Origin of the sequence: Vibrio sp. 10N.261.51.A3 (assembly GCF_041471965.1) — a bacterium.
Classification (GTDB): domain Bacteria; phylum Pseudomonadota; class Gammaproteobacteria; order Enterobacterales; family Vibrionaceae; genus Vibrio; species Vibrio crassostreae_C.
Genome location: NZ_JBFRPK010000004.1, coordinates 18,187 through 132,202, shown reverse-complemented (window position 1 = coordinate 132,202; position 114,016 = coordinate 18,187). Strand labels below are relative to the sequence as shown.

Sequence of the window (114,016 nt, the reverse complement as noted above, 5' to 3'; positions counted from 1 at the left end):
GTAGGTACTGTACAACGCAAGGATGGTGAGATCATTTTCCGTGGCAACGGCGACTTTGAAAAAACTCTAGTAAAAGTTGAAGGTGACCTAGAAGCTAACGGCAGTGCAGCCATCGTTAAAGGTAATGGCGAATGGTTAGCAACTGTTGAGCGTGTGGACAGTGGTTTTGAGATAACTAGTGGCAAGGGAACTATTGTAATTGATAGCCCACGACCTACTCTCCCAGCCTCTCCAGAGCACCCAGATATGGACTTTGATGATACACCTCGTTGGTCTCCAGATTTCGGTGAAGACCGTCCTGAAATGGAAGAGCGTGACCTGACAGTTAAGATCATTAACGGCGAAATCCACATTATCGACGAAAACACCAGTGAGTGGGTAGGTACTGTACAACGCAAAGATGGCGAGCTCGTATTTATTGGCAACGGTGACTTTGAAAAAACACTACTTCGTGTGGAAGGCGATGTTACTTCTGACCAATTCTCTTTAGTCAAAGGCAACGGTCAATGGGTTGCGACTGTTTCAAAAATAGATGACGGTGTACGTATTCAAACAAAGAATCACGATCATGTGTTTGATGGTTCAAACATCGACCGTAGCAAGCTTCAATCTATCGACCCAACTAAACTACAGAAAGCTAAATCCGCTATTCAACAACGTTTACGCGGCTAAAATTCAACCTGAGTTGAATCCGCTCACCCGATAATAGTTACTCCTATTATCGGGTGTTCTACTCACTAGCTAAGGAAAGCGATTCGGAATTTGAATATGAAACGCCTTCTATTAATACTTGCTTCAATCTTCCCTTTTTACTCATCTGCAAATGACACCCTTATTGAATCTATTGAGCGTTTTACTGATATTTTTTCCGTCAGCTTATCTCAAAATCCAGACAACGAGAAAACGGTTGCCACTCTTGATATAAATTATCAAATCAATGATAAGTTGCGTGTTTTTGGAGAAGTTGATACTCAAGAATACTGGCAAGCCGGTGTTGGCTACTCTTTCTGGCAAGGCGATACGTACTACACTGAAAATACGGTAAAAGTCAGTGAGCATGAAATCACAACGGGAATCTTTGCCGCGAAGCTAATCCATGAGCAATGGACATTAATCGGAGATCTTAATTACAACTACATGGATAGAGATTTCGATGCTTGTCTTCCAAACTTATGCGTGGAATATAGAGCCTCTGATACATTCGATTATAGCGCTGGCGCTCTGTGGAGCCCGATTCAATATGCTGATTTTCTTTACAAATTCAACCAAGAAATCGGATTCAAAAAAGATACCCAAGACTTTTATATTAAAGATGATACTACTACGAGATCTAGACATATCAGAAATGAAACTAGGACCAACATTCATTATCACGAAGTAGCTGTATTCTTTAACTTGAAGTACGTAAAACCGTCCGTTACCTACACCATATACCCTGAAAACAAAAACTATGTGGAATTCGGTTTAGCCTTCGATTTCTAGCTATTTAATAACTGTTTAAGCTCATCTCGTAGCTCTTGGTGTTGCCCATTAGTTTGATACTTCTTGTGATAGAAAAACTCAAACTCCACAGGACGCATTGAAAATGGAGGCTCATGAATCCGTAAGCCAATGGTTTTTGCTAATTGGATCATGCTAACCGGAACCGCAGCAATGTAGTCAGTCCCTTTTACTGCTAAGATCAAGTTAGTTAGATTTCGAACTTCAATTGCCACATCACGTGTGAAGCTCTTTTCGGAAAGAAAGTCGACTATTTGAGTATCTTGTCGAAGTAACTTCAAGGTTACATGCCGTGCTTCAAGAAACTCATCCATCGAAATCTTCTCACCAAATTGACTGTTTTCAGGATCACTCATAAGAAGCAGTCTATCAGTAGTTGCAAATTCAGACGCTAAACTTGACTGTTTAGGTAAACCAGTATCGACCACTAAATCTACTCGATTGAGTCGGATATCCTCGACAACATTCTCTACAGAAATTGGGGATTCAACTAACTGAACACCATTGAGCATGGGCATTTTGTGGAGCAGATTCGCAGGCATATAAACCGTAAAATCACGCTTTCTTGATACTGCACCTTCCATCAGCTCTAAAGCATCAGATAATTGACCTGCCAATTTGTGAGCCATTGACGTTGGTTCTATTGAACGCCCTACTCTTACGAACAACGCATAGCCTACCACCGCTTCAAACCTCTTGATTGCAGCACTGACCGCAGGTTGAGTTAGCTCTAACGATTCAGCCGCTTTGGTTATCGATCTTTGTTGATATACAGAGAGGAATGGCTTTACTAAATTGAGATCAAACACGCTTTACTCCATCAAAACGGTGTACTCTTAGTGTAACAAAAAAGCCGAATGCTAGAAGCAATTCGGCTTTAATATTATCCAACAATGTTATGTAGAACTGTCGCTATTAGTGCTCGCGCGTCGCTCGGAATTGAACTTCAGGGAAACGTTCAGAAGCTAGGTTCAAGTTCACCATAGTTGGTGCGATGTAAGACAGGTTGTCACCGCCATCTAGCGCAAGGTTAGATTGGTTCTTACGTTTGAATTCTTCTAGTTTCTTAGCGTCATCACATTCAACCCAGCGAGCTGTTGCAACGTTAACACCTTCGTAGATAGCTTCTACGTTGTATTCCGCTTTCAAGCGCGCTACAACCACGTCGAACTGAAGTACACCAACCGCACCAACGATCAGATCGTTGTTCTGCATAGGACGGAATACTTGTACTGCGCCCTCTTCTGAAAGCTGAACTAAGCCTTTTAGAAGTTGCTTCTGCTTAAGTGGATCGCGTAGGCGAATACGACGGAATAGCTCAGGTGCGAAGTTAGGAATACCAGCGAACTTAAGGCTCTCACCTTGAGTAAAGGTATCACCAATCTGGATAGTACCGTGGTTATGTAGACCGATAATATCACCCGCGTATGCTTTCTCAGCACGAGCACGGTCACCCGCCATGAAGGTTACCGCATCAGAGATACTTACACTCTTACCAGTACGAACATGGTTCATCTTCATACCTTGGTTGTAAGTACCCGAAACGATACGCATGAATGCGATACGGTCACGGTGTTTAGGGTCCATGTTTGCTTGGATCTTAAATACGAAACCAGAGAACTTCTCTTCTGTCGCTTCAACATCACGTTCGTTCGCTTGACGCGTTTGAGGTGCTGGAGCCCATTTCGTTAGACCATCAAGCATGTGGTCAACACCAAAGTTACCCAATGCAGTACCGAAGTAAACCGGCGTTAGTTCACCCGCTAGGAACAGTTCATGATCAAACTCAGGACAAGCACCGATAACAAGCTCTAGCTCTTCACGTACGCTTTCCGCAAGATCAGCACCTACTGCTTCATCTAGCTCAGGGTTATCGAGACCTTTGATGATACGAACTTCTTGGATCTCGTGGCCGTGGCCAGATTCATACAAGATCGTTTCATCACGGTGAATGTGGTAAACACCTTTAAACTCTTTACCACAACCAATTGGCCATGAGATTGGAGCGCAAGCCATACCTAGCTCGCTCTCTACTTCATCAAGCACTTCCATTGGGTCACGAACGTCACGGTCAAGTTTGTTCATAAACGTTACGATTGGCGTATCACGCAGACGCGTTACTTCCATTAGTTTACGAGTACGATCCTCGACACCTTTCGCAGCATCGATAACCATCAAACATGAATCAACCGCTGTTAGCGTACGGTACGTATCTTCCGAGAAATCTTCGTGTCCTGGAGTATCTAGTAGGTTTACTAGGCAATCATTGTATGGGAATTGCATTACCGACGTAGTTACCGAGATACCACGTTCTTTTTCCATCTCCATCCAGTCAGATTTAGCGTGCTGGTTAGAGCCACGGCCTTTTACGGTACCCGCTTTTTGAATCGCGTTTCCGAATAAAAGAACTTTTTCAGTAATCGTGGTTTTACCCGCATCCGGGTGAGAGATAATCGCAAACGTTCTACGTTTGCTCACTTCTTGTTGGAAAGACATAGTCGCCCTTTGCTGATCTAAAGCGTAAAAAGGGCAAGTAGATAATACTTGCCCTTGAATTCTGTGTGCGGATTATACAGAAAGCGTATCACTTTCTAAAGGGTCAGTTTACACCCTATTTTTTGGCTAATTTTGTGATTAGCTATCTAGTTAGCGAAAAGACGTAACATGACTAGCTAAAAGACATAAAAAGATAGCTCATAATGATGGCATCTTCGTTGCCTTGTTTAGTTGGATAGTAATTACGACGGCGATCAACTTCGTTGAAGCCTGCCTTTTCGTAAAGATTAAACGCGTTCACATTACTTTCGCGAACTTCCAGCCAAGCGCTTTCAGCATCAGCTTGTTCACATATATCAAGGAAATGTTCAGTTAGTGCCTTACCATAACCTTTGCCTTGCTTGCTTGGGTCTACCGCAATATTAAGCAGCGTCACTTCACCAACAATATTTTGAGCGAAGAAATAGCCCACCACTTGTCCATCAACTTCAAGGACATGATGACAAGCGCCTCGGCTATCAAGATCTCGGATCATATTTTCAGACCAAGGGTGAGAATGCGCGGCCTGCTCTATCTTCCAAATGGCGTCTAGGTGTTGTTGTGAAGTCGGTAAAAATTGATTAGCCATAAGCACAAATTTGTTGCCATAAGTCGCGGCGGTGTTGGTTGTTACCGTTAATGTCAGACAGTAATGGCGATTGAAGTGTTTTAGCCTTCAGCTCTTGAGCCGACTCACAACCAGCAAACCATATCCACTCAACCGAACCTAAATCCACAGTAGACAAGTGTTGCGGTTGAAGGTGTAAAGCCTGAGATAAGTCGAGCTTGATACTTTTGAGTACTCGCTCAAACATCACGGCGAGATCTTCCTGAGGTTTTTCAGGCGAAACCAACAGTAACTTGCAATCGCTCGAGAGCGGAGTCAATTCAGATTCATAACCTGCTAAACGCTCTGGGTGACTTAGTTCCCATTGGCTAATGCCCATCTCATGTAGGTATTGCGCGTGTGTTTGTGACATATCTAGCGGTAGTAACCTTAAGTTTATTGGAGCCAAAGTTTATTGAAACCAGAAGTTTGTTAGAACTAGTTTTGTGAAAGCTGCCTCTATTGAAAGAGCGCTTATTAGAGCAGGGCTGATACTAACAAAAAATAAAGGAGCATCAAGCTCCTTTATTTAGACTAAATCAGTTTGTATCTTGTTGCGTGATAAATCAGCTTATAAGTCGTTGAACTCGGGGCTGTAAGCAATCTCACCAGCATGTCCAGCAAACGCACCGTTTACCAATTCAATCGCTTGGAAAGCACCTTCAGGCACATCCCAAACACAACTCAGGCCAAACTCGCTCGCAGCCTTGAAACCAAAGCGGCTGTAATAAGCAGGGTCACCCAACACAACGCAAGCTGGGTAACCAAAATCAACCAAAGTGGAAAACGCATCTTCAACTAGAGATTTGGCAATGCCTTGGTTGCGGAACTCTTCTTTCACAGCGAGAGGCGCAAGCCCTTGCCAGTTATGATCGTCGCCATCAAGAGTGATAGGGCTAAACATCAGGTGACCAACCACCTCGCCTTCATCAGAACAAGCCACCAGCGATAGCGTTAAATGGCTATTCTCACGCAAGCTCATAACCAAGTTAGCTTCTGCATCTGTTTCAAAAACAGATTTCAATAAACGCTCAATGACAAGTATATCTGCCGGTGCTTCAGTTCGAATAAGCATTCATTACCTCACTTTGTGTATCTGGGGATTGTACTCCCTTCTGCACAAAATCAGCTAATTGATTTAACAAAGTTTTCATAGGAGTCGGCAATAAGTCCAAATCTACGCTATCCATCAAGTTTTTAACTTCTAAACCGAGCTCGGTATCGCCTTCAATAGACAGTCTACGTTGGAAGAAAAGCGTATCTGGGTCTTCTTTACGCCCCGCAATCAACACAAGATCGTTAAGATTGCCGCTAAAGCTTACATCTTCAACCACCTCTTTATCAGCTACAACCAGTTGCTCATTTTTGTAGCTAATACACCAACTTAACCCCATGTCTTTTATTGAGACTTTCAGCCATTTGTCTTCTAAAAACTCAAAGTCACCGTCCTCTAAAGCTTCCTTGAATACATTCTTAAGCGCCTCCAATAAGGCTCTTTTTTGTACTGTTTTAGGCAATAACTGGACTGGAGATCGCAAAATTGATGCGGCATTTTGAACTAGTTGAGTGCGAATCTTGTTTATCACGTGACTTATCCGTAACTTTGTCAATAATATGGAATGCATCATAGATGATGTTGAGATCTCAGTTACTGTTATGTATCAAATTAACTTCTGTTTGATACTCGACCTTTAATATCCTGAAAATCACAGTTATAGTAACTCAGGTAATGAGAATTACAGCGGATCGCTGCACTCACAGGTAAATATCGATAGCCACACAAAAAGTAATAAATATTTATCGATAGTGAATATTCAAGCTCTTGGAGAATTGGTAGTACTTTGATGCCTCCCCAACAACTACAACATTGGTTTACCCAGCTAACTGCAAATAGTCCGTTCTTTTTTGCAGTACTTGATGCTCAACATAACTATTTTATGGTGAATGAGCGTTACTGCGATATTGCTGGTTTGAGTCAAACAGAGCTTGCAGGCATGAATGATCGCCAAACATTGGGCGAACAGTTCTACCAACATCTCAAGCCTTACTATGAGCGTGCATTCAGTGGCGAAACGATTGAGGCCGAAGTCACCCTCAACGAAACAGACCTCGATACCAGCCTTCATTTCAGCCTATCTCCGCTTACCAATGGCAACAAAACCGACTACATCGTCTTTCACGCCTTCGACACATCAGAAAACCAAGTACTTGTCCGTTCTTTAGAAGAATCCGAAGCCAAATTCCACAAACTATCTCAACTACTCCCTGACGGATTACTGCTCGTTGAAAGTGACTATATCTTGTCATCCAACCCAGCGGCAGCGCGCCTGCTTGGCTTTAACTCAACCACAGAGTTAATTGGCGAACAGCTGGGACGCCTATTTATCGATGAACAAACCAAAACAGTCTTCAATAATAACCTCAGCTCTATTATTTCTGAGTCTGGTTTGGTTTGCTTAACGGGTGCGCGATGCGGCTTTGAACGTAAGGTCCAGCTCAACATCGACTCCACCACCGTTCTTGGAAGCAACACTCAGCTGGTGCTTATTCAAGACGCACAAGAAACCGCAAAACAATACACACCAGCAAACAGTGAAGATGCCTACATAGATGCACTGACCAAGCTCTACAACCGAGTTGGGTTTACTAAGCGTCTTGAGCAGTTCATTCACAACGATACGCCGGTGGTGATGCTCTACTTAGACATTGATAACTTCAAGAATATCAATGACTCACTTGGTCATCACATCGGTGACAAGGTGATAAAAGAGGTCGCTTCGCGCCTTAAACGCTTACTGCCTCGTAAGGCCGTGATTGGGCATTTAGGCGGGGATGAGTTTGGTATTATCTTGCCAGAACCTGAACATCAGCGAACACCTGAAATGCTCGCTGAAAAGATCATATCCCTTATCAACCAACCCTTCGATCTTCACCACTTTAGCAAACGCTTAGCCTGCTCAATTGGTAGCGTGAATTTTCCTCAAGATGGGACTGATGCTCGTATCTTGCTGCAAAATGCAGACACAGCAATGTATGAAGCCAAAGATCGTGGTCGCAACCGCCTGATCAAGTTCAACGAACAGATGAACAAAGAAGCGCGCATGCGACTGTGGCTTGAGATAGAGCTACAAAAGGCGCTGCAACAAAATGGACTTGAGGTTTGGTATCAACCAAAAGTGAATGCCCGTGACTTCACCATCAACGGCGCTGAAGCTCTAGTACGTTGGAAGCACCCTGTCGAAGGTTATATCAGTCCTGCTGCGTTCATTCCTGTGGCAGAGCGAGCTGGACTTATTGAACAACTTGGCCGAGTGGTAATGCGTGAAGTGTTTGCTACGGTTAAGCGCTGGAAGATGCAAGGTATCCTTCCAGGTCGTGTCGCGATCAACCTATCTCCAGAACAGTTTGGTAACCCAAAGCTGATTGATTATATGGAAAAATTGCTGCGTTCGACCGAGCTTGATCCAAGTGCGATTACGTTTGAGCTAACGGAAAGCGCGGTAATGAGTGATAGTGAACACACACTTCAAATGCTTAACGCCATCAAGAAACTTGGCTTTGCTCTCTCCATTGATGATTTCGGTACAGGTTACTCTTCACTGTCTTACCTTGCTCGCTTCCCAATTGATGAGCTTAAAATAGACCGTGCTTTCATCTCTGATATCGATACCCTACCAAAGCAAATTACCGTAATTGAAAACATCATCAACCTAGGTAAATCTCTCGATTTGACCGTGGTTGCAGAAGGTGTCGAAACCAGTGAGCAAGCGACTCTGCTGTCTAACCTCAACTGTAGTTCGATTCAAGGCTTCCACTTCTATCGTCCGCAACCAAAACAAGATGTCGAAGAGTTGTTTGCTCAAAACCGCCGTCATAAGAACTGATTAGACGATTCCAATACGCACCTCATTCAAAACCAAAGCAACACACAAAACTACCACTCGTCAGTACCTCAAACGGAGTAAAAGCAGATTTATCCATCTAAACCTGCCTTACATCAATTCCGTCATTCACAATTCTTCATAAAATGCTCGCTTCAACTTAATTCTACTGGTAGTGAGCAAATGGAACTCTTATGCCCAGCGGGTAACTTACCTGCTTTGAAAACCGCTATTGATTGTGGTGCGGATGCTGTCTATATCGGATTCAAAGACGATACCAATGCCCGACACTTTGCAGGCCTAAACTTTGCGGGTAAAAAGCTCGATCGTGCTGTGCAGTATGTGCATGACCACAACAAGAAAATTCATGTTGCCCTAAATACGTTTGCTCACCCAAATGGCTTCGACCGTTGGACTAATGCCGTAGACAACGCCGCTGCTCTGGGTGTTGATGCGTTGATCATCGCAGACATCGCGGTGCTTGAGTACGCAGCAAATAAGTATCCAGATCTCGAACTGCACCTATCAGTGCAAGCATCTGCGACCAATGCGGCGGCTATCGACTTCTACCATAAAAACTTCAACGTTAAGCGTGTCGTACTACCGCGTGTGTTGTCGATTCATCAGGTCAAACAGCTTTCTCGTAACATCACTTCTGACGTTGACCTTGAAGTATTCGCTTTTGGTAGCTTGTGCATCATGGCAGAAGGCCGTTGCTACCTCTCTTCATACATGACAGGCGAATCACCAAATACCGTTGGTGCTTGTTCTCCCGCAAAATACGTTCGCTGGCAAGAAACAGAAACTGGCCTCGAGTCTCGCTTGAACGAAATCCTTATCGATAAGTATGAAGCAGGTGAGAACGCAGGTTACCCAACGCTGTGTAAAGGCCGCTTTGAAGCCGAGATCGATGGTGAACGTAAGCGCTATCACGCACTTGAAGAGCCAACCAGCCTCAACACGCTATCCATGTTGCCTGAGCTTTTCGCGGCAAACGTTGCCTCAGTGAAGATTGAAGGTCGCCAACGCAGCCCGGCTTATGTTGAACAAGTCACTCGCACGTGGCGCGCAGCTATCGATCGCTACTTAGCGAACCCAGAACAATACCAAGTGGAACAAGCTTGGAATGCGACACTGGCGAATGTATCGGAAGGTACACAAACCACGCTTGGCGCTTATCACCGTAAATGGCAATAGAGCCAAATGGAGAACTCAATGAAATACGCATTAGGCCCTCTACTTTATTTTTGGCCAAAACAAGACGTTGAAAGCTTCTATGAGCAAGCGAAATCAAGCTCAGCCGATATCATCTACCTAGGTGAAGCGGTGTGTTCAAAGCGTCGTGAGATGAAAGCGAAACACTGGATGGACATTGCTAAAGAGCTGTCGGCTTCAGGTAAGCAAGTCGTACTTTCCACCATGGCATTGCTAGAAGCACCAAGCGAAGTCAACATCATGAAGAAGTACATCGATAACGGTGACTTTGCGATCGAAGCCAATGATGTGTCTGCAATTCAACTGGCCAGCGAAAGCAAAGTACCTTTCGTGGTTGGCCCGGCAGTAAACACCTACAACGCACGCACCCTGAACCTATTCTTGAAACAAGGCATGACGCGTTGGTGTATGCCGGTTGAGCTTTCTCGCGAATGGCTAAGCAACGTAATGACCCAGTGCGAAGAGCTAAATATTCGTAACAAGTTCGAAGTTGAAGTGTTTAGCCACGGCTACCTGCCGCTTGCTTACTCAGCACGCTGCTTTACCGCTCGCGCTGAAAACAAAGCTAAAGACGATTGCGAAACCTGCTGTATCAAGTACCCAACAGGGCTACAAGTAGAAAGCCAAGAAGGCCAATCAGTCTTCAACCTTAACGGTATTCAGACGCAATCAGGCTACTGCTACAACCTAGTCAATGATTTACCGAACATGCACGACCTGGTTGATGTGGTTCGTTTAAGCCCTCTCGGTATCGATACCTTCTCTGAAATCAATAACTTCAGATCGAACGAGCAAGGTCAAAAACCGATGAAGATTGAAAGCCGCCAATGTAATGGTTACTGGCATCAGCTTGCAGGTTTAGACGTTAAGAACATCTAGTTCCTCGCATTGGACTAACCAGCAACAGATACAAAAAAGGTCTAGCGTTCGCTAGACCTTTTTAATGCGACTTAAGAAACACGGCCTATGCCGTCGCTGTTTCCATCGGTGAGGCATCGAGCTTCTTTAAGTCTTTGTAGAGCATTACCATCACCACCACACTTAGTGCGATGTTAGACAGTGGGTACGCAATCCAGATCCCCGGCACACCATACAACTTAGGCATAATGTACAAGAACGGTAGTTGGATAAGCATATTACCTATAGTCACAAACATCGCCTTGCTGCCCTTGTTCACCGCTTGATAGTAAGCAGCTGCGACTACCAAGAAGCCATCCAGCGCCAGTGCAAACATGTGAAGGCGAATACCCAACACGGTGTACTCAACCAACTGAGGTTCGTCTGAGTTAAATACTGATACAAACTCACGTGGGAACGCATTGAGAAGCAGCACGAACGCCACACCAATCAATACCGAACTCATCATCGCAATCTTAAGTAGCTTGCGGATGTTTGCTTGGTTACGCGCACCATGGTTGTAGCTCACCAATGGTTGCATGCCGTTGGCGATACCTTCAGCCGTGAGATAATAAACCGTCACGATGTAGCCCAAAATCGCGTAAGCACCGATCATCAACTGGTCGCCATATTGAGAGAACAACGCATTGTGCAACGCCACCATCATCGAACCATAAGCGTACATAAAGAAGCTTGATGTACCAATGGCGAAGATTTGTGGAATCACATCCAGCTTCAATCTCAACTCATTCCAACGTAAACGTAGGTTTGCTCGACGCGAGAAGAAGTAAGCCAAGCCGAGAGCCGTTACTACAAACTGGGCAATCGCTGTTGCTAATGCTGCACCCATCAACTCCCAGCCATAGAGAGCGATAAACAGGTAATCGAGCACGATATTAATCACCGCACCAACGATCATCAGTATCGTCGCTAAGTTCGGACTGTCATCGTTACGCAGTAGAAACGGCATCGCGATCGAACCTAGCGTGAAGACACTAGCACCAATCAGAATGTGTAAGTACTGCAGACCAAGTTCATACACTCGCCCTTCAGCGCCCTGCCAAAGCAAGAAGTTATCAGCAAACAAGAACAGCAATGCAGAGACAATAGGCGTTATCGCTAACAACAAGGTTAAGCCCGTTGCTAAGATCTGCTTAGCGCCTTGAGTATCTTTTTCACCTTGGCGAATCGAGACAAGCGCACCTGTGCCCACACCCACCAACATACCAATACCAAGAATCGAACCAATCACAGGCCACGCAACATTGATACCTGCAAGTCCATCAGCCCCCACATAGCGGCCAATGAAGATGCCATCCACCACTTGGTACAGGCCATTAACCAACATGGCCGCCACGGTAGGGATTGTGTATCGCCAAAATTGACGACTAATTGAGTTACTCATTTCTTACTCTACTTTCATTTGTGAGTCGCATATCAACAAGATATGACTCGAAAAATTAGTTAACAAGGCTAACTAAATATCTAAATTATTTACTTTAAAGCTTTATTTAATAATAGGTTTAACTGCTGAGATTCTTGCTCAGACAAACGGCTTTCCAGTATCTGTGCCATGACCTGATAGATCTTACTTTCTTCTTCCAAGCCGACTTCCGCTTTGCTGGTCAGTACGACCAACTTAGACCTCGCATCTTCGAGCGAAGCTTTACGCTCAACGAGACCTTTTCTCTCTAACCTTTGAACCATAGTAGTTGCTGAAGGCTTGGTTACTTGCATTTCAATCGCCAGATCTGTCAATCGGATCGGTTCAGGAGAGGCTTGAATGACCTTCAAATAGTCATATTCATTGAAGCTCAATTGGCAAATAGGATCTTCATTTACCTGAGTGCGCCATATCTTAGAGGCGAAGCGCTCAATCTTTTCTAAATTCTGGTTCAGCATACTCACCTAATCAAAGAATAGCATTTAGTTAGCAAGGCTAACTATTTTAGTGTTGTTTAAATAAAAAGCAATCAAAACGAGATGAAGATCATAAAAAAGGAGCATAAAAAAACCGCTGACAGACAGCGGCTTTTCGGAATCAAAATGTGTTGCTTACTTAGCGTTGGCTTCTTCTTCGGCCTCAGCCAGCTTAACTTGCGCTAAGTGCTCAGCTTTAAGTGTGGTGAAGATACGGCTTAACTCTAAGAAAGAGTAACGATGTTCTACGTATTCATACACGTTAAAAGAAACCGCTAACTTGTACAAAGAGATAGCATTCGCGTAATCACCATTCATATGGTAACGCTTAGCAAGGTAGAAGTACGTCTCTGTTAGACGCTGCGCAAGTAACGTGTTGTCACGAGTACCGGTTAAGATCGCCTTGAAAGCCTGCTCTTCAGTAATGTCATCAAGCATAATCGCGACTAATACCCAACCCCACTGCTCATCACGGCTCTCGTAACGTTTTTGCAAATCAAGCTTAGCCTGCTCTGGCGTCAGCTCATGCTGAATGATGTACAACCACAGAGCGCGAAACGGATCGCTAGGATCGTCGGCATAGTGCTTCATCATCTCTTCATTGGCTAAGTCGTAACGCTCGCCATAGTAAAGCGCGATAGAGCGGTTCCTTTCTGCGTAAGAGTTTGCAGGATCAAGCTCTAACGTAGAATCAAAAGATTCATAAGCCGCATCAAACTCCCCTACCTGCGTAAAGTAAACACCCAAAAGATTGAAGATATCAGGTTGAGCAGGGTTCAATGAAAGAGATTGGTTGAAGTCGAGACGCGCGAGATCACGCAGGCCAACACTGTCGTAGTAGTTACCACGTTCAAACAGCATCTTAGCTCGAACTTCATCGTTCAAATCTGGGCGCTGTAATAACTGACTAAGACGTGCAATTTGAACTTCTTGCTGAACGCTTGGTTGCAGTGGCACAGCCATCGGTGGATAAACCCAACTTGAGGTGTTATCTGATGTTGTCGCACAACCTGTTAGTACAAGCAGTAAACACATACTCGCGGTTTGAAACCATTTCACAAATAATTACTCCTGTTATGACCGCAATAAAAAAGGGGAGCGATATGCTCCCCTTTATAACATGCTTTGTTGACGATAGGTTAGAAATCACTAAAAAGCGATATCACCATCGACACACTGAGAATTACTCAGCAGCAGGTGCTTCGCCTTCAGCTGGCGTTTCAACTGCTTCTTTCATACTTAGACGTACACGGCCTTGACGGTCAATTTCAAGAACCTTAACAGGAACTTCTTGACCTTCAGTTAGGTAGTCAGACACTTTCTCAACGCGCTTGTCAGCGATTTGAGAGATGTGTACTAGACCATCTTTACCTGGAAGGATAGTAACGAATGCACCGAAGTCAGCTAGACGAGCAACTTTACCTTGGTAAATGCGGCCAACTTCAACTTCAGCTGTGATCTCTTCGATACGACGGATAGCTTCTTTAGCAGCTGCGCCTTCAGTAGCAGCAATCTTGATTGTGCCATCGTCTTCGATTTCGATTGTAGTACCAGTTTCTTCACAAAGAGCACGGATAACTGCGCCGCCTTTACCGATAACATCTTTGATCTTATCAGAGCTGATTTTCATTGTGTGGATACGTGGAGCGAATTCAGAGATATCTTCACGAGCACCAGAGATAGCTTCATCCATTACAGAAAGGATGTGCTTACGTGCACCTTGCGCTTGGTTAAGTGCAATTTGCATGATCTCTTTAGTGATACCTTCGATCTTGATGTCCATTTGAAGTGCAGTGATACCAGCGTTAGTACCTGCTACTTTAAAGTCCATGTCACCTAGGTGATCTTCGTCGCCAAGGATGTCAGAAAGAACAACGAAATCGTCGCCTTCTTTAACAAGACCCATTGCGATACCCGCAACAGAAGCTTTGATTGGAACACCAGCATCCATAAGAGCTAGAGATGTACCACATACAGAAGCCATTGAAGAAGAACCGTTAGATTCTGTGATTTCCGATACAACACGAACTGTGTATGGGAATTCTTCAACAGAAGGCATTACTGCTTGGATACCACGTTTAGCAAGCTTACCGTGACCAATTTCACGACGCTTAGGAGAACCAACGAAACCAGTTTCACCTACACAGTATGGAGGGAAGTTGTAGTGTAGAAGGAAGTTGTCTTTCTTCTCACCCATCAGGCTGTCGATGATTTGAGCATCACGTTGTGTGCCAAGCGTTGCAGTAACAAGTGCTTGAGTTTCACCACGAGTGAATAGAGAAGAACCGTGTGTACGTGGAAGAACACCAGTACGTACGTCTAGCGCACGAACCATGTCTTTTTCACGGCCATCGATACGTGGGTTGCCAGCGATGATGCGGCTACGTACTACGTTTTTCTCTAGAGAACCAAGCATGCCGCGGATTTCGCGCTCATCTAGGTTTTCGTCTTGTGCAATTAGAGCTTCAACAACGTCGTTCTTGATTACGCCAACTTGCTCGTAACGAGCCATTTTCTCAGTGATCTGGTACGCGTCAGATAGACGAGTTTCAGCAAGTTCAGCAACTTGAGCTTTAAGCTCAGTGTTAACTGCTGGTGCTTCCCAGTTCCAAGATGGAGTTGCAACTTCAGCAGCAAACTCGTTGATTGCTTTGATTACAACTTGTTGTTGGTCGTGACCGTAAACAACAGCTGAAAGCATTTCTTCTTCAGATAGGTTATCTGCTTCAGATTCAACCATAAGTACTGCGCCTTCTGTACCAGACACAACTAGGTCTAGTTTAGAGTTTTCAAGCTCAGTATTTGATGGGTTAAGAACAAGTTCGCCGTCGATGTGACCAACACGTGCAGCACCGATAGGACCATTGAATGGAGCACCAGAGATAGCAAGCGCAGCAGATGTTGCGATCATAGTGATCATGTCTGGGTTTACGTCAGGGTTGATAGAAACAACCGTAGCGATAACTTGAACTTCGTTTTTAAACGCACTTGGGAAAAGTGGACGAATTGGACGGTCAATCAGACGAGCTGTTAGTGTTTCGCCTTCAGATGGACGACCTTCACGCTTGAAGAAACCACCAGGGATTTTACCCGCAGCGTATGTACGCTCTTGGTAGTTTACTGTTAGTGGGAAGAAGTCTTGACCTGCAACTGCTTCTTTCTTAGCAACAACAGAAACGAATACTGAAGTATCGTCCATAGTCGCCATTACAGCAGCAGTAGCTTGACGTGCAATTACGCCCGTTTCTAGAGTAACGGTGTGGTTACCGTACTGGAACGATTTTACAACTGGTTTTTCAAACATTGTATATCCTTAGCTCTAAAGTCAGACTTTAGATTAAGTGAATAATGACTCAAGACATTACCAATCGCGACTAGTGAAAAGGGACTTAGGATGGTGACTCTTTGTATGTGTTCATACGCCGAATTAAGACCAAATCCGCCTTTGAATAGTCGCGACCTATTGGCCGACATCTGTGACTGTAATCTCTTGAGAGGTTGATTGCCAAACGCTGAAAACGCTATAGGCGGGCGTAGTATAAACTATTTTTATTAGGAGATATATTTCCTATCAGAAAAAGCCAGATGATATTCTGAGCATCCAGCCTAGCATTTTCTTACAGGCACAAAAAAAGGAGCATAAATGCTCCTTTTCTTCAAACTGTCTTTGCAGACATCGCTATTAGCGACGTAGGCCTAGACGCTTGATTAGGTCTTGGTAACGAGCAAGGTTTTTGCCTTTCAAGTAATCAAGAAGCTTACGACGGCTAGAAACCATACGTAGTAGACCACGACGGCTGTGGTGATCGTGTTTGTGCGCTTTGAAGTGACCTTGTAGGTGGTTGATAGAAGCAGTAAGTAGTGCTACTTGTACTTCTGGTGAACCTGTGTCGCCTTCAGATTGTGCGTATTCTGCAACGATTGCTGCTTTAGTTTCTGCATTCAGAGACATAATTCTCTCCTGATAAGAGTAAGTTTATATTTGTAGCAGCCAATCTCTGATTCAGCCGCTACGCGAGCCGAGGATTATAGGGAAGTTTGTCAGTTGGTGCAATAACAATCGAACCCATTAAAAACAAAAAAAGCGAACCACCTAAATTAGGCGTTCGCTTTCTGTATTATTTACTCGCATTTCAAGGCAAACCGCTAAGATCTGACTCGATATAAGCGCTAAGCTTGTGGCTCTTCATCTCTGAAAACAACCAAACGCTTCGGTGCAACTCGGCCATCTTCAGCAATCTGAGCTACGCCGACAAACAGCTTCTCTTCGCCACTTGTCATACGAACCGTGCCTTCAGTTGGCGCACCAGCAACCTGAACTGGCATACCGTGCTGAACTAGGTCAGTCAGTTCCGCGTTCAGGTTTACTTCTGGTAAGTCTTCAACGGCAGTGTCCATTGGCATCAGCAGTGGATCAAGCAGCTCTTTCGGTGCAATTTCTTGCGCCTGTGCTTGCTCTAGGATCTCGTTTAACTGCTCCAAAGTCACCATACGCTCGTATGGGTACTTTGCGACACCTGTACGACGAAGCATGGTCACGTGAGCACCACAACCTAGCATTTCACCAAGGTCGTCGGTAATTGTGCGGATGTATGTGCCTTTCGAACAATGCACTTCCATTTCAACTTCATCACCTTCAAAGCGAAGCAGTTCAATAGAGTACACAGTGATCTTACGAGACTCACGAGGAACCTCGATACCTGCACGTGCGTATTCGTACAAAGGCTTACCTTGATACTTCAATGCCGAAAACATTGATGGTATCTGATCGGTTTCACCCTTGAAGCTCGCAATGCAACGTTCAAGCTGTTCTTGAGTCACGTTAACATCACGTGTCTCTACCACTTCACCATCAGAGTCAGAGGTATTGGTACGCTCACCAAGCTTAGCGATAACAACGTAGCGCTTATCAGAATCTAGAAGAAACTGAGAGAACTTCGTCGCTTCACCAAGACAAATTGGCAGCATGCCAGTCGCAAGAGGATCCAGAGCACCGGTGTGCCCTGCCTTCTCTGCAAAGTAAATACGCTTTACTTTTTGCAGTGCATCATTAGACGAAATACCAGTCGGCTTATCTAATAGAATTACCCCGTTGATAGGGCGACCTTTACGACGGCGAGCCATTACTCTTCGCCCTTAGACTGAGTTTCGTCAGTGCGGCCAGCTTCTTCTTGCTTACGCTTGTCGTCGTTCAGAACTTCACTTACTAGGTTAGACATACGCATGCCTTCTACTAGTGTGTTGTCGTAAGTAAAACGAACTTCAGGCGTTAGACGGTGGCGAATACGCTTACCAAGAGCCATACGAACTGGCACTTCATGCTCTTTAAGAGCTTTAAGGCATGATTCCGGTGTTTGCTCACCAACACATAGGAAAGTCACGAACACTTTTGCGTAAGCAAGGTCACGAGACACTTCTACGTCTGAGATAGTTACCATACCAATACGTGAGTCACGAACTTCACGTTGTAGGATAAGAGCAAGCTCTTTTTGAAGCTGCTGAGACACACGTTGTGTGCGGCTAAATTCTTTTGACATTTTCTTTTCTCACTTAGAAAGATGGGGGGCTTGGTAATTACCAGCCCCCCATGGTGTATTCAACAACCGATTACTTATTACCTTTACTAGTAATGTTAGTAACCTTAGTCAATATGTCGAGTCGTACAGACTGATTAGTCTAGAGTACGTTTAACCTCAACGATTTCGAATACTTCGATCTGGTCACCAACGCGAACGTCGTTGTAGTTCTTAACGCCGACACCACACTCGTAACCGTTCTTAACTTCTTGTACGTCATCTTTAAAGCGACGAAGTGACTCTAGTTCACCTTCGTAGATAACAACGTTTTCACGAAGTACGCGGATTGGGTTGCTACGCTTAATCGTACCTTCAGTCACGATACAACCAGCGATTGCACCAAGTTTAGGCGACTTAAATACGTCACGAACTTGTGCAAGACCAATGATCTCTTGACGGAATTCAGGAGCAAGCATACCGCCCATCGCCTGTTTAACTTCGTCAATCAGTTGGTAAATGATTGAGTAGTAACGTAGATCTAGGTTTTCGTTCTGAACCGTGTTACGCGCAGTTGCGTCAGCACGAACGTTGAAACCAAGGATGATAGCGTTAGAAGCTGCAGCAAGCGTTGCATCAGTTTCAGTAATACCACCAACACCAGAACCTACGATGTTCACTTTCACTTCGTCAGTTGACAGTTTCAGTAGAGAGTCAGCAATCGCTTCTACAGAACCTTGAACGTCAGCTTTAAGTACCACGTTAAGCTCAGCAACTTCGCCAGCCGTCATGTTCGCGAACATGTTCTCTAGTTTCGCTTTTTGTTGGCGAGCTAGTTTAACATCACGGAATTTACCTTGACGGTAGTTCGCAACTTCACGTGCTTTACGCTCATCACGTACAACAGTCGCTTCATCGCCTGACGAAGGAACACCAGAAAGACCTAGAATTTCTACAGGAATAGATGGACCTGCAGTTTCGATGTCTTTACCGTTTTCATCACGCATTGCACGAACACGGCCGTACTCTTGACCACAAAGAACGATATCGCCTTTGTTTAGAGTACCAGACTGTACTAGTACTGTTGCAACTGGACCGCGACCTTTATCAAGGCGAGATTCAACAACAACACCAGACGCCATACCTTCTTTAACCGCTGTAAGTTCAAGAACTTCAGACTGAAGAAGGATTGCTTCTAGAAGACCATCGATGTTTGTACCCTGTTTTGCAGAGATGTGAACGAAGATGTTCTCACCTCCCCATTCTTCAGGGATAACGTCGTATTGAGCTAGCTCATTCTTAACGTTGTCTGGGTTTGCACCCTCTTTATCGATCTTGTTCACAGCAACAATCAGAGGAACGCCTGCCGCTTTCGCGTGCTGGATTGCTTCGATTGTTTGTGGCATTACGCCATCGTCTGCTGCAACTACAAGTACAACGATATCTGTCGCTTGAGCACCACGAGCACGCATAGCGGTAAACGCCGCGTGTCCAGGAGTATCAAGGAAAGTGATCATGCCGTTGTCAGTATCTACGTGGTAAGCACCAATGTGCTGCGTGATACCGCCAGCTTCCCCAGAAGCAACGTGTGCTTTACGAATGTAGTCAAGTGTTGAAGTTTTACCGTGGTCAACGTGACCCATGATAGTAACAACAGGAGCACGACCTTCAGCGATAGCATCGCTATCACGGTCAGCTAGTACTGCTTCTTCAAGTTCGTTTTCTTTACGTAGGATTACCTTGTGACCCATTTCTTCAGCAACAAGTTGTGCTGTTTCTTGGTCGATCACTTGGTTGATAGTCGCCATAGCGCCCATCTTCATCATTACTTTGATAACTTCAGTTGCTTTAACTGACATTTTGCTAGCCAGTTCAGAAACAACGATAGTTTCGCCGATAGCAACGTCAGATTTAGCAACAGTTGCTGACTTATCGAAGCCTTGCTGCATTGAAGTTGGTTTAGCAAGCTTACCTTTACCGCCACGACCACGTTGGTTACGACCACCACGGTTGTTTGCAGGTTGGTTAGCAGGAGCTGCTTTCTTCTTGCGACGACGAGGTGCTTTCTCATCTTTCTTATCTGCCGCATCTTCAGCTTCACGAGCGTAAGTAGAAGTAGTCACATGGTAATCCGCAGATTTCTCTTGCTCTTTCTTCTTCTTCTCTTCTTCAGACCAACGTTCTTGGTTCTCTTCTGCTAACTTACGAGCTTCTTCAACAAGCTTAGCTGCTTCAGCTTCTGCTTTACGAGTTGCTTCTAGCTCTTGACGAGCTTTAAGTTCATCCGCTTCTTTTTTCGCTTGTGCGTTAGCGTCTGCATTTTTTGAATTCATGTCTTTTTTAGCCTTTTCAGCTTGTGCGCGTTGAGCCTTCTCTTCAGCTTCACGTTTTGCATCCGCTTCACGTGTTACTTTTTCTTCAGCTTCGCGCTGTGCTTTCTCTGCAGCATCACGTTTCGCTTGCTCTTCAGCATCGCGTTGTGCTTTCTCTTCCGCTTCACGATTAGCTACTTCCTCAGCTTCACGTTTCGCTTCATCTTCAATAGTGCTGCGCTTCACGTAAGTACGCTTTTTACGTACCTCTACTTGAACATCCTTACTCTTACCGCCTCCAGCGGCAACACTTAGCGTGCTGCGGGTCTTGCGTTGAAGAGTTAAACGAGTCGGTTCTGTTTCGCCTGAAGTATCGCCGTGCTCCTTTTTAAGGTGCGTTAGCAATGTTTGCTTCTCTGAATCAGTCACTTGATCCGACCCTGCTTTCTTCATGCCTGCATCAGCAAGTTGTTCAATTAAGCGGTCAACTGGCGTACCAATCTCTTCACTCAGTGCTTTAACTGTTAATTGTGTCATACCGCTTTCTCTCCTTGCTGAATTATTCTTCGTCGCCGAACCAACAGATGTTACGCGCAGCCATAATTAGCTCGCCTGCACGTTCTGCAGTTAGGTCTTCGATGCCTTCTAGTTCATCAACGCCTTGGTCAGCTAGGTCTTCCAATGTCGCAACGCCTTTTGCTGCTAGCTTGTAAGCCATTTCACGCTCAAGACCTTCAAGTGCAAGTAAGTCTTCAGCAGGCTCAACACCGTCGAAAGTTTCTTCTTTCGCTAGCGCTAGAGTAGTCAGTGCGTCTTTTGCGCGGTTACGTAGTTCTTCAACGATACCTTCGTCTAGACCGTCTACTTCAAGAAGCTCGTTCACAGGAACGTATGCTACTTCTTCAAGCGTAGAGAAGCCTTCTTCAACAAGCATTTGAGCAAAGTCTTCTTCAATGTCTAGGTGCTTCATGAAGTTTTCAATAGAAGCAACTGCTTCTTCTTGGTGCTTCTTCTCAAGATCAGCAACAGTCATTACGTTCAGTTCCCAACCAGTAAGTTGAGACGCTAGACGTACGTTTTGACCGCTACGGCCAATCGCTTGTGCTAGGTTATCCGCTTCAACAGCGATATCCATAGAGTGTGCGTCTTCATCAACGATGATTGAAGCAACATCAGCAGGAGCCATTGCGTTGATTACGAATTGAGCCGGGTTATCATCCCAAAGAACGATATCGATACGTTCACCACCAAGATCGTTAGAAACAGCTTGTACACGTGCGCCACGCATACCAACACACGCACCAACTGGGTCAATACGTTTGTCGTTTGTTTTCACAGCGATTTTAGCACGAGAACCAGCGTCACGTGCAGCACCTTTAAGTTCAATTAGCTCTTCACCAATCTCAGGCACTTCAACACGGAATAGTTCAGCTAGCATTTCTGGCTTCGAACGAGTAACGAAAAGCTGGAAACCACGAGCTTCTGGTTTAACTGCGTAAAGAAGACCACGAACACGGTCACCTGGACGGAAGTTTTCACGAGGAAGTTGGTCATCACGAAGGATTACCGCTTCAGCGTTGTTACCTAGGTCTAGAATAATAGTGTCACGGTTAACTTTCTTAACTGCGCCAGTTACTAGCTCGCCTTCGTTATCGATGAACTGCTCAACGATTTGAGCGCGTTCAGCTTCACGTACTTTCTGTACGATAACTTGCTTAGCCGTTTGAGTCGTAATACGGTCAAACGTTACTGATTCGATATCATCTTCAATGAAACCGCCAAGTTCGATCTCTGGGTCATCGTACTTTGCAGCTTCAATAGAGATTTCTTTTGTTGGGAATTCAACTTCCTCAACAGCTTCCCAACGACGGAAAGTTTCGAAATCACCCGTTTTACGGTCAATTTCAACACGAACTTCAATTTCTAGTTCGCTTTTCTTTTTTGTTGCCGTTGCAAGCGCGATTTCAAGCGCTTCAAAAATACGCTCACGAGGAACTGCTTTCTCATTTGAAACAGCTTCTACTACCGCCAAAATTTCTTTGTTCATTAATCTAGCCTCTTAAGCTCTTCTCTCTAGGAGAACTAAAATTTAGGGATCAGGTTAGCTTTCGCAATATTGCTCAGGACGAATTCTTCTTCTTGTCCTTCAACCAATACTTTCACTGTCTCGCCTTCGATAGATTGGATATCACCTTTCCATTTACGACGGTTGCCGACAGCCATTTTCAAAACGATGCTTACCTCGTGACCAATAAATTGTTGGTAATGCTCTGCTTTGAACAGTGGTCTCTCTAAACCTGGTGAAGACACTTCAAGGTTATAAGCCACTGAAATTGGATCTTCAACGTCCATTACGGCACTTACTTGGTGGCTAACTTCAGCGCAATCATCTACATTGATACCGTTTGGTGAATCGATGTAAATACGTAGCGTTGAGTGCTCACCAGCACGAATAAATTCTAATCCAACTAACTCATAACCTGATGCTGCTACTGGAGCGTCAAGCATTTCAGTAAGTTGTCTTTCTAAACCAGTCATTTAACCACTCCAGAAACAAAAAAAGGGCTCAAAGCCCAATTTAAATTCCAAGCAAACATTATCTAAATACATTTACAAATGCTTAGATAACAAAAAACCCCGTATAAGCCGGGGTTTTTGTTGCTGGACCCTTATATGTTAAGTGCCATCACATTCGATATCGCACCTAACTCACAGTGAGGTTCACACTGTGCAAACTTGCTACCAATACAAGCTATATAATAGCATTGAAATGTGGTTGCGGGAGCCGGATTTGAACCGACGACCTTCGGGTTATGAGCCCGACGAGCTACCAAACTGCTCCATCCCGCGTCCGACTTGCGAGCATTATACGCCCAACAAGATGTTTTACAAGTTTGTAAACATGGTGCCGAGAGAGGGACTCGAACCCTCACACCCTAAGGCACTAGCACCTCATGCTAGCGTGTCTACCAATTTCACCATCTCGGCATCAAATCTTTACAGATTATTGTGGAATTTCGTCGCCTTGCGCCGGAACTTCACTCACTGCATCATCAGCTTGTTGAATCACCTGACCTTGGGTCGGGTCAATCCATTGTGACTCAGTTTTATGTGTAGACATATTACCAAGCACTAAGCTAAGGATAAAAAATGTAGTTGCAAAAATTGCAGTCATTCGGGTAAGGAAATTTCCTGAGCCACCAGCACCAAACACAGTGTTTGAAGCGCCAGCACCGAAAGAGGCTCCCATATCTGCGCCTTTACCTTGTTGAATCAACACTAGGCCAATTACACCAAGCGCTGCCAACAGGTAAATCACAAGTAGAACTGTAAACATTTTTCCACCTATGTTCCTAATTGTTGAGCCAGCGCCGTTCAAAAAACTATTTTTAAGAACAAGGCTAGCGACCTCCTAACTGAAGGCCGAGCAATACTAGCGAATGCGACGATGGCTGACAAGGAGAATTTGCTAAAAAATAAGCCTTTACCAAGTGAGTGGTCAAAAAAAGGTCAAAAGCGACACAAAACTCATTTACGTCTCTCTTGACCGTTATATCTTTTGACCGTGAGATAACTCAATCACTTCTAATCACAGGCGCTATTCGTTACGCCGGCTAAGTAAAAGGTTAAATTAGCAGTTTGCTTTTACTGCATCTGCAATCTTAAGCGCTGATGCTTGAACAAGCTCTGCATCTTCGCCTTCAACCATGACACGCAGTAGTGGCTCGGTACCAGACTTGCGTAATAGCACACGACCTTTCTCGCCAAGCTCAGCTTCTACTTCAACAACCGCTGTTTTTACCGCTTCGGCTTCTAGTGGGTTTGAATCTCCGCTGAAACGAACGTTTTCTAGAACTTGAGGGTACAACGTCATGCCCTGAGACAACTCATTCAGTGTCATTTCGCTATCAACAACTGAAGCCAAAACTTGCAGAGCAGCAACGATAGCATCACCCGTCGTCACTTTATCTAGTAGGATAACGTGCCCCGAGTTTTCAGCGCCGATCTTCCAGCCTTTAGCAAGAAGCTGTTCCATTACGTAACGGTCACCAACAGCAGCACGTACAAACGGAATACCTAACTGCTTAAGGCCGTTTTCCATACCCAGGTTGGTCATTAGTGTACCAACAACGCCGCCTTTCAACTCACCACGACGCAGTGCATCACGAGCAATAATGTAAGCGATTTGGTCGCCATCAACTTTGTTGCCTAGCTCGTCAACCATGATGATACGGTCACCATCACCATCAAAGCCAAGACCTAATGCCGCTTTTTCTTCAAGCACTTTTGCTTGCAGAGCACGTACATCCGTCGCACCGACTTCGTGGTTGATGTTAGTACCGTTTGGCTCAACACCAATCGCAACGACCTCAGCACCCAGTTCTTTAAATACAGCAGGCGCAATGTGGTAAGTCGCACCATGTGCACAATCGATAACGATCTTCATGCCAGCTAATGTCATTTTATGTGGGAACGTACTTTTACAGAACTCGATGTAACGGCCAGCCGCATCGTTCAAACGTACGGCTTTACCTAGCTCTGAAGAATCAACACATTCGATGTCTTTATCCAACTCTGCTTCAATTGCCAACTCGATATCGTCCGGCAGTTTTGTTCCCTCAGAAGAGAAGAACTTGATACCGTTATCGTAGTATGGGTTGTGTGATGCAGAGATAACAATACCGGCTTCAGCGCGGAAGGTTTGAGTTAGGTAAGCCACAGCAGGTGTTGGCATTGGGCCAGTAAACGTAGCCTGAAGACCAGCAGCAGCAAGGCCAGCTTCTAGCGCTGACTCAAGCATGTAACCAGAGATACGAGTATCTTTACCAATGATGACTTTCTTTGTGCCTTGCTTCGCAAGAACACGACCCGCAGCCCAGCCAAGCTTCAGAACAAAATCAGGTGTAATCGGGTACTGGCCTACTTTGCCACGCACACCATCTGTGCCGAAATAACGTCTTTTATCAGACATAGTGATTTTCCTTAATTATATTTAGTGATTGTTGTTCATCACTTCGATTATTTTCATCGCTTCCAGTGTCTCCTCGACATCATGAACGCGAATAATTTGTGCGCCTTTCATCGCGGCAATCGTCGCGCAAGTGACGCTTGCGACCATGCAGTCGGCCGGAACCTTGTCTAGCAATTTAAAGATCATCGATTTTCTCGACATCCCCGCTAAAACAGGTAAGCCTAACGAATGAAACTTTTCAAGGTGCGCTAATAGGTGGTAATTATGCTCAATGGTTTTACCAAAACCAAAACCAGGATCCAGAATCAGCTGATCTTTTGATATACCAACAGCCTCACAAGCCTCCACCCTTTCTTTTAAGAACGCTTCAACATCCATTAGGACATCATCGTAATTAGGGTTAGCTTGCATGGTTCTTGGCTGACCTTTCATGTGCATCAGGCAAACGGGCACATTAGCATCGGCGGCCGCTTCTAAAGCTCCGGGCTCTTGCAGTGCGCGCACATCATTGATCAAATCAGCCCCCGCTTCAACGGCTTGGCGCATCACTTCAGCTTTACTGGTATCAATGGAGATCCACACATCAAACTTAGCGCGAATTGCTTTAATGGCAGGAATAACGCGAGCGAGCTCTTCTTCTAAAGGAACGTCAGGCGCTCCCGGGCGAGTTGATTCACCACCAATGTCAATAATGCTAACACCAGCTTGAATCATTCGCTCTGCTTGCAGTAAAGCATTATCTAATGAATTGAATTTTCCGCCATCAGAGAAAGAGTCAGGCGTAACATTGAGGATACCCATCACATGTGGGCGGTCTAAAACGAGCGTTTTATTATGTGCTTTTAATATCATGGAAGGTGGGTCTTAAAGGTAAAAACATCTAGGGCTAGAAACAGAAAAACCCTGAGCGTACTCAGGGTTTTAATTTATAACTTAGCGATTAAGAATCTTTGTTTTGAGCATCATCTGTTTCAGATTTAACTTCTTCAACTTTCGACTCTTCAGCTTTTGGTTCCGCTTTAGCTTCTTCTGCCTTAGCTTCAGGTTTTGCTTCTTCCTTTGTAGGTTCAGCTTTTACCTGATCACCCCAACCAGCTGGATCACGAATCTCTTGCTTACGCTCCATCAAGTCATCAATTTGACCTGCATCGATCGTTTCGAACTTCATTAGAGCGTCTTTCATCGAATGCATGATATCCATGTTATCTTCAAGAATCTTCTTAGCTCTATCGTAGTTACGGTCGATAAGGATACGAATCTCTTCATCGATAAGCTTAGTCGTGTCATCAGAAACGTGCTTAGCTTGGCTCATGCCGCGACCTAGGAAAACTTCACCTTCTTCTTCTGCGTAAAGAAGAGGACCCAATTTCTCAGAGAAGCCCCACTGCGTAACCATCTTACGAGCAATATCAGTTGCACGTTCGATATCGTTAGACGCACCAGTTGACACTTTGTCTTTACCGTAAATCAGTTCTTCAGCAAGACGACCACCGTACAGGCTAGAAATCATAGACTCTAGATGTTGGCGAGACATGCTCACACGATCTTGCTCTGGCAAATACATGGTTACACCAAGCGCACGACCACGTGGAATGATTGACACCTTGTACACTGGATCGTGTTCAGGTACCAAACGACCAACAATTGCGTGACCCGCTTCGTGGTAAGCCGTTGACTCTTTCACTTCTTCAGACATAACCATTGAACGGCGCTCTGCACCCATCATAATTTTGTCTTTCGCAAGTTCAAACTCAACCATAGATACATTGCGCTTGTTACCACGAGCAGCAAATAGCGCCGCTTCGTTCACAAGGTTCGCAAGATCTGCACCAGAGAAGCCTGGAGTACCACGAGCGATCAGCGACGGTTCAACATCACCTGATAGTGGCACTTTACGCATGTGTACTTTAAGAATCTGTTCACGACCACGTACATCCGGTAGACCAACCACAACTTGACGGTCAAAACGACCAGGACGAAGTAATGCAGGGTCTAGTACGTCTGGACGGTTAGTCGCAGCGATAACGATAATACCTTCGTTACCTTCGAAACCATCCATCTCAACCAACATTTGGTTCAGTGTTTGTTCACGTTCATCGTGACCACCACCAACACCAGCGCCACGTTGACGACCTACAGCATCAATTTCATCGATAAAGATGATACAAGGTGCCGCTTTCTTCGCTTGTTCGAACATGTCACGCACACGAGATGCACCAACACCAACAAACATTTCAACGAAGTCAGAACCAGAGATAGTAAAGAACGGTACTTTCGCTTCACCGGCAATCGCTTTTGCAAGCAATGTTTTACCCGTACCAGGAGGACCAACCAACAGGATACCTGTCGGGATCTTACCACCTAGCTTTTGGAAGCGGCTTGGGTCACGAAGGTAGTCCACAAGCTCTTTCACGTCTTCTTTTGCTTCGTCACAACCAGCAACATCAGCAAACATGGTTTTGATTTGTTCTTCGCTCATCATTCGAGCTTTACTCTTACCGAAAGACATCGCGCCTTTACCGCCGCCGCCGCCTTGCATTTGACGCATGAAGAAAATCCATACACCAATCAGTAAGATCATTGGGAACCATGAGATGAAGATAGTGCCAAGCAGGCTCTGCTCTTCAGGTGGTGTACCCTGAACTTTTACGTTTTGATTAATTAAGTCATCAAGTAGCTTTTGATCATAAACAGGCATGTAAGTTACATACTTAGAACCACCACCACGACGTGTGAAAGTGATTTCGCTGTTATTGAACTGTGCGTCTTGAATCTGGCCTTGGCCAACTTCCTGTACAAACGTGGTGTAATCTACTGCTCTGCCGTTACTTTCCCCAGGGCCGAAGCTCTGGAATACCGACATCAACACTACCGCGATAACAAGCCACAGAATTAAATTTTTTGCCATGTCACTCAAGGTGTAAGCCTCTCGATAACTAATTGTAATTAAAGGTAGGGTACTACAGTTTGTAACCTGTAGCCATGTTGTTAACTCTCACTCTTGGAAGAGAATCGTTAACCTTTGTAACCAGTGGCTACGATAAACACTTCACGAGATCGAGCTCGAGAAGAGTCGGGTTTTCTAACTTTTACTGTTTTAAACATCTCGCGGACGTCCTTAACGTATTGGTCAAACCCTTCGCCTTGGAATACTTTTACAACAAAACTACCATTGGTAGCTAGAACTTGTCGACACATATCCAAAGCTAATTCAACTAAATACATAGCTCTTGGCTGATCCACAGAATTGTTGCCTGCTATATTAGGTGCCATATCTGACATCACGACATCAACCATGTTTGGTTGTATACGTTCCAACAAGGCATCTAGCACAGCTTCTTCGCGGAAATCGCCTTGTAAAAAGCTAACACCAGCAATCGGATCCATTGGTAACAAGTCACACGCAATGATTTGTCCGTTGTCTCCAACAATCTTAGCAGCATATTGAGACCAACCGCCAGGTGCTGCACCCAAATCCACAATGGTCATCCCAGGAGACAGCAATTTATCTTTCGTTTGAATCTCTTCCATTTTGAAATAAGCACGTGAACGATAGCCTTTCTTTCTTGCTTCATTTGCGTACTTGTCGTCGAAGTGTTCCTTCAACCAACGGCCTGAACTGGCCGAGTGTTTCTGTTTGCTCATTGGATACCTAAATTGGAGGAAAGTACTAATTGCTGAATAAATTATAGTCTTCAGCTTTAGATGGCGTTAAAATAGGTTTTTTCAACCCTAATAGTAAATAAAATTGGCCGCGTAATGAACCTAAGTACCAAACAAAAGCAGCATCTAAAGGGCCTAGCTCACAGTTTAAAACCTGTTGTGCTAATGGGCGCAAATGGACTTACTGAAGCTGTTCTAGCGGAAATCGAATTAGCTCTAGACCACCACGAACTGATCAAGATTAAAGTTGCATCAGAAGACCGTGAGACTAAGCAACTGATTATCGATGCAATTGTACGTGAAACTAAAGCTGAGAAAGTACAGACTATCGGTAAAGTTCTAGTACTGTTCCGCCAGTCAGAAGCACGTAAAATCGAGATTCCACGTAAATAAGCGAGTTTGATATAAGCTAACTTCACTAATAGGAAGCCACAGCGCTTATCTTTTAGTGTAGCGTGAGAAACGAAAAAGGTCGCATTTAGCGACCTTTTTACTTATCAGAAACAAAGAAAATTCAATTAGATATATTCTACTTTGTCGATTTCGAAGTCTTTGTCACCACCAGGGGTAGAGATCATGACTTCGTCGCCTTCCATTTTACCGATAAGACCGCGAGCAATTGGCGATTTCACAGAAATGCGACCCGTTTTGATGTCTGCTTCGTCTTCTGAAACGATTTGGTAGCGGAACTCATCATCGGTATCCACATCAATCAGTGTCACTGTCGTACCAAAGATAATCTTGCCCGTATTATCCATTTGCGTTACATCGATGATCTGAGCCAGTGATAGCTTATATTCAATATCACGGATCTGAGCTTCACAAATACCCTGCTCTTCACGAGCGGCGTGGTATTCAGCATTCTCTTTCAAGTCGCCCAGTTCACGAGCTTCACCAATAGCTGCTGAGATAACAGGGCGTAGCTTAAGTAGGCGATCTAATTCGTCACGTAGCTGCTGAGCGCCACGTACTGTCATTGGAACCTTTTCCATTTTTTACCTCTATGCCAAAACTTTCTTTGGCGAACATAAATACACCCAACGTATTTATTGGGTAGTAGAAACAAAACGATTTGGCTTAGTGTAAACAAACTTTATGGCTAAATCATCTTTATTCCACTTTGCGTTATAAAAGCTGTATCTAGGTCTAAATTACAGATATCACAAAAATGAATAATAACGCCCCAATCAATAAGACAACAAGAAAATACCTAAAAAAACAAAAAACAAACAAAATAAACACAGATCACACTTTTATAAAAGACACATTAAAACAACAACTTAAATAACAACAAATATAATAAAACAGTGTTCATTTTTTGGTTTTATATCATTTTACTAACTGGCTATGGAACTTTAGAGGTAAAACGTAACCCATGGATTGCACTGGCATTTTTCAGACTTCTGTTCTAATCATGATTATGAAGCCTGATTAATAGAGGCAATACACAAAAGGGGTCAAATCCTTAATAAAACTTCTATGGACAGTAATTAGGAAATAATAACATGAACAAGACTATGATCGCGCTTGCTGTATCTGCTGCAGCTCTTGCTACTAACGCAGTGGCAGCCGACGGTAAACAAGCTGGTGATATTGCCGGTACTTCTGTATACAGCTCAAACGGCACTTCTCTAGAGATCGGTGGTCGTGCAGAAGCTCGTCTATCGATGAAAGATGGCAAAGCTGACGACAAATCACGTGTACGTCTTAACTTCCTAGGTAAAGTTGAAATCCAAGACGGCCTATACGGTGTGGGTTTCTACGAAGGCGAATTCACAACTGCTGAAAACGGCGGCTCTACTGATAACAACGACGGCGACATCACTAACCGTTACACATACGCTGGTATCGGCGGTACATTCGGTGAAGTAACTTACGGTAAAAACGACGGTGCGCTAGGCGTAATCACTGACTTTACCGATATCATGTCTTACCACGGTAACTCTGCTGCAGACAAAATCGCAGTAGCTGATCGTTCAGACAACATGCTTTCTTACAAAGGCCAATTCCAAGACCTAGGCCTAAAAGCAAGCTACCGCTTTGCTGACCGTTCTGAAACTAGCGGTGAGTTCAACGACAACGGTAAAGATGGCTACTCTCTATCTGCTATCTACGCAATCGGCGATTCTGGCGTTAAGCTAGGTGCTGGTTACGCAGACCAAGATCAATCTAACGAATACATGCTTTCTGCATCTTACCGCATCAGCGATTTTTACTTCGCTGGTGTATTCACTGATGGTGAAAAACAAGCAACTTTCAAAGATGCTGATGGCAACGTTTTTGAATTCAGCAACCAATCTGTAGACTACACTGGTTACGAATTCGCAACTGCGTACACGCTAGACCAAACTGCATTCACACTAACGTACAACAACGCAGAAACTGACGGTGAAACTTCAGCAGACAACGTTGCTATCGATGCGACTTACTACTTCAAGCCTAACTTCCGTACTTACATCTCGTACAACTTCAACCTAATCTCTGAAGGCGACAAGATTGGCGGGACTTCTCTAGTAAACGGCACAGCATCTAAAGCACAAGCTGAAGACGAGCTAGCTCTAGGTCTACGTTACGACTTCTAATTCTAATTATTTAATTGTTTAATTGTTTAATTGAGAATCAAAACGCCCGCTATCTAGCGGGCGTTTTTTATATCTGTATACTGAAAACATCAGCCATCCAAGAAATCTTCTATGCGCCTTCTATCCACACTACTTGTATGTAGCTTTTCCATTAGCGCTTTCTCAGTTAACGCTTTCGCTTACCCCCCTCTAGATAAACTGCCTGATGGCAGTAGCACCAGTGTGATTTTGGAATCCCTGAGAGGCGATTCAAACAAAATGAATTCCAACAGTGATCGCTTCTATCCCCCCGCTAGTACTTTAAAGCTGGTGACAGCTTTGGCGGCTAAGTTGGAGTTAGGGGATGACTTTCACTACACGACCAGCATTGTTCGTTCTGGTAATGACTCTATCATTTCATTTAGTGGCGACCCAACGCTGCAACGAGAACAGCTTAAAAGCCTTTTGGCTCAATACGCTAAGTCTCAATCAAGAACCATCAAAGGCAACTTATACCTCGATAACTCGACTTTTACGGGCTATCAGCGAGCGGTGGGGTGGCCTTGGGACATTCTAGGCGTTTGTTACAGCGCGCCTTCTAGTACAATGACCTTAGACAGCAACTGCGCACAAGCCTCTATTTATACAAAAGATAATGGTGCGACACGCGTTTATATTCCCGCTCACTATCCGATAGACGTGACGACCACCGCTGCCACGGTAACTCGCTCTGGGCAGAAGGCAACACAATGCGACTTGGAGCTCATCACGACACCAGATAACGCTTACAAGCTCTCTGGTTGCTTGGTTGAGCGTAAAAAGCCACTGCCACTCAAGTTCGCGATTCAAAATCCAGAACTTTACACCTATCAAGTCGTTACATCGCTTCTCAAAGAACTGAAAATAGAAGTAAAAGGTGATGTGATTATTGGTAAAAAAGCGCAAGCAGACAAAACCACGTTAGTCGCTAGTCACAACTCAGAAAAGCTTCCTGAACTGCTCGATATCATGCTCAAGAAGTCGGATAACCTTATCGCAGATAATCTAACTAAAACGCTAGGAGCCACATTTTATGTTCAACCAGGCAGTTTCAATAACGGCACTGAAGCAATAAAACAGATACTGCTGACCAAGGCTAATATTGACCTCAGTAAAGCGCAGCTCGTCGATGGTTCAGGGTTATCCAGAAATAACCGAATGAGGTCACAGACCATGGCTCAAGTGCTTCGTTATATCTGGGAAAACGATCAACAGCTCAGCCTGATTGAGGCTATGCCTACATCTGGCACTGATGGAACGCTCAAATACCGTCAGAGCATGAGAAAAGCACCGATTCAAGGCAACATTATCGCCAAGAGTGGTTCTCTATACGGCAGTTACAACATGGCGGGATACGGATTAGATAAAGCGGGAAAACCAAACTCTCTGTTTGTACAATTTGTCCGTGATTACTTCCCTGAAGAACAAGATCCAGACAAACCAGTGGAAGCACCTATCACCCAGTTTGAGCGTGCTTTCTACGAAGATGTGGTCGAGTTCAGTCAAACACAAAGCAAATCTAAGTAATGCTTAGCTCTGTGTAAACTTCTACTCAAACAATAAAAATGGCGCTGAAGACCTTAAATCTTCAGCGCCATTTTTGTTTCTCAGATGTATTTAGCTATTTTTATAGGAGCCTATTTTTATAGGAGCTAAGCGATACCGAGGAATGAGTTAACCACAGTGAAGTAGATCCACATTCCTGAGATATCAACTATGGAAGCAAGCACTGGGCTCACTAACACCGCTGGATCAAGCTTAAATAGCCTAGCAACTATCGGCAATCCGCCACCCAGCACGGTTGATATGGTCACCTGAATAAACAGCGCTACCGCAATAGCTAACGCAATCATGTTGATATCATAACCACCTGTCGCTTGGTTTTCACTAAAGAGCAAAATACGTCCAATCATCACTACAGCAATCGCTAAAGCTAAACAAATAGCAACTCTAAACTCTTTCCACAGAACGTTAGCCCATTGGCGTTTTTTTAACTCACCTGTGGCCAAGGCTCTGATCACCAAGGTCGCGGCTTGTGTTCCGGTATTACCACCAGCTGCAGCAATTACCGGCATGTAGATAGCCAAAAGTACCAACTGACTGAGAATGTCTTCATATTGAGCAATGATAAGCCCTGAGACGATGCCCAATAGTGCTAACGCAATAATCCAACCGATACGTTGCCTAACGTGGCTCATGACGCCAGTAGAAAGATAGCCCTGCTGAGGTTCTACCTCTGAGTAAATCAGCCCTAGTTGGTGAGCTAGATGTCGAGAGCGCTTCTCAAAGCCCTGCTCTTCTAGCTCACTAAGTAAAGTCTGAATCGTACTCAAAGAGCATTGCCCCAGCACTAACACCGCATCTTCGATCGGCATTCGGTTCAAAAGGTTAATTTGTTGTTCACGTCCGTACTGTTGAAATGCATTCGACACAGCTTGGATGTCTTGCTCTGAGTACAGAGCTTCAATAGATAAAAAAGTGTTGTTCATTACCGTCATGGCGAATCTCCCGATTGGCAAAGGTAACGACCATCAAAACAAATAGCCTATAGCTAATACACCAAGAGCGTACAGCTAAGCGCACCAAGAGCTGAAAGCTACTGATGTGTCTACTTGTTAGAATCTAGTGTGTGGAAAAGAATGCGGGGGAAAACAAAGATACCCTACCTGAACGGCAGGACAATAGATCAATACCGAGACAGGTTATTCTTCTCCATTCAAACTAGGAGGATGGTCGGTATTGTTCATAAAAATCTCCAGAATTACTGTCAATTTGACAGCGCGCATAGTGTAGCAATAGGCGTTTCAAAGTTTCGTCAACTTTCGGTCAATAAAAAAGGCATCCGTGGATGCCTTTGGTTCAATTATTGATGTGCATTATTACTTAATAGTAATACGAGCAAACTTACGCTTACCTACTTGGTAAACGGCAGTACCTGCTTCAGGCACGAATTTGCTGTCTTCAATCTTCTCGCCTTCAAGCTTAGCCGCACCTTGCTTGATCATACGCATCGCATCAGAAGTCGAGTTTACAAGACCCGCTTCTTTTAGAACGTTTGCAATTGGCAGGCCTGCTTCGAATTCAAACTCCGGCATTTCATCAGGAACTTGGTTCTTAGCAAAACGGTTAACGAACTCTTGCTCAGCGGCTTCAGCATCTGCTTCACTGTGGAAACGAGCGATGATCTCTTTAGCAAGAAGCACTTTAACGTCACGCGGGTTCTTACCTGCATCAACGCCAGCTTTCAGTTCCGCAACTTCTTCAAGAGGACGGAAAGACAGCAGCTCGTAGTAGCTCCACATTAGATCGTCAGAGATAGACATGATCTTACCAAACATCTCGCTTGGTGCTTCGCTAATACCGATGTAGTTATGCGCAGACTTAGACATCTTCTTAACACCGTCTAGACCAACAAGTAGTGGCATCATTAGTACCGCTTGTGGTTTTTGACCTGCTGCTTTTTGCAGTTCACGACCCATTAGAAGGTTAAACTTCTGGTCAGTACCGCCAAGCTCAACGTCGCTCTCTAGTGCAACAGAGTCGTGACCTTGTAGAAGTGGGTACATGAATTCGTGGATTGCGATCGGTTGACCACCAGCGTAACGCTTTTTGAAGTCATCACGCTCAAGCATACGAGCAACAGTTTGGTTAGAAGCAAGACGAATCATGCCTTCAGCGCCAAGCTCAGATAGCCATTCAGAGTTGAAACGAATTTGCGTCTTCGCAGGATCTAGAATCTTGAATACTTGCTCTTTGTAAGTTTCAGCATTCTTCAATACGTCTTCGCGGCTTAGCGGTGGACGTGTTGAGTTTTTACCTGATGGGTCACCAACCATTGCAGTGAAATCACCGATAAGGAATGTCACTTCATGACCAAGCTCTTGGAAAGCACGAAGCTTGTTAAAGATAACCGTATGGCCTAGGTGGATATCTGGAGCTGTTGGATCGGCACCCAGCTTAATGCGTAAAGGACGACCTTCTTTTAGTTTTGCAATCAGTTCGTCTTCTGGAATCAGTTCTTCTACGCCACGTTTGATCTCGGCTAGTGCAGCTTCAATACTCGCCATTCTTGTTCACTCCCACAGATTTGGCAAAAATACATTAATTAGACATCTTACTTGAATAGCGATGTATTTTGAAACCAGTTACACTATTCCGTCGTCGATTTTCATAATATTTACAGAACGAACCGGAACATGTTGTCTATTTTTGCACGCCTTCCTATTTTGCACCGGGCTTTTATCGCATTTTTTAGTGCCATAATTTTCGTCGCGATTTTCTTACTCCCCGACGTCAACAGTTTGCGTGACGATTCGGGCGCTTTAGTTGTGGGAAAACATTACCCACTGACTATCAATGCCTCTGCACTTATTAGCTCAAGTGACGCTCCACCGACGGCAGTGCTCAATTGGGAGAAATACACCGTTCGCTCTGGCGAAAGCACCTCTGTTTTATTTGAACGTATTGGCCTCTCATACCGTCTGCTGATCACGCTACTCAATACCAATAATGATATTAAGAAGCAGCTGTCTAACCTAAGACCTGGTGATGTCTTGCAGTTCGGCTTTGATGAAAACAACGACCTTATTCAGTTAAAACGACAACTTAGTGCGTTTGAAAGCTTCAAGATCACTAAATCTGGCGATTCTTTCTCATCAAGTTTCGACAAAAAAGAAGTGGTATACCAATACAATTATGCCGAAGCCAACATCACCTCTAACTTCTGGAACGCTGGCGTCAGCGCAGGTTTAACCGCAAACCAAATTATGGAACTGGCCGGCATCTTCGGTTGGGATATCGACTTTGCGTTAGATATTCGTAAGAACGACAGCTTCAAAATCTTATACCAAGAGAAAGTGGTTGAAGGTGAAGTAGTTGGTCGAGGTAAGATCATGGCAGCCGTATTCAAAAACCAAGGCGATTCATTTACCGCGGTATTGGATGATAAAAGCGGCAACTACTTCGATGAAAATGGTCGTGCGATGAAGAAGGCGTTCTTACGCTCACCAATTGATTTTCGTCGCGTAACATCGAACTTTAACCCTACCAGGAGACACCCAGTAACCGGTAAGATTCGAGCTCACCGCGGTACTGACTACGCAGCCCCTGTTGGCACGCCTATCTGGGCAGCCGGTGACGGTATTGTTCAGAAGTCAGGTTACAACCAATTCAATGGTAACTACGTGTTCATCCGCCACAGCAACACCTACATCACCAAGTACCTGCACATGAAGCGACGTATGGTGAAAACCGGTCAGCGCGTAAAACAAGGCCAAACCATTGGTACTTTGGGCGGTACAGGCCGTGTGACTGGCCCGCACTTACATTATGAATTCTTGGTTAATGGCGTACATAAAAATGCGCGTACCGTGAAATTGCCTCAATCCAAGTCGTTAACTGGTAAAGCAAAAGCAACCTTTATTGCCAACTCAGAGATTCGATTAAGAAACCTTGAGCGATACGGTCAGTTACTAGCGACTAACTAGGCGTTTGTAGCTTCACTGCAAAATAGAAAAATGCAAAGAGCGCCCATCAAGGCGCTCTTTTTTATGCTCACATACCACAACTAGCTACTGTTTTTCAGGTTTGTTGTTCCGTCCAAGCATTAACAAACAAGGGGTTAATACTAAAGTCAGCACCGTGGCAAACGCCAAACCACCAGCAATAGCGGTCGCAAGCTGTGACCACCATTGTGTACTTGGCGCGCCAAACTCTATCTTTTGATTAATCAGGTCGATGTTCATCTCTAACACCATCGGCATTAAACCTAAGATAGTCGTAACCGTCGTGAGCATTACTGGCCTTAAACGCTGAACACCGGTTCTTAGAATCGCATCTCGCTTGTCCAAGCCTCTTTTGATGAGCTGATTATAAGTATCAATCAACACGATGTTGTTGTTCACGACTATGCCGGCGAGCGCTATTACCCCAATTCCCGACATCACAATGCCAAACGGACGTTGGAAGATCAGTAAGCCAACGAACACGCCAACGGTCGAAAACAATACAGCACTCAGAATCAAAAACGCTTGATAGAAGCTATTGAACTGAGTAATCAGAATCAAAGCCATTACCGCCAAAGCAACCAAGAAAGCACTTTGTAAAAAGGCTGACGAGTTTTCTTGTTCTTCGTTTTGACCACGGATGCGAAATTCCACGCTACTCGGCAGCCCTAGCTCACTCAATGCTTGTTCGATCTTTGGTAGTTCGAGAGCAAGGTTATACCCTTCTTCCATATCCGCCATGATGTTCACCACACGCTTGCCATCAAGGCGTTTAATGGTGTCTTGCTTATGGTCGGGAACGATCTGAGCGAAATTAGTAATAGGTACTAAACCTGCTGGCGTTTTCACCCTAAGCTGGTCGAAGCGCCCGATATCACGCTTATCATTAGGGTAGCGCACCAAGATATCGACCTCTTCTGAAGAGTCATCGGGCAGATAATCACCAATCTTGAGACCATTAGTCACGAATTGAACGGTATTACCCACTAAGGTCGCATCAGCTGCAAAGCGCGCAGCATCGTCGCGGCGAATATCCACCTTCCAATCGATGCCATCTTTACTCGCAGTATCGCTGATATTGGTCAGTGCTTTATTTCCATCAGCCCAACCTCTCACAATTTTTGCAGCCTGATTGAGCTGCTCTGGAGTTCTTGCCGACAGCTCAATCACTAAGTCATTTTCAACCGGAGGCCCAGCATCAGGGAACTTATATTCAATCTCAACACCAGCGTATTGATCGGTTTGTACCTTCAACTCATCAATAATCGCCTTAACGCTGCGTCGATATTGCCAGTCAACAGGCGTAATTGAGATCAAACCAATCTGGTCGTCACCACCAGTACGCGTGTAAACGGTATCGAACTCATCATGATTGAGCATCATCAGTTCAATATCACGCATGATGTCATCCTTTTCTTGGATAGACAGATCCCCATGCGAGCGAACTTTGACATTAAAGAATGGCGGATCAACTTCTGGGAAGAACTCTGCACCTAGACCCGCTTTTGAATAAGTAAAACCAACTGCAACCGCGAGCAGTGCCGCACTGAACAAAATCTTAAAGGGGTGTTTAATCGCTAAAGAAAGCGTGTGGTAGTAAGCCTTGGTTAAACCAGTAGCCTGTGAAAAGTCACCATTATGCAGTGCGACCATTCGAGCTTGGCTTTTAGACGATACGTATTGAGGTTTGCCAATCAAACCGCCCAGCACGGGCACAAACAACAACGCCATGATCAATGATGCAGTTAAAGTCGCGATCAGAGTTAGTGGTAAGAACTTCATAAATTCGCCCGTCACATCAGGCCAAAACAGTAACGGAGCAAATGCGGCTAAGGTTGTGGCAGTCGATGCGGTTATCGGCCACGCCATCCGTTTCGCTGCATCTCGGTAAGCGGCTTTGCGCCCTTCACCCTCTTGCATTCGCCTGTCTGCAAATTCGGTCACCACAATCGCACCGTCTACTAGCATCCCCACCGCCATAATCAGAGAGAACAGCACTACGATGTTGACGGTTAAGCCAAACACCGAAAGAACCAATAACCCGGTTAGGAATGAGCCTGGAATGGAAATACCCACTAACAAAGCGGTACGCACACCAAGAATCGCGATGATAACGATCACCACCAGAATAATGGCGGATAAGATATTGTTTTGCAGATCATTAAGCATGATCTTCACATCTTTAGATTCATCCCAGGTGTATTTGACCAACAGGTTATTTGGCCATTCCGCTTGCTGCTGAGCACCAGCCATTACCGCTTTGACTAGCTCAACGGTTTCGATAATGTTCTCACCTGCACGCTTCTTGATATCCAACACCACCGCAGATTTGCCATCTAAACGAGCAAAACTTTCAGGATCTCGAAACGCTCGACGAACCGTAGCGACATCGCCAAAAGTGACCACCTGCTTGCCATCCACTTTAATAGGCAACTCAAGCACGTCTTTTAAGGAGTTAAATACCGAAGGGACTTTGACAGAAAAACGTCCGTAGCCAGTATCAACAAAACCTGCGGCCACCACTCGATTGTTCAGAGCGATCAGATTATAGATATCCGCTTGATCTAAGCTGTAGCTCTCCATCAATAACGGATCGACAATGATCTCGACGATGTCAGCGCGATCGCCCGCAATATCGACTTCAAGGATTTGGCGATAGCTTTCTAATTTGTCTCCAAGCTCTCGGGCAATTTGCACTATGGTGCGCTCAGGAACGGTACCGAATAGCACAACAGACAAAACAGGTTGCTCAGAAGCCAGCGTCACCTCATTTACGGTCGGTTCGTCACTGTCTTCTGGTAGTTTTGGTTTAGCCAGATCAACCGCGTCACGCACATCGGCCATTGCTTTGGTGAGATCGACGCCAACATTAAACTCCAACACAACAGAGGCATGCCCTTCTGCTGCGGTTGCTGTCATCTCTTTTACGCCTTCAATCGACCTCAGCTCTTGCTCAATAGGTCGAACCAATAAACGTTCTGCATCCGTTGGCGAGATCCCTTGGTGCCCGACCGAAACATAGATAATTGGGATGGTAATGTCTGGGCTCGATTCCTTAGGTATCGTGATATAGGTGACGACACCGGCTACAAGGATTAACGCTAAAAGGGAGAGCATTGTTCGAGCACGAGACAAGGCTGCATCAATAATTGAATACATCGGTTATCTCCTACTCTGCGGTTACGTTAGAGAGTTCAGCGACTTGCTCAACAGCAATCACCGAATCACCATCACGCACAAACCCTTGGCCTACTGTGATGATATCGACGCGTTGACCTAGCCCCGTGAGCCACACTCCATCTTGTTCGGCCTTTACTAGCTGAATGCCTACAAACTTCACCGTTGGTGAGTCATCGACTGAAACCAAGGTTTTGACCCCTAGGTTACCCGCCTCATCCAATGCTAGCATCGCCGGTGTTATCTTTATTGCATCTCTTGTTTCTAGGTTGAGTTTAACTTCGGCACTGACACCTGCTGGTAATAGGCCTTTAGAGTTATCGATTTCTATCTCGATTGGGAAGGTATTAGTAGCAACAGAAGAGATACGAGAAACATAGCGTAAACGGCCTTCCGCTTCTTCTCGCCCTAACAAACGAACCAAAGCAGATTGATTGACTAGCAAATGTTGGATATGACGCTCACTGACATCCGCCTCAATAACCAAAGGAGCGAGGTCAATCACGCCAGCAACAGGATCGCCAACACTAACGAAATCACCGAGCTCCACCATCAAATCTTGAACCACACCCGAAAAAGGCGAAGTAATCACAGTATTCTTTAAAGCCAATTCCGCATTGCGCATCATGGCTTTTGCTTCTGTTAATGAAGCCTCAGCTGTGGTGTAGGCGATTTCACCTTGCAGTCCTCTTTTCTTCAGTGACTGCGCCGCTTTGAACTCTTTCTGCTTCAAGCGATATAACGCAGATGCTCGCTCTAGTTGAATCTCTAAATCACCCTTATCTATCTGGGCAATGGCTTGTCCTGCTTTAACCATCTCCCCCTTAACAACATTCAATCTGACAATCTTACCCGCGACTTCTGCACCTAGACGAGCATGCCTATCGGGCGCCGTTCTTCCATAGAGATCAATCGTTTTAAAGGTCGGTGATGAGGTGAAGGTTTGAAAGGAAACCTTAGCCAGCGGAATTTCTGTTGCCTTTTTTTCAGGTGACTCTTCTGCTTGCCCTACGCCTAAACCAAGCCAGATCGACAACAACACGACTAGAGTCAGAGAAACCAGCCACGGCTGCTTCAATTTCTGAAAAAGTGGTGAGTTAGAAAATAGAGTGGGCATAACAAATCCTTTTGTCCGATGTCATTCAGGCGCGCTAGTTGGCTTAATAGCGTGATGTGCAACTTCCTTATGCACAAAGGTAACCTTAACAGACCAATCCTCAACGAAGTTGGACGCTATCGACAGTTTAAAAAATATGCCGTGTACTAAAAATGAGAGGAATGCTTTGAAAAGTAATAAGTTACTAAGTAAAAAAAAACGCCGAACATAAGTTCGGCGTTTGAAATGTATCTAATACAGCTTTGAGCTCAAGCTATTTTCAACTCATGCTATACGCTGAATGATGCGCCACAACCACATGTTGTTGTAGCGTTCGGGTTGTTCACAAAGAAGCGTGCGCCTTCTAGGCCTTCAGTGTAATCAACCATGCCGCCCATTAGGTATTGTAGGCTCATTGGATCAACAACCAGCGTTACACCGCTGTTTACAATTGTAGTGTCGCCATCATTTACTTTTTCATCAAATGTGAAGCCGTATTGGAAACCGCTACAACCACCACCTGTAATGTATACACGCAGTTTTAGTTCTGGGTTTTCTTCTTCAGCAATTAGCGTTTGTACGCGGGTAGCTGCTGCATCAGAAAAAGACAATGGGATATTTACTTCGCTCACGACAACCTCTCTTACCTGTGTCAAAAACAACATGATACAAATCTAATTCGAGACCATAGTTGTTGAGTATTTTCTTATATTCCGGTGATTATCTAATACCTGACTGAAACGTTCAAGTATTCACCACAGGATCGGTCCTTTTACTGCTGTAAACTCACCAATATCTAACAATTAAAACGTGTAACCACACAAAACAACCAGATTCGGGTGATTATCTGGGCGAAAGCATTCCTAGTTGGATTAGGGATAGGTACAATGCGTGCCAATTGGTCCGACAGTCAAAAGAGGATATATCAATGACCAAATCAGCAGAGCTGTACGAAAAAGCACAGCAAACTATTCCTGGTGGCGTAAACTCTCCAGTTCGTGCATTCAATGGCGTAGGTGGTTCTCCAATCTTCGTTGAACGCGCTGATGGCCCACTTATTTTTGATGCTGATGGTAAAGCGTATATCGATTACGTTGGCTCTTGGGGTCCAATGATCCTTGGTCACAACCACGCGGTTATTCGTGACGCAGTTATTGCAGCAGCTCAACGCGGCCTTAGCTTCGGTGCTCCAACCGAAACTGAAATCAAAATGGCTGAACTGGTATCTGAGATGGTTCCATCAATGGAACAGCTACGTATGGTGAGCTCAGGTACAGAAGCAACAATGAGCGCGATTCGTCTAGCTCGTGGCTTCACTGGTCGTGACAAAATTCTTAAGTTTGAAGGCTGCTACCACGGCCACGCAGACAGTCTACTGGTAAAAGCTGGTTCCGGCGCACTGACTTTAGGTCAACCAAGCTCTCCTGGTGTACCGGCTGACTTTGCTAAGCTGACATTAACGGCAACCTTCAACAATCTAGATTCAGTACGTGAAATCTTCGCAGCAAACAAAGGCGAGATCGCTTGTATCATCGTTGAGCCAGTAGCGGGTAACATGAACTGTATCCCTCCTGTAGAAGGCTTCCACGAAGGTCTACGTGAAATCTGTGATCAAGAAGGTGCATTGCTAATCTTTGATGAAGTAATGACAGGTTTCCGCGTTGCTGAAGGTTGTGCTCAGGCTTACTACAACATCAAGCCAGACCTAACGTGTCTTGGTAAAGTGATTGGCGGCGGCATGCCTGTCGGTGCTTTCGGTGGTCGTAAAGACGTGATGCAATACATCGCACCAACTGGCCCTGTTTACCAAGCGGGTACGCTTTCAGGTAACCCTGTTGCAATGGCTGCTGGCTACGCATGTTTGAACCTTCTACGAGAAGAAGGCAACGAAAAGCGTCTAGCTTCAAAAACTAAGCAGTTGGCAAAAGGCTTCAAGCAACTTGCTGACAAGCACGGCATCCCGATGCTAGTTCATCAAGTTGGCGGTATGTTTGGTTTCTTCTTCACTGACCAAGAAACTGTGACGTGCTACGAAGATGTAACTAAGTGTGATGTAGAACGCTTCAAGCGCTTCTTCCACCTAATGTTAGATCACGGTGTTTACCTTGCACCTTCAGCATTCGAAGCAAGCTTTACTTCTCTTGCTCATGGTTCAAAAGAACTTGATGCAACACTAGAAGCTGCTGACCGCTCTCTTGCGATCATTGCTGCTGAAAGCAAATAATCGAAAGCACTTTATAAGTCGCTAACCGATTGAATTTAGGGCTGCATTAAATGCAGCCCTTTTTTATATATCGCGCTCACCAGCCACAAATATGACAGCTTATTTAGCCGTCGACTAAGGCTAAAGCTGAACCAAAAGCATTAACGTTCCCAGAAAAGGAAAACCAACAACATCAAGGTACCAAGGAACATTCTGAACCAAGGGATCTCTTTTTTTGTTTGCTGTTCTTCGTCTTGGCATTTCTTATCTTTATTACAGCATCCCATTATCAAAACTCCTCATTGCTAACTCTCTGTTTTGCAGCCATTATAAACTCAGAACGCAAATATAGAGACCATTACCGTGTCAGAAAAACTCAAAATCAATTCCAGCCACTGGGTGATCATCATTGCCCTACTCGCGGCGGCTTATGCTTGTTACTTGCTTATCGAGCCATACGTTAACTCTATCGTGATGGCCTTTATCATTTCACTATTGATGTTCCCAATCCATGAGTGGCTTGAAAAAAAGCTCCCGAATAAAGAAAACATCGTCTCTCTGCTGTCTTGTGTGATTCTGACTTTCATTATTGTTATCCCTTTATTGGCAGTATTCGCAGCAATTGTTCAGCAAGGTTCTCTGTTCTCTCAGAATACTTACCAATGGGTGACCCACGGTGGCATTCAGACTCTGTTTGCTCACCCGTTAGTGGTCAAAGCGCTGTCATTTGTGAATAACTACCTGCCTTTCGACAACATTGAGCCCCAAGCCATCGCACAAAAAGTCGGTGAGTTTGCGACCAGCTTTGGTTCTAAGCTAGTTGGTATCAGTGCGAAAATCTTAGGTGACGCGACCAATTTCTTGATGGATTTCTTCTTGATGTTGTTCGTTTTGTTCTTCTTATTAAGAGATCACGACAAAATCATCAGTGTGGTTCGTCATATTCTGCCGCTGTCTCGTAGCCAAGAAGACAAACTTCTAACAGAGATAGAGCAAGTATCTAAATCAGCAGTAATGGGCTCATTCTTAACCGCAATCGCACAAGGTTTTGCCGGCGGTTTAGGTATGTGGATTGCTGGTTTCCCAGGTCTATTCTGGGGCACAATGATGGGCTTTGCCTCTTTCATCCCAGTAGTGGGTACTGCATTAATCTGGATCCCAGCAGCAACCTACTTGTTCCTAACTGGTGATACCACGTGGGCGATTTTCCTAACGGTTTACTGTGTAGCGATTGTTGGTTCAATTGATAACCTGCTACGTCCGCTGCTGATGCAAGGCAGTGCAGGCATGAATACCCTGATGATCTTCTTCTCACTATTGGGTGGTATTCAACTGTTTGGCCTAATTGGTCTTATCTACGGACCATTGATTTTTGCGATTACCATTGTCCTATTCAACATCTACGATGAAGAGTTTAAGGACTTTTTAAACCAGCAAGACAAGAGTTAACGAACTTGACGTCAACTTGATTGGCGAACGAGTATTAAACACTTCAAGCTTTGGGCGGATTATGCGAAAATCCGCCCTCATTTTTTGCTAACGATTCAACAGAGTGTCCTATGTCAGCTTATATTGCCCCAAGCCAGATTGCTCAACGCCAACTCGCCTACTTTGAAGGCAAACATGTTTTAGTTGCCGGTGAGGCAGAAGACTTGTTCCCTGTTGAGTTAGCGAAGCATTGTGAATCTGTCTCTGTGTTTACTTCTAATTACAGCTACTACCGTCAACTGGAGGGTTGCAACACCATCCAACGTTTTTACGGGGCTGAGTTTACCGAAGAGACCAAAGCCGACTTAGTGATGCTGTACTGGCCAAAAGCCAAAGCAGAAGCGGAATTTCTGTTGGCGATGCTATTTGCCAAGCTAGGTAAAGATACCGAGATCGTCGTGGTTGGTGAAAACCGTTCAGGCGTGAAAAGCATCGAGAAGATGTTTGCTCCTTACGGCAAAGTTGTTAAATACGATTCAGCGCGTCGTTGCTCTTTCTACTGGGGTCAATGCTTCGATCAACCACAAGCGTTCAACCTGCAAGACTGGTTTAAGACCTACACGGTTAACATTGATGAACAACCTCTGACGGTAAAAAGCCTTCCTGGCGTCTTCAGTCACGGTCAATTCGATGTCGGTAGCCAACTTCTGTTGGATACTCTGCCAAAACTAAAAGGCAAGGTACTGGATTTTGGTTGTGGTGCAGGCGTCTTAGGCGCGGTCATGGCATCTCGTAATCCTGATATCGAGCTAGAAATGTGCGACATCAGTGCATTTGCCGTGGCATCAAGCCAAGCAACGCTAGAAGCGAATGGTTTAACGGGTAAAGTATTCGCTTCAGATGTCTATTCTGATACCGCACAAGACTACCAGTTCATCATCAGTAACCCACCATTCCATTCAGGTTTAGACACTAGTTACAGCGCGACTGAGACCTTGCTTGCTCAGGCTCCTAAGCATTTGAAGCGTTCTGGTGAGATGATTATTGTTGCGAATAGTTTCTTAAAATACATTCCAATTATTGAACAAGCGTTTGGAAAATGCGCGACTCTAAATAAGACCACTAAATTCGCGATCTATCACGCAAACAAATAACCTCTCTAGCACAGCGCAGGGTCATTATCTGCGCTGTCTGTTCATATTTTTGTCAAAACTCTATAAAAATGAGCTTTTGCACACGCTTTAAATACCACTTACTTGTCAAAGTAAAAAAACTCGTTAATTTCGTTAAATTGGAACCCGTTAATTCTATTCTCTGTACTTGTTTTCGCCCCTTTTAGCAGTACATCAAAGGAAAGTAGTACCCAATTTATGTTTAGATTCTATCGTAAGCAGAAGTTTAAGCGCCTTCAAAATACCCTAATGCTGGCATTTCTTGTCCTCAGTATTACCCCTGTGACACTTATCGCGATATTTTTCCTCCAATCGCACAGTCAGGATCTCCAGGAACAAAGCACCTCACACCTTGTTTCGGTTCGTGATACTAAGCAGCAGCAAATTGTCGATTACCTACAAGCTCAAGAATCCCAAGTGATGGGCTTTGTTCGCTCAGAATTGGCCAATGCCAGTGGCGGGCGATTTTATGGTTTGATCAATGCATTTCAACGATTGGGGTTAGATATTGACGAGGCACGCAGTAATGCACAGCAGCGCTATATTCAAGGCTCTGGCGATCAAATCAAAACGTCGATCCTCCCTGAATCCAGCAGCTTTATTGGCAGCGAGCGTTATCGCCTGCTCCACAAGCGCTACCATAATGCTTACCTAGAACTGCTTAAACGCTCTGATTTTGACGATATTCTCTTAGTTGATATCAACGGTAACGTCGCTTATTCCGTCTTTAAAAATGACGATTACGGCACCAATCTGCTGACAGGAAAATACAAGGACTCCAACCTAGGTATTACCTTTCAACGACTAGCCAAAGACGTAACCGACCGACGCAAATCTAACGAAGATTACACGCCGGTTATCGTTTCTGACTTTAAAGACGAGAATGGCAAACAGACCGCATGGCTAGGCGCACCTATCGTTCAACAAGGCTACCTACACAGTTACGCGATGTTTAGGCTACCAATCAACGGCATTACTAAGTTGATTGCGGATCTCAACAAGAGTTCGAATATTCAAACGCTGCTTGTAGGTGATGATCACCTGCCGCGTAGCCTTGCTCATTCACAAGAATCTATTAACTTGAGCCTAGATGTTGTCGATAAAGCATTGGCTGGCGAAACAGCGGTTGGCACCTTCGACAACACCCTAGATCAAGCGACCATCGCGGCATATACGCCAATTGAGCTGAAATACGCAACATGGGCTCTTGTCGTAGAGCTGCCAGAGAAAGAGGCGTTTGCCCGTATTCATCAGTTAGAAAAGATCTTCGTGATCGTGATGCTAACGGCGATCATTCTGGTAGTCGTTGCATCGCACTATCTGTCTAACTTCATCACATCCCCACTGCTTAAACTGACGTGGGCTGCCGAAAAAGTATCGGCGGGTGATCTCGATGAAACCATGATCAATACCGAGCGCAAAGATGAGATAGGCCGACTCGCGGTGAGCTTCGAAAGAATGCAGCGATCTATTCGTGAAAAAATGCAGCTCATCAAAAGCCAAAACGATGAGCTTGAGGACAACCTTAAGACCATTCAAAAGCAAAACGAAGAGTTACAACTGGCAAATAAACTCAAAGATGAGTTCTTAGCGACTACTTCACATGAATTGAGAACACCACTGCATGGCATGGTGGGTATCGCTGAAGCGTTGATATCTGGAGCTAACGGCCCTATTCCTGCTAATCAGAAATATCAGTTGGATATCATCATCAATAGCGGTCAGAGATTGGCGACCTTGGTTGATGATCTGCTTGATTATCACAAGATGCGCTATGGCAGCTTAGATATTAAGAAATCAGCCGTTGATTTGTCGGCAGCCACCAGCTTGGTCCTAGAGTTGTCTCATCACCTATTGGGCAATAAGCCAATCCGTATTATTAACCAAGTCCCAAGTGATTTAGGTCTGGTTTCATCGGATCCTCAACGACTTGAGCAAGTGATGTATAACTTGGTCGGCAATGCCATCAAGTACACCTCAGAAGGTAAAATTGTTATCTCTGCCAGCGTTATCGATGACAACATTCGTGTGCAAGTTGTCGATACTGGCCAAGGTATACCGGCCGAGTACCTTGAGCACATCTTTGAGCCATTGATTCAAGCAGGCCAAGATGCGAGTAACTACCGCCAAGGTGCAGGGCTTGGATTATCGATCAGTCGTCAGTTGATCGAGCTAATGGGCGGTTCACTGTACGTTAGTAGCCAACCAATGCTCGGCACTACGTTTAGCTTTACCCTGCCCCTAGCTACTCAAGATGAGTTAGACAGTTACAACGAATCAGGTCACTACTCGCACTTCCAAGCGCCTGATTTAATTGATAACAGCCAACAAGAAAATAGTGTTATCAGTGAAAACCCAGATGGCCCGTTATTGGTTATCGCCGATGATGAGCCGGTTAACCTGCGAGTATTAGACAGCTTCTTGAAGTTAGAAGGTTATCGAGTACGTACTGCATGTGATGGCCCTGAAACCATTGAACTGATTGAGAAAGAGAAGCCAGAGCTGCTTCTACTCGACATCATGATGCCAGGAATGAGCGGCTATCAGGTTTGTGAAGCACTGCGTAAACAGTATGACCATGCTCAGTTGCCAATCATCATGCTAACAGCCCTCAACCAAGCAGAAGACCGTGTTCGAGGTTTCGAAGCGGGTGCCAATGACTACTTGTCTAAACCGTTCAACAAACAAGAATTAGCGGCTCGAATAACAGCGCATCTATCAGCAAGTAAAGCTGAACAGAGACGCCTTGAAAACGACCAACTGCAACTCGAGCTCAAACATAGAGCGATGGTTGAAGCTAACTTGCTAGAAACTCAAGGCCGCTTACTAGAGCAACTAGAATCGGCACCTGAAGCCATCATCTGTATTCGTGATGACCAACGCATTCGCTTTGCTAACGAAGCCGCAGCTAAGCTATTCAGACGCGGACAGGAACAACTCAAACGCTCAATGGCCGACGAGATCATTGCGCCTAAATACCTTAAGGTAGAACAAGCCCACTACTGCGGTGATATTGATATCTATATAGACGACACACGTCAGCGCATACCAAGTGACATCCTTAAGCTGCCTGAAGGCTCAGGGCTCGACACCATGTATATCTTCAATGTAGGTGGTGGTGTTAACTCAAACCGAATCAATAACCTTGAAACGGCGGTTGAAGCTCTCTCTAGTTATGCCTTTGAAGGCGACAAAGATAAGTTACAGCAGCTTAAAGAGCTTGGCGGAGAATTTACTCGTCTTGCTGACAAGGCAACAGGTGAAGGTAAAAACAAGCAAGAGTTAATGCGTGAGGTACTGGTCGATGCGATGACGAATGCCATCATCTACTGGGAATCGGTGACGGGTGAAACCAAGTTTGCTTTCGCCGAGAAGAGTGGCTTGTGGCGCGTCTACTTAGACCGCAGTACGCTGCAAACTCGAACGCTAGACAAATACCTACGCGTAGAAACCCTACCGAAAACCCCTCGATGGCGAACGGTACTGAGCTCAATCGAATTCATACTGGAACACTGTAAAGAACAGACGCCAGAAAGAACCCATATTGAGATGCTAAGAGATAAACTTCAGAAACTACTGACCAGTTAATCCCTGAACCAACATCACGATACTTTGAATAATGGAGCCCACCTAGCGTGGGCTTTTTTGTACGCCTAATAATCACAAAAAGTAGAATCCCATCGCTTGCAACGCACTTTTTTTACGCCCTTAAACAAGGAGGAATTCACGCCAATTACGTACAGTGTGAGCTCGTAACCGTCAGTACTTTTCGTTCTATTCTCAATCATATCTGACTCTTTGTTGCAGTTTGAGAAGCGAGTCACAACAGAACGGCAGATTTAATTTTCTAGGGAAATTTAACGTAAAACTGGCAAGTGACCGAGATCTACAATTATACCAACGTAGGGTAAGGCATTATAATAAAAAGCCTTTAAAGTTAGTGGCCACTTACAACCTGCAAGAACCTCAAAACCAAATGCGAGTCACATCACTTTAACAATTGCGTACGAAAAACCACCAAAGCAACCTATTTTGACGTTAATGACGTGGGGTTGTGTGTTTTTAACGTTTTTGACGGGAAACGAGTTTGATTAATTCATCGATAAGGTGTTTTCTTACTCCTGCCAAAGGCCTACAGGCCACTCTTACCACTTCTCAGAATCAACGATGAATCTGGAGCAACGAAGAAGAGGTAGGCCTTTAACCAGAGTGTGTATCTACTAAACAATTTAGCGACAGATAACATTCAATCCATTAGTGAAATGAAAGCAAATAGTAAGGAACAGCTATGCTTGCCAATATAAAAAAAACAGCAATAGCAACAGCAATTATTGCAACTGCTACAACAGGTTTTGCATCAGTAGCAACCGCTGCAGAACGCAGTGAACTGACCGTTCACCCGAAAGAGTACACTACATTCGTACGTAACTTTAACCCGTACCTTGGTGCTACTAACCTACATACTACAACTGACTTCATGTATGAGCCGCTAGTAGTATTTAACGAAATGCACGGTAACACTCCAGTGTTCCGTCTAGCTGAAAACTTCAAGATGTCAGATGATCTGATGAGCGTTGTTTTCGACATTCGTAAGGGTGTTAAATGGTCTGACGGAGAAACTTTCTCTGCTGATGATGTTGTTTTTTCTTTCAACCTTGTAAAAGAGAAGCCAGAGCTTGACCAATCTGGTATCAACTCTTGGGTAACTTCTGTAGAGAAACTGAACGACAACCAAGTTAAGTTCACACTAACAGAAGCAAACTCAAACGTACCTTACGAGATTGCTAAAGTACCTGTAGTACCTAAGCACATCTGGAAAGACGTTAAAGATCCATCAACGTTTACCAATGAGAACCCGGTAGGTTCTGGTCCATTTACAGAAATCGATACGTTTACAGCGCAGCTATACATCCAGTGTGCAAACCCGAACTACTGGGATGCAGACAACCTAGATGTTGACTGTCTACGTGTTCCACAAATTGCGAACAACGACCAATTCCTAGGTAAAGTTGTAAACAGTGAAATGGACTGGACGTCTTCTTTCGTTCCAGATATCGATCGTACATACGCAGCAGCTAGCCCTAAACACCACTACTGGTACCCGCCAGCAGGTACACAGGCATTCATCGTTAACTTCAAGCACCCTGATGCTGCGAAGCATGAAGCATTGAGCAACGTTGACTTCCGTCGTGCTTTCTCTATGGCTCTTGACCGTCAAACTATCATCGACATCGCATTCTACGGTGGCGGTACTGTAAACGATTTCGCATCGGGTCTTGGCTACGCGTTTGAAGCTTGGTCTGATGAAAAAACTCATGACAAGTACAAAGGCTTCAACACTTACAACGCTGAAGGCGCGAAGAAGCTTCTTGCTGACGCTGGCTTCAAAGATGTAAACAAAGATGGTTTTGTTGACACTCCATCAGGCAAGTCTTTCGAACTAATGATTCAATCGCCAAACGGCTGGACTGACTTCAACAACACAGTTCAACTAGCGGTAGAACAGCTAAACGAAATCGGTATTAAAGCAAAAGCTCGTACACCTGACTTCTCTGTTTACAACCAAGCAATGCTTGAAGGTACATACGACGTAGCATACACAAACTACTTCCACGGTGCGGATCCATACACGTACTGGAACAGTGCTTACAACTCATCACTACAATCTGGTGATGGTATGCCTCGTTTCGCAATGCACTTCTACAAAAACGACAAGCTAGATGGTCTTCTAAACAGCTTCTACAAAACAGCTGATAAGAACGAGCAGCTAGATATTGCACACGGTATCCAGCAAATCATCGCTGCAGACCAAGTGACAATCCCTGTGATGTCTGGTGCTTACATGTACCAATACAACACAACTCGCTTCACTGGTTGGTGGAACGAAGAAAATCCAAAAGGCCGTCCAAACATTTGGGCTGGTATTCCAGAGCGTCTACTTCATGTACTGGACCTAAAACCAGTTAAATAAGTAATCGTTCAATCCTTGCGGCGTAACCTCTTACGCCGCTTATAAAAATCCCCACACTCTCAATTGAAAGTATGGCGCTAGTCGTCAGGGGATTTTTCGTTCCAAATTTCGCTAGGAGCGACCTGAATCCAGAAACAGGGAAACAATCTGGGTGAGTAAGGTGTGAGTTATGGGTTATTTTTTAAGACGTTTGTCATTTTATTTTGTCGCGCTATTAGTTGCTGCGACGTTAAACTTTATTATTCCAAGAGCAATGCCTGGTGACCCAGTTACCATGATGTTTGCGAACGCTTCTGTACAAGTTACTCCAGAGCGTATTGCTGCAATGAAAGAACTATTAGGCTTCGTTGATGGTGGCTACTTAGTTCAATACGTGGCGTACATGAAGAACATTCTTAGCTGGGAACTTGGTACATCAATTCAATTCTACCCACTTTCTGTAAACACACTGTTGGGTGGAGCATTCGGTTGGTCGCTTTTCTTAGCCGGCACCGCAGTTATTCTTTCTTTCTCGATTGGTTCAATCCTAGGTATTTTCGCAGCGTGGAAACGCGGCAGTAAGTACGATGCCTTCGTAACGCCAGGGATGCTGATTCTACAAGCCGTTCCTCAAGTTGTTATCGCGATGATTGCACTATTTACCTTTGCAATTGGCTTGAAGTGGTTCCCAACAGGGTATGCCTACACCGCTGGTACTATACCTGATTGGACAAGCTGGGCATTCATTAAAGATGTCGCTTACCACGCCTTCTTACCACTGTTCTGTGCTTCTGTTGTTCAAATTGGTGGCTTCCTAGTAAACATGCGTAACAACATGATCAACCTATTAGCCGAAGACTACATCACCATGGCGAAAGGCAAAGGCCTGAGCGAAAACCGAGTGGTATTCAACTACGCAGCTCGTAACGCGATGCTACCTAGTGTGACAGCCCTGTCAATGTCGCTAGGTATGGCAATCGGCGGTCAGTTAATTATCGAAATCATCTTTAACTACCCAGGTCTTGGCAGCGTACTTTTCAACGCAATTAACGCTCGTGACTACCAAGTACTGCAAGGTCAGCTGCTTATCATGACGCTATTCATGCTGTTCTTTAACCTAGTTGCAGACATGCTTTACGTTGTTCTTGACCCTCGTCTTCGTAAGGGTGGTAAATAATCATGAAAGACTTTTTAAAACTCATTTGGCGTAACCCGATGGCCCTAACAGGCGTCATCATCCTAAGTATTTTTATTCTTGGCGCGATTGCAGCTCCATTAATCACCAAACATGTACCAGACAAGCGTACAGGTAACCCACACGAATATCCTGGTTTCGTGGTGAAGTCTGCACAAACTAACCCTGATGGCTGGGTTGCTCAAAATCTAGCAGACGACCGTCGTACATTGATCATGTCTAAAAAGGCAGACCACGTACTAGGTACAACTCGTATGGGTCGTGACGTTTGGTCTCAAGTGGTATACGGCGCACGCGTATCTCTTGCTGTAGGTTTTGGTGCGGGTCTAACCGTATGTTTACTCGCAACTGTTATTGGTGTTTCTGCAGGTTACTTCGGTGGCCGTGTCGATGACGTTCTAACAGCCGCAATGAACATCATGCTGGTAATCCCTCAATACCCATTACTGTTCGTAGTAGCAGCCTTTATCGGTGAGGCAGGGCCACTCACCATAACCTTGGTTATCGGCTTTATGTCTTGGGCTTGGGGTGCCCGTGTTGTTCGCTCCCAAACCTTAGCACTGCGTGAAAAAGAGTTTGTAAAAGCCGCTGAAGTTTTGGGTGAATCTTCATTCCGCATCATCTTTGTAGAGATTCTGCCAAACCTTATCTCTATCGTTGGCGCAAGCTTCATCGGTTCGGTGATGTACGCAATCATGATGGAAGCAACCATCTCGTTCCTAGGTCTTGGTGACCCGAACACAATCAGCTGGGGCATCATGCTTTACAACGTTCAAACCTCTTCATCAATGCTGATTGGCGCTTGGTGGGAACTGTTGGCTCCTTGTATCGCATTGACACTACTTGTAACTGGTCTTGCTCTACTTAACTTCGCGGTCGATGAAATTGCTAACCCGCAACTGCGTTCTCACAAAGGCATGAAGCGTTGGAAGAAACTAGCAGCTCAAGACAAAGAAGAACGTGAACCAGAACTACCACCACAAAATGCACTTTGGAGCGGAGATAAATAATCATGTCTGAACCACTAATTTCTATCCGCAACTTATGCGTGGATTACATCACAGAGTCAGGCGATGTTCGTGCGTGTAACAACGTAAGTTTCGACATCGCTCCAGGTGAAGTATTCGGCCTAGCTGGTGAATCTGGCTGTGGTAAATCAACGGTCGCTTTCTCTCTTATGCGTCTTCATAAGCCGCCCGCTTACATCAGTGGTGGTGAGGTTATCTTCAACGGTGAGAACATCCTTGAATACAGTGATGACCGTATGCAGTCGTTCCGTTGGAGTGAGATGTCGATGGTATTCCAGAGCGCGATGAACGCACTCAACCCAGTACTACCGATGGAAGAGCAGTTCTGTGACGTAATCATGCGTCACACCAACATGACTCGCGAGCAAGCTAAGCAGCGTGCTGAAGGTCTACTTGAAATCGTCGATATTCACCCGAGCCGATTGAGTGACTATCCTCACCAATTCTCTGGCGGCATGCGTCAGCGCTTGGTTATTGCTATCGCGTTAGCACTGAATCCAAAGCTGATCATTATGGATGAGCCGACAACCGCACTTGATGTGGTTGTGCAACGCGAAATCCTACAAAAGATCTATGCACTAAAAGAAGAATTTGGCTTCTCAATTCTGTTCATCACCCATGACTTGTCATTGATGGTCGAGTTCTCTGACCGCATCGGCATCATGTACTCAGGTGAGCTAATCGAAGTGGCTAACTCTCAAGATATTCTAGAAAACCCTTACCACCCTTACACCAAAGGGCTGGGAAATTCTTTCCCTCCACTGACAGGGCCAAAGACAAAGTTAGCAGGTATTCCGGGTAACCCTCTGAACCTGTTAGAGATCCCTGAAGGGTGTCGTTTCCAAGCTCGTTGTGACCGTGTACATGAAAAGTGTACCAAGGTGCCAACCAAGCTGCGTTCTATCGACCCGGGACATTTGTCTAACTGCCACCTGTACGGTGACCCAATAGTACAAAGGAAGCTATAGCTTGCACGCTGACTCAGCGTGAATAACGAACAAGGCGGCTCGACCGCCTAAAAACAAGCAAAGCGAATAAGGATTCTGGAGACAATTATGAGCAAAGATTTCGGTCAATTATTGGTAGAAGGCAAGAATGTCGTAAAAGACTTCCCAATAAGCAGTACCACCATTCAAACCCCAATGATGCGTGCGATTAACGACGTGTCATTCAAGATGTACAAAAGCCGTGGCCTAGCAGTGGTTGGTGAGTCTGGTTCAGGCAAATCAACAACCGCAAAAATGATCGCAAAAATGTACGCACCTTCAGGCGGCACGATCGAATACAAAGGTCGTGATATCCAAGAGATCTCAAGCAGAAAAGATCTTATGCACTACCGTGAAGGCGTGCAGATGGTATGGCAAGACCCGTTTGGTTCATTGAACCCAACGCACAATATCTTCCACCACATTGCTCGACCACTGTTGATCCACAAGAAAGTATCTCCGGGCAACAAGAAAGAGCTAGAAGAACGCGTTTACGATCTTTTAGAGCAAGTAGGTCTCATTCCGCCAAAAGAGACGGCGAAGAAATACCCTCACCAACTGTCTGGTGGTCAGCGTCAACGTGTCAACCTAGCCCGCAACATCGCGGTAGGTGCCGAAGTTGTACTAGCCGATGAGCCAACTTCAATGCTTGATGTATCGATTCGTGCCGGTGTTTTGAACCTGATGGAAGAGATGAAGTTCGAGAAGCAAATGTCTCTGCTTTACATCACTCACGATATCGCAACCGCTCGTTACATCGCTGAAGACCTTTCGGTGATGTACGTGGGACACATGGTGGAATGGGGCGATACCGATGACGTGATTGCTAACCCTCAGCACCCATACACCCAATTGCTTGTTTCGGCCGTTCCAGATCCTAAGAAGTCGATCCACGAGCAACTTGCAGGCAACAAAGGTGAGATTCCTCTGTGGACACCAGTATCAGCAGGCTGCCCATTTGCAGGCCGATGTACTCACGCAATGGATAAGTGCAAAGAGCAGCTACCAGGGGTTACGCAGCTCGCTGATAACCACTTTGTGCGCTGTTACCTACACGAAAGCTAAGCAATAAAACCCAAGTTAGGGTCTTCGGACCCTAACTATTTATATCCAAAACATTCAAGTACCTAGCCAATAGAAACTAGGACTGTCGGAGAATATTGATGCTGTTATTGACCAACCATATTGGCTATGAGTCCACAGGCCCGAAGCAAGCTATCCTACAAACTAAGAAAGCTCGCCTATCAAGCACTACGGCTCTACTCGTCTGTGCTGACAACCATATGACTGTCGGAAATTTTGATGTGGTTAAACAAGGCCGCGTAGCAAATTGGCATCAAGGGCAATTCTTCACTATTGATTTCAGTTCAGTCACTGAATCTGGTCGCTACTACCTACGTTTTGACAACCTGCGTTCAGAAGTATTTGAGATTGGTAGCAACCTATTAATGAACCACACGTTTTCTGATGTGCTTCATTACTTTAAGTCACAACGCTGTGGCGGGATTTTCGACAAAAAAGATCGACAAGCACAAATTCTAGGTACCGACCGATACGTCGATGTCCACGGTGGATGGTATGACGCATCAGGTGATGTCAGTAAGTATTTTAGCCACCTGTCTTATGGTAACTACCTAAACCCACAACAAATTCCGATGGTCGTTTGGAACATGCTAAAAAGCGTACGCTTGACTGGCCATAACCCAGACTTCCCGAAATTCTCCATGACTCGTCTAACGGAAGAGGCTCTGTTCGGTGCCGACTTCTTAGTGCGTATGCAAGACGCTGACGGGTACTTCTATATGACGGTATTCGACAAATGGAGCAAAGATATCAACCAACGCGATATCTGCGCTTATGCGACTCAAGAAGGTCATAAATCAACGGACTTACAAGCGGGCTACCGACAAGGTGCAGGTGTTGCTATCGCAGCATTAGCCGCAGCTTCTGAGCTTGAAATCTCTGGTAGCTACTCGAGCCACACATACCTTGAAATGGCGGTTAAGGGTTACTGGCATCTAAAAGAGTACAACCTCCAGTATCTAAACGATGGTGAAGAGAACATCATCGATGAGTATTGCGCCCTACTCGCAGCCAATGAGCTGTATCGCGTAACACAAGACCAGCAATACCTATCAGAAGCAAGAACTTGGGCGACTCGTTTAATCTCTCGTCAGCAATCCGATGATTCATTTGAGCACTTCTGGTCGGCAAACTCTGATGGCTCTCGTCCATACTTTCACGCAGCTGAAGCCGGTCTTCCTGTGATTGCACTATGTGAATACATCGACAACGAAACCGATGCTGAATTAAAAGAACAGGCGCGCACAGTTGTTGAACAAGCTTGTCAGTTCGAAATCAACATCACCGACAAAGTCACCAACCCATTTGGCTATCCAAGACAATACGTTAAATCTGTCGATGGTGATAAACGTGATGCCTTCTTCGTCGCTCAACAGAACGAAACCGGTTACTGGTGGCAAGGCGAGAACGCACGCCTTGGCTCACTCGCAACCATGGCTTACCTAGTTCAACCGCACATTAAAGATAGCGAACTTCAAGAGCGCTTAATCCAGCTTTCACAAAATAGCCTTGATTGGATCTTGGGCCTCAACCCATACCACATGTGCATGCTCGATGGTCATGGCCATAACAACCCAGACTACCTACCTCAGCTTGGGTTCTTCAATGCGAAAGGCGGTATCTGTAATGGCATCACAGCTGGTTTTGAAGATGAACAAGACATTGCGTTCAATCCACCAGCACAAAAAGATGACATGCTTCAAAACTGGCGCTGGGGTGAGCAATGGATCCCTCATGGTGCGTGGTTCTTATTAGCAACCGCTGCACAGTTCAACTTCTTAGCTCAGCGTAAGGAGCAATAATAATGACTCTTTACTACGTCGGTATTGATGGTGGTGGTACTTCTTGTCGTGCTCGTATTCGTGACGCTCAAGGCAAACTGATTGGTGAAGCGAAAAGTGGCAGTGGCAACATCCTTTTGGGTGTTGATGTTGCGATGAGCTCAATTATTGATGCCATCACAAAAGCGGCACAACAAGGGCAACTCAACTCAGACCATTTTTCAAATATGCATGTTGGCCTAGCGCTGGCTGGCGCTGAGCAAAAATCAGCATGGTTCGACTTCATGGCTCAACCACACCCTTTCGCAAGCATGACACTAAATACCGACGCTTATGGCGCTTGCATTGGTGCTCACAATGGCCAAGACGGCGCAATCATGATCGGTGGTACGGGTTCTTGCGGTATCTTCCTAAAAGACGGTGAGCAATATGTGGTTGGCGGTCGTGAATTTCCGATTTCAGATCAAGGCGGCGGCGCAGTCATGGGCTTACGTTTGATTCAACAAGTCTTGCTTGCAGAAGACGGTATTCGCAACAAAACCCCGCTGACTCTACATGTGATGAATCACTTTAATAATGATGTGGATGCCATTGTCGAATGGTCAAAAGGTGCTATTCCAAAGGATTACGGTCAATTCTCACCAGTTATTTTTCAACTCGCTAACGAAGGTGACGAACTGGCTATCGATATGCTCAAGCAAACCGCGGCTGATATCGAAATGTTTGTCTTAGCACTGCATCGAAAAGGCGCTGACAAGGTGTGCTTAATGGGAAGTATCGCTGAGCGTATTCTCAACTGGCTATCACCACCAGTACAACAATGGATCGTTAAACCTCAATTCGACGCTATTGAAGGCGCATTGATGTTTGCCGGAAAACCACAACACAACTTGTATCAACAGGCTTAGCAGGGAAGTTATATGAATTATCGCATCGACTTAGCTGTTCTTTCTGAACAAAAAAATAACTGCCGATTTGGCCTTACGGTACATAACTTAAGTGACCTCGACGTAAAAGATTGGTCTCTGCACTTTGCATTTGATCGTTTCATCCTTCCAGAGAGTTTATCGCAAGGAGAGCTGACTCAAGTTGGCAGCTTTTGCTCATTCACACCAAGTTCGTCAGTGTTAAAGGCCAACAACCATTACTACCTTGAATTCAGTATTCAAAGCGCACCATTCCGCTTCTATTCTGATGGCCTTAACGATGCCTTTATCCAGTCACATAATGATGGAGAAACATCGGTACTGCCTGTCGCGATATCCCCCATAGTACTGGCTTCGCCATACCGTGAACGCAATCAAATACCTGAAGTTAACGCTGCTGAGATTGCATTGATTCCTCAGCCTAATCAGATCGAATTTCAGCAAGGTAGTTTCGCGCTAAGTAACGACTGCAGAATTGAGGTTCAATCTCATCTTGCTGATAAGGCAGTCTCTTGGTTCCAGCAAGAGTTGCTCTCGACCTTTGAGCTGTCTCTTTCGACCGCGCTTTCAGCTGAACTTTCAAAAGACGAAAGCGGCAACATTCTATTTCGCAGCAACCCAACGTTAGATGAAGCCGAATACAAACTGACCATCACTGCACAACAGATTATTGCTGAATCAGGCAGCCAGTCGGGCTTTACACACGCTGTGGCAAGCTTGATTCAACTAGTTCAACAACTGGACGCAGAGAACTTCTCTCTACCATGTTGCAAGATAGCCGACCAACCGCGCTTTAAGTACCGCGGCATGATGTTGGACTGCGCTCGTCACTTCCACTCAGTAGAGCAAGTGAAGCGTTTAATCAATCAACTGGCGCACTACAAGTTCAACGTATTTCATTGGCACCTAACTGACGATGAAGGTTGGAGAATTGAGATCAAGAGCCTGCCTCAGCTAACGGAAATTGGCGCTTGGCGTGGTCCTGACCATGCATTAGAACCGCAATACACCCACATTGCGGATAACTATGGCGGCTTCTACACGCAGCAACAGATTCGCGAAGTGATTGAATACGCAGAGCAACGCAGCATCACGGTTATTCCTGAAATCGATATCCCAGGACACTGTCGCGCCGCAATCAAATCACTGCCAGACATGCTGGTAGAGCAAGCTGATACCACTCAATACAAGAGCATTCAGCACTACAACGACAACGTGCTAAATCCAGGCTTACCAGGCACTTACCAATTTCTAGATGCCGTTATTGAAGAAGTGGCAGAGCTGTTCCCTAGCGAATTAATTCACATGGGTGCAGACGAAGTGCCACCGGGCGTGTGGACCAACAGCCCTGCTGCTCAAGCTTTGATGAAAGAGCATCAATATCAAGACAGCAAAGACTTACAAGGCCACCTATTCCGTTATGCCGAGAACAAACTCAAGCAACTTGGCAAGCGCATGGTGGGCTGGGAAGAAGCGCAACACGGCGACAAAGTCAGTAAAGAGACCATCATCTACTCGTGGCTCAGTGAAGAAGCTGCAGTGAATTGCGCTCGCCAAGGCTTTGATGTGGTGCTGCAACCGGCACAATTTACCTATCTCGACATGACCCAAGATTATGCACCGGAAGAACCGGGCGTAGATTGGGCTGCCGTAATCCCATTAGAACAAGCTTATACCTACGAAGCACTTGCTGAGATATCCGACACCGACCCAATTCGTAAGCGGATCCGCGGAATTCAGTGTGCTCTATGGTGTGAGATCGTCACCAACCAAAAGCGTATGGATTACATGGTATTCCCAAGAATTAGCGCTTTAGCTGAAGGATGTTGGACACATAAAAACAACCGAAACTGGCTAGATTACCTATCTCGCCTAAAGGGGCATCTGCCATTACTCGACAGACTCAATGTTGATTATCGCAGCCCTTGGAAAGCTCAATAAAACAAAATCAAAGCGACACTCATATCGAGTGGATGCTGACTCAAATTAAGTTGCTAACTCAAATTAAGGTGCTCAGTCAGATAAGACTCAGCATCACTATTTAAAAATTAGCTGCATAGATGCAGTTTGTTAAAAAGGAAATGACAATGAAATACGGCTATTTCGATAACGACAATCGCGAATACGTCATCACTCGCCCTGATGTACCAGCACCTTGGACCAACTACCTAGGTACTGAAAAGTTTTGTACCGTAATTTCGCACAATGCGGGCGGTTACTCGTTCTACAATTCTCCGGAATACAACCGTGTTACTAAATTCCGTCCAAACGGCACCTTCGACCGTCCAGGGCACTATGTTTACCTGCGTGATGATGAGACGGGCGATTACTGGTCTATCTCTTGGCAGCCTGTGGCAAAGAGCCTAGATGAAGCGAACTACGAAGTTCGTCATGGTCTGTCATACTCAAAATTCAAGTGTGAATACAGTGGTATTACAGCAACCAAAACGTTATTCGTTCCTAAGGGTGAAGATGCGGAAGTTTGGGATGTAGTACTGAAGAACAACACTGACAAACCAAGAACCATCAGCACATTCTCGTTCGTTGAGTTCTCTTTCAGCCACATTCAATCAGACAACCAGAACCATCAGATGTCTCTGTACTCTGCAGGTACGTCTTACCAAGAAGGTGTTCTGGAATACGACTTGTACTACAACACCAACGACTTTGAAGGCTTCTACTACCTAGCGTCAACCTTCTCACCAGACAGCTATGATGGCCAACGTGACAACTTCCTTGGCATGTACCGTGATGAAGCAAACCCAATTGCGGTTGAAAATGGCAAGTGTTCTAACAGCGCTCAAACCTGCTACAACCATTGTGGTTCTCTGCACAAGCAATTTACGATTCAACCGGGTGAAGAAGTTCGCTTTGCGTATGTATTAGGTATCGGTAAAGGCAACGGTGAACGCCTACGCGAGAAGTACCAAAACACAGCTAACGTAGACGCAGCTTTCCAAGGCATCAAAGATCACTGGGACGAGCGTTGCAACAAATTCCAAGTTAAGTCGCCAAACGAAGGCTTAGACACAATGATCAACACGTGGACGCTATACCAAGCGGAAACCTGTGTGGTTTGGTCGCGCTTTGCATCCTTCATTGAAGTCGGTGGCCGTACTGGCCTTGGTTACCGTGATACGGCACAAGACGCGATCTCAGTACCTCATGCCAACCCACAAATGACCAAGAAGCGCATTATCGATCTGCTTCGCGGCCAAGTGAAAGCGGGCTACGGTCTACACTTGTTCGATCCTGACTGGTTCGATCCAGAGAAAGCAGACGTTGAGCCTTCAAAATCACCAACTGTTGTTCCAACACCGTCAGATGACGACAAGATCCACGGCATTGAAGATACTTGTTCTGATGATCACTTGTGGATCGTTCCGACCATCATCAAATATGTGATGGAAACCGGTGAACATGACTTCTTTGATGAAGTAATTCCATACGCAGACGGAGGTGAAGCGACTGTCTACGAACACATGAAAGCGGCACTGAACTTCTCTGCAGAATACGTGGGGCAAACTGGTATTTGTAAAGGTCTACGTGCTGACTGGAATGACTGTTTGAACCTAGGTGGCGGTGAATCTTCAATGGTGTCATTCCTACACTTCTGGGCGCTACAAGAATTTTTAGACCTTGCTAAGTTCCGCAATAACGATGCTGATGTTGCTAAATACACAGAAATGGCAGCGAACGTACGCGAAGCGTGTGAAACTCACCTTTGGGATGACGAGGGTGGTTGGTACATCCGTGGCCTGACTAAAAATGGCGACAAGATCGGTACTGCACAACAAGCTGAAGGCCGTGTACACCTTGAGTCAAACACGCTCGCAGTTCTGTCTGGTGCCGTTTCTCAAGAGCGCGGTGAGAAAGCGATGGACGCAGTAGATGAGAACCTATTCTCTGAATACGGCTTACACCTAAACTCCCCTTCATTTGCAACACCAAACGATGACATCGGTTTCGTGACTCGCGTTTACCAAGGCGTAAAAGAGAATGGCGCAATCTTCTCTCACCCGAATCCATGGGCTTGGGTAGCAGAAGCGAAACTTGGCCGTGGTGACCGTGCGATGAAATTCTACGATGCACTTAACCCGTATAACCAAAACGACATGATTGAAACACGTTACGCAGAACCATACTCGTACGTGCAGTTCATCATGGGTAAAGACCACCAAGACCACGGCCGCGCAAACCACCCTTGGTTAACCGGTACCTCTGGTTGGGCTTACTTCGCGGTAACCAACTTCATTCTTGGTGTTCGTACAGGCTTTGAAGGCTTAACGGTTGATCCTTGTATCCCGACTGATTGGCCAGAATTCGAGGTTACTCGTCAATGGCGTGGCGCGACTTATAACATCACAGTGCAAAACCCGAATGCAGTAAGCAAAGGCGTTGCCTCTATCACTATCAATGGTGAATCAGTTGAAGGCGCTATCCCAGTACAAGCAGAAGGCAGCGTGAACGATGTTGTCGTTGTTCTAGGCTAGTCACGCAATTTAACGAACAGCTCTTGTCTCAAGTCTTTACAGGCTTGAGACAATGAGACTAAAAGGATTTTCTAATGATTAAATTTGGTACAGGTGGCTGGCGCGCTTTCATTGGTGAGGAGTTCACTAGAGAAAACGTCCGTTTGGTAGCGCAAGCACTCGCTAACATCATCAACAACGAAGATGCAGCCAAGAATGGGTTTGTGATCGGCTATGACCGTCGTTTCCTTTCCGATAAAGCCGCATGTTGGTTTGCAGAAGTACTTGCGGCGAACAACATCAAAGTAAGCTTCATCGATAAGTTTGTTCCAACACCTATCGTGATGTTCCAAGCAAAAGAGATGGGATGCACCTACTCGGCGTGTATTACCGCCTCTCACAACCCAGCCGATTACAATGGCATCAAGGTATTCATTGAAGGTGGCCGTGATGCTGATGAGATCATCACAGAGAAGATCGAACAGCAAATCGCAACACTGACCAACGAAGATATTATTCGTGTCGATTTCGAGCAAGCGTTGAATGACAAAGAGATCGAAATCATCAACCCGATGAACGCCTTTGTTGATTCCATCATTAATGCCATCGATATTGAATCGATTAAGAAAGCGAATCTACGCGTGCTGATCGACCCAATGTTTGGTGTGGCGAAAAACGCTCTGCAAACCGTGCTGATTAACGGTCGCTGTGATGTCGACGTCATCAACGATGGCAAAAACCCAGATTTTGGTGGCTTAATGCCGTCGCCAAATGCTGCAACGCTGTATCGCTTGAAGCACTTAGTTGCAGCAGAAGGCTATGACATTGGTATTGGTACTGATGGCGATGCTGACCGTTTGGGAATCATCGATGAGAAAGGTCACTTCATTCACCCTAACGAAGTACTACTCCTACTTTACTACTACTTGCTGGAATACAAAGGTTGGAAGGGCTCTGTCGTTCGTAACATCGCAACCACACATCTACTGGATAAAGTCGCGGCGGATCATGGTGAGAAGAGCTTTGAGGTTCCTGTAGGCTTTAAGCACATCAGCTCACAAATGGAGGCCGATGACTCTCTGATTGGCGGCGAAAGTTCGGGGGGTTTAACCATTCGTGGTCATATCAAAGGTAAGGATGGCGTATTTGCTTCAAGCTTACTGGTTGAGATGATCAGTGTGACAGGCAAGAAGCTGTCTGAATTACTTGATGAGATTTACTCTAAATATGGCTATGCCTACACCGCAGAAGGCGATTATAAGTTTAAACCTTCAGAGAAAGAAGCGCTCTACACTAAGATCTACGTCGAGAAGCAACTGCCTGAATTTGAATACGAAATTGAAAGAGTCAGCTATGAAGATGGTGCCAAGGTGTACTTCAAGAATGGCGGCTGGGTCATTGCTCGCTTCTCAGGAACAGAGCCGTTACTACGAATCTTCGCAGAAATGGAAGATAAAGACACTGCAGAACGTGTTCTTCAAAAAGTGAAAGACTTCCTCTCTCTATAGGCTTATAGAGTGCAGCAGTTTTGTATGGGACTTAACAAATCACTGCCTTGTTAAAGCCTATAAGTGAAGAACTCTTGCCCAGTACTTTGATTAAAGTGCTGGGCTTTTTTATCGCGATTCTTGTAACGATTAGTATCGCGTTATATCTCTTTAAAAAGCCAATACGCCTTTGGTATCGACTTTTACGTTGACCGGCATACCCACTTCAAGTGCTTCTGACGAGGTTGCTAATAACTTCTGACCATGCGCTTCGATTACATAACGACAGTGATCACCCATAAATTGCTGTTCTAGCACCGAAATAGCACTATCTTGCTCGTAACTTGCTTGGATATGCTGGGGCCTTAGCAGAAGCTCACATGTATTGCCGAACTCAATCTCCGTTTGCGGTTTGGCTTCAACCATACCCAAACTGGTTTCAAATTCATGCTCCGAAATACGCTGTGCCTTTAAGTAGCTACCGCCACCCAAGAAATCAGCAACGAACTTACTCGAAGGGTGGAAATACAACTCAGATGCCGAACCATACTGTTCAATCACACCATGGTTCATCACAGCCATCTTATCTGCAAAAGCAAATGCCTCTTCGCGACTGTGAGTCACAAAAATAGCGGTCACACCCTGCTTCTTAAAGATCTTACGAATTTGAGAAATCAGCTCATGACGAACTTGAGTGTCAATGTTCGAGAATGGTTCATCTAACAGCAGTAAGTCAGGCTTGTATGCCAAAGATCGGGCAATCGCAACACGCTGCTGTTGACCACCAGAAAGTTGATGTGGGTATCGTTCACCATACTCATCTAAATGAACCAACTCTAACATCTCTTGAACTTTCTCTTTCTTTTGCTGCTCTGAGAGTTCTTTTAGTCCAAAGCCAACGTTCTGGTTGACCGTCAAGTGCGGGAACAGAGCGTAGTCTTGGAAAATCATACCGATATTTCGTTGCTCCGGTGGCAACCAATTATCGCCATCATCGATGGTTTGACAGTTTAAACTCATTACGCCACTACTCAATGGAAGCAGGCCAGCAATCGCCTTAAGTAAGGTGGTTTTCCCGCAACCACTTGCACCAAGAAGACAAACAATTTCACCATGCTCAACTTCTAACGAGAGCGCTTCCAAGATGGTTTGCGACTCATACTTACAAGTCAGATCTTTAATTGATAATGCACAACTCATTAGTGTTTCTGCTCCAAAGAACGGTTTACGATGATCAGAGGAATTAAACCTACTAACACCAGTAATACAGCAGGCATCGCCGCCAATTCGAGGTGCTCATCTGAGGCATAGTTATAAACATAGGTCGCTAATGTTTCGAAGTTGAAAGGACGCAGCAGCAATGCCGCATTTAGCTCTTTCATTGATTCGATAAACACCAGTAAACCGGCGATCAGCGCGCCGCGTTTAATCAAAGGTAAATGAACACGACGTAACATCTGGTTGGTATTGCAACCCATGGTTTTAGAAGCCATATCCAATGAAGGAGATACTTTACTCAAGCTACTTTCAATACTGCCAATCGCCACTGCAGAAAAACGCACCACCATTGCAAAGATAAGCGCAAACATGGAACCAGAGAAAATCAGCCCCGGACGTCCCCACTCCATCACTTTGGCAATATCATTGACTAAGTGATCCATGAACAACACAGGCACCATCACACCAATCGCCAACACAGTGCCTGGAACAGCATAGCCCATCGAAGCAATACGCATATAAGCCTGATTTTTCTTACTCGGGCTGACACGTTGATTAAAGTTCACAATCATCGCAATGATAACGCCAATAATCGCCGCGATTACTGACACATAAAGACTGTTAACAGCATACTCTCTGAATTCAGGCGTCCAACTTTGTGCAAAGTATTTGTAGGTATAGATCATCAACTGACCCAGAGGGAATAAGAATGCAACGCACACTAATCCCCAGCACCAAAACAGTGCCAACCACTTCTTCCAACCGGATAGGTCGTAACGAAAGTCTTCACGACTGCTGAATTGATTCTGGAACAGTTTCTGTTTACGACGACTGTAGCGCTCTGAACTCAACAGCAAGATCACGATAACTAGCATAATTGCCGATATTTTCGCAGCAGCCGTTAAACTTGAATAACCTAACCAGGTATCGTAAACCGCTGTCGTTAAAGTGTTGACTGCAAAGTAACTCACGGTACCAAAATCACCGATAGTTTCCATCGCAACAAGCGATAGACCTACCGCCATTGATGGGCGAACAAGTGGCAACGAGATACGACGAAAGCTTTCCCAAGGTGAGCATTTTAGCAACCGAGCGGATTGCAGTAAGGAGACGTTTTGCTCCATAAATGCGGCGCGGCACAGCAAGTAAACATAAGGATAGAGAACGAGAGACAGAACAATAATAGCACCAGATAAGGTTCTAATATCCGGGAACCAATACTCACCGGGTCCCCACCCAGTAAGATCTCGCAGTAGAACTTGAACAGGCCCAGCAAAGTCGAACCAATCGGTGAATATATACCCAACAATATAGCCTGGCATTGCTAATGGCAGTACTAGCGCCCATTGCAAAACCCGCTCTCCCGGAACACGGCACATTGCCATAATCCAAGCAGACGGAATACCAAAAACCAAAGACAGGAATAAGGTTCCCATGACTAAAACCACCGTATTGTAAGCATAGGTGGGCATTACTGTGGACATCAGATGAGAAAATAGCTCATCTGTTTCTCCAACAGCCGTCGTAAAAATCGCTAAGATCGGTAAAACCAGTAATACAGCAATAATGCCGCTACTGGTGTTCCATAAATAATTCTTTTCTTTCATCGCCTAACTACAACGAGGCTTAATGAAACACAAATGCATTTGCAAATACATCTCATATCCTTTTAATGGTGGGGTTATTTATACCCATATACTCTAATGACTTCAAGGTGAGATGCTAATAACTCAAGGGATCAACGGGGTGCTTTGTATCAAAAAGTGATTTTCCAATAACAAACAACCCCAAGTAGCCAAAATGGCGACTTGAGGTTGTCATTTTACTTAGGCCGAAGCCTACCGTAATAAATTATAGATCGAACTTAACTTCGTCTAATAGCTTGATTGCAGCCGCGTGGTGGTTTGCAATTTCGTCTAGAGAAATAGTATCCGCTTTGAACTCGCCCCATGAAGCAACAAGCTCAGAAGGTTTAACGTCTGCTTTCACTGGGTATTCGTAGTTCACTTCTGCGTACATGCTTTGTGCTGTGTCACCAGATAGGAATTCCATCAGCTTAACGGCATTCTCTTCATTTGGAGAGTATTTAGCCATTGCCATACCAGAGATGTTTACGTGAGTACCTGTAGTCTCTTGGTTAGGGAAGTTAATGTAAACAGAGTCAGCCCAAGCTTTTTGCTCTTTATCATTAACCATCTTACCTAGGTAGTAGCTGTTACCAAGAGCAACATCACATAGACCTTCTTTAATCGCTTTAACTTGCGCGCGGTCGTTACCTTGAGGCTTACGTGCTAGGTTTGCTTTTACGCCTTCTAGCCATTCTTTCGTTTCAGCTTCACCTTTGTGAGCAATCATCGAAGATACTAGAGAAACATTGTATGGGTGCTTACCACTACGAGTACAGATTTTGCCTTTAAATTCAGGCTTAGTTAGATCTTCGTAAGTGAACTCTTCACCTAGACGACCAACACGGTCACGTGAAGAATAAACGCTACGTGTACGAGTTGTTAGAGCGAACCACTCGTTATCTGTATCTTGGTATTGAGCTGGGATGTTCTTTTCAAGTACATCGCTCTCTACAGATTGAACTAGACCTTGTTTAGTTAATTCAGATAGACGGCTGATATCTACAGTTAAGACAACGTCAGCTGGGCTGTATTCACCCTCTTGAGCTAACTTCTCTGCTAAACCTTTTTTAGCAAACTTAACGTTTACTTTAATACCAGTCTCTTTTGTGAACTCTTTGAACATTGGCTCAACAAGGAAAGGTTGACGGTAAGAGTATACGTTTACTTCTTCCGCAGCCATTGCTGTCGGGGCAATTACACCACACGCTAGAGCTGAAAGTGTTAGCAGTTTCTTCATTGTAAAATCCTTTATATCGAAATGATAATGTCTATCAGTTGCGTTATTATATTCATCATTAACATAATTACAATGACGACCAACAAAAAATCCGTCTACTCAGACCATTCAAACTCTCACTTTTGTAACAAACTATTTCAACTTTGTGTCTTGTCGTTCCTCTTAAACAATGAGCCTAACTTCAACGTTCGTGTTTATATATTGTGCAACCGTAAATACAACAAAGCCCCGCAACAAGAGTTGCGGGGCTTTCTTTGTCCAACCTAACCCATTCAGATTAGGCGACGACTGTTGATTATTTTACTGATACAAACTCAGGGTAAGCGCCGACACCACAATCGTGCATGTCCATACCTTCAAGTTCTTCATCTTCCGTTACTCGGATACCGATTGTTGCTTTAAGCACCGCCCATACTGCTAGGCTAGCACCGAATACCCATGCAAAGATGACTGCTGCACCCATTAGCTGAGCACCAAACGTTGCATCAGCGTTGCTTAGTGGCACAGCCATTAGACCGAAGAAACCACATACACCGTGTACAGAGATAGCACCTACTGGATCATCAATCTTAGCTTTGTCTAGAGCGATGATGCTGAATACAACCAATGCACCAGATACCGAACCAATCGCTACAGCAAATAGAGGTGATGGTGATAGAGGGTCTGCAGTGATTGCTACTAGGCCAGCTAACGCGCCGTTAAGAATCATTGTTAGGTCTGCTTTACCCCAAGTTGTTTTACATACTAGTAGTGCTGCAATTGCGCCTGCTGCTGCTGCTGCGTTGGTGTTAAGGAAGATTTGACCTACTGCTGTTGCGTTCTCAAAATCCGAAACCATCAGTTGAGAACCGCCGTTGAAACCGAACCAACCGAACCAAAGGATAAATGTACCTAGCGTTGCAAGTGGCATGTTTGAACCAGGAATCGGGTAGATTTCACCGTTCTTACCGTATTTACCTTTACGAGCACCGAGTAGTAGAACACCAGCTAACGCTGCTGCTGCACCAGCCATGTGTACGATACCTGAACCTGCGAAGTCACTGAAACCCGCTTCTGATAGGAAACCACCGCCCCAAGTCCAATAACCTTCAACAGGGTAAATGAACGCTGTTAGTACTACAGAGAAGATTAGGAATGACCAAAGCTTCATACGCTCAGCAACCGCACCAGATACTACAGACATTGCTGTTGCAACGAATACTACCTGGAAGAAGAAGTCTGATTCTAGAGAGTGGTCTGCGCCTTCACCTTGTGTACCAATTAGAGTACCAAATGATGGCAACCAACCGCCTTCACCGTTGTCGACATACATGATGTTGTAACCAACCACTAAGAAAGCAGTACAAGCAATTGCGTACAAACAGATGTTCTTAGTTAAAATTTCTGTGGTGTTCTTTGAACGAACTAGGCCAGCTTCTAACATCGCGAAGCCTGCTGCCATCCACATTACCAACGCACCTGAAATGAGGAAGAAAAAAGTGTCTAGTGCGTAACGTAGTTCCGTTACTGTTGTTGTAAGTTCCATATTAAAGTCTCCAGTCCTTGTAATTCTTTAAAGTGCTTCAGCATCCATTTCACCAGTACGAATTCGTACGGCTTGGCTTAGGTCATACACAAAAATTTTGCCGTCGCCGATTTTTCCGGTGTGTGCCGCTTGGCTAATCGCTTCAACAACTCGGTCAACATTCTCAGCTTGGGTAGCAATCTCTAGCTTCACCTTTGGTAGGAAATCCACTTGGTACTCTGCACCACGATACAATTCAGTATGTCCCTTCTGACGACCAAAGCCTTTCACTTCAGAAACAGTCATACCTTCAATACCCACATCAGAGAGCGCTTCGCGTACATCGTCTAATTTGAATGGCTTAACAATGGCATTTATTAATTTCATATTCGTTCCTTAAATTCTTACTTAATCCGTTAATTCTCTTATTACAATCCAAGTAGCGTGCCAAAAAGTTAAGTGATTGATTTTAAATAAAATGAAGATAATCAGGTCGTAATAACGAAAAAGGCCGCACCAACATGGTGCAGCCTTTTCACTATCTTAATGCGCGATGCTCTTATTGCTCCAGTTTTGGGCAACGGAGCCTTCAAAGCTCTGAATGACTAACAAATAGGTCTTAGGACTAGTAACCTAAAAAATCCATCCAGCGTTCGATGAGCAGTTCGAAATCGTCGATTCCACAGCTTGCTTGGCTTTCACAGTTATAGAAGTCGAACTCACTGCCCTCTTCCATCTCTTGCTCATGCGCTAACACGTTTTCTTGAATCGTTACTTCGTCTTCATTAATCGCAAGGCTAATCTCTTTGCCAAGCAACGTCACTTCATTGCTCAAGTCCTGTCGAGATTGCTCAATCAACGCCATCACATGATCTAATTTTTGCTTATCTTTACCGATCTCTTCTTGAAGCCAACGGCCAACAATCTCATGGCCCATGCTGCATTTCACATAGTATTCACCCATTAGAGTGTTTCTAGTAAATTCAAACTCCATAACTCAACCTATACTGCATTAATACTCAAGCGATACTATTTCTGAGTATACCATTGTCTTGTCAGAAACGAGCGTATTGACGAATTTATCGTTACGATCCAACCTACACAGTCAATGAAGAGGAGGGCTCTATGCAGTTGAACGAAATGATTGCCAAACAAATTGTCGAACGAACCATGAAAATCATCCCACACTCGATTAATGTGATGGATAATAAAGGTCGCATTATTGGATCCAGTGATCCTACTCGCTTATACCAAAAACATGAAGGAGCGGTACTTGCCATCACCGAATCACGAGTCGTTAATATTGACGAAGCCACTGCCGAACACCTAAAAGGGGTTAAGCCTGGAGTTAATTTACCGATTCTATTTCAGGATAATGTCATTGGGGCGATTGGGGTTTCTGGGACACTGCAGCAAGTTCATCATTTTGGTGAGCTGGTGAAGATGACCGCTGAGCTTATTGTTGAACAAGCTGTACTTATGTCTCAAGTAGAATGGAATAAGAGGCATCGTGAAGAATTGGTATTGCAATTAATCCGAGGTAGCACGCTTAATGACATGCAACTGCAATCCATCGCACAGCGTCTGGATCTCGACCTTGCACAACCGCGGATTGCCGCCATCGTCAAGGTGTTACCGATAGGAGACACTGCGCCTTCATTGGAAAACTTACAGCAATTAGTACATTTACTTGAATATCCCGAGCGCGATAATTTAGTCGGTATCTTGTCTGTTTCACAAAACGAAGTGGTGGTACTCAAGCCTATAACCCTGATAGGGAACAGCTGGTCCAAGGATGCAGAAGCCAAGCGCGTGAAATTGCTACTCAAAAGAATAAAGAAAGAAGCTAAGTTTCAAATCAAGATTGCGCTTGGGGATTACTTTACCGGACTTTCTGGTTTAGCACGCTCATATGATACCGCTGAGCTCACTATGCGCAGTGTCGGTAACCGCCCCGGAGACATGTTTTTCTATCAAGACTATCGACTGCCGGCCATTATGAGTAGCCTGTTACAAGATCCATGGATTCGTGAGCAACTGGAGCAGTCTTACCTACATCTTCAACAACAGGACAGTAAAGGGATACTGATCAAAACTTTGAAGACATATTTAAAACAGAACTGTGATTCAGCTCTCACCTGTAACGAACTACATATCCATCGCAATACGCTACGCTATCGAACAGACAAGATAAACCAAATAACATCATTAAATATCAACAATATAGACGATCTATTTCAACTCTACATTGCAATAAATCTATTCCACTGGTCGAGCTAAAAAATGTGCAGCTGCACAATTTAAAAGGACCGATTTGAGCACTTATTTGTAGAGAATGACAAAGACTTACCAACCCTATATCTTTATATTTGCCGAAAATGACACATCGTTATCTGGGAAATAGAACATGATTGAAGTTTCAACTCTTGGCGCACTTTCAGCATTGATTGTTGCTATCGCGCTCATTCTTAAAAAAGTGCCACCCACCTACGGCATGATCATCGGTGCTTTGGTTGGCGGCGTGGTTGGCGGCGTTTCTCTCACCGAAACCGTTGAGTTAATGATAGGTGGTGCCCAAGGGATCGTCACTTCAGTGATGCGAATTCTCGCCGCTGGTGTGTTGGCCGGCGTACTAATTGAATCAGGGGCGGCTACCTCGATTGCAGAATCCATCATCAAAAAAGTAGGCGAAACTCGCGCCTTACTTGCTCTTGCCATTGCGACCATGATTTTAACCGCTGTTGGCGTTTTCGTTGATGTGGCCGTTATCACGGTTTCTCCTATTGCACTGGCTATTGCTCGCCGCGCAGACCTTTCTAAAACCGCGATCCTTTTGGCGATGGTGGGCGGCGGTAAAGCAGGTAATGTCATGTCGCCTAACCCAAATGCCATTGCGGCGGCTGATGCGTTCAATGTTCCGTTAACCTCTGTGATGGCTGCAGGCGTGATTCCGGGTCTATTTGGGCTGCTTTTCGCCTACTTCTTGGCAAAGCGCCTCGTTAATAAAGGTTCAAAAGTAGCGGAAAGTGAAGTGGTCAAAGCGGATCAAAGTTCACTGCCAAGCTTTTCTTCTTCAATCGTTGCACCGTTAGTGGCTATTGCCCTACTCGCGCTGCGACCACTCGCTGATATCAATGTTGATCCTCTAATTGCATTACCCTTGGGTGGATTGCTGGGTGCGCTGGCTATGGGTCGCTTCAAACAAGCCAATAGCTTTGCGGTTTCAGGCTTGTCACGTATGGCACCGGTTGCTGTAATGCTACTGGGCACAGGAACCATTGCAGGCATCATTGCTAACTCAGGACTAAAAGCTGATCTGATTGAAGTGCTGACGATGTCTGGGCTGCCTTCTTACTTACTTGCTCCGTTTTCTGGCGCACTGATGGCACTATCAACCGCATCGACAACTGCCGGAACAGTAGTGGCATCGAATGTATTTGCCAGCACCATTCTTGAGCTAGGTGTTCCAGCTCTCGCAGGCGCAGCAATGATCCACTCTGGTGCGACAGTACTTGACCATATGCCACATGGTAGCTTCTTCCATGCCACGGGTGGTGCGGTACATATGAGTATTCATGAACGTCTAAAACTCATCCCTTATGAGTCAGCGGTCGGTCTTGTTATCGCCTTCGTCTCAGTAATGATCTTCGGTGTATTTGGTCTGTTTGTTTAAGTTTAAAGGTATCAAAATGAAAATTGTAATTGCTCCTGACTCATATAAAGAAAGCCTATCAGCAATGGGCGTTGCTCAAGCGATTGAAGATGGCTTTAAACAGCTAATACCAAACGCCGAATACGTAAAATTACCAATGGCTGATGGTGGTGAAGGCACAGTACAATCTCTGGTGGATGCGACCAATGGCTCTATCATCCAACATCCAGTGATTGGTCCATTAGGTGAAATTGTCGAAGGCTTCTACGGTATGTTCGGTGACGGTAAAACTGCCATTATTGAAATGGCGGCCGCTTCCGGCCTAGATTTAGTCTCTCCAGAACAACGTAATCCACTAAAAACCACTACCTATGGTACGGGTGAGTTGATCAAAGCCGTATTAGATAAAGGTGTAGAGCATATTATTATTGGCATTGGTGGTAGTGCGACCAATGATGGTGGCTTAGGAATGGCTCAAGCGCTAGGCATTCGTATGCTAGATGCAGAGGGTCACGAGCTGGTGTTTGGTGGTGGTGAACTGTCAAAACTGACAACCATTGATCTCACCAACCTCGACCCACGCCTACAAAACGTACGCTTAGAGGTCGCTTGTGATGTCGATAATCCATTATGCGGACCAAAAGGGGCATCACAGGTATTCGGTCCGCAAAAAGGCGCAACACCAGAAATGGTTGAGCTGTTAGATGCTAACCTTGCTCATTATGCCAGTATCATGAAAAACCAGTTAGGCGTCGATGTCATTGATCTCCCTGGTGCTGGCGCGGCAGGCGGTCTAGGCGCGGCACTTGTTGGCCTGTTAAATGCGGAGCTTCGCCCTGGTATTAACATCGTAATGGACGCCGTCAATTTAGATGAAATAGTCTCAGATGCTGATCTTGTGATTACAGGAGAGGGGCGCATTGATAGCCAAACCATTCATGGCAAAACACCGATTGGTGTCGCTCGCACAGCCAAAAAACATAAACTGCCTGTCATCGGTATTGCCGGCTGTCTAGCCAGTGATTGTGGTGTGGTTCATGAGCATGGTATCGACGCGGTATTTGCGGTAGTGAACCGTTCAGTAGACTTGCCGACAGCTTTGGCTGAAGCGGCTGAAAATATTGAACTTACTGCTCGCAATGTTGCAGCAATGTATACGATTAAGCACTAATCGAGCTCTCTGTAAGCTAAAAGCAATTTTCGCTGTATGCTAAAAGCAATTAAGGCCGCTATTCACAGCGGCCTTAATTATATTTACAACAAAATCAGACGTTACGCAGGCTCTTGGAAGATAACCGTGTCTGCTTTTTCCGTGTACTGACCCATTTTATGGAAGTTCAGGTAACGGTATGTATCAGCAGCCGTTGCATTAATCTTCTCAGCGTACTCTAAGTACTCTTCTTTCGTTGGGATGCGACCTAGAATCGCGCCAACAGCAGAAAGCTCAGCAGAAGCCAGATAAACGTTCGCGCCATTACCTAAGCGGTTCGGGAAGTTACGCGTTGACGTCGACATAACCGTCGAAGCATCAGCAACACGAGCTTGGTTACCCATACATAGTGAACAGCCAGGAGTTTCGATACGTACCCCAGCACGACCGAAGATGCCGTAGTAGCCTTCTTCTGTCAGTTGGTCTTTATCCATCTTCGTTGGCGGAGCAACCCATAGGCGAGTGTTTAGAGAACCATTGAACTCTTCAAGCATCTTACCAGCGGCACGGAAGTGGCCGATGTTGGTCATACAAGAACCGATGAACACTTCTTGAATCTCTGTGCCTTGAACGTCAGATAGAAGACGAGCATCATCTGGATCGTTTGGTGCACATAGGATTGGTTGATCGATATCAGCAAGGTCAATCTCGATAACGTGCGCGTATTCCGCATCTGAATCAGCAGACAGCAACTCAGGGTTAGCTAGCCACTCTTCCATTGCTGTAATACGACGCTCAATCGTACGAACATCACCGTAACCTTCAGCGATCATCCACTTCAGCATCACGATGTTCGAGTTCAAGTACTCAGAGATAGACTCTTCAGAAAGCTTAACGGTACAACCTGCAGCAGAACGCTCAGCAGATGCATCAGAAAGCTCAAATGCTTGCTCAACAGATAAGTGCTCAACACCTTCAATTTCTAGTACACGACCAGAGAATTCGTTGATCTTACCGGCTTTCTCTACCGTTAGTAGGCCTTGCTTGATGCCGTAAAGAGGAATGGCATGTACTAGGTCACGTAGCGTGATACCCGGTTGCATTTCACCTTTAAAGCGAACCAAGATAGATTCAGGCATATCAAGAGGCATAACGCCTGTTGCTGCAGCAAATGCTACCAAGCCAGAACCCGCAGGGAATGAAATACCTAGAGGGAAACGAGTATGCGAGTCACCACCTGTACCTACAGTATCAGGAAGAAGCATACGGTTTAGCCATGAGTGGATAACGCCATCACCCGGACGAAGTGAAACACCCGCACGATTCATGATGAAATCAGGTAGCGTATGGTGAGTGTTTACATCGACTGGTTTAGGGTATGCCGATGTGTGACAGAAAGACTGCATTACAAGGTCTGCAGAGAAACCAAGACACGCCAGATCTTTAAGCTCATCACGAGTCATAGGACCGGTCGTATCTTGAGAACCGACTGTCGTCATTTTAGGTTCACAGTACTGACCAGCACGAACACCTTCAACGCCACATGCTTTACCAACCATCTTCTGAGCTAGCGTGTAGCCTTTATCAGATGCAGATGGATCGATTGGTTTAGCAAACAGATCCGTTTCAGCTAGACCTAGAGCGTCACGAGCACGACCCGTTAGACCACGACCGATGATCAGTGGAATACGGCCACCAGCACGCACTTCATCAAGAAGTACTTTGCTTAGCTCAAAGTTTGAAATCACAGAACCGTTCTTGTGAACAACACCTTCGTACGGGTAGATATCAATGATATCGCCCATGTTCATGTCTTGTACGTTCAGTTCAATGGGTAGTGCGCCTGAATCTTCCATTGTGTTGTAGAAGATTGGTGCAATTTTACCACCAAGACAAACACCGCCAGTACGCTTGTTTGGTACGAATGGGATATCTTCACCCATGAACCAAAGTACTGAGTTTGTTGCCGATTTACGTGAAGAACCTGTACCAACAACATCACCAACGTAAGCCAGTGGAATGCCATCTTTTTGCATTTCTTCAATTTGTTTGATTGGACCAACGCTACCCTGTTCATCAGGAGTAATGCCATCACGTTCCATCTTCAGCATCGCTTTCGCGTGTACTGGGATGTCAGGACGTGACCATGCATCAGGCGCTGGAGATAGGTCATCGGTGTTCGTTTCACCAGTGACTTTAAATACTTTTACTGTGATTTTTTCTGCTACTTTATCTTTCGCTGTAAACCATTCAGCATCAGCCCAAGATTGAAGTACTTGTTGTGCAGCAGCATTGCCAGCTTTCGCTTTCTCTTCTACGTCATAGAACGCATCGAACATCAGTAGAGTATGAGATAGCGCTTTAACAGCGATTGGAGCAAGCTCAGCATCGTCTAGTAGAGATACTAGAGATTCGATGTTGTAACCGCCTTGCATGGTACCAAGCAGTTCTGCAGCTTTTGCTTTGCTTACTAGTGGCGAAGCTACTTCACCTTTAGTGATAGCCGTAAGGAAGCCAGCTTTTACGTAAGCAGCTTCATCTACACCCGGTGGAATGCGATTTTCTAGTAGGTCAAGAATGATTTCTTCTTCACCTTGAGGTGGATTCTTCAGAAGTTCAACTAGGCCAGCTACCTGCTCAGCATCTAGTGGTTTTGGAACAACTCCTTCGGCAGCACGTTCTTCGACGTGTTTACGGTAGGCTTCAAGCACGACTTTTTTCCTCTCATTGCGGTTCACTTCTTCCCTTCATAATTGTTAGTAAAATAAAGAAGTGAACATCCTTGGAAACTTGGCTCTCCATTGCCATTTTTGTCATTCAATTTGTATTGATGAGCGGCGTCATAGAGGCCAAACTGTGGGCGGTAGAATAGCAAATTTAACGTTAAATTAAAATCTTATCATTTTGACCAACATAGCAAGTTAAGACGAAAGTCCCACTATTTTTGCCTAATTACGCACTTAAATAGCGACTCTGCGCATGATTATTTGTAGGACGTACCTACAATCAGATACACCGAATCGAAATTATCTTCGGTTCGGCCATAAGCTAAAATGATCGGCCCGATTGGAGAATCAACACCCGCGAAAACAGAACCCGCGGTGTACATTGGCGCTTCATCAATACTCAAATCATTGTTCGACCAAACACCACCATGCTCAATGGATGCGCCCACGTAGAATGGTGATTTAAAAAGGCCGAAGTCATTTTCAAACCACTTATAACGATAAATAAGGCTGGTGTAAGCCAAGTTCTGACCAATCATACTATTCCTTGGAATACCTGACAGGTTTAAGAAGCCACCAAGCTCTTTGGGATCAATAGGGAAAATCGAATTTTTGCTCTCTACAATACCGTAATCCAGCTTTGCGACTAAAGTATGCTTCTCAATACTCTTTGCTGCCATGAAATTGGCCGAAAACTCATAAACCGTATCACTCTCAGACGTTAAATCCGATTCACCAAGAGAGCTGTCATTATCAAAATCATCATGAGAAACGAGGTACTCTAAATCGACAAAGTAACCCTTGGTCGGTAAGCTGAAATTATCCAAAGTATCCAGTCGGTAACCCATGAAGCCACCAATACGCTTGTAGCCACCACTGCCCAATGAAGGTAACGAAGAAACCTCAACATCCCCATCTGTATAACGAACACCAAATGTCAGCTCCTGCCACAAGGTTGGTTGATAGCCTAATGCCAATTCACCGACATATTCACTATACGTCATAGGGAGATAATCTTTCGTTACGTCCAGTGTCGGTTCTGCAATATCATCAATATCTGCGGGTAGGTTTCTGTTCTCTTTGCTGTAAACAACCGATGCCGAAGTAAACAGCTTTTGACTCGAAAAGAATGGCGAGTATAGTTCCGCTTCAATTCGCTTGTCCGTTCCCATCTCGATATTGGTTCTTAGCTCTGCACCATGCTTATTAATATCAGTAAAGTTGGCTGAGACACCGAGCGAGTATTGGCTTGTAGTAGAGAAATCATCTTCAAGAAAGAATCGAAAGTTGAGGTAGTTTGGCCCCCAAGATTTTTCGTTCACATCGACCAGCAGTTGCTCCTCGCCATCTACCGTGTCAAATTCATAAGTCACCAACTCGAATCTATCTAGCGCATAGAGGTCTTGTACTTTAGATTCAATTTCACTGGTCTTCAGAATCTCACCTGAATCAAGGTTTAAACGGTTTTCGATCAGCTTATCGGAATAGTGGGTATTGTTATTGATAACAACTCGGTCAACGACGGTCTTATCGCCGTGTTTTAGCTGTCTGCGCGCTTTTTGTTTGTCCTCGATATAATGCTGATAATCGGCATTTGAGAGCGATAGCTTAGAAAGTTCATCAGTATGCTGCTTAGCAGCTTCATAGCCCGCGAGGAAAGCCGATGGCATTTTATCAAATTCTGTCGTCTCCATTTCCCCGACATCTGGGCGCAGGAAGACATCATCGTCTGTTAAAGTTTCAGCTTGCTCTTGGGTGCTGCGTTGAACAAGATAATTAGAGAGTTGGTCAGCTGCGGCTAGAAAATTCGTGAAATCATCTTTGCCTTTGTAGTTGGTACTGATATCCACCGCAATGACGATGTCTGCACCCATCGCTCTGGCTACGTCGACGGGCATGTTATTGGTGACACCACCATCAACCAGCATTCGACCATCGAGGTCATAAGGGGGAAGCGCGCCGGGAACTGACATACTCGCCATCATGGCATCAACAAGGTGGCCATGATCGATGACCACCTCTTCAAGTTCGATAATGTCAGTTGCGACTGAACGGTATGGGATAGCAAGATGGTCGAAAGAATCGAATGAGGATAGATTACCCGTGGTCTCACGCAGAATACGCAACATATTCTGGCCTTGCACCACCCCTTTCCTTGCTTTGATTTCGCCCCAACCTAAGCCGAGATCGGTGTTCAGTTGGTAGCGGTCTTCATATTCTTTGTCACGTACACGGCGATCACTACGGTTAACGCGATCACGATAACCGCGATTCCAATCAACCGTATAAATAAAGCTCTCGATCTCGTCTGCGCTCATCCCTGTCGCATAAAGACCACCAACGTATGAGCCCATACTGGTACCGGTAATGTAATCAACCGGGATTTGCATCTCTTCTAGAGCTTTAAGCACACCAATGTGAGCTGCACCTTTTGCCCCACCACCAGCAAGAACGACAGCAACGGTTGGCCTTTTATGAGCTTGTTCAGCCTGCTGAGATTGATCAATCTGTGTCGCGGTGGATGCAAACAGCTGAAAACTGATCACAGTACCGACAACACCTAAGCCACTCACTAACCAACGAGAAATCATTATTTTAACTGTCCTTGTCATTCTTTCTTGTTACGACTTTACCACTGAAAAAGCTTCTTTAGCCACTGTTTTGGTTGACTTTCACAGCCCTTTTTAATGTTTCCATCCTCATCCCAAAGTGGCAGTTTAACTGCACCATCACAATCAAACTCTAAAGCCCCTTCAGAAGTTCGAGTAAAGTTAGCGGTGACAATTCCTGTCGGCCAAGGCAGTAATAACTGCTCGGGTGTTCTCTGTTTGAGATAATCGGCATAAACACGTAACGCACCACTCGAACCAGTAAGCTTAGTCGGCTTATTATCATCACGTCCTAGCCAGATGGTCGTCACTTCACGGCCATCTACGCCCACGAACCAACTGTCTCGGCTGTCATTACTAGTGCCAGTTTTACCAGCTAACCCTGCCCATGCAAACTGACCTTGTAGGAAACGGCCCGTGCCTTCCGACACGCCACGTTTCATTGCATAGGTTGTAAGCCAAGCGGCTTGCTGGTCAACGCTTTGTGATACACGAGGGATCGACTGATACAGAACCTCGCCATCGTTATCAACAACTGAGCGAAGCGCAGACAAAGGTGCTATACGCCCAGAATTGGTAATGGTTTGATACATCTGCGCAACTTGGAACGGAGTCAGTGAGAACGAACCCAAAAACATCGACGGCACTGGGCGAATCTCATTTTTATCGACCCCCAGTTTTCCAATCGTATCCGAGACACTATCAATGCCTAATTGCATGCCTAAACGAACAGTAGGTACGTTGTAAGACTTAGAAAGCGCCACATACAAAGGCACATCGCCACGGAACTTACGATCGAAGTTTCTCGGGCTCCACACGCTACCTTTACTGCCTTTCAAGCTCAGTGGCGTGTCTTTCAATGTTGTCGCCAACGTGTACTTCTGAGGCTGCTCTAGTGCGGTTAAGTAAATTGCAGGCTTGACCAAAGAACCAATTGGGCGACTCGCGTTCAAGGCACGGTTAAAGCCATCGTAGCCAGTACGCTTACCACCGACCATCGCCCGGATTTCACCGGTATTTCTATCCACGGCAATAGCTGCTGCTTCCAGCTTATTACCTGCGGTTTTCGATAAATCAGGCACCTTACGAGCAATCGACTTCTCTAACTTGTCTTGAGATACCGGATCCAGAGAGGTAAAGACTCGAATCCCTTTTTTCGCCTCAAATCGATCGCCGACATACTTCTTAAGCTCAATGTTTACTTGTTGGAAATAAGCGGGCTGACGGCTAGCAATGCGTGGGTTGTCTTGAATATCCAAATCACGACTCGCCGCCTCTTCGTATTGTCGCGGAGTTAAGATGTCTTGTTGCATCAATAAGCGAAGAACCAGATCGCGTCGAGTCTTAGCACGCTCAGGATAGCGAACCGGATTGTAATACGACGGTCCTTTCACCATACCCACCAGCAGTGCTAGCTGATCGATGCGCAGCTCTTGAATAGGTTGACCAAAATACAAACGAGACGCTAAACCGAAGCCATGAATCGCTTGCCCACCATTCTGTCCAAGATAAACCTCATTTAAGTAAGCCTCTAGGATACGGTCTTTGCTGTAACGATGGTCTAAGATAAGTGCAATGTAGGCTTCACGAACCTTACGCCACAATGTACGTTCACTGGACAGGAACAGGTTTTTTGCCAACTGTTGTGTCAGCGTACTACCACCTTGTACCGTTCGCCCAGCTTTGACGTTAACGACCATTGCACGAGCGATGGCCAGTGGCGACACACCATCGTGTTGATAGAAGTTTCGGTCTTCGGTTGCCAGTAAGGCATCAACCATCACTTCTGGGAACTGATTGCGTTTTAAGAACAGGCGCTGCTCATCGTTACTTTTCTCAAGCATGCCAAGCATTTTCGGTTCAACACGCAGGTAGCCCATGTCGCCTTTCTTCTCCAGCGACTGAATGCGAGTTAATTCGTTACCATTGAAGTGCAGCATCACATGACGATCCGCTTCCGGTCCATCAACAAACTCGAACGGACGACGAATCATTTCAATCTTGGTCGAAGACGAAGAGTATTCGCCTGGGTGACGAGGCGCGTTCACCTTACGGTAATTAAGTACATCGAGCTCATTCTTAACCTGAACCAAACTCACCGGAGTTCCCGGAGACAGGTCTAGCACTCGCGCATAAACCACGGTTGGCAAATCAAACAGCTGACCTTCAAAGCGCTGTTTGACCACAGAATCAAGATAAATACCGACGAACAACAGCAATGCCGCAAGCGCTAAGCCCGCTTTCCAAGAAATGCCCCATAGGATCTTCAACCAACCTCTTTTGCCAGATTTCTTAGCCTTAGGTTTGGTCTTTTTCGCAGCCGCTCTTGGTTTTCTTGGCTTGGCTTTGGTCGCTGGTGACTTCTTTGCTGGCGCTTTTTTAGGTGGTGCCTTTTTTGGCGTTAACATTTTGGTCATCATCGATTCAACTGTCGTTTGGTTTTAGTGGTTGCTACATGGTTAGCAGGGTCATCCGGCCAAGGATGTTTTGGGTAACGGCCCTTCATCTCTTTTTGTACTTCTTTGTACGCGCCAGCCCAAAAGCCAGCTAAATCTTGAGTAATTTGTAGTGGTCGCTGTGCTGGAGAAAGGAGCTCAAGCACTACTTTTTTACGCCCTTGCGCGATCAATGGCGAGTCTTGTTCGCCAAAGACTTCCTGCATTCGCACTGAGATCACTGGTTCAGATTGATATTGATAACGAATGGCCTTCTTGCTGCCTGTTGGCATCAGATAGTGCGTTGGCAACCATTGGTCGATTTCTTGATTCAAAGGCCAACCAAGATAAGCCGACAATGCTTGCTCAATCGAAACACTAGACAGTCCTTTTGCCGACTTAATGCCATTCAGATAGGGAGATAGCCACTCATCAAGGTGTTCAATCAAACTCGCATCGTCCATCGCTGGCCAATCATGCTCAGGCATCCAAAGCTCTGCACAGCGTACACGCTCAACCAACTGCTTAGCCGAAGCTGTCCAATTTAAGCGATCCAACCCACATCGAGCGACATAATTGAGCAGCGCTTGGCTCGCCTGATTCGCATCGGGATCAGGTAAAGCTTTGGTGCTGATAATCAACTTGCCCAGAGATACACGCTGCTCAGCAACTAAACGGCCACGTTTCTCATCCCAATCGGCGTAATCGGAACGCACAAACAGTTTTGGAAATTCAGCTTCTAACTGTGCGATATCAACCGCGGTGGCTAAGAAAATCTGACTGGCTCGCCCTGTGCTGCGCATCAAATCAATCACTACGATATAGTTATTGTTCGCCAGTGGATCATCATCACGAACCTCAGCACCGTGGCCATTCGCCAAAAGGAAAGCACTGCTGGTCGCGCTTCTCACTTGTGCAATCCGGTCTGGGAAGGCAAAACAAAGCACTAATGGTAGCAATGATTCGTCAGCTTGTGACAAATCTAAGTGATGATTGAGTTTGCTCGCGAGACTTTTCGCTCGCTGCATCACAACGCTATTTTTGGAATGTTTTCTTTGCTTAAGTCGATGCAAAGAGTGTTGAATATCCGTCACATTGCGCTCCGGCTCTTCCAGCAAAGCAGCAGCAACAATCGCGACATTCAACAGAGCAGGACTACCTTGCTGCGCTTTAACCAACATGCTGGCAATACGAGGCTCTAGACCTAAACGTTGGACCTGTTTTCCTAATGCCGTAAATTGACCATTATCGTCTAACAATTCAAGAGTCTGTAAGAGTTGCTTGGCTTGCCCGATAGAAGCTTTGGGTGGAACGTCTAACCATTGCAGTTCATCAGCACTCGCAGCGCCCCATTGCGTCAATTCAGACACCAGCGAAGACAAATCAGAATGAAGAATTTCAGGTTCTGGTATAGCTGGTTGCTGCATCAGCTGCGTTTCGCTGTACAAACGAACGCACAAGCCCTCTTCAATTCGTCCCGCACGACCTGCTCGTTGTTCAGCAGAAGATTGCGAGATCTTAACTTGCTCAAGCTTAGTAATACCGGTTTTCAGATCGAACTTCGCCACACGTTCAAGCCCGGAATCAACCACCAATCGAATGTCTTCAATCGTCAAAGAAGTCTCAGCAATATTGGTCGCTAACACCACCTTTCGACGCCCTTTCTCTGATGGCGCGATCGCTTTCTGCTGTTGAGAAAAGCTGAGTTGCCCATACAGAGGACACACATCGATATCATTGGCGAATTGTTCTAGTTGAGATTCCACCTGTTTAATCGCAGAAACGCCCGGTAAAAAGGCCAGAAGTGAGCCTGACTCTTTCTCCATCAGAGAGCGAATCACGTTAGCCATTTTAGGGGCTAGATATTCATTTGCACTAAGAGGCTGATAACGGAAATCGACCGGAAAGGTGCGACCTTGTGATTCAACGTATTTGGCATCCGGTAGCAAAGTTTGTAGCGCTTGTTGATCTAAGGTTGCCGACATCACAACCACTTTTAGATCGTCACGCAGCGCGTCTTGGATCTCTAAGCTAAACGCCAATGCGGTATCTGCGTGAATGCTGCGCTCATGAAATTCATCAAAGATCACCATATCAACCCCTGTCAATTCAGGGTCGGTTTGGATCATTCTTGTCATGATCCCTTCAGTAACAATCTCTAAGCGAGTCGTACTGCTGCTTTTAGATTCACCACGAACTCTAAAGCCAATGCTCTCTCCCACCTTTTCTCCCAATTGGCTCGCTAAGTAAGTAGCAATATTCCTTGCAGCCAAACGCCTCGGTTCAAGCATGATGATTTTGCCTTGAACGGCGTTGGTCTTAACTAACTGTAAAGGGAAGAATGTTGACTTACCCGCACCGGGAGCGGCCTTTAGAATAAGTTGAGTGTGTGTTTCTACGCCAGCGAGCAGATCTGGCATCACAGCTTCTATGGGCAGTTGTGGCAATGGGAGAACCTTGTGGTGTAATGTTGGCAACATTGTACATAAAAACCTACCTGTCTAAATAAGTAATATGCACTTCAATCCGCCATTAGAGCCTGCGACTCTTATTAAACGCTATAAACGTTTCCTCACTGACATCCAACTTCCTGACGGTAGCGAGCGTACTATTCACTGCGCTAACACTGGAGCGATGACAGGATGTGCGACTCCTGGCAATACGGTGTGGTACTCAACCTCCGATAATGCAAAGAGAAAGTACCCAAACAGCTGGGAGATCTCAGAAACAGACAAAGGTCATCGTATTTGTGTAAATACTGCGCGGGCAAACCAGCTAGCAGTGGAAGCAATTGAAAATGGGACTATAGTTGAACTCTTAGGTTATAACGCGTTACGAACCGAAGTGAAATATGGCAGTGAGAATAGTCGCATTGATATTCTGCTTGAAGATAACGAAAAGCCGCCTTGCTATATCGAAGTGAAAAGCGTCACTTTGCTCGACGAGCTAGAAACGTCAACTAAAGGGCAAGGTTTTTTCCCTGATGCGGTCACAACCAGAGGCCAAAAACATCTGCGTGAACTCACAGAAATGGTCGAATCTGGAAATAGAGCCGTACTTTTATTCACTGTTTTACATTCAGGTATTGAAAAAGTGTCTGCGGCACACCATATAGACGCCAAATATTCGTTATTACTAAAACAAGCACAAGACGCTGGAGTTCAAGTGCTTTGCTATAAAGCAGAGCTCAGCAGTACTCAAATACAACTAAAACAAGCTGTTGAATTTATCAATAGCTAGGCAAAGATGCTGAGCTAATCACATTGATTGCAAGTTTGAATAAGAGTATTTGCCACCATTCGTTCTTTCTGCTATAGATACCCGCCTTAAAATTAGCTGCTTTGCAGTTGACTAGGTGTAAATAGGAGATGCTGTATGCCAGAATCTAAGAAAAAAGCGCTAGGCATCCTAGCCATCGCAGGTGTTGAACCGTACCAAGAGAAGCCAGGTGAAGAGTACATGTCACCTGAGCAAACGGAACATTTTACAAAAATTTTATCAGCTTGGCGCAACCAGCTCAGGGAAGAAGTTGATCGTACTGTGCACCACATGCAGGACGAAGCAGCGAATTTCCCAGACCCAGTTGACCGTGCTTCTCAAGAAGAAGAATTCAGCCTAGAGTTACGTAACCGTGACCGTGAGCGTCGTCTTATCAAAAAAATTGAGAAGACATTAGACAAGATCGAAGAAGACGATTTCGGCTTCTGTGATTCTTGCGGTATCGAGATTGGCATTCGTCGCCTTGAAGCTCGTCCAACTGCTGATCTTTGTATTGACTGTAAAACACTTGCAGAGATCAAAGAAAAACAGATGCAAGGTTAATTCTTGCAGATGTAAAGAAAGGGAGCCTTGGCTCCCTTTTTTGTTTGTTATCCAAGCGAAGTATTTCACACGCTTGATAGTAAATAGCAGCTTTAAGCCTTAGTTCTATACATCAAACCTTGTTCTATAGATTGAAGCTTAGTTCTAGGCATTAAAGCTCTTATCAAACGTCTTAAGAATCGGCTACTGCGGTACCATTTAGATTAGGTTGTTCACTCATGAATTATATCGGGCGCTTTGCACCATCACCGTCAGGTCCTCTTCATTTTGGCTCACTTGTTGCTGCTCTTGGTAGCTACTTTCAAGCGAAATCTAACCAAGGAAAATGGTTAGTTCGTATGGAAGACCTCGACCCGCCAAGAGAAATGGCCGGCGCTGCAGACCTCATTCTTAAGACGCTTGAGGCTTACCATCTATTTTGGGATGGTGAAGTCGTCTATCAAAGCCAACGTCATGACTTGTATCAAGCTCAAATCGATCAATGGGTTGCTGACAATCAAGCCTACTACTGCCAATGCACCCGCAAGCAGATAAAAGCTTTGGGCGGCTTTTACAATGGTCACTGTCGAGATGTAGGCCTAATCGATTCAGGTGAACAGGCGGTGCGCTTGTGCATGGACTTTCCAGTAGAGTCCTTTGATGATGTTCGCCACGGCACCATTCAAATCCCTAAAGCACTAGCTGTAGAAGATTTTATTATTAAACGTAGAGATGGATTGTTTGCCTATAACTTGGCCGTTGTCCTTGATGACATCGAACAAGGAGTAACGGAAGTCGTAAGAGGCGCAGACCTGATAGAACCAACAGGTCGACAAATCAGTTTGTACAAGACGCTCAAGCAAAAAACAGTGAGCTACTTGCACTTACCATTGGCAACCGATGACTTGGGGAATAAACTGTCAAAACAGAACCATGCCACCGCGATAGATCTAGACAACCCAAAACCAACGTTACTCAACGCGATGCGATTCTTAGGTTTTGATATCCCGACGGCCCTTTATGAGGCTTCAATGGATGAGATTTTATTGTGGGGCTGCCAACAATGGAACGTCAGTCAGTTACCTGATAGTTTACAAAAAGAGCACTGTAATTAGCTCGAAACTCACGGCAAATAGCAAAAACGACACATAAAAATGCCATAACCAACCACTGTGGTTAAGCAGACGATGTTCTCAAATGGCTCGCGCTAAGCTATTATTAGCCGCAATTAAACTCTGCACTACCACTTTGGACTAAGAGAAAAACAAAGTTGGCGATACCTACTTTGTTCTAAACTAATGAATACAAACGACAATACCCCAAGCGAACAACGCGGATTCCACGAATTAGCTCTGAATATTTATACTCGTCAAGAGCACAATATTTCACGCAAGCAGATCAGCGACAACGCACTAAAAGTGCTATATCGCCTGAATGGTGCGGGTTTTGACGCATTTCTAGTCGGTGGTGGTGTGCGCGATATCTTATTAGGCTCTCAGCCAAAAGATTTTGATATTGCGACCAACGCAACGCCAGAGCAAATCAAACACCTCTTCAGAAACTGTCGTCTTATCGGTCGCCGTTTCCGCTTGGCACATATCATGTTTGGTCGCGACATCATTGAAGTGGCAACTTTCCGTGGTCACCACCAAGAACCATCGAAGAACGTTTCTGCACAATCGAAAGAAGGCATGCTACTTCGCGATAACGTGTACGGCAGTGTTGATGAAGATGCAGAGCGTCGTGATTTCACAATCAACGCGATGTACTACAACATTGCAGACTACAGCATCCACGATTACGCGGGTGGTGTAGAAGATTTAGAAGATAAACTGATCCGCCTGATTGGCGATCCAGAAACGCGTTACCGCGAAGACCCAGTGCGTATGCTACGTGCAATGCGCTTCGCCGCTAAACTGGATTTCGACATCGAAGAAGACACGGCTGACCCGATTGAAGAGTTAGCTCACCTTCTAAGAGATATCCCAGCAGCGCGCCTTTACGAAGAGTCTCTGAAATTACTGCAATCAGGTCACGGTTTAGAAACCTACCACCTGATGCGCGAGTACAATCTATTCCAACAGATGTTCCCAGCGGTAGCTGAGCACTTCACCGAAGATTACGACTCTCACACAGAGCAGATGCTTGATTTGGTTCTCGATTCAACCGACCTTCGCATCGAAGATGGTAAGCGAGTAAACCCAGCATTCATGTTCGCAGCGATGCTTTGGTACCCAATGAACAAGCTGGCAGACAAACTTGTCGCTGAACAGGGTATGGCACACTACGATGCGATCATGGAAGCGAGTAACATCATTCTAGATCAGCAAGTAAAGTCTATTGCTATTCCTCGTCGTCACACCGCCACCATTCGCGAAGTTTGGCAACTGCAACTTCGACTGCCTCGCCGTAACGGTAAACGCGCTGTTCGTCTAATGGAGCTCAACAAGTTCCGTGCAGGCTACGATTTCCTAGAAATGCGTGGTGAGATTGAAGGTGGCGAAACCAAAGAGTTAGCAAAATGGTGGGAGCGTTATCAGACTGCGGGTCGCAACATGCGTCAAGCAATGGCTAACGACGTTGCAGCACCATCAAAGTCAGGCCATCGTCGCCGTAAGACTTACCGAAACAAAAAGAGTAAGCAATCCGAATGATAACTGCTTACATTGCGGTCGGCAGCAACCTTGCCGACCCAGTTAGCCAAGCAAATTTGGCTATCGAAACGCTAAAAAGCCTACCGCGATCAACGTTTATTGCGACCTCTCAGCTATATAGTAGCACTCCAATGGGACCGCAAAATCAACCAGACTACATCAACGCGGTAGTCGCTATCCAAACCGAATTAACGCCAATTGAACTGCTTGATTGCACTCAAAAGATCGAACTAGAGCAAGGGCGCGTCCGTAAAGACGAACGTTGGGGACCAAGAACCTTGGATCTCGACATTGTGCTATACGGCAATGAGGTGATCGATTCAGAGCGCTTAATCGTTCCTCATTATGGAATGAAAGAACGAGAGTTTGTACTCTACCCGCTTGCTGAAATCGCACCAAGTTTACAACTCCCTGATGGGACTGAGCTGACAGAACTACTGAAAATAGTAGATAAGAACGGGCTCAATGTTTGGCAACAATAGCCAAGCGCATTAAGGAAAACCAATGAAAAAAGTAACCATTAACGACCTGATCAAATGCAAACGTGAAGGCCGTAAATTTGCGACTTCGACAGCTTATGATGCGAGCTTTGCTCAATTATTCGAAAGCCAAGAAATGCCAGTTCTGCTTGTCGGTGATTCACTGGGTATGGTTTTACAAGGCCATAACGATACATTACCAGTAACCGCTGAAGACATTGCTTACCATACTCGCTCAGTGCGTGCTGGTAGCCCAAATTGTCTTCTTATGGCTGACATGCCTTTCATGAGCTACGCGACGCCAGAACAAGCTTGTGAGAGCGCAGCGACTTTGATGCGTGCTGGTGCGAACATGGTAAAAATCGAAGGCGGAAGCTGGTTGGTTGATACTGTGAAGATGCTAACAGAACGTGCAGTACCAGTATGTGCACACTTAGGCTTGACGCCCCAGTCTGTGAACATTTTTGGTGGTTACAAGATTCAAGGTCGTGACGACGAGCAAGCCGACAAAATGGTTGCTGACGCGTTAGCACTGCAAAACGCAGGCGCTCAAATCGTTCTACTTGAATGTGTGCCAGCTTCATTGGCAAAACGAATTACAGAAGCTTGTGACGTACCGGTTATCGGTATCGGCGCAGGTAATGTTACCGATGGTCAGATCTTGGTTATGCATGACATGTTCGGTATTTCTGCGAACTACATGCCGAAGTTCTCTAAGAACTTCCTAGCAGAAACAGGTGATATGCGTAAGGCAGTAGCTCTATACAAAGAAGAAGTAGAGAGCGCGCGCTTCCCTGATGAAGCTCATACAATCGCTTAGGAGTAAGTATGCAAACTTTTGCTGAAATAGCGGCTCTTCGTGAGCAGATTAAACAGTTTAAGCGTGATGGACGTACGGTTGCTTTTGTACCGACAATGGGAAACCTGCATGAAGGCCACCTGACTCTGGTAAAGAAAGCTCGTGAACTGGCCGACATCGTTGTGGTAAGCATCTTTGTAAACCCAATGCAGTTTGACCGTGCAGACGACCTAAACAACTACCCTCGAACGTTAGAAGCAGATTTAAGCAAACTAACAGGTGAAGGGGTTGAGCTAGTATTTACACCAACGCCAGAGGTGATGTACCCAGATGGATTAGACAAGCAGACGTTTGTTGAGGTCCCTGGCATATCTCACATGCTTGAAGGTGCCTCTCGTCCAGGTCACTTCCGTGGTGTATCAACCATTGTCACTAAACTGTTTAATATCGTTCAGCCAGACTTTGCATGCTTCGGCGAGAAAGACTTTCAGCAACTTGCTGTTATTCGCCAGATGACCACTGATTTAGCATTAGACATTGAAGTTGTCGGCGTTGCGACCGTTCGTGAAATGGATGGTTTGGCAATGAGCTCTCGCAATAGCAACCTAACGATTGACGAGCGCCAACGAGCGCCCGTTTTAGCGCGTACTATGCGCTGGATCAGCAGCGCTATTCGTGGTGGTCGCGATGATTACGCATCAGTGATTGAAGATGCTACTGACCAGCTACGCGCTGCAGATCTTCAACCTGACGAAATCTTCATTTGTGATGCTAAAACTCTGCAAGCGATCACTTCAGAATCAACTCAAGCAGTGATTCTAATGTCGGCTTTCCTAGGTAAGACGCGTCTTATCGATAACCAAGTTCTCGATTTGGTAACGGAAACCAAAGAAGAAGTGAAAGAAGAAACGACTGAATAGTCGGCTTCTGCTCTTAACGCAAAACAAAAAAAGGTCGATGTTATATCGACCTTTTTCTTTATCTGTTACTTAGATGAACCAAAGGTTAGCTACGTAAGCCAATACCCTTTGTCACTAGGTAGTGTGCAATGCCATACAACAGCACGATAAACACACCTAGTACGCCAAACGACGTCACGATCCCCACATCAGACACACCCAAGAAGCCATATCTGAACGCGTTAACCATGTACACGATAGGGTTCAACTTCGATACTCCTTGCCAGAATTCAGGCAATAGACTGATCGAGTAGAACACACCACCAAGGTACGTCAGCGGCGTTAAGATAAAGGTTGGGATAATAGAGATATCATCAAACGTGCGTGCGAATACCGCGTTAATCAAGCCACCCAAAGCGAATACTACCGACGTTAAAAATACCGTCGCAATGATCACGCCCCAATGGTCAACTTGTAAGTCGACAAAGAACAACGACACGAAGGTTACTATGGTACCCACTAACAAGCCACGAACCACACCACCCATTACGAAGCCGGCGATAATCACGTAGTTAGGAACAGGCGCTACAAGCAGCTCTTCAATGTTCTTCTGGAACTTGGCACTAAAGAACGATGAAGCAACGTTGGAATATGAGTTGGTGATCACCGACATCATGATCAGACCGGGAACAATGTATTCCATGTAGCTAAAGCCGTTCATTTCACCAATACGCGCACCAATCAGGTTACCGAAGATGATGAAGTAAAGCGTCATGGTAATCGCTGGCGGCACCAGAGTCTGCACCCAGATACGAGTAAAGCGATTGATCTCTTTGGTCAACAAACTGCAGAAAGCGGTCCAATATAGGCTGTACATATTATTTACTCCCCTCACGGACGATACTCACAAATAGCTCTTCTAGACGGTTTGCTTTGTTACGCATAGAGAGGACTTTAACCTGTTGCTCGCTCAATTGAGCAAAGATGGTATTCAAACCTAGGTTCTTGTCGATTTCGATTTCTAGCGAGCCATTGACCATCACTTGGCTATTCACGCCTTCAAGCTTAGGTTCAGTCGTGCCCTCTTCCAGATCCAGAATAAAGGTCTCAGCACTCAATTTGCCCAACAGCGCTTTCATTGTTGTGTTCTCAATCAGCTCACCGCGATTGATGATACCAATGTTGCGACACAGCATTTCTGCTTCTTCTAGGTAGTGCGTGGTCAAGATAATGGTAATGCCCTGCTTCTCATTGATCTCTTTTAGGAATTCCCACATTGAACGACGTAGTTCAATATCAACACCTGCTGTAGGTTCATCAAGGATCAACAAATGAGGTTCATGCATCAATGCACGCGCGATCATCAAACGACGCTTCATACCACCAGACAAGTTACGCGCGCGTTCGCCACGCTTTTCCCACAGATCGAGTTGAGATAGGTACTTTTTCGCTCGCTCTTTCGCTAATGCTTTTGGCACGCCGTAATAACCCGCTTGTTGCAGCACGATCTGTTCAACGGTTTCAAACGGGTTAAAGTTAAACTCTTGAGGCACAAGGCCTAAGTTCTGCTTCGCCAATTCCAGATCGGTATCAATGTCGTAGCCGAACACTTTAACCTTGCCTGACGTTTTATTTACCAGTGAAGAGATAACACCAATGGTGGTTGATTTACCCGCACCATTGGGACCAAGTAGTGCGTAAAAGTCGCCTTTTTCTACTTGTAAACTAACGCCCTTAAGAGCCTCGAAGCCCCCAGCATAAGTTTTTCTTAATTGCTCAATTTCTAATGCATACATAGAGATAGATTGCCATTTGCTATAGATAAGATGTAGACGACCGAGCTTGAGGAAGAGAGTAATGCTTAAAACGAGCTAGCAGAAAACTAACCCAAACTTGTTAACTCGGCCATTTTGCAAACAAGTTTATCGTTGATTGACGATTAATACAAATATCGTGTGAGAGTTTCTTTCGAAAACAAATAAGCGTCTTGGCTAGGTGAAGACTAAATCAACGTTCAATAAATATAAAAATGCCGCTAAGTGATTCACTTAACGGCATTAATGATCAGTCTTGAAGTGAGCGTCTATGGCTTATTCATATCAGGTCATTCATATCAGCTTATTACTGAAAAATTAAACTGACTCAAATTGATGCTCATCTCTGTCGACATAGCTTGTTGCTGCCGTCAGGGCTTCATATCTGAATCGATAAGTGTTGGATTCAGGTACTAGGTCAATCACGTGGAACTTCTCTAGTTGTTGACGAGTATTCTCATTAGGACACAGCAGATACACCTCACACTGCGCATCCAATGCATCTTTAATCGCATTCTCTAGCGCTAGGCCAACAGTGACATCAATCATAGGTACATCTGTCAGGTCTAGAATCATCGCTTCATAGTCAGAGATACTTGAGTGCTGACGTGAAATCGCCTTTGAAACGCTGAATATCATCGGCCCTGATAGGTAGAAGAATAGCACCTTACCATTGGCACTATCGAGTAACTGACGTTCGCTATCAGTCAATGGGATATCGTCTTCATCATCACCATCACTGATCGCCTTAACTTGTCTGGCTTGCTCTCGGCTCAATCTTTCAATAATCAGAATATTCGAGATAAACACACCCAGTCCAACGGCAATAATCAAGTCAACAAACACAGTCAATAGCATCACGCCGTACATCACGCCCATGCCGGCATAGCTAACCTTGTGCGCGCGCTGGATAAAGCTCCAATCTAGGATATTGAAACCAACATACATCGCGATACCAGCCAGCACTGCCATAGGAATCGGTTCTGTTAAACCACCTGCAACCAATACCACGAGCGCAAGTACTAAAGCTCGAATAACACCTGAAAGCGGAGAACGCGCTCCCACCTGAATATTGGTTACAGTCCCCATAGTAGCACCCGCGCCAGGTAGTGCACCAAACAGGCCAGAGATCATATTGGCAATGCCTTGACCACGAAGCTCTTTGTCTGAGTCATGCTCTTTACGAGTCAATGAATCTCCGATAACCGCGGTCAAAAGCGTATCAATACAACCTAATGTACCAAGCACCAAGGCATCGATAACCATAGTAGTAAACTGTTCAGCGCTGATCGTAGGGATAACGAGGGAAGGTAAACCAGCTGGGATTTCACCAATACGGCGAATAGAGTCGGTATCAAAAATAATGACGGACAAGAGCGTTACAGCCACTAACGCGACCAGTTGAGCAGGCACATACTTACGATACTTAGCGGGGAAGCCAAAAAGAATACCGAGTGTCAGAGCACCTAGAAATAGCTCACTCACTTTTAAGTTTGCTAGCGTATCAGGTAAAGCAGAGAGCGTGCCCATTACACCACCGGATGGAGCGGCATGCCCTAACAATGGAGACAGCTGCAAGATAATCAGAATAACGCCAATGCCCGACATGAATCCGGAGATCACGCTATATGGCATCAAAGTGACGTATTTTCCTAGCTTTAACGTACCAAGTAATATCTGGAATGCACCGGCCATCATCACGACAGTAAAGGTCATTGCCATTCCGGTTTCAGGATATTTAGCAACCATACTCGTCATTACGGCAGTCATGATCACCGTCATCGGGCCGGTAGGTTCAGAAATCAAACTACTCGAACCGCCAAACAATGCTGCAAATAGGCCAACCATAATGGCGCCCCACAAGCCAGCTTCAGCTCCCGCGCCAGAAGCAACACCAAATGCCAATGCTAAAGGTAACGAGATGATGGCTGTAGTTACACCGCCAAACATATCCCCTTTGAGATTGATATCCGTAAAACGACTTCCAAACAAAACACACCTTCCTGATGATGAAATGACAAACCTTATCACTTTAGCAAATGTATCAAGTGTTCAGAAAGTGTTAATTCAATCACATTATTCATGTCTTATAACCGGATTATTGATAGTGGGCTAAGTTTATGATTTTCCGTACTAGAACACGTCAGATGAGTACATTTTGACGCAGTTTTTACGAGATTGAATTTGTAACATTGTGTATAGTTAAGCATCTTAATTGAGGGATGTAAGAAGCAAGATGCCAGAAATAAAACAGCTTTTTGAGAACAATTCCAAATGGTCTGAAGAAATTCGCTCTGAAAGACCTGAGTATTTTACAACGCTTGAAGAGGGTCAAAGCCCTGGTTTTCTATGGATAGGTTGTTCAGATAGCCGAGTTCCAGCCGAGCGCCTGACTGGCTTATATTCTGGAGAACTGTTTGTTCACCGAAACGTGGCCAACCAAGTGGTTCATACAGACCTAAACTGTCTATCTGTTGTTCAGTACGCAGTAGATGTGCTTAAAGTGAAACACATTATTGTCTGTGGTCACTACGGTTGTGGCGGTGTTAACGCGGCGATTGATAACCCTAAACTTGGTCTTATCAACAACTGGTTACTGCACATCCGTGACAATTACCTAAAATACCGCAAGCAAATCGAGGGGCTTCCTCGTGAGCAATGGGGTGACAAGTTATGCGAAATTAACGTCGCAGAACAGGTTTATAACCTAGGTAACTCAACCATTATGCAAAATGCGTGGGAGCGTGGCCAAGACGTTGAAATCCATGGTGTGGTTTATGGTATTGGCGATGGCAAGCTACAGGACCTTGGCGTACGTTGCTCAAGTAACGATACTTTAGAGAACAGTCACTTAGATGCATTAAACAAGATCTTAACGACGCCTCTTCTTAGTCAACAAAGCTAACCCATTCCGTCATATATACAAAAAGCCCGCATCAAGCGGGCTTTTTAATGACTTCTAAACCACAAGCGTAATGATTACTCTTGAGGTACTACCTTACCGATGTACGGTAGGTGACGATATTTTTGTGCGTAGTCGATACCAACACCAACAACAAACTCGTCTGGGATCTCAAAACCAATCCATTTTGTATCGACAGTCACTTCACGGCGAGAAGGCTTGTCTAATAGCGTACAAATTTCGATAGACTTAGGACCACGTAGGCTCAGAATCTCTTTTACTTTAGTCAGCGTGTTACCTGTATCGATAATATCCTCTACAAGTAGAACGTCTTTACCTTGGATATCATCATCAAGATCTTTCAAAATACGAACATCACGTGAGCTTTCCATGCCGTTGCCGTAGCTAGACGCGGTCATGAAATCAACTTGGTGAGTTAAATCGATAGCACGAGCAAGATCTGCCATAAAGACAAAAGATCCACGCAATAAGCCAACTAAAACTAGATCTTCACTACCGTTGTAGTGTTCCGTGATCTGTTTGCCTAGTTCGTTCACTCGATCCTGAACTTCTTGCTCAGAGATCATGACTTCAACTGTATGCTTCATACTGCTCTCATTCTATTTGGTGATTGCGACGAATGTTGACAGTTTCGTCAGTTGTGTCGCTCAATTTTGTGCGTAAGTCTAGCACTGCTCAAATACCCACACCACCTTATGGTTCGAATTTACTGTCAGATTCTCCACGAAATGTGCGCTGGTGCCTTATCCAATACTCGTCTCCTTTCACATCAATGCTGATCACGCTTTATGTATCAAGTTTGATGTAACTGTCTATAAAACAAGCTGAAAGGATTGACCATTCGCATATGCACCATTACACTCATCTTGGCTTAAATAATAATAAAATCATTAATATAAAAATTTCGTTGGCAAGGAAAATAAAATGGACTCAATATCTAAGAGACCTAGAACTAGGCTTTCACCTTTAAAAAGAAAACTTCAATTGATGGAAATCGCTCTTGAGGTATTCTCTCGCCGCGGCATCGGTCGTGGTGGACACGCTGATATTGCAGACATCGCTCAGGTGTCTGTCGCAACGGTATTTAACTACTTCCCAACCCGTGAAGATCTGGTTGATGAAGTACTAAATCACGTTGTACGCCAATTCTCTAACTTCCTTTCAGACAATATCGATCTGGATATTCACGCAAAACAAAACCTACATAATATTGCGACTGAAATGGTGACGTTAGTGGCTCAAGATAGCCATTGGTTAAACGTGTGGTTCGAATGGAGCGCTTCGACTCGTGATGAAGTATGGCCGCTATTCGTAACAACTAACCGCACTAACCAAATGTTAGTACAAAACATGTTTAGCAAAGCGATTGAACGCGGCGAAGTCTGTGACGATCACGACCCTAAACATCTAGCGAATCTATTCCACGGCATTTGCTACTCGCTATTCATCCAAGCGAAACGTGTAGAAACGCCAGAAGAGCTTTCAAGCTTAACGGATAGCTACTTGAACATGCTGTGCATTTATAAGTAGATTTGAAATTCGGTCTTCGAAAAAAACTTAGGGATTGGCGTATTGCGTCAATCCTTTTTTGTTACCGATAGAGGGCTATTGGTTTAAAAAGATTCCCTACTCCCTCCTTCGTCAGTCTAGGGAATGACGCACATAGTGATCTGCAACTCTCTCACATTCAAAAATAACCCAATCACAAAGTTCAACACCTCACTCCGTCATCCTCAAGAACGAGGGACGAACGAGTTGGGATCTCTTACAGGCATGACGACTATCTGTTCTTCAGATATAAAAAAACCGCTGACGAATCAGCGGCTTTTATAATCTAGATATACTCAAAATAATTGGAGTTGCAGCTAGGCGACCCTTTCTTTGTTAAGTGACTGAAGTTCAGCCCTATGAGCATAGATTTACTATGTGATTAGGGTGAACTTACGCAGTTAACAACGCTGCGGCTTCAAGTATGAAGAGTATTTACTTTTTCTTTTTCACTGCTTTCTTATTTGGAAGGTCAGTGATTGAACCTTCGAATACTTCCGCAGCTAGACCAACAGACTCGTGTAGAGTTGGGTGAGCGTGGATAGTAAGAGCGATATCTTCTGCATCACAACCCATTTCGATTGCTAGGCCGATTTCGCCAAGAAGTTCACCACCGTTAGTACCAACAACAGCACCACCGATTACGCGATGAGTATCTTTATCGAAGATCATCTTAGTCACGCCGTCTGCACAGTCAGAAGCGATTGCACGACCAGAAGCAGCCCAAGGGAAAGTAGCAACTTCGTAATTGATGCCTTCAGCTTTCGCTTCTTTCTCAGTCTTACCTACCCAAGCAACTTCTGGCTCAGTGTACGCAATTGATGGGATTACTTTAGGGTCGAAGTAGTGCTTCTTACCAGAGATAACTTCAGCAGCTACGTGACCTTCATGCACACCTTTGTGAGCAAGCATTGGTTGACCAACAACATCACCGATCGCGTGGATGTGAGGAACGTTAGTACGCATTTGCTTATCAACATTGATGAAACCACGCTCATCAACTTCGATACCCGCTTTTTCAGCGTCGATAAGTGCACCGTTTGGAACACGACCGATAGCAACAAGAACAGCATCGTAGCGTTCAGCTTCAGCTGGTGCTTTTTTGCCTTCCATTGAAACGTAGATACCGTCTTCTTTTGCTTCAACAGCAGTCACTTTAGTTTCAAGCATTAGCTTGAACTTGTTCTTAATGCGCTTAGTGAAAACTTTAACGATGTCTTTATCCGCAGCAGGGATAACTTGATCGAACATCTCTACAACTTCAACTTTAGAACCTAGAGAGTGGTAAACCGTACCCATCTCAAGACCGATGATACCGCCGCCCATGATAAGCAGTTTTTCAGGTACTTCGTTTAGTTCTAGTGCATCCGTAGAATCCCAAATACGTGGGTCTTCATGTGGGATGAAAGGAAGTTTGATTGGGCGAGAACCCGCAGCAATGATTGCGTTGTCGAAGTTAACAGTTGTTGCTTCGCCTTCGCCTTCAACAAGAATGCTGTTAGGACCAGTGAACTTACCGAAACCGTTAACAACAGTAACGTTACGCATCTTAGCCATACCGCCAAGACCACCAGTTAGTTGATCAACTACTTTTTCTTTCCAGATACGGATCTTGTTGATGTCCGTTTGTGGCTCGCCGAATACAACGCCGTGCTCTGCCATCGCTTTAGCTTCTTCGATTACTTTAGAAACGTGAAGAAGTGCTTTTGATGGAATACAACCAACGTTTAGACATACACCACCAAGAGTGCTGTAACGTTCAACTAGTACTGTTTCTAGACCTAAATCCGCACAACGGAATGCCGCTGAGTAACCAGCAGGACCTGAACCAAGTACAACAACTTGGGCTTTAATTTCTTTGCTCATTGTGACCTCTTGTAGTCATTATCCCTAACAGGCTGAGTAGATGTTCTTAAAATTATTGGGCTTTCAAACAGGAAACATTTTACAGAGATGTTAACAGTGTGAAAGTAGCTTTAAGTTAGCCTGTGAGCTAGACAACAATTCCCCATCAGATTATGAGAAATGCAGGAAACTGTTGTCTAAAAATAGTCTTTATATAAAGAATTAAGGTGACCCGAAAGTCACCTTAATAATTACTTTCTCAATTACAGTACTAGACGACGAATGTCAGATAGTGCGCTGTTTAGGAAAGTAATGAAGCGTGCACCTTCAGCACCATCGATCACACGGTGGTCGTATGATAGAGACAGTGGAAGCTGTAGACGTGGTTGGAACTCTTTACCATTCCAAACTGGCTTAATTTCAGACTTAGATACACCTAGGATACCTACTTCTGGAGCATTTACGATTGGAGTAAATGCAGTGCCGCCAATACCACCAAGGCTAGAGATTGTGAAACAACCGCCTTGCATGTCTGCCGCTGTTAGCTTACCAGAACGTGCTTTCTTAGAAACAGCCATTAGCTCTTCAGATAGCTCGTAAATGCCTTTCTTGTTCACGTCTTTGAAGACAGGAACAACTAGACCGTTTGGTGTATCAACAGCGATACCCACGTTTACGTACTTCTTAAGAATGATGCTTTCGCCATCTTCAGAAAGAGAAGAGTTAAACGCTGGGAATGCTTCTAGCGCTTTAGCAACAGCTTTCATGATGAACACAAGTGGAGTGATCTTCATGCCAGTGTCTTTCTTCGCTTCGATTGCGTTCTGTTCTTTACGGAATGCTTCTAGCTCAGTGATGTCTGCGTTGTCCCATTGTGTAACGTGAGGGATCATTACCCAGTTACGGTGCAGGTTAGCGCCAGAGATCTTCTTAATCTTAGAAAGCTTCTGAACTTCAGTTTCGCCGAACTTGCTGAAGTCAACTTTTGGCCATGGTAGTAGACCAAGAGCAGAACCGTCGCCGCCTTTGCCAGATGCAGCTGCACCAGACTCAAGACGCTTAAGTGCATCTTTAACGTAAGACTGAACGTCTTCTTTAAGGATACGGCTCTTACGACCAGTACCTTTAACCTTAGAAAGGTTAACGCCAAATTCACGAGCTAGACGACGAACTACTGGAGAAGCGTGCGCGTAGTCACCGTTCTCTTGGAAGTCGCCAGCTGCTGCTGCTGCAGGTGCTTCTGCTTTAGGAGCAGGTGCCGCCGCTGGAGCTGCTGCTTGTGCAGGTGCTGCAACAGGAGCAGGAGCTGCGCCTTCAACCGGAGTGCCGGCCACGACGAAAGTCATGATTAGAGAGCCAGTTGACACTTTGTCGCCAGCTGCAATCTTAATCTCTTTTACTGTACCAGCGAATGGTGCAGGAACTTCCATTGAAGCTTTGTCGCCTTCAACAGTAATTAGAGATTGCTCTTCTTCTACTGTATCGCCAACCGCTACCATGATTTCAGTAACTTCTACTTCGTCACCACCGATATCAGGAACGTTTACTTCTTTTTCAGCTGATGCTGCTGGAGCCGCTGCAACTGGTGCAGCCGCTGGAGCAGGAGCTGCTGCAACTGGAGCGCCAGAGCCCGCTACTTCACCTGTTTCTACAGAGAAAATCATTACTAGAGAACCAGTCGATACTGAGTCACCAGAAGCGATCTTGATTTCTTTAACGATACCAGCGAATGGTGCAGGAACTTCCATTGAAGCCTTGTCACCTTCAACAGTTAGAAGAGATTGCTCTTCTTCTACTGAATCACCGATAGCAACCATGATTTCAGTAACTTCTACTTCGTCGCCACCGATATCTGGAACGTGAACTTCTTTAAGCTCAGCTGCCGCTGCAGGAGCAGCTGCAACTGGTGCCGCCGCTTCAACTGCTGGAGCAGCCGGTGCTGCTGCAACACCTTCCGCAGGAGAGCCTGCCTCTTCAAAGATCATGATAAGAGAACCAGTAGAAACAGAATCGCCTTCCGCTACTTTGATTTCTTTAACGATACCCGCTTGAGACGCAGGAACTTCCATTGAAGCTTTGTCGCCTTCAACAGTGATCAGTGACTGCTCTTCTTCAACCTTGTCGCCAACGTTTACAAGAATCTCAGTTACTTCAACCTCGTCAGCACCGATGTCTGGTACATTAATTTCGATTGTCATTGTATTTACCTACCTTAATGCCAGTCTTATGCGTATTGCGGGTTAGTTTTTTCAGTGTCGATATCGAATTTAGCAATTGCTTCAACAACTACAGATTTCTCGATGTCACCACGTTTAGCCAGTTCAGTTAGAGCTGCAACTACGATGTAGCCAGCGTTCACTTCGAAGTGACGACGTAGGTTTGCACGGCTGTCAGAGCGGCCGAAACCATCTGTACCAAGTACTTTGTAAGACTCAGTTGGCATGTACGCACGTACTTGCTCAGCGTAGTTCTTCATGTAGTCAGTCACTGCGATTGCAGGTTCTTTACCAAGAACAGTCGTGATGTACGGTACTTTCTCTTCAGCTTCTGGGTGAAGCATGTTGTCACGCTCTACCGCTTGGCCGTCACGAGTTAGTTCGTTGAACGACGTTACAGAGAATACGTCAGATGCTACGCCGTACTCTTCGCTTAGAATTTCAGCCGCTTTACGCGCTTCGTTCATGATAGTACCAGAGCTCATTAGTTGAACTTTGCCCTTAGCACCAGCGTGAGATTCAAGCTTGTAGATACCTTTACGGATGCCTTCTTCTGCGCCTTCTGGCATTGCTGGCATTGCGTAGTTCTCGTTCATTACTGTTAGGTAGTAGTAAACGTTCTCTTGCTCAGGACCGTACATGCGACGGATACCGTCTTGCATGATTACCGCTAGCTCGTAAGCAAACGTTGGGTCGTAAGAGATACAGTTCGGGATAGTGTTCGCTTGGATGTGCGAGTGACCATCTTCGTGCTGTAGACCTTCACCGTTCAGTGTTGTACGACCTGCAGTAGCACCTAGTAGGAAGCCACGAGCTTGTTGGTCGCCTGCTAGCCATGCCATGTCACCAATACGTTGGAAACCGAACATTGAGTAGTAGATGTAGAACGGGATCATCGGTAGATCGTTTGTGCTGTATGAAGTTGCAGCAGCAACCCATGAAGCCATAGAACCTAGTTCGTTGATACCTTCTTGAAGAACTTGACCAGACGTTGCTTCTTTGTAGTAAGAAACGATGCCTTTATCTTCAGGTGTGTATTCTTGACCGTGTGGGTTGTAGATACCAACCTGACGGAATAGACCTTCCATACCGAATGTACGAGCTTCATCACAGATGATAGGAACGATGTTCTTACCAATGTTCTTATCTTTAAGAAGGATGTTTAGCGTACGTACATAAGCCATAGTTGTAGAGATATCACGCTTCTGTTCACCTAGTAGAGGTGCGAATGCGTCTAGCTCAGGAACCTTGAACTCTTGAGTAAACTTAGGAAGACGTGCAGGTGTGTAACCGTGTAGAGCGTTACGACGAGCGTGCATGTATTCGTACTCAGGCGTACCTTCTTCCAATTTCAGGTAAGGAAGTTCAGCGATCTTCTCATCTGAAAGGATGTCTTCTAGGCCTAGGCGATCACGTAGGTGTTGAACATGAGTCATGTCCATTTTCTTAACACCGTGTGCAATGTTCTTACCTTCAGCTGCATCACCCATGCCGTAACCTTTAACAGTCTTAGCTAGGATTACAGTTGGCTTACCGTTTGTCTCTTTAGCATTGTTGAATGCAGCAAACAGTTTAGAAGAATCGTGACCACCACGCTTAAGAGCGAAGATTTCGTCATCAGTCATGTCTGCAACTAGTGCAGCTGTTTCTGGGTACTTACCAAAGAAGTGCTCACGTACGTATGCGCCATCTTTAGATTTGAATGTTTGGTAGTCACCATCGATAGTTTCGTTCATTAGTTGAAGAAGCTTACCAGTAGTGTCTTTAGCTAGTAGAGAATCCCAGTTACTACCCCAGATAACTTTAACAACGTTCCAACCTGCACCTTTGAATAGGCCTTCAAGTTCTTGGATGATGCTACCGTTACCCATTACAGGGCCGTCTAGACGCTGTAGGTTACAGTTGATTAGGAAACATAGGTTGTCTAGCTTCTCACGCGCAGCGAAAGAGATAGCACCACGTGATTCTGGCTCATCCATCTCACCGTCACCTAGGAACGCGTATACGCGTTGCGCTGAAGTTTCTTTCAGGCCACGGCCGTCAAGGTACTTAAGGAAGCGCGCTTGGTAGATAGCAGAGATAGGGCCAAGACCCATAGATACTGTCGGGAACTGCCAGAACTCAGGCATCAGTTTCGGGTGCGGGTAAGAAGGGATACCTTTACCATCAACTTCTTGACGGAAGTTATCTAGCTGTTCTTCAGTTAGACGACCTTCAACGAATGCACGAGAGTAGATACCTGGAGAGATGTGACCTTGGTAGTAAACTAGATCGCCACCGTCTGTCTCGTTTGGAGCACGGAAGAAGTGGTTGAAACATACTTCGTAGAACGCTGCTGCTGACTGGTAAGAAGCCATGTGACCACCAAGGTCTAGGTCTTTCTTAGAAGCACGCAATACGATCATGATTGCGTTCCAGCGAATAATCGAACGAATACGACGCTCAAGAGTTACGTCACCAGGGTAAGCTGGCTCTTGTGCTGCTGGAATTGTGTTGATGTAGTTTGTGTTGATGCCTGTAGCCATATCAACACCATCTAAACGTGCTTTATCTAGAACTTGTTCTAGTAAAAACTGTGCACGTTCTACACCTTCTTCACGTACTACTGACTCAAGAGCTTCTAACCAATCTTGAGTTTCCAGAGCATCAACGTCATGCTTCATGTCAGACATGGCGATCTATCCTTTTTGTTAGTTGGATTCTACTAAACACGTAAAAAGCCGAAGTATTACGGCTATTTACCCTGTTGAATTCGACGTAGAGAACGTTCGCGGCGCGACTCTTCCTTCGTCAAATCCAGCAATGTTTCTTCGATGTAAGCTAAATGAGAGTGTGACATTTCACGCGCCTTCTCAGGCTGGCCAGAAACGATCGCATCTACGATATTAGCTCGATGTATACTCACTTTCTCCACAACGTCTTTACGACGATGCAACAGCTTTAAATTTTCTAAGACGTTTTGTTCGAGTAACGGAGCCAAGCTACGAACAATGTGCAATAACACCACATTGTGCGCTGCCTCTGTTAAAGCAATAAGAAAAGCCATCACCGCTGCAGATTCGGCTTCAATATCACCCTTTTCTTGCGCGCCGTGAATTTTTTCTTGGCAGGCTTGAATACGAGCAAAGTCTTCATCGGTTCCACGCAATGCCGCGAAGTAAGCCGAAATCCCTTCCATCGCATGACGCGATTCCAACAAGTCTAGTTGGGTTTCAGAATGGGACGACAACAAATTAAGCAAAGGATCTGAAAAGCTTTTCCAGATATTTTCGCTAACAAACGTACCTCCACCTTGACGGCGAGTAAGCAAGCGTTTTGCTTCTAAACGTTGTATCGCTTCTCGGATCGAAGGACGAGACACATCGAACTGTTTCGCCAGTTCGCGCTCAGGCGGCAGCTGCTGCCCTGGAGCCAGTGTTCCTTCCACTATCAACCTTTCTAACTCTTGTTCGATAACATCGGAGAGTTTTGGCTGACGAATCCTTTGATAAGCCATAGTTTGTTGTTCTTCTTTTTCTTCGCTGACAATTGGTAATACCAATTTTAAGTTGGGCAGAAATTAACATAATTAAAACGCCACTGTCCAGCCTAAAATTGACCTGCATCATAGAATACAGCGTGAATTAACCATGATTTAACAAATGAAATTTAAAACAGCAACCAAATTGGTCTTACCATTTACAGGGGTAATACTTTTGGGGAGTGTTCGTGCTAGAAAGTTTCAGGATAAAAATGAATTGTTTCAGAAAGATTAGTGTCACTCGTTTAAAAATCGAACCAAGCGCACATTTAGGGTGGAAATTCTGTTCATAAGTTTTAATAAATGAGTGTTTGATAAGTTCGTCACACTCTCAATTTATTGATGCGCTTCTCTCCACCACTTTCTTTACATCGCAACAACAAAAATTCACAAGTCATTATGCCAGGCGTTGACTATTCAACGCCCACCAGCGGTAAGCCCATCGTCAAAAACTGAGGCTTAAGCTTTGAGATTTTTTTTAAACTTCTGCCAATCAAACACCAAGCCAGGGTCAGTTTTACGCAAAGGCGCTATATATTGATGGCCAGTGATACGCTCACTGGTGATTTGAGGAAACGTCGATACGAGCGTTTCTGTTAATTGGCTAAGCGCTTGATACTGCTGCTCGCTATAAGCTACAAAGTCACTACCTTCCAGTTCAATACCAATCGAATAGTCATTGCACCTTTCACGCCCTGCAAAGCTCGACTGGCCAGCATGCCAAGCTCGGTCAAGAAACGAAACGAACTGCACCACTTCCCCATCGCGACGAATCAAACAGTGCGCTGATACGCCCATTTGGTGAATCACCTTAAAAAATGGATGTTCCTTCGGGTCGAGTTTGCCCGTAAAAAACTGTTCGATGTAAGGCCCACCAAATTGACCCGGAGGTAAACTAATGTTGTGAACCACCAGCAGAGAGATATCGTCGGCACTCGGTCGAGCATCAAAATACGGGGAAGGAACATGCCGAGCGTTGTCGTACCATCCGTTAGAGCTGATCGTCATCTTGGTCTCACTTTCGTTTCTGCTAGCACAATAAGATGTGACCTTGCCCATAGAGCAGTCGCGCTAGCCTCTTTAATTTGAAGTTAAGCAAGAGTATCATTCCATTCCCACTCCCTTTCAAGATTAGATTTGCGATGAAAAACACACATAACAGCCACCAACGCCTTGACTACTTAAAAGAGCAACTGCCTCTAGAGATCACTCGTGCAGTCGCTGAGACCATCAAAGAAGATCTAGGTGGAACGTTAGATCCAGCGGCTGATATTACGGCAAGTCTAATCCCTGCAGACGCAGTCAACAGTGCAACCATCATTACCCGTGAGCACGGCGTATTCTGTGGTAAAGCTTGGGCTGATGAAGTGTTTAAGCAACTGGGCGGTGAAGTGACTATCGAGTGGAACGTAGAAGATGGCGACAAGGTTGAACCAAACCAAACGCTTTGCACGCTAACTGGCCCAGCACGCGCGCTATTAACGGGTGAGCGTAACGCAATGAACTTCATTCAAACGCTATCTGGCTGTGCGACTACTACAGCTATCTACGCAGACAAAATCAAACACACCGAATGCCGCTTGTTAGATACACGTAAAACGATTCCTGGCCTACGCAGCGCACTGAAATACGCGGTGGCTTGTGGTGGTGGCTTCAACCACCGTATCGGTGTTTTCGATGCGTACCTAATCAAAGAAAATCACATCATCGCATGTGGTGGTATTGAGAAAGCTATCTCTACAGCAAAAGAGCTAAACCCAGGTAAACCAGTAGAAGTGGAAACCGAAAGCCTAGAAGAGCTAGAGCAAGCGATCAGCGCTGGCGCAGACATCATCATGCTAGACAACTTCACTACCGACATGATGCGTGAAGCCGTTAAAATCAACGCTGGACGTGCAGCACTAGAGAACTCTGGCAACGTGACGTTAGATACGATCGCAGAATTTGCTGAAACAGGCGTTGATTACATCTCGGTAGGTGCATTAACTAAGCACCTAAAAGCAATGGATCTATCAATGAGATTCAAAGCGTAATTGACTGAATAGTAAATAGTTTCTATAAAGGTACTGTTGATGACAGTGCCTTTTTTATTGCCTTAATTATCAGTATTTCAGGCAGTTATTTAAGTTGATCGCATAAATTTGCGCGCTATATGAAACACCACACCAATAAATACAAAACCACTCGCGACCACACCTGAACACCATTCCACTTCTACATTTCGACTTCTATTCTTTCCATCAACCAGTGCTTGCGCTGAAACAAACTAAACAATGGAATAGAACAATGAATAACAAAAACAAAAGAACAAGTCAGAAAGGCTTTACGTTAATTGAATTGATGATTGTGGTGGCGGTGATCGGGGTTCTTTCAGCTATTGCCGTACCTCAATATCAAAACTACGTAAAAAAAAGTGCACTTGGGACTGCATTAGCTTCGGTTACAGCCTATAAAACGATCATTGAAGACAATATAGCCTTTGAGAATCAATTCCCTACGATTTCAGCTGCATTTGGTATAGGAACGATCAGTGCTACATCTGGAGCAGTTAATACAACACAAACTGTCGTAGCAGAAATAAAAGAAGGTTCAGGAACAGGCACTAAAGTTCAACTGTCCAGAGATAGTGATGGGCTTTGGACTTGTGGGCATAGCCAAAGTGATATCAAATTAACTGGTTGTGAATACGATAGTAACATCTAGACATGCTAACCAACCTCCCAACCGTTCTGCGTCAGGCTGATTTACTTAGCCTGACTCAAGAACAAGCCGTGGCGGAACATGTACAAGCTTCGGGTGTTTCTACACCTGAAGCTTTACTCGTTCTAGATTTCTTCACTGGCGACTCTTTAGCAAACAACATAAAAACCATTTTCGGGTTACCGTTAGTACAACTAACCAATACTGACTACGAAACCTTGTGTGACCAATTAGGACTTCGTGAGCTGATCACCAAGTATCGTGCTATCCCAATTTCAGTCTCTAACTCGACTCTCACACTCGCCTCAGCCGACCCGACCGATTTACAAGCGGAAGATGATTTCCGATTCGCGACTGGATTGCAGATAGAATTCGTTGTCGCTAACTACTCTGAGTTAGAAGGTGCAATACGAAAGCTATATGGCCGCTCCATTTCCGGACAAGATTCTAAACGCAAAGAGATCACTCAAGATGAACTCGCCAACCTGGTTGAAGTCTCTGACGATGAGATGACTTCAATTGAAGATCTCAGCCAAGACGACTCTCCGGTTAGCCGCTTTATCAATCAGATATTGGTTGATGCGGTGCGTAAGGGTGCATCAGATATCCACTTCGAACCTTACGAAGAGCACTATCGTGTACGGCTACGTTGTGATGGCATCCTTGTCGATATTCAGCAACCCGCCTCTCATTTAAGTCGCCGGTTATCTGCTCGCTTGAAGATTCTCGCCAAGCTTGATATTGCCGAGCGTCGCTTACCCCAAGATGGACGCATTAAGCTCCGTTTGAATGATGAACTCGCGATTGATATGCGCGTATCAACGCTGCCGACTTTGTGGGGGGAAAAGATCGTTCTTCGACTGCTTGATAGCAGCGCGGCCAATCTAGATATCGATAAGTTAGGTTACAGCGAAGATCAAAAAGCACTCTACCTCAATGCCCTGAAACGCCCACAAGGGATGATCTTAATGACAGGCCCAACCGGCAGCGGAAAAACCGTCTCCCTATATACTGGCCTTCGAGTGCTCAACACAACTGAACGCAATATCTCGACAGCTGAAGACCCAGTGGAGATTAACCTGTGTGGTATCAATCAAGTACAAGTAACACCTAAGATCGGCTTTGGTTTTGCTGAAGCACTGCGATCATTTTTACGACAAGACCCTGATGTTGTGATGGTTGGAGAGATCCGCGACTTGGAAACCGCAGAGATCGCGATCAAAGCATCGCAAACCGGTCACTTAGTGCTTTCGACACTGCACACTAATTCCGCCGCAGAAACCGTCACCCGACTCGCACATATGGGTATAGAACCCTTTAACCTCGCTTCATCATTGAGTTTGATTATCGCCCAACGACTGGCAAGACGATTATGCAACCACTGCAAAGAAAATGACGACTCGCCAGACATATTCCTGCGTCACTCCATTCCTAACAGCCAAACCATCTACAAAGCGAGTCCTAAAGGTTGCAATGAGTGTAACCAGGGTTATTCGGGGCGAGTGGGTATCTATGAAGTGATGCCATTTAGCGATCAACTGAAAAGCAGCCTGATCGACAAACCGAACGCGTTGACCATTGAAAACTTGGCTCGCCGAGAAGGCATGAGAACTCTGCAAGAGTCGGGGCTAGATAAATTGCTTGAAGGCACCACCAGCTATCAAGAGCTGCAACGTGTTCTGTACATATAAACCAATGGAGCACCAATGAGTAGCAAGTCCAAACAATCACAATTAAAAAGCTATCACTGGAAAGGCATTAACAGCTCAGGCAAGAAAGTGTCTGGGCAAACGTTAGCGCTCACCGAATTAGAAGTACGAGAAAAGCTCAAAGAACAGCATATTCAGATTAAGAAAATCAAAAAGAAAAGTATTTCAGCCGTCACTCGTTTAACCCATAGAGTAAAAGCCAAAGACATCACTATTTTGACTCGGCAGCTTGCTACCATGCTGGCCACTGGTGTGCCTATCGTACAAGCCATCAAGTTGGTGTCGGACAATCACCGCAAAGCTGAAATGAAATCGATTCTATCGCATATCTGCAAAGGTGTAGAAGCCGGAACGCCAATCTCAAAAGCAATGCGAACCGCAAGCCGTCACTTTGATGACCTATACACTGATTTGGTCGCCACAGGCGAGCTCTCCGGTAACCTAGCACAAGTGTTCGAACGTTTGGCGACCTATAGAGAAAAGAGCGAGCAGTTAAAGTCCAAAGTCGTCAAAGCACTCATCTACCCCGCGATGGTGGTCACCGTTGCACTGACCGTTTCTTATTTAATGCTGACCATGGTGATTCCAGAGTTTGAGTCGATGTTTTCAGGCTTTGGCGCCGATCTCCCTTGGTTTACTCAGCAGGTACTCTATCTGTCACATTGGATGCAGGCTTACAGTTTTTATACGGCTGTAGGCATCGGGCTTGTTTTCCTGATTATTTACCAACTGTGTCAGCGTTCCCACTCGATCAGACTGTCTGTTAGTCGGCTAGGATTACGCTTTCCTGTTCTCGGCGGCGTATTAGCCAAAGCCTCCATTGCCAAATTCAGCCGAACCTTATCGACCAGCTTTAGTTCTGGCATTCCGATTTTAATGAGCCTCAAGACCACAGCCAAAACCGCAGGCAACCTACATTATGAATCAGCAATCATTGAGGTTCACCGAGAAACCGCAGCAGGCATGCCGATGTATATCGCGATGCGCAATACCAATGCCTTCCCTGAAATGGTGTTGCAGATGGTGATGATTGGTGAAGAGTCGGGCAACCTTGATGATATGCTCAATAAAGTCGCTTCCATTTACGAGTTTGAAGTAGACAACACAGTCGACAATTTAGGCAAAATTTTAGAACCATTGATCATCGTATTTTTGGGAACGGTTGTTGGCGGGCTTGTGGTTGCGATGTACTTACCGATCTTTAATCTTATGAGTGTGTTAGGATAGCCAAAAGCAACTTAACACCCATGAGTAGCAAACTTCTGCTCATATAGATCAAGTGGTAAAGGACACTATGGAAGTATTTCACTACTATCCTTGGCTATTCCCCGTATTAGCTTTCATTTTTAGCCTTCTTATCGGCAGCTTCCTCAATGTAGTCATACACCGCTTACCGATTATGATGGAGCGAGAGTGGCAACAAGAGTGCTCGGAGTATTTCTCTCAATATAAAATCCCAGCACCTGAAGGGAAATTTAACCTAAGCATTCCACGTTCGACTTGCCCGAAATGTGAAACCCAATTAAGAATCATCGACAATATCCCAGTATTGAGCTGGTTGTTCTTAAAGGGCAAATGTCACAGTTGTGCGAATCCAATCAGCGCTCGCTACCCTTTGGTCGAACTGCTTACCGCAATACTTTGCACTATGGTTGCTAGCCACTTTGGTTTCAGTTACTACGCCATTGCTTCGATTTTTTTCACCTTCGCACTGATTACCGCGACCTTTATCGATCTCGATACCATGTTGTTACCTGATCAAATCACCTTGCCTTTGGTATGGTCCGGTATCGCTTTAGCACTATTTAATATCAGCCCTGTATCGCTGCAAGATTCTGTGATTGGCGCAATGGCTGGCTACCTAGCTCTGTGGTCGGTGTATTGGTTGTTCAAACTGCTCACTGGTAAAGAAGGCATGGGGTACGGTGACTTTAAACTCCTGTCGGCCCTTGGTGCATGGCTTGGTTGGCAGCACCTACCGATGATCATCCTTTTATCTTCGCTGGTTGGCCTTGTGTTTGGTTTGATTCAACTTCGCCTGAAACAGCAAGGCATCGATAAAGCCTTCCCATTTGGTCCTTACCTCGCGATAGCTGGTTGGGTAAGCCTATTGTGGGGCAATGACATCATGGGTTGGTATTTCACTTCTGTGCTAGGGATTTAATCATGGCAATCATTATCGGATTAAGTGGTGGTATCGCCAGTGGCAAAACCACGGTAGCCAACCTATTCAATCAGCATTTCAATATTGATATTGTCGATGCTGATATCGTGGCACGCGAAGTAGTGGCATTGGGCAGCGAAGGCCTAAAACAGATCGCCGCTCATTTTGGCGAAGACATATTGCTTGAAGATGGCATGCTAAACCGAGCTAAACTGCGCGAAGTAATCTTCTCTGATCCCACCGAAAAACAATGGCTCAATGATCTTCTTCATCCCATGATCCGCGACAAAATTGACAGTGACCTGTCTAAAGTCACATCCCCTTATGCTTTATTAGTCGCACCGCTATTGGTTGAAAACCAAATGCAAGGCATGGCCGATCGCGTTTTAATCGTTGATGTGCCTACAGAAGTGCAAATAGAACGCACAATGAGTCGTGACAATGTTTCGAAGGAACAGGTTGCCGCAATTTTAAAATCACAAGCTTCAAGAGAACAGCGCTTAGCGGTTGCAGATGACGTGATTAAAAACCATACTAAAAACCAAGAACTTTTGCCTCAAATCACAGATTTACATCAAAAGTATCTGGCAATCAGTACAGTAGATGGGTCAGAATAGAACTATGTTGAATGAAGGTTTGCTCGATGATCACCCATAAATTTGAACATCCTCTAAATGAGAAAACACGCATCTACTTAAGAGTCGAATCACTCTTGAGGCAGCTACACTTGTCTTCTACATTTTCCGATGCTCAACAGTATCAACTCTTTTTCCGTTCCATCTTTGATCTGATTGAAATCTTCGAACAGATCCAACTCAAGAGCGAACTCGCAAAAGATATTGAGAAGCAACGTGTAACCTACAAAAGTTGGTTGGATGTTGAAGGTGTCGATCAAGAGATGCTGACATCACTACTTAATGACATTGGTAACATCTATCGTGATCTGATGCAGGCAGAGCGTTTTGGCCAGTCACTTAAAGAAGACCGCTTCCTAAGTGCAATTCGCCAACGCTTTAATCTTCCAGGTGGTTCATGCTGCTTTGATCTGCCCGCACTGCATTATTGGCTGCACCTTCCTCTCGATAAGAGAATGCGAGATGCCAAAGCTTGGATGGATAGCCTACAGCCTCTGTATGAAGCGCTAACACTTTGGTTGAAGCTCACCAGAGAGACGGGTCACTTCAAAGAGCAAATCGCTCGTGCTGGCTTCTTCCAGAGCGATGCCGATGAAGCGAATATCCTTCGTCTTTCTATTCCGATGCAATACGGTGCCTACCCGATGATCTCCGGTCACAAGAACCGCTTTGCTGTTAAGTTCATGAGCTTTGAAACTGGGCAAGCCTGTACTCAAGACATTGAATTTGAATTGGCTATCTGCACCTAATTAATTTTCTTTTTTTAGTTTGGCTTGAGTCTTCACTCGAGCCTAAACTCACTATTATTACACCTTCAAGTTAAGAATCACTATGTCGAAGAAAATCACCATCGTTAAATGCCCTCAATGTAATGCTGACGTTGAATGGGGCGAACAAAGCCCGCACCGCCCGTTTTGCAGCAAGCAATGTCAGATGATTGATTTCGGTGAATGGGCAGACGAAGAGAACAGCATCGCTGGCGCACCAGATATGTCAGATAGCGATGGTTGGTCGGAAGATCCGTACTAAGCGAGTAGCGAGTAGCGAG

At 45.1% G+C, this 114,016-nt stretch carries 90 protein-coding genes and 2 tRNA genes; 43 read left to right on the top strand and 49 right to left on the bottom strand.

Annotated elements, in window-relative coordinates:
* A partial coding sequence (locus AB4371_RS01570; RefSeq protein ID WP_372148725.1) for a hypothetical protein occupies window positions 1-672 on the top strand: 672 nt, incomplete at its 5' end.
* A gap of 96 nt (window positions 673-768) precedes the next feature.
* Window positions 769-1,482 (top strand): hypothetical protein, encoded by a 714-nt coding sequence (locus tag AB4371_RS01565; protein ID WP_017065969.1) that lies wholly within the window; start codon window positions 769-771, stop codon window positions 1,480-1,482.
* Here AB4371_RS01565 and AB4371_RS01560 read toward each other — a convergent pair.
* From AB4371_RS01560 to AB4371_RS01535, 6 genes are all read right to left on the bottom strand, one after another.
* Window positions 1,479-2,309, bottom strand: coding sequence for a LysR family transcriptional regulator (locus AB4371_RS01560; protein ID WP_017059245.1), 831 nt, complete (start codon window positions 2,307-2,309; stop codon window positions 1,479-1,481). The two genes, AB4371_RS01565 and AB4371_RS01560, sit on opposite strands and share 4 nt — an antisense overlap.
* Window positions 2,310-2,415: 106 nt before the next feature.
* Window positions 2,416-3,996, bottom strand: coding sequence for a peptide chain release factor 3 (gene prfC, locus AB4371_RS01555; RefSeq protein WP_017059244.1), 1,581 nt, complete (start codon window positions 3,994-3,996; stop codon window positions 2,416-2,418).
* Between the two features lie 172 nt (window positions 3,997-4,168).
* The gene (gene rimI, locus AB4371_RS01550) at window positions 4,169-4,624 is read right to left on the bottom strand and encodes a ribosomal protein S18-alanine N-acetyltransferase (RefSeq protein ID WP_372148722.1); all 456 of its coding nucleotides are present in this window, start codon (window positions 4,622-4,624) and stop codon (window positions 4,169-4,171) included.
* A complete protein-coding gene (locus AB4371_RS01545) occupies window positions 4,617-5,015 on the bottom strand; it encodes a DNA polymerase III subunit psi (protein WP_372148719.1) in 399 nt (132 codons plus the stop codon). Before AB4371_RS01545 ends, rimI begins: the two co-directional genes overlap by 8 nt.
* Window positions 5,016-5,213: 198 nt before the next feature.
* Complete coding sequence (locus tag AB4371_RS01540) at window positions 5,214-5,717, bottom strand: GNAT family N-acetyltransferase (RefSeq protein WP_372148717.1); 504 nt, start codon at window positions 5,715-5,717, stop codon at window positions 5,214-5,216.
* Entirely contained in the window at window positions 5,701-6,228 is a 528-nt protein-coding gene (locus AB4371_RS01535; protein WP_029235120.1) for an SCP2 domain-containing protein, read from the bottom strand. The genes AB4371_RS01540 and AB4371_RS01535 overlap by 17 nt, the downstream gene beginning before the upstream one ends.
* A gap of 258 nt (window positions 6,229-6,486) precedes the next feature.
* Here AB4371_RS01535 and AB4371_RS01530 point away from each other — a divergent pair, with 258 nt between their 5' ends.
* The 3 genes from AB4371_RS01530 to AB4371_RS01515 all read left to right on the top strand — a co-directional run bounded on the left by AB4371_RS01530 (window position 6,487) and on the right by AB4371_RS01515 (window position 10,617).
* Entirely contained in the window at window positions 6,487-8,526 is a 2,040-nt protein-coding gene (locus tag AB4371_RS01530) for an EAL domain-containing protein (RefSeq protein ID WP_372148714.1), read from the top strand.
* Between the two features lie 180 nt (window positions 8,527-8,706).
* Complete coding sequence (locus tag AB4371_RS01520; RefSeq protein WP_017068227.1) at window positions 8,707-9,720, top strand: peptidase U32 family protein; 1,014 nt, start codon at window positions 8,707-8,709, stop codon at window positions 9,718-9,720.
* 18 nt (window positions 9,721-9,738) lie between these two features.
* Window positions 9,739-10,617 carry a U32 family peptidase gene (locus AB4371_RS01515; RefSeq protein ID WP_372148711.1) on the top strand — a complete coding sequence of 293 codons (879 nt, stop codon included), beginning with the start codon at window positions 9,739-9,741 and terminating at the stop codon, window positions 10,615-10,617.
* Between the two features lie 85 nt (window positions 10,618-10,702).
* Here AB4371_RS01515 and AB4371_RS01510 read toward each other — a convergent pair whose 3' ends face one another.
* The 17 genes from AB4371_RS01510 to rlmE form a co-directional block, all read right to left on the bottom strand.
* Entirely contained in the window at window positions 10,703-12,040 is a 1,338-nt protein-coding gene (locus AB4371_RS01510) for an MATE family efflux transporter (RefSeq protein WP_017065966.1), read from the bottom strand.
* An 89-nt stretch (window positions 12,041-12,129) separates the two neighbouring features.
* Window positions 12,130-12,537, bottom strand: coding sequence for a MarR family winged helix-turn-helix transcriptional regulator (locus AB4371_RS01505; RefSeq protein WP_017056675.1), 408 nt, complete (start codon window positions 12,535-12,537; stop codon window positions 12,130-12,132).
* A 153-nt stretch (window positions 12,538-12,690) separates the two neighbouring features.
* Complete coding sequence (gene nlpI / locus AB4371_RS01500; protein WP_017059235.1) at window positions 12,691-13,614, bottom strand: lipoprotein NlpI; 924 nt, start codon at window positions 13,612-13,614, stop codon at window positions 12,691-12,693.
* Window positions 13,615-13,738: 124 nt separating this feature from the next.
* Window positions 13,739-15,859: a polyribonucleotide nucleotidyltransferase gene (pnp, locus tag AB4371_RS01495; protein ID WP_017059234.1), complete on the bottom strand. Its 2,121-nt coding sequence runs from the start codon at window positions 15,857-15,859 to the stop codon at window positions 13,739-13,741.
* Between the two features lie 378 nt (window positions 15,860-16,237).
* Window positions 16,238-16,507, bottom strand: a complete 270-nt coding sequence (gene rpsO, locus AB4371_RS01490; protein WP_010436144.1) for a 30S ribosomal protein S15 — start codon at window positions 16,505-16,507, stop codon at window positions 16,238-16,240.
* Between the two features lie 218 nt (window positions 16,508-16,725).
* Window positions 16,726-17,679 carry a tRNA pseudouridine(55) synthase TruB gene (gene truB / locus AB4371_RS01485; RefSeq protein WP_017059233.1) on the bottom strand — a complete coding sequence of 318 codons (954 nt, stop codon included), beginning with the start codon at window positions 17,677-17,679 and terminating at the stop codon, window positions 16,726-16,728.
* Window positions 17,679-18,092: a 30S ribosome-binding factor RbfA gene (gene rbfA / locus AB4371_RS01480; RefSeq protein WP_017065964.1), complete on the bottom strand. Its 414-nt coding sequence runs from the start codon at window positions 18,090-18,092 to the stop codon at window positions 17,679-17,681. The genes truB and rbfA overlap by 1 nt, the downstream gene beginning before the upstream one ends.
* A 134-nt stretch (window positions 18,093-18,226) precedes the next feature.
* Window positions 18,227-20,917 (bottom strand): translation initiation factor IF-2, encoded by a 2,691-nt coding sequence (gene infB, locus AB4371_RS01475; RefSeq protein WP_017059231.1) that lies wholly within the window; start codon window positions 20,915-20,917, stop codon window positions 18,227-18,229.
* A gap of 22 nt (window positions 20,918-20,939) precedes the next feature.
* Window positions 20,940-22,427 carry a transcription termination factor NusA gene (gene nusA, locus AB4371_RS01470; protein ID WP_017059230.1) on the bottom strand — a complete coding sequence of 496 codons (1,488 nt, stop codon included), beginning with the start codon at window positions 22,425-22,427 and terminating at the stop codon, window positions 20,940-20,942.
* 35 nt (window positions 22,428-22,462) lie between these two features.
* Complete coding sequence (gene rimP, locus AB4371_RS01465) at window positions 22,463-22,918, bottom strand: ribosome maturation factor RimP (RefSeq protein WP_004738265.1); 456 nt, start codon at window positions 22,916-22,918, stop codon at window positions 22,463-22,465.
* Between the two features lie 235 nt (window positions 22,919-23,153).
* A tRNA-Met gene (locus tag AB4371_RS01460) sits at window positions 23,154-23,230 on the bottom strand.
* 53 nt (window positions 23,231-23,283) lie between these two features.
* A tRNA-Leu gene (locus AB4371_RS01455) sits at window positions 23,284-23,368 on the bottom strand.
* A gap of 16 nt (window positions 23,369-23,384) precedes the next feature.
* The gene (gene secG, locus AB4371_RS01450; protein ID WP_017059392.1) at window positions 23,385-23,717 is read right to left on the bottom strand and encodes a preprotein translocase subunit SecG; all 333 of its coding nucleotides are present in this window, start codon (window positions 23,715-23,717) and stop codon (window positions 23,385-23,387) included.
* Window positions 23,718-24,011: 294 nt separating this feature from the next.
* Window positions 24,012-25,352 carry a phosphoglucosamine mutase gene (glmM, locus tag AB4371_RS01445; protein WP_102393176.1) on the bottom strand — a complete coding sequence of 447 codons (1,341 nt, stop codon included), beginning with the start codon at window positions 25,350-25,352 and terminating at the stop codon, window positions 24,012-24,014.
* Window positions 25,353-25,373: 21 nt separating this feature from the next.
* Entirely contained in the window at window positions 25,374-26,204 is an 831-nt protein-coding gene (gene folP, locus AB4371_RS01440; protein WP_102393175.1) for a dihydropteroate synthase, read from the bottom strand.
* An 88-nt stretch (window positions 26,205-26,292) separates the two neighbouring features.
* Complete coding sequence (gene ftsH, locus AB4371_RS01435; protein ID WP_017068905.1) at window positions 26,293-28,260, bottom strand: ATP-dependent zinc metalloprotease FtsH; 1,968 nt, start codon at window positions 28,258-28,260, stop codon at window positions 26,293-26,295.
* Between the two features lie 107 nt (window positions 28,261-28,367).
* Window positions 28,368-28,997 (bottom strand): 23S rRNA (uridine(2552)-2'-O)-methyltransferase RlmE, encoded by a 630-nt coding sequence (rlmE, locus tag AB4371_RS01430; protein WP_017059396.1) that lies wholly within the window; start codon window positions 28,995-28,997, stop codon window positions 28,368-28,370.
* 114 nt (window positions 28,998-29,111) lie between these two features.
* Here rlmE and yhbY point away from each other — a divergent pair, with 114 nt between their 5' ends.
* On the top strand, window positions 29,112-29,408 hold the full coding sequence (gene yhbY / locus AB4371_RS01425; protein ID WP_004738252.1) for a ribosome assembly RNA-binding protein YhbY: 297 nt from the start codon (window positions 29,112-29,114) through the stop codon (window positions 29,406-29,408).
* Between the two features lie 125 nt (window positions 29,409-29,533).
* On the opposite strand, the gene greA is transcribed toward yhbY, so the two are convergent.
* Window positions 29,534-30,007, bottom strand: coding sequence for a transcription elongation factor GreA (gene greA, locus AB4371_RS01420; protein WP_017059397.1), 474 nt, complete (start codon window positions 30,005-30,007; stop codon window positions 29,534-29,536).
* A gap of 513 nt (window positions 30,008-30,520) precedes the next feature.
* Between greA and AB4371_RS01415 the strand changes: the two genes are divergently transcribed.
* Together AB4371_RS01415 and dacB are read left to right on the top strand one after the other, a co-directional pair.
* On the top strand, window positions 30,521-31,597 hold the full coding sequence (locus AB4371_RS01415) for a porin (protein ID WP_372148708.1): 1,077 nt from the start codon (window positions 30,521-30,523) through the stop codon (window positions 31,595-31,597).
* A 111-nt stretch (window positions 31,598-31,708) separates the two neighbouring features.
* Entirely contained in the window at window positions 31,709-33,142 is a 1,434-nt protein-coding gene (dacB, locus tag AB4371_RS01410) for a serine-type D-Ala-D-Ala carboxypeptidase (protein ID WP_372148705.1), read from the top strand.
* Between the two features lie 125 nt (window positions 33,143-33,267).
* On the opposite strand, the gene AB4371_RS01405 is transcribed toward dacB, so the two are convergent.
* Both AB4371_RS01405 and tyrS read right to left on the bottom strand, forming a co-directional pair.
* Window positions 33,268-34,113, bottom strand: a complete 846-nt coding sequence (locus AB4371_RS01405) for a magnesium transporter (RefSeq protein ID WP_372148702.1) — start codon at window positions 34,111-34,113, stop codon at window positions 33,268-33,270.
* A 381-nt stretch (window positions 34,114-34,494) separates the two neighbouring features.
* Complete coding sequence (gene tyrS, locus AB4371_RS01400; protein ID WP_017059402.1) at window positions 34,495-35,682, bottom strand: tyrosine--tRNA ligase; 1,188 nt, start codon at window positions 35,680-35,682, stop codon at window positions 34,495-34,497.
* Between the two features lie 129 nt (window positions 35,683-35,811).
* On the opposite strand from tyrS, the gene AB4371_RS01395 reads away from it, so the two are divergent.
* Window positions 35,812-37,101, top strand: a complete 1,290-nt coding sequence (locus AB4371_RS01395) for a peptidoglycan DD-metalloendopeptidase family protein (RefSeq protein WP_065584911.1) — start codon at window positions 35,812-35,814, stop codon at window positions 37,099-37,101.
* A gap of 84 nt (window positions 37,102-37,185) precedes the next feature.
* Here AB4371_RS01395 and AB4371_RS01390 read toward each other — a convergent pair whose 3' ends face one another.
* The 3 genes from AB4371_RS01390 to erpA all read right to left on the bottom strand — a co-directional run bounded on the left by AB4371_RS01390 (window position 37,186) and on the right by erpA (window position 42,024).
* Complete coding sequence (locus tag AB4371_RS01390; RefSeq protein ID WP_017063268.1) at window positions 37,186-40,278, bottom strand: efflux RND transporter permease subunit; 3,093 nt, start codon at window positions 40,276-40,278, stop codon at window positions 37,186-37,188.
* Between the two features lie 10 nt (window positions 40,279-40,288).
* Window positions 40,289-41,413 carry an efflux RND transporter periplasmic adaptor subunit gene (locus AB4371_RS01385; RefSeq protein WP_372148699.1) on the bottom strand — a complete coding sequence of 375 codons (1,125 nt, stop codon included), beginning with the start codon at window positions 41,411-41,413 and terminating at the stop codon, window positions 40,289-40,291.
* Between the two features lie 269 nt (window positions 41,414-41,682).
* Window positions 41,683-42,024, bottom strand: coding sequence for an iron-sulfur cluster insertion protein ErpA (gene erpA / locus AB4371_RS01380; RefSeq protein ID WP_004734539.1), 342 nt, complete (start codon window positions 42,022-42,024; stop codon window positions 41,683-41,685).
* A gap of 296 nt (window positions 42,025-42,320) precedes the next feature.
* Between erpA and hemL the strand changes: the two genes are divergently transcribed.
* A complete protein-coding gene (hemL, locus tag AB4371_RS01375) occupies window positions 42,321-43,616 on the top strand; it encodes a glutamate-1-semialdehyde 2,1-aminomutase (RefSeq protein WP_010436060.1) in 1,296 nt (431 codons plus the stop codon).
* Between the two features lie 140 nt (window positions 43,617-43,756).
* Here the strand turns inward: hemL and AB4371_RS01370 are convergent, their stop codons facing one another.
* Complete coding sequence (locus tag AB4371_RS01370; RefSeq protein ID WP_004734537.1) at window positions 43,757-43,882, bottom strand: hypothetical protein; 126 nt, start codon at window positions 43,880-43,882, stop codon at window positions 43,757-43,759.
* Window positions 43,883-43,958: 76 nt separating this feature from the next.
* On the opposite strand from AB4371_RS01370, the gene AB4371_RS01365 reads away from it, so the two are divergent.
* The 13 genes from AB4371_RS01365 to AB4371_RS01305 all read left to right on the top strand — a co-directional run bounded on the left by AB4371_RS01365 (window position 43,959) and on the right by AB4371_RS01305 (window position 65,124).
* Complete coding sequence (locus AB4371_RS01365) at window positions 43,959-45,044, top strand: AI-2E family transporter (RefSeq protein WP_136981638.1); 1,086 nt, start codon at window positions 43,959-43,961, stop codon at window positions 45,042-45,044.
* Between the two features lie 110 nt (window positions 45,045-45,154).
* The gene (rsmC, locus tag AB4371_RS01360; RefSeq protein WP_136977819.1) at window positions 45,155-46,177 is read left to right on the top strand and encodes a 16S rRNA (guanine(1207)-N(2))-methyltransferase RsmC; all 1,023 of its coding nucleotides are present in this window, start codon (window positions 45,155-45,157) and stop codon (window positions 46,175-46,177) included.
* 216 nt (window positions 46,178-46,393) lie between these two features.
* Entirely contained in the window at window positions 46,394-49,783 is a 3,390-nt protein-coding gene (locus AB4371_RS01355; protein WP_372148696.1) for a response regulator, read from the top strand.
* A gap of 700 nt (window positions 49,784-50,483) precedes the next feature.
* A complete protein-coding gene (locus tag AB4371_RS01350) occupies window positions 50,484-52,166 on the top strand; it encodes an ABC transporter substrate-binding protein (RefSeq protein WP_017056650.1) in 1,683 nt (560 codons plus the stop codon).
* 169 nt (window positions 52,167-52,335) lie between these two features.
* A complete protein-coding gene (locus tag AB4371_RS01345; protein ID WP_017059409.1) occupies window positions 52,336-53,322 on the top strand; it encodes an ABC transporter permease in 987 nt (328 codons plus the stop codon).
* Between the two features lie 2 nt (window positions 53,323-53,324).
* The gene (locus AB4371_RS01340; RefSeq protein WP_017056648.1) at window positions 53,325-54,350 is read left to right on the top strand and encodes an ABC transporter permease; all 1,026 of its coding nucleotides are present in this window, start codon (window positions 53,325-53,327) and stop codon (window positions 54,348-54,350) included.
* A 2-nt stretch (window positions 54,351-54,352) separates the two neighbouring features.
* On the top strand, window positions 54,353-55,336 hold the full coding sequence (locus AB4371_RS01335) for an ABC transporter ATP-binding protein (RefSeq protein WP_017059410.1): 984 nt from the start codon (window positions 54,353-54,355) through the stop codon (window positions 55,334-55,336).
* An 87-nt stretch (window positions 55,337-55,423) separates the two neighbouring features.
* On the top strand, window positions 55,424-56,419 hold the full coding sequence (locus AB4371_RS01330) for an ABC transporter ATP-binding protein (RefSeq protein ID WP_017059411.1): 996 nt from the start codon (window positions 55,424-55,426) through the stop codon (window positions 56,417-56,419).
* A 98-nt stretch (window positions 56,420-56,517) separates the two neighbouring features.
* Complete coding sequence (locus tag AB4371_RS01325) at window positions 56,518-58,239, top strand: glycoside hydrolase family 9 protein (RefSeq protein WP_017063263.1); 1,722 nt, start codon at window positions 56,518-56,520, stop codon at window positions 58,237-58,239.
* A gap of 2 nt (window positions 58,240-58,241) precedes the next feature.
* The gene (locus tag AB4371_RS01320; RefSeq protein WP_017066804.1) at window positions 58,242-59,126 is read left to right on the top strand and encodes an N-acetylglucosamine kinase; all 885 of its coding nucleotides are present in this window, start codon (window positions 58,242-58,244) and stop codon (window positions 59,124-59,126) included.
* A gap of 12 nt (window positions 59,127-59,138) precedes the next feature.
* Complete coding sequence (locus tag AB4371_RS01315; protein ID WP_372148694.1) at window positions 59,139-61,085, top strand: beta-N-acetylhexosaminidase; 1,947 nt, start codon at window positions 59,139-59,141, stop codon at window positions 61,083-61,085.
* Window positions 61,086-61,231: 146 nt separating this feature from the next.
* The gene (locus AB4371_RS01310; protein ID WP_123322592.1) at window positions 61,232-63,637 is read left to right on the top strand and encodes a GH36-type glycosyl hydrolase domain-containing protein; all 2,406 of its coding nucleotides are present in this window, start codon (window positions 61,232-61,234) and stop codon (window positions 63,635-63,637) included.
* Between the two features lie 74 nt (window positions 63,638-63,711).
* Window positions 63,712-65,124 carry a phosphoglucomutase/phosphomannomutase family protein gene (locus tag AB4371_RS01305; protein WP_102319894.1) on the top strand — a complete coding sequence of 471 codons (1,413 nt, stop codon included), beginning with the start codon at window positions 63,712-63,714 and terminating at the stop codon, window positions 65,122-65,124.
* Between the two features lie 150 nt (window positions 65,125-65,274).
* Here AB4371_RS01305 and AB4371_RS01300 read toward each other — a convergent pair whose 3' ends face one another.
* The 6 genes from AB4371_RS01300 to AB4371_RS01275 all read right to left on the bottom strand — a co-directional run bounded on the left by AB4371_RS01300 (window position 65,275) and on the right by AB4371_RS01275 (window position 71,684).
* A complete protein-coding gene (locus AB4371_RS01300) occupies window positions 65,275-66,303 on the bottom strand; it encodes an ABC transporter ATP-binding protein (protein WP_102394603.1) in 1,029 nt (342 codons plus the stop codon).
* Window positions 66,303-67,928, bottom strand: a complete 1,626-nt coding sequence (locus tag AB4371_RS01295) for an ABC transporter permease (protein ID WP_372148692.1) — start codon at window positions 67,926-67,928, stop codon at window positions 66,303-66,305. Before AB4371_RS01295 ends, AB4371_RS01300 begins: the two co-directional genes overlap by 1 nt.
* A gap of 244 nt (window positions 67,929-68,172) precedes the next feature.
* Complete coding sequence (locus AB4371_RS01290; RefSeq protein WP_017059419.1) at window positions 68,173-69,186, bottom strand: Fe(3+) ABC transporter substrate-binding protein; 1,014 nt, start codon at window positions 69,184-69,186, stop codon at window positions 68,173-68,175.
* Between the two features lie 295 nt (window positions 69,187-69,481).
* Window positions 69,482-70,711, bottom strand: a complete 1,230-nt coding sequence (locus AB4371_RS01285; protein ID WP_017059420.1) for an ammonium transporter — start codon at window positions 70,709-70,711, stop codon at window positions 69,482-69,484.
* 27 nt (window positions 70,712-70,738) lie between these two features.
* Window positions 70,739-71,077 (bottom strand): P-II family nitrogen regulator, encoded by a 339-nt coding sequence (glnK, locus tag AB4371_RS01280; RefSeq protein ID WP_004738200.1) that lies wholly within the window; start codon window positions 71,075-71,077, stop codon window positions 70,739-70,741.
* 238 nt (window positions 71,078-71,315) lie between these two features.
* On the bottom strand, window positions 71,316-71,684 hold the full coding sequence (locus AB4371_RS01275; RefSeq protein ID WP_019824378.1) for a YacL family protein: 369 nt from the start codon (window positions 71,682-71,684) through the stop codon (window positions 71,316-71,318).
* 131 nt (window positions 71,685-71,815) lie between these two features.
* On the opposite strand from AB4371_RS01275, the gene AB4371_RS01270 reads away from it, so the two are divergent.
* The 3 genes from AB4371_RS01270 to AB4371_RS01260 all read left to right on the top strand — a co-directional run bounded on the left by AB4371_RS01270 (window position 71,816) and on the right by AB4371_RS01260 (window position 75,513).
* A complete protein-coding gene (locus tag AB4371_RS01270; protein ID WP_017066809.1) occupies window positions 71,816-72,970 on the top strand; it encodes a sugar diacid recognition domain-containing protein in 1,155 nt (384 codons plus the stop codon).
* Between the two features lie 127 nt (window positions 72,971-73,097).
* Entirely contained in the window at window positions 73,098-74,363 is a 1,266-nt protein-coding gene (locus AB4371_RS01265) for a GntP family permease (protein WP_017059423.1), read from the top strand.
* 16 nt (window positions 74,364-74,379) lie between these two features.
* Window positions 74,380-75,513, top strand: a complete 1,134-nt coding sequence (locus AB4371_RS01260) for a glycerate kinase (RefSeq protein WP_017059424.1) — start codon at window positions 74,380-74,382, stop codon at window positions 75,511-75,513.
* 101 nt (window positions 75,514-75,614) lie between these two features.
* Here the strand turns inward: AB4371_RS01260 and acnB are convergent, their stop codons facing one another.
* The 4 genes from acnB to hrpB form a co-directional block, all read right to left on the bottom strand.
* Entirely contained in the window at window positions 75,615-78,203 is a 2,589-nt protein-coding gene (gene acnB / locus AB4371_RS01255; protein WP_017059425.1) for a bifunctional aconitate hydratase 2/2-methylisocitrate dehydratase, read from the bottom strand.
* Between the two features lie 272 nt (window positions 78,204-78,475).
* On the bottom strand, window positions 78,476-80,809 hold the full coding sequence (locus AB4371_RS01250; protein WP_372148690.1) for a patatin-like phospholipase family protein: 2,334 nt from the start codon (window positions 80,807-80,809) through the stop codon (window positions 78,476-78,478).
* A 38-nt stretch (window positions 80,810-80,847) separates the two neighbouring features.
* Entirely contained in the window at window positions 80,848-83,247 is a 2,400-nt protein-coding gene (mrcB, locus tag AB4371_RS01245) for a penicillin-binding protein 1B (protein WP_136977814.1), read from the bottom strand.
* On the bottom strand, window positions 83,244-85,742 hold the full coding sequence (gene hrpB / locus AB4371_RS01240; protein ID WP_372148688.1) for an ATP-dependent helicase HrpB: 2,499 nt from the start codon (window positions 85,740-85,742) through the stop codon (window positions 83,244-83,246). The genes mrcB and hrpB overlap by 4 nt, the downstream gene beginning before the upstream one ends.
* A 34-nt stretch (window positions 85,743-85,776) precedes the next feature.
* Here hrpB and sfsA point away from each other — a divergent pair, with 34 nt between their 5' ends.
* The 7 genes from sfsA to panC all read left to right on the top strand — a co-directional run bounded on the left by sfsA (window position 85,777) and on the right by panC (window position 91,915).
* Window positions 85,777-86,502 (top strand): DNA/RNA nuclease SfsA, encoded by a 726-nt coding sequence (gene sfsA, locus AB4371_RS01235; RefSeq protein WP_102394608.1) that lies wholly within the window; start codon window positions 85,777-85,779, stop codon window positions 86,500-86,502.
* 135 nt (window positions 86,503-86,637) lie between these two features.
* A complete protein-coding gene (dksA, locus tag AB4371_RS01230) occupies window positions 86,638-87,084 on the top strand; it encodes an RNA polymerase-binding protein DksA (protein WP_372103175.1) in 447 nt (148 codons plus the stop codon).
* Window positions 87,085-87,302: 218 nt separating this feature from the next.
* Window positions 87,303-88,178 (top strand): tRNA glutamyl-Q(34) synthetase GluQRS, encoded by an 876-nt coding sequence (gene gluQRS / locus AB4371_RS01225; RefSeq protein WP_372148684.1) that lies wholly within the window; start codon window positions 87,303-87,305, stop codon window positions 88,176-88,178.
* A gap of 183 nt (window positions 88,179-88,361) precedes the next feature.
* Window positions 88,362-89,717, top strand: a complete 1,356-nt coding sequence (pcnB, locus tag AB4371_RS01220) for a polynucleotide adenylyltransferase PcnB (RefSeq protein ID WP_017059432.1) — start codon at window positions 88,362-88,364, stop codon at window positions 89,715-89,717.
* Window positions 89,714-90,199 (top strand): 2-amino-4-hydroxy-6-hydroxymethyldihydropteridine diphosphokinase, encoded by a 486-nt coding sequence (gene folK, locus AB4371_RS01215; protein WP_004735459.1) that lies wholly within the window; start codon window positions 89,714-89,716, stop codon window positions 90,197-90,199. The genes pcnB and folK overlap by 4 nt, the downstream gene beginning before the upstream one ends.
* A gap of 22 nt (window positions 90,200-90,221) precedes the next feature.
* The gene (panB, locus tag AB4371_RS01210) at window positions 90,222-91,016 is read left to right on the top strand and encodes a 3-methyl-2-oxobutanoate hydroxymethyltransferase (protein ID WP_372148681.1); all 795 of its coding nucleotides are present in this window, start codon (window positions 90,222-90,224) and stop codon (window positions 91,014-91,016) included.
* 8 nt (window positions 91,017-91,024) lie between these two features.
* Entirely contained in the window at window positions 91,025-91,915 is an 891-nt protein-coding gene (gene panC, locus AB4371_RS01205; protein WP_017059434.1) for a pantoate--beta-alanine ligase, read from the top strand.
* Window positions 91,916-92,000: 85 nt separating this feature from the next.
* Here the strand turns inward: panC and AB4371_RS01200 are convergent, their stop codons facing one another.
* From AB4371_RS01200 to AB4371_RS01190, 3 genes are all read right to left on the bottom strand, one after another.
* Complete coding sequence (locus AB4371_RS01200; RefSeq protein WP_010435987.1) at window positions 92,001-92,771, bottom strand: ABC transporter permease; 771 nt, start codon at window positions 92,769-92,771, stop codon at window positions 92,001-92,003.
* Between the two features lies 1 nt (window position 92,772).
* Window positions 92,773-93,690: an ABC transporter ATP-binding protein gene (locus AB4371_RS01195; RefSeq protein WP_017059435.1), complete on the bottom strand. Its 918-nt coding sequence runs from the start codon at window positions 93,688-93,690 to the stop codon at window positions 92,773-92,775.
* Window positions 93,691-94,026: 336 nt separating this feature from the next.
* The gene (locus AB4371_RS01190) at window positions 94,027-95,658 is read right to left on the bottom strand and encodes a SulP family inorganic anion transporter (protein ID WP_017063247.1); all 1,632 of its coding nucleotides are present in this window, start codon (window positions 95,656-95,658) and stop codon (window positions 94,027-94,029) included.
* Between the two features lie 286 nt (window positions 95,659-95,944).
* Between AB4371_RS01190 and can the strand changes: the two genes are divergently transcribed.
* Window positions 95,945-96,613, top strand: coding sequence for a carbonate dehydratase (can, locus tag AB4371_RS01185; protein ID WP_017063246.1), 669 nt, complete (start codon window positions 95,945-95,947; stop codon window positions 96,611-96,613).
* Between the two features lie 74 nt (window positions 96,614-96,687).
* Here can and hpt read toward each other — a convergent pair whose 3' ends face one another.
* A complete protein-coding gene (gene hpt, locus AB4371_RS01180; protein WP_017059438.1) occupies window positions 96,688-97,218 on the bottom strand; it encodes a hypoxanthine phosphoribosyltransferase in 531 nt (176 codons plus the stop codon).
* A gap of 337 nt (window positions 97,219-97,555) precedes the next feature.
* On the opposite strand from hpt, the gene AB4371_RS01175 reads away from it, so the two are divergent.
* Window positions 97,556-98,161 carry a LuxR/HapR/OpaR family quorum-sensing transcriptional regulator gene (locus AB4371_RS01175; protein ID WP_019824386.1) on the top strand — a complete coding sequence of 202 codons (606 nt, stop codon included), beginning with the start codon at window positions 97,556-97,558 and terminating at the stop codon, window positions 98,159-98,161.
* Between the two features lie 453 nt (window positions 98,162-98,614).
* Here AB4371_RS01175 and lpdA read toward each other — a convergent pair whose 3' ends face one another.
* The 5 genes from lpdA to ampD all read right to left on the bottom strand — a co-directional run bounded on the left by lpdA (window position 98,615) and on the right by ampD (window position 106,819).
* Entirely contained in the window at window positions 98,615-100,045 is a 1,431-nt protein-coding gene (lpdA, locus tag AB4371_RS01170) for a dihydrolipoyl dehydrogenase (protein ID WP_017059440.1), read from the bottom strand.
* Window positions 100,046-100,287: 242 nt separating this feature from the next.
* Window positions 100,288-102,222 (bottom strand): pyruvate dehydrogenase complex dihydrolipoyllysine-residue acetyltransferase, encoded by a 1,935-nt coding sequence (aceF, locus tag AB4371_RS01165; RefSeq protein ID WP_372148678.1) that lies wholly within the window; start codon window positions 102,220-102,222, stop codon window positions 100,288-100,290.
* Between the two features lie 26 nt (window positions 102,223-102,248).
* Entirely contained in the window at window positions 102,249-104,912 is a 2,664-nt protein-coding gene (gene aceE, locus AB4371_RS01160) for a pyruvate dehydrogenase (acetyl-transferring), homodimeric type (protein ID WP_017059442.1), read from the bottom strand.
* 62 nt (window positions 104,913-104,974) lie between these two features.
* Window positions 104,975-105,736, bottom strand: a complete 762-nt coding sequence (pdhR, locus tag AB4371_RS01155; protein ID WP_008222726.1) for a pyruvate dehydrogenase complex transcriptional repressor PdhR — start codon at window positions 105,734-105,736, stop codon at window positions 104,975-104,977.
* Window positions 105,737-106,219: 483 nt separating this feature from the next.
* Complete coding sequence (gene ampD / locus AB4371_RS01150; RefSeq protein ID WP_372148675.1) at window positions 106,220-106,819, bottom strand: 1,6-anhydro-N-acetylmuramyl-L-alanine amidase AmpD; 600 nt, start codon at window positions 106,817-106,819, stop codon at window positions 106,220-106,222.
* A gap of 83 nt (window positions 106,820-106,902) precedes the next feature.
* Here ampD and nadC point away from each other — a divergent pair, with 83 nt between their 5' ends.
* From nadC to yacG, 8 genes are all read left to right on the top strand, one after another.
* Window positions 106,903-107,793: a carboxylating nicotinate-nucleotide diphosphorylase gene (nadC, locus tag AB4371_RS01145; RefSeq protein WP_372111946.1), complete on the top strand. Its 891-nt coding sequence runs from the start codon at window positions 106,903-106,905 to the stop codon at window positions 107,791-107,793.
* Between the two features lie 253 nt (window positions 107,794-108,046).
* The gene (locus AB4371_RS01140; RefSeq protein ID WP_372148672.1) at window positions 108,047-108,463 is read left to right on the top strand and encodes a prepilin-type N-terminal cleavage/methylation domain-containing protein; all 417 of its coding nucleotides are present in this window, start codon (window positions 108,047-108,049) and stop codon (window positions 108,461-108,463) included.
* Between the two features lie 2 nt (window positions 108,464-108,465).
* Window positions 108,466-110,151: a type IV-A pilus assembly ATPase PilB gene (pilB, locus tag AB4371_RS01135; RefSeq protein ID WP_372148670.1), complete on the top strand. Its 1,686-nt coding sequence runs from the start codon at window positions 108,466-108,468 to the stop codon at window positions 110,149-110,151.
* Window positions 110,152-110,166: 15 nt separating this feature from the next.
* Window positions 110,167-111,396: a type II secretion system F family protein gene (locus tag AB4371_RS01130; RefSeq protein ID WP_017071015.1), complete on the top strand. Its 1,230-nt coding sequence runs from the start codon at window positions 110,167-110,169 to the stop codon at window positions 111,394-111,396.
* A 67-nt stretch (window positions 111,397-111,463) separates the two neighbouring features.
* A complete protein-coding gene (locus tag AB4371_RS01125; RefSeq protein WP_136981618.1) occupies window positions 111,464-112,333 on the top strand; it encodes an A24 family peptidase in 870 nt (289 codons plus the stop codon).
* Window positions 112,334-112,335: 2 nt separating this feature from the next.
* Window positions 112,336-112,950, top strand: coding sequence for a dephospho-CoA kinase (gene coaE, locus AB4371_RS01120; protein WP_372098718.1), 615 nt, complete (start codon window positions 112,336-112,338; stop codon window positions 112,948-112,950).
* A gap of 26 nt (window positions 112,951-112,976) precedes the next feature.
* Window positions 112,977-113,717, top strand: coding sequence for a cell division protein ZapD (gene zapD / locus AB4371_RS01115; RefSeq protein WP_017063237.1), 741 nt, complete (start codon window positions 112,977-112,979; stop codon window positions 113,715-113,717).
* Between the two features lie 82 nt (window positions 113,718-113,799).
* Window positions 113,800-113,997: a DNA gyrase inhibitor YacG gene (gene yacG / locus AB4371_RS01110; RefSeq protein ID WP_010435916.1), complete on the top strand. Its 198-nt coding sequence runs from the start codon at window positions 113,800-113,802 to the stop codon at window positions 113,995-113,997.
* Window positions 113,998-114,016: the final 19 nt, after the last annotated feature.

Bases quoted from the DNA above. Each gene is read 5' to 3' on its own strand.
- AB4371_RS01565 (WP_017065969.1), top strand. From the start codon at position 769: ATGAAACGCCTTCTATTAATACTTGCTTCAATCTTCCCTTTTTACTCA.
- prfC (WP_017059244.1), bottom strand. From the start codon at position 3,996: ATGTCTTTCCAACAAGAAGTGAGCAAACGTAGAACGTTTGCGATTATC.
- rimI (WP_372148722.1), bottom strand. From the start codon at position 4,624: ATGGCTAATCAATTTTTACCGACTTCACAACAACACCTAGACGCCATT.
- AB4371_RS01545 (WP_372148719.1), bottom strand. From the start codon at position 5,015: ATGTCACAAACACACGCGCAATACCTACATGAGATGGGCATTAGCCAA.
- AB4371_RS01540 (WP_372148717.1), bottom strand. From the start codon at position 5,717: ATGCTTATTCGAACTGAAGCACCGGCAGATATACTTGTCATTGAGCGT.
- AB4371_RS01530 (WP_372148714.1), top strand. From the start codon at position 6,487: ATGCCTCCCCAACAACTACAACATTGGTTTACCCAGCTAACTGCAAAT.
- AB4371_RS01520 (WP_017068227.1), top strand. From the start codon at position 8,707: ATGGAACTCTTATGCCCAGCGGGTAACTTACCTGCTTTGAAAACCGCT.
- AB4371_RS01515 (WP_372148711.1), top strand. From the start codon at position 9,739: ATGAAATACGCATTAGGCCCTCTACTTTATTTTTGGCCAAAACAAGAC.
- AB4371_RS01510 (WP_017065966.1), bottom strand. From the start codon at position 12,040: ATGAGTAACTCAATTAGTCGTCAATTTTGGCGATACACAATCCCTACC.
- AB4371_RS01505 (WP_017056675.1), bottom strand. From the start codon at position 12,537: ATGCTGAACCAGAATTTAGAAAAGATTGAGCGCTTCGCCTCTAAGATA.
- pnp (WP_017059234.1), bottom strand. From the start codon at position 15,859: ATGTTTGAAAAACCAGTTGTAAAATCGTTCCAGTACGGTAACCACACC.
- rpsO (WP_010436144.1), bottom strand. From the start codon at position 16,507: ATGTCTCTGAATGCAGAAACTAAAGCAGCAATCGTTGCAGAATACGCA.
- truB (WP_017059233.1), bottom strand. From the start codon at position 17,679: ATGGCTCGCCGTCGTAAAGGTCGCCCTATCAACGGGGTAATTCTATTA.
- rbfA (WP_017065964.1), bottom strand. From the start codon at position 18,092: ATGTCAAAAGAATTTAGCCGCACACAACGTGTGTCTCAGCAGCTTCAA.
- infB (WP_017059231.1), bottom strand. From the start codon at position 20,917: ATGACACAATTAACAGTTAAAGCACTGAGTGAAGAGATTGGTACGCCA.
- nusA (WP_017059230.1), bottom strand. From the start codon at position 22,427: ATGAACAAAGAAATTTTGGCGGTAGTAGAAGCTGTTTCAAATGAGAAA.
- rimP (WP_004738265.1), bottom strand. From the start codon at position 22,918: ATGACTGGTTTAGAAAGACAACTTACTGAAATGCTTGACGCTCCAGTA.
- secG (WP_017059392.1), bottom strand. From the start codon at position 23,717: ATGTTTACAGTTCTACTTGTGATTTACCTGTTGGCAGCGCTTGGTGTA.
- glmM (WP_102393176.1), bottom strand. From the start codon at position 25,352: ATGTCTGATAAAAGACGTTATTTCGGCACAGATGGTGTGCGTGGCAAA.
- folP (WP_102393175.1), bottom strand. From the start codon at position 26,204: ATGATATTAAAAGCACATAATAAAACGCTCGTTTTAGACCGCCCACAT.
- ftsH (WP_017068905.1), bottom strand. From the start codon at position 28,260: ATGGCAAAAAATTTAATTCTGTGGCTTGTTATCGCGGTAGTGTTGATG.
- rlmE (WP_017059396.1), bottom strand. From the start codon at position 28,997: ATGAGCAAACAGAAACACTCGGCCAGTTCAGGCCGTTGGTTGAAGGAA.
- yhbY (WP_004738252.1), top strand. From the start codon at position 29,112: ATGAACCTAAGTACCAAACAAAAGCAGCATCTAAAGGGCCTAGCTCAC.
- greA (WP_017059397.1), bottom strand. From the start codon at position 30,007: ATGGAAAAGGTTCCAATGACAGTACGTGGCGCTCAGCAGCTACGTGAC.
- AB4371_RS01415 (WP_372148708.1), top strand. From the start codon at position 30,521: ATGAACAAGACTATGATCGCGCTTGCTGTATCTGCTGCAGCTCTTGCT.
- dacB (WP_372148705.1), top strand. From the start codon at position 31,709: ATGCGCCTTCTATCCACACTACTTGTATGTAGCTTTTCCATTAGCGCT.
- AB4371_RS01405 (WP_372148702.1), bottom strand. From the start codon at position 34,113: ATGACGGTAATGAACAACACTTTTTTATCTATTGAAGCTCTGTACTCA.
- tyrS (WP_017059402.1), bottom strand. From the start codon at position 35,682: ATGGCGAGTATTGAAGCTGCACTAGCCGAGATCAAACGTGGCGTAGAA.
- AB4371_RS01395 (WP_065584911.1), top strand. From the start codon at position 35,812: ATGTTGTCTATTTTTGCACGCCTTCCTATTTTGCACCGGGCTTTTATC.
- AB4371_RS01390 (WP_017063268.1), bottom strand. From the start codon at position 40,278: ATGTATTCAATTATTGATGCAGCCTTGTCTCGTGCTCGAACAATGCTC.
- AB4371_RS01385 (WP_372148699.1), bottom strand. From the start codon at position 41,413: ATGCCCACTCTATTTTCTAACTCACCACTTTTTCAGAAATTGAAGCAG.
- hemL (WP_010436060.1), top strand. From the start codon at position 42,321: ATGACCAAATCAGCAGAGCTGTACGAAAAAGCACAGCAAACTATTCCT.
- AB4371_RS01370 (WP_004734537.1), bottom strand. From the start codon at position 43,882: ATGGGATGCTGTAATAAAGATAAGAAATGCCAAGACGAAGAACAGCAA.
- rsmC (WP_136977819.1), top strand. From the start codon at position 45,155: ATGTCAGCTTATATTGCCCCAAGCCAGATTGCTCAACGCCAACTCGCC.
- AB4371_RS01355 (WP_372148696.1), top strand. From the start codon at position 46,394: ATGTTTAGATTCTATCGTAAGCAGAAGTTTAAGCGCCTTCAAAATACC.
- AB4371_RS01350 (WP_017056650.1), top strand. From the start codon at position 50,484: ATGCTTGCCAATATAAAAAAAACAGCAATAGCAACAGCAATTATTGCA.
- AB4371_RS01345 (WP_017059409.1), top strand. From the start codon at position 52,336: ATGGGTTATTTTTTAAGACGTTTGTCATTTTATTTTGTCGCGCTATTA.
- AB4371_RS01340 (WP_017056648.1), top strand. From the start codon at position 53,325: ATGAAAGACTTTTTAAAACTCATTTGGCGTAACCCGATGGCCCTAACA.
- AB4371_RS01335 (WP_017059410.1), top strand. From the start codon at position 54,353: ATGTCTGAACCACTAATTTCTATCCGCAACTTATGCGTGGATTACATC.
- AB4371_RS01330 (WP_017059411.1), top strand. From the start codon at position 55,424: ATGAGCAAAGATTTCGGTCAATTATTGGTAGAAGGCAAGAATGTCGTA.
- AB4371_RS01325 (WP_017063263.1), top strand. From the start codon at position 56,518: ATGCTGTTATTGACCAACCATATTGGCTATGAGTCCACAGGCCCGAAG.
- AB4371_RS01320 (WP_017066804.1), top strand. From the start codon at position 58,242: ATGACTCTTTACTACGTCGGTATTGATGGTGGTGGTACTTCTTGTCGT.
- AB4371_RS01315 (WP_372148694.1), top strand. From the start codon at position 59,139: ATGAATTATCGCATCGACTTAGCTGTTCTTTCTGAACAAAAAAATAAC.
- AB4371_RS01310 (WP_123322592.1), top strand. From the start codon at position 61,232: ATGAAATACGGCTATTTCGATAACGACAATCGCGAATACGTCATCACT.
- AB4371_RS01305 (WP_102319894.1), top strand. From the start codon at position 63,712: ATGATTAAATTTGGTACAGGTGGCTGGCGCGCTTTCATTGGTGAGGAG.
- AB4371_RS01300 (WP_102394603.1), bottom strand. From the start codon at position 66,303: ATGAGTTGTGCATTATCAATTAAAGATCTGACTTGTAAGTATGAGTCG.
- AB4371_RS01295 (WP_372148692.1), bottom strand. From the start codon at position 67,928: ATGAAAGAAAAGAATTATTTATGGAACACCAGTAGCGGCATTATTGCT.
- AB4371_RS01290 (WP_017059419.1), bottom strand. From the start codon at position 69,186: ATGAAGAAACTGCTAACACTTTCAGCTCTAGCGTGTGGTGTAATTGCC.
- AB4371_RS01285 (WP_017059420.1), bottom strand. From the start codon at position 70,711: ATGGAACTTACAACAACAGTAACGGAACTACGTTACGCACTAGACACT.
- glnK (WP_004738200.1), bottom strand. From the start codon at position 71,077: ATGAAATTAATAAATGCCATTGTTAAGCCATTCAAATTAGACGATGTA.
- AB4371_RS01275 (WP_019824378.1), bottom strand. From the start codon at position 71,684: ATGGAGTTTGAATTTACTAGAAACACTCTAATGGGTGAATACTATGTG.
- AB4371_RS01270 (WP_017066809.1), top strand. From the start codon at position 71,816: ATGCAGTTGAACGAAATGATTGCCAAACAAATTGTCGAACGAACCATG.
- AB4371_RS01265 (WP_017059423.1), top strand. From the start codon at position 73,098: ATGATTGAAGTTTCAACTCTTGGCGCACTTTCAGCATTGATTGTTGCT.
- AB4371_RS01260 (WP_017059424.1), top strand. From the start codon at position 74,380: ATGAAAATTGTAATTGCTCCTGACTCATATAAAGAAAGCCTATCAGCA.
- AB4371_RS01250 (WP_372148690.1), bottom strand. From the start codon at position 80,809: ATGATTTCTCGTTGGTTAGTGAGTGGCTTAGGTGTTGTCGGTACTGTG.
- mrcB (WP_136977814.1), bottom strand. From the start codon at position 83,247: ATGATGACCAAAATGTTAACGCCAAAAAAGGCACCACCTAAAAAAGCG.
- hrpB (WP_372148688.1), bottom strand. From the start codon at position 85,742: ATGTTGCCAACATTACACCACAAGGTTCTCCCATTGCCACAACTGCCC.
- sfsA (WP_102394608.1), top strand. From the start codon at position 85,777: ATGCACTTCAATCCGCCATTAGAGCCTGCGACTCTTATTAAACGCTAT.
- dksA (WP_372103175.1), top strand. From the start codon at position 86,638: ATGCCAGAATCTAAGAAAAAAGCGCTAGGCATCCTAGCCATCGCAGGT.
- gluQRS (WP_372148684.1), top strand. From the start codon at position 87,303: ATGAATTATATCGGGCGCTTTGCACCATCACCGTCAGGTCCTCTTCAT.
- pcnB (WP_017059432.1), top strand. From the start codon at position 88,362: ATGAATACAAACGACAATACCCCAAGCGAACAACGCGGATTCCACGAA.
- folK (WP_004735459.1), top strand. From the start codon at position 89,714: ATGATAACTGCTTACATTGCGGTCGGCAGCAACCTTGCCGACCCAGTT.
- panB (WP_372148681.1), top strand. From the start codon at position 90,222: ATGAAAAAAGTAACCATTAACGACCTGATCAAATGCAAACGTGAAGGC.
- panC (WP_017059434.1), top strand. From the start codon at position 91,025: ATGCAAACTTTTGCTGAAATAGCGGCTCTTCGTGAGCAGATTAAACAG.
- AB4371_RS01200 (WP_010435987.1), bottom strand. From the start codon at position 92,771: ATGTACAGCCTATATTGGACCGCTTTCTGCAGTTTGTTGACCAAAGAG.
- AB4371_RS01195 (WP_017059435.1), bottom strand. From the start codon at position 93,690: ATGTATGCATTAGAAATTGAGCAATTAAGAAAAACTTATGCTGGGGGC.
- AB4371_RS01190 (WP_017063247.1), bottom strand. From the start codon at position 95,658: ATGTTTGGCGGTGTAACTACAGCCATCATCTCGTTACCTTTAGCATTG.
- can (WP_017063246.1), top strand. From the start codon at position 95,945: ATGCCAGAAATAAAACAGCTTTTTGAGAACAATTCCAAATGGTCTGAA.
- hpt (WP_017059438.1), bottom strand. From the start codon at position 97,218: ATGAAGCATACAGTTGAAGTCATGATCTCTGAGCAAGAAGTTCAGGAT.
- AB4371_RS01175 (WP_019824386.1), top strand. From the start codon at position 97,556: ATGGACTCAATATCTAAGAGACCTAGAACTAGGCTTTCACCTTTAAAA.
- lpdA (WP_017059440.1), bottom strand. From the start codon at position 100,045: ATGAGCAAAGAAATTAAAGCCCAAGTTGTTGTACTTGGTTCAGGTCCT.
- aceF (WP_372148678.1), bottom strand. From the start codon at position 102,222: ATGACAATCGAAATTAATGTACCAGACATCGGTGCTGACGAGGTTGAA.
- aceE (WP_017059442.1), bottom strand. From the start codon at position 104,912: ATGTCTGACATGAAGCATGACGTTGATGCTCTGGAAACTCAAGATTGG.
- pdhR (WP_008222726.1), bottom strand. From the start codon at position 105,736: ATGGCTTATCAAAGGATTCGTCAGCCAAAACTCTCCGATGTTATCGAA.
- ampD (WP_372148675.1), bottom strand. From the start codon at position 106,819: ATGGGCAAGGTCACATCTTATTGTGCTAGCAGAAACGAAAGTGAGACC.
- nadC (WP_372111946.1), top strand. From the start codon at position 106,903: ATGAAAAACACACATAACAGCCACCAACGCCTTGACTACTTAAAAGAG.
- AB4371_RS01140 (WP_372148672.1), top strand. From the start codon at position 108,047: ATGAATAACAAAAACAAAAGAACAAGTCAGAAAGGCTTTACGTTAATT.
- pilB (WP_372148670.1), top strand. From the start codon at position 108,466: ATGCTAACCAACCTCCCAACCGTTCTGCGTCAGGCTGATTTACTTAGC.
- AB4371_RS01130 (WP_017071015.1), top strand. From the start codon at position 110,167: ATGAGTAGCAAGTCCAAACAATCACAATTAAAAAGCTATCACTGGAAA.
- AB4371_RS01125 (WP_136981618.1), top strand. From the start codon at position 111,464: ATGGAAGTATTTCACTACTATCCTTGGCTATTCCCCGTATTAGCTTTC.
- coaE (WP_372098718.1), top strand. From the start codon at position 112,336: ATGGCAATCATTATCGGATTAAGTGGTGGTATCGCCAGTGGCAAAACC.
- zapD (WP_017063237.1), top strand. From the start codon at position 112,977: ATGATCACCCATAAATTTGAACATCCTCTAAATGAGAAAACACGCATC.
- yacG (WP_010435916.1), top strand. From the start codon at position 113,800: ATGTCGAAGAAAATCACCATCGTTAAATGCCCTCAATGTAATGCTGAC.